A 115,343-nucleotide genomic window follows, 5' to 3' on the forward strand; every position below is an offset into this window, starting at 1 on the left:
CAATGTCATCTTCATACATTTTTATTTCTTGCCCAATGATCCCCTTTTCTTTTTCAATTGATTTCTCATTAAAATAGGGTTCTTGAACAAAATCTAACAAAATATCTAGATTTTTTTGAGGATAACTAGCAGTTGAAAAAAGATAACTGGTATTCGTGAAACTAGTAAATGCATTTGCATCAGCACCATAATGTCCGAACAGATCAAATGCATCGTGATCTTTCTTTTCAAATAATTTATGCTCCAAAAAGTGAGCAACACCATCAGGAACACATTCCATTTTTGACTTATTAAGCGGTACAAATTTGTTGTCAAGTGACCCATAGTCAGTTGTCAAGATGCCGTATGTTTTATGATATCCAGATCTTGGAAGAATATTAACTTCCAAACCATTATCTAATTTTTCTCTATATAATTTTTCGTCAAACTGCGGATACTGCACTATTTCCATTAGCTAACTTCCCCATCTAAAAAATAAATCGACTGCAGCTCCGTTTTCCGAGCTACTTCAACAACATCTTCAAAATTAACAGCATTCAACTCTTTCTGCCATTCTTGCACAGAAACACTCTTCTTCATTAAAATATTCACCAAATTTTGCTCCAAGTTATTTGCTGGACTATCCAAACGACTCAAAAAAGAATTTTGTAAAGCTTCTTTTGTATCTCGAAATTCCTGTTGCGTAATTTCCCCATTTTTCATATCATCAAGCTGTTTGCTTATTATTTCTCTCGTTGCATTTTTATCCTTAGCTTGAATACCTGTTTGAACTGAAACAAAACCTCTGAAACTATCATATGAACTGTTTGCATAATAAGCTAAACTGGCTTTTTCACGCACATTCATGAATAACTTTGAAAGAGGAAGACCACCAAAAATACCATTGAAGACCAACGCCGCATAATAACCGTTTTCACGATAATAAACAGGCAATGAGTAGGCCAAGTCTAATTTTCCTTGCACAACAGGTTGATGTTCATCCTTTTCATTAACTTTTAGTCTTGAATTTTGATTATAAAAAAGTGTCCCACTAAATGCCTGCCGTTTCGTAAATGGAAGTTCACGCGCCAATTTTTCACATTCAATCTTATCTACATTACCGGAAACTACTACCTCGATTTGATCCTTTCGAATACATTCAGTATAGTAGTCATACAATGCTTTAGGGGTAATCTTTTCTAACTGTTCATATGTTCCAAACGACGGCGATTTTTGAGCCTCATCTGAAAAATGTATTTTTTGTAAGGCAAGCGCTGCGTATAATTGCTTGTCATCTCGGACGGTTTGCATGTAAAAGCCAAGATTTTTCTTCTGACGTTCAAAAGTTGCATGGTCAAATTCACCATTAAAAGCTAGCGGCTCAAAAATACATTGTTTCAAAAATGCAAAAGCACCTTTGAGCAATCCTTCCTTATCAGCTAAATAACGTTCATTAACACAATCAAAAACACAATTCAGAATATGCACATTGCCCCTACGCTCGACGGTAATTCCAAAACCCGCTCCATACATTTTTGAAAGCTCTTCTGCAACAGCTTTTTGTGTTGGGAAAAGTTCACTAGCAGCTTCCAACACATTTGCCAGCAACATTCTTTTAGTTATTGCTTTGCTATTAAGAGGCTCAATCAGTGCTATCGCGATTCTTGTTGTTTTAAATTGTTCAGTTGGTGTGACTGTTAAGCTCATACCAGATCTTATTTCGGTACGCACTTTTGTTTCCTCCTCAAATTTACTTATGTACAATATCATAATTGATTAAAATAAAAATTACAAATAAGGCTTTTGCCCTAGTTAAAATACGATTAATGTTCAGTCTCGGTTTTACTTTAATAAAAAATTTAAAATTTTGCTTGCCCAAGGCAACAATTTTGCGATCGGTAAACTCAAAGAACAAAAAACTGGAATGAGGTGTCCCCCCAAGATAAAGACATAGCCTTTATCTACATTAGGAGCACACCTCAGTTTTTTCATAGATTTTTCGAATCTTTATTGGGATGGATTGTCATCATTAATATAGACTTTCCTTGGTTTGCTGCCCTCAGAAGGACCGACCATTCCTTTAGCCTCCATCTCATCAACCAACCTTGCTGCACGGTTATAGCCGATTCGGAAGCGACGCTGCAGCATTGAAATACTGCATGCTTGCTCTTTAACAATCAGCTGGACAGCATCGTTAAAGAGCTCGTCATCGGAATCTTCACTCTCATCCTGTGTTGTCTCCTCGTCAGAAACGATAAGCGATTCATCATACTCAGCAGATTGCTGCTGTTTAACAAAATCTACAACACTCGCGACATCATTGTCAGAAATAAATGCTCCTTGGACCCTAATTGGTTTATTAAGACCCATTGGTAAGAATAACATGTCTCCTCGTCCCAAAAGTTTCTCAGCACCATTAGTATCAATGATCGTCCTTGAATCGGTCCCACTTGAAACAGCAAAAGAGATACGTGAAGGAACATTAGCCTTAATTAGTCCTGTGATAACATCGACTGAAGGTCTCTGTGTTGCAAGAATCATGTGAATCCCAGCAGCACGTGCCATTTGTGCCAACCGGATAATTGCATCTTCGACTTCATTTGCAGCAACCATCATCAAATCGGATAACTCATCAACAACGATAACAATATATGGCAATAATGGTTCTTCTGATCTCGTCTCAGCATTTTGCCGCTGAATCATATCATTGTAACCAGCAATATTTCTTTGACCAGTATTGGCAAACAACTCATAGCGTCTTTCCATCTCAGCAACTAATTTGTGCAGCGCCTTAGATGCTTTTTTAGGATTAGTCACAACCGGCGTCAAAAGATGTGGTACCCCATTATAAACGCCTAACTCAACTTTTTTCGGATCAACTAACATCAATTTTACTAAATGTGGTGGACAATTCATCAATAAACTTGTAATAATTCCATTGATTGCAACTGACTTACCACTTCCGGTCGAACCAGCAATTAACAAGTGTGGCATCTTTGAAAGGTCAGCGGTTACCAGCTTCCCTGAAATATCCCTTCCAAGCGGGACCTCCAACGGCTTACTTTTCTGGCCCTTTTGTGCCTCAATGATATCCCTAAAAGAAACTGTTGAAACCTTTTGATTTGGAACTTCAATCCCAATCAATGATTTTCCTGGGATAGGAGCTTCAATTCTAATATCTTTTGCAGCTAGAGCAAGAGCCAAATCATCCGCGAGATTCACAATTTTGCTGACCTTTACCCCGATCGCCGGATGAAGTTCATACTTAGTAACTGCTGGTCCCAAAATGGCACTTTTTATATCTACATCAACTCCAAAACTATTAAAAGTTTTTTTCAAAACTTGCGTATTTTTCTCAATTTTTTGATATTCATCACTCTGATCAGTTGGCTCAACTCTTTGCAGAAGAGTTGTTGGTGGTAACTCATAATCATCATTTACCGGATTATCACTAAACGTTGATCCTGTTTTTTTACCCTGTTCTTTCTTAGCTTCCACCTGACTATCTTGAACATTTTCAGTTTGTTCCGCTCCTGTATTCCATGTATCAGTTCTAATGGTTTCTGCGCCACTATTAGCTGTCTTTTTTATTTCAACAACTCTTTCAGCAGGTATTTCAGACCGCAGCTCTTCAGATTTGTTTGACTTTTTTTTAATTCTTTTTTTGTTATTTCTTTTGCTTTGTCCAATCTTTTTTAATCCAACCATTTTTTTACACAATCTAAAAATCAATTTGCGCAAGCAATTGTATAAAAAGGCAAAAGTCTTTTTTATAAAAGTCAGTATTTGATAAAGTATTTTTCCACAGTATTCTATAACGCGGCTGAGCGGGAAACCACTGAAGACACAAATACCTATCACTAAACTCAGTCCAACAATTATATACGTTCCCACTTGCGCAAACAAAAAGTAAGATGGCGTGTATAATATAGCACCAATTATACCCCCGCCAATACGGCTCCCGATGCTTCCAGCAGCAATGTCTGCACGCAAATACTGCCATGTAATACTTATAAAATCAGAGTGCAAATCCAATTGTCGAAAAAAAAGGCTATGCAAGAAGAGCAACACACTGGCTAAAATAATGCCTGCGCCGCCCCAATAATGTTTTTCAAGTTGAGGTTCTTTATCTGTCAAAAGCAGATAACCACCTAAAGCAATGAGCGCGATCTGACCAACAGTATATGCATCACCGATAAACAAGCGAAAAATATTTATACATAAAATTCCGACATAACCTAGTTTCAGTAATCCTAATAAACCAACTAGGATGAAAAGGCCACCGCTCGTACGCTTGGATATAAATTCAGATTTCTTACTAGTTGTTCGCCTTTTTCTCTTGCGTTGCGCCAAAACATGATACCCCTCTCACAGTTAACTATTCCAGATTAATTATAACATAACTATACTATGAGATATTATCTCTACACGAACACTAGAAAAACATGCTCCGAGGTTTGATCAAAAATCAAGTTTTGATCTAATTTTTTATTAATTTCATATAATCATTATCCACAAGTCAAAATTATTCATCTAACTTCCAATCAACCCATAATAGAGAAACACGCTATGTTCAATTTACAGACAATAATCAGACCTTGACGACTATGAGCACTCACATCTTTCAAAACCAGAGACTATTTCAGCTTGTCATTCTCATAGACATGACTTTTCTCTAGTTCTGGAAAATCTTGCTGTCTTAATGCTTCATAAATCACAATTGCTGCAGTATTAGATAAATTCAGTGCTCTAATATGCGTATCATTCTGCGGTATTCGAATACATTTTTCAGAATTCTGCCGCATAAATGGTTCTGGCAGCCCTGTTGTTTCTTTACCAAAAACAAAATAATTGTCTCTATCTTCCTGACTATAATCAACTTGTGTATATGCATGTTCGGCAAATTTGGAAACAAGATACAAATCATCCTTGTTACCTAATGTTTTCATAAAATCTTGCAAGTTCTTATGGTAAGTTATTTTAACTTTATCCCAATAGTCTAAACCGGCTCTTTTTAAATATTTATCATCCGTTGAAAATCCTAACGGTTCAATCAAATGCAGTTCAGTGTTGGTTCCCGCACATGTTCTAGCAATGTTTCCGGTATTGGCCGGCATTAAAGGTTCGAACAAAACGATATGATTTGCCATGACTTATGTTTCCCTCTCTACTTAACTTTATTATTTTTTTAAACAAAAAAAGCGCAGCCATTCGGTGTGGGCACGGCGAACAGCTACGTTAATGAAGTACAATCATTCAACAACTAACGACTGTTCCGTTAATTGTTAACAACCGATTTCTCTACGTTATAATACCATCGCAGCTTCAGATTTACAAGTTATTTTCAAAAAATATTTGTTTTTCAATTATTTTCAATCGTTAAAAGTAAGACATCAATCGTTATTTTTTCTAATCCTTTCTCTAGCGCTGCATCGATCTTCTCAGCAGCAGCTCCCCAATGAAGTGGTGTCATATACAATAAATTTTCAAAAGAAGTGTTTGAAAGGGAAAATTCGTAGGTTATTTTTTTAACATTTGCATGCGGATAGTGTTTTTTAAATAAGGATAACACCTTATCATTGCTGTATGAATAATGCGAATCATTTTTTTTATATAACATATGCCTTAGTTCAATTAGGTAATTCTCGTTTGGAATGATTTTGAACAAAAATCCCTCACTTTTCAAAATACGATCAAATTCCTCATATGCTGAGGGGGAAAACATATCAAGGATCACATCAAACGATGCGGAAGCAAATGGTAGTTGCGCTAAGTCCGCAATACAGAAAAAACCCGCCCCTTCATCTTGTGTCGCCAAATTAATTGCTCTTTTTGAAATGTCAAAACCTACATAAGCATCTTGCTTATTCGCACGCTGTTCTTCAACATACTTTAATGTTGATCCTTCACCACACCCAGCGTCGACTATTCGCAAAGATTTGTTTTTTGGAAGCTGATCTGTTATTTCATCAATAATAGGTTTAAATAATCCCGCTCTAAGAACGGAACGCCTTGCTTGCCACATTTTTGCATCATCATAATCACTTTTTACACCATGTTTTAAAAAATATAACGTCCCTTTTTTTGAAAAATCAAACTGATGTCCTTTCAAACAGTTAACACTTCTACCCACTATTTTTTCAAAACTTTCTCCACAAACAGGGCATTTAAAAATATCCATCTTTTCATCAACAAAAGCCATTCCACGTTCAATTTTTTTCACATTTTTCCTCCGCCTAAATTACTCATTCAATTTTAAGATACTTGCCCTTAACCAACTTTATCAAGTCTTCTTGCTTTAAACGCACAGATCTGCCAACTTTCCCTGCTGAAACTGAAATCTGTTCAAAAGGTTTTATTCTCTCATCAAAATAAATCGGAAAACCTTTGCGTACATTAATCCCGATCGGTGTATTTGCACCGTGAATGTATCCGGTAATCTTAATCAGATTTTTATTATCAGCCAAATGAATCTGCTTTTTGCCAAGCTCGTTAGCTATTTTTTTTAAGTTTATTTCATACTCTAGTGGTAAACAGACAACTAAATAATCTCGTGCGTCATCACTGCCTTTTAAGACGATTGTTTTTAAAATACTTGTTGACGAGATGCCGCTTGCTTCCGCTTCTGCCAATGCATTTTTACCATTCGTAAGCCAATTAAACTGTGTTTCTTGATAAGCGATGTTATGTTGATCAAGTATCCTCTCATCATTGGTTTTCTTTACCTTGGCCTTTTTTACCATTACATTTCACTCCTTGTTAATCTTCCCCTATATTATAACCTGCTCTCAATAATTAGTCATTCCTTTATAAACACGAATAATATCAAGATATATCAGCATTTCATTTGACTTTAAAATCCGTTTAAGGTAAATTTAACAGTGTTTGCAAAACAAAGTCGTTAATCAACGAATAATGTTTGTTAAATTAGAATGTGAGGTCTTTATATTGCCTGTTTTTGATTACGAAGATATCCAATTAGTTCCTAATAAATGTATTGTTAAAAGTCGTTCTGAAATCGACACCAAAATCAAGTTTGGTCCTATGACTTTCAAGATTCCTGTTGTACCTGCCAATATGCAAACCATTATCGATGAACCATTGGCAGTATGGCTCGCACGAAATGGCTACTTCTATATTATGCATCGTTTCAACGAGAACGAGCGTCTAGGCTTCGTCAAAAGAATGCATAAAGAAGGACTTTTTGCTTCTATTTCAGTTGGCGTCAAAAAACAAGAATGTGATTTTATTAATTCTTTAGCCTCAGAAAGAGAAGTCCCTGAATACATCACAATTGACATTGCTCATGGGCACGCAGAAACAGTTATTGATATGATCAAACATATAAAGCGAAAGTTACCTGGAACATTTGTAATCGCTGGAAATGTTGGTACTCCTGAAGGAGTGCGTGAATTAGAAAATGCTGGTGCAGATGCGACTAAGGTCGGAATTGGACCTGGTAAAGCATGTATCACAAAATTAAAAACCGGGTTTGGAACAGGCGGATGGCAGCTTGCTGCTGTGCGTCTCTGTAGTAAAGCAGCAAGCAAACCTATTATCGCGGATGGCGGAATTCGTTATAATGGTGATATCGCTAAATCTGTTCGTTTCGGTGCTTCAATGTGTATGATTGGTTCACTTTTTGCTGGTCATAAAGAAAGTCCTGGAGAAATTATTGAAAAAGATGGTCAAAAATACAAAACTTATTTTGGTTCAGCTTCACAGTATCAAAAGGGTCAGTATAAAAATGTTGAAGGTAAAAAAATGCTAGTACCTTATCGTGGTAATATCTCAAACACCTTAAGGGAAATGCATGAAGATCTTCAATCATCTATTTCATACGCAGGCGGTCGAAATCTTACAGCATTGCGCAAGGTTGATTACGTTATTGTGAAAAATTCGATTTTCAATGGTGATAATATTTAAACTTTTTTACACATCACTATACTATTTGAATTTTTACTAAAAAAGGATGATGACAAAACTAACGTCTTGTCATCATCTTTTTTTATAACTATTTTTTAAACAATTTACAAAACAGTGATTTTTAATAATACTTTATCACACTGCCCACATGGATTTTAGGAAAAGTATACGGTCTAAGATAAATTCCATTATGTTGTGGTTTTTCCGGTACTTTTTCAAAACTAAGCGTTGCGTGTCCAATCATTTCCATATTACTTTTCACAAGCTGACCAACATAGGTAACTTCATATTCCTGATCATCTATACTAATCTTGTCCCCTGCTGCAATGTCATAACTAGCATCTTTTGTTTTAGAAAATCGTTGAACAATTGAAACACGTCTCAATTGGATCGACGCCGTCTCATTAAAAAGAATTAGTAAAGGATCATTTTTCGAAATAGCTTCAGGTCCAATTTCAACAACTTCTGCTTTTAACATACTCGTCCTACTCCTTCAAGATATCTATAGAATAAACATATTGTATCATATGTCTTATAATAATACTCAGTGTAAAGTTTTTAGTAAAAGCGTTTTATAATATCAAAAAGCGTCCCGTTAATACTAAAACTGTTCGCTTTTCATATCTTCTTTCAACATAGAAAAAATGAAAAATCCGTTACTTGTTATGTGTTATACTGTCTCTAGTTGGATTAACAAGGAGGGTTTTTTATGCAGGAAACAATTTTATTTGGAACATATACAAAAAAAGGATCACAAGGTGTTTATCGTGGCATTCTGGATACCGAACAAAAGATAATAATTAAACCGGAGGCCTTTATCCAGATTCAGAATCCTACTTACCTACGCAGTTCGGCAGCCAATATTTTGTATACGATTTCAAAAAAGAAGAATCAAGGTGGAATAACAAGCTACGACCTAAACTCTTCAACTCCAGTTTTTTGTGATGAAGCATTAACTGATGGGGCACCGCCATGTTATATTGGCTTTGATGAAGAAAAGCAGCTTATTTTTACGGCCAATTTTCACGAAAGCACCGTTACAGTTTTCAAAACAGACAAGCAGGGCACGCTAATTAAAACCGATGAAATTATTCACCAAGGAAGCGGCCCTCGACCTGAACAAGAAGCCTCACACATTCATTACACTGATCTGACACCTGACAACTGTCTGGCAGTTTGCGATCTTGGAGCTGATAAACTCTACACATACAATGTAACATTTGATGGTAAACTAAGTCTTAAAGCTGAATTCTCTACTTCCGCTGGTTTTGCACCTCGCCATCTTGTCTTCCACCCCAATGGAAAGTATGCTTTTCTCGCTGGCGAATTAAGCAGCCAACTTGCGCTACTTTCTTATGATTCGACCACAGGGAGATTTAAACATATCCAAACATTGTCCACTATTCCAGAAACGTGGAACAAACACAATGGTGCCGCTGCAATTCGAATATCTGCAAATGGTAAATTCATCTATGTCTCAAATCGCGGTCATGATTCAATCGCAGTCTTTAAGTTTGATGTAACCAAAACAAAATTAGAGTTCATTGAATATACTTCCACAGAAGGAGAATTTCCACGTGATTTCATGCTCGACTCAACAGAAAAATTTATTGTGGTAGCAAACCAAAACACTGACAATGTAACTTTATTCGGCCGTAATACCAAAACAGGTTCACTAACATGCCTTCAAAAAAATATCCCGGTTCCAGAGGGCGTTTGTGTACTTTTTAATAGTTAATAACCATGCCATATTCCAACCATATGAAATAATGAACCAACAGTTATTTTTCTTTCCTCAATCTTTTTTATTGCTATTTTGTATAATACTCAAGTATATCGATCACAATTTTGAGTAGTTCGTTAACTGAATTTGCAAAAAAACGATATATTAAAATGGCGATTATGTTTTGGGTATCGATTGAAAATTATGACTATCGAAGATTGTGTGGTTTAGTGGCTAAATTGATTGATGAAATACGTTAAATTATAGGATTCTAAACAAGGGGCTAAGTCATTTTCGACCTAGCCCCTTGTTTAGAATAATTTTTACTATGATACCTGAACTTAACTTGCAATTCTCACAATAATTGCATTACCCAATGTATAAGTTTCGCCGCATCCACCTTCAATTGCCTATAATAAAGCTTAAAAATAGTTTTGCTATATTGAAATAAATCAATACCGAAGTCAAATCACTCAGGGTTGAAATAAATGGACCTGAAGCAACTGCAGGATCAACCCCAATCTTGTCCATCAATATCGGAATCAGGCTTCCCGCTAAGTTCGCCACAATGATGGCACACATCATTGCTAAACCTATCACAAAACCCAAAACAAAGTTATTTTTCCAAAGACCTACAATGACCATAATCGTCATCCCAGTAATTATTCCGATCACTAGTCCTGTAAAAATTTCGGCAATAATTGTTTGAAACAACGTTTTATCGTCATCACCTTTATAAGCCAATCGTCTAACTGCAACAGCTAAACTTTGCGTTCCTGCATTACCTGCTGTTCCTGTTATAGAGGAGATAAAGACAGCCAAAATACTTGCTTCACTGACAAGATGCTCATAATGTGATACAAGGCTAGCTGTCGACATCCCCAGAAAGAGCAATGTAACCAACCACGGCAGTCTCTTAGCAGCCGCCTTAATCGGATTATCCGGACTTTCTTCGATATCAACCCCAGCTAATCCTGAATAATCTTCTGCTGACTCTTCATCAATAACATCAATAATATCATCAACCGTAATAATTCCGATCATTTTATCATCATAATCAGTTACTGGAATTGCCAAAAAATTATAGTCACGAATCGTCTTAGCAACGTCTTCCTGATCTTCATCAACTTTCACAGACATGACTTGGTCATTCATAATTTCCTGAATCAGCATATCATCACCGCTAATCAAAAGATCTCTTAAGGTAACTACGCCAATCAGCCTGTCATCATCATCGACAACATAAGTATAGTAAATTGTTTCAGCTTTCTCCGCTTCGCGTTTCAGCACATGCATCGCAGAACGTGCGGTTTGGTTGCCAACGATTTTAACATACTCCGTTGCCATAATAGCCCCGGCTGTTTTATCTTCATAATGAAGCAATTCTTTTATCTCGTCTGCTTTTTCACGTGACATCAGCCTCAAATATTTAGGAAGGTCCTTTTTATCCGCAAAAGCTAAAGCATCAACTGCATTATCCGTATACATTTGTGTAATTACCTTAGCAGCATAATCAGGCTCCATCTCTTTAAAGTAGTCAACAATGCTTTCAGGATCTTCCTCGATTGCATCAAAAGTGTCACCAAGTTCATCTGGAGTTAAATAGCGATATATACGAGCTCGCTGCTTCGAATCTAGACTGGTAAAAATTTGTGCCTGCTCATAGACATGCAGATTCAAAAAAAGCTCTCTAAACTTAGTCGCCTTTTGTTCATTTAAGAGAAAAATTATTTCTTGTTTTTTTTCATGATTCGTATTTCTATTTTCGGCCATGATCGGCTTACCTCTTTAATTATTTTTTTGAATAAATGTTTGCATATCATGGGGCAGGTTACACTTGATATTAATTACCTTATCCAAAAAAGGATGCTTAAATATAAGTTGCTCGCAGTGAAGGGCTTGTCGCTGCATAGGCATGCATATCTTACCACCATAAAGGCCGTCTCCAACTAACGGATGTTTAAGATATGAACAATGAACGCGAATTTGATGTGTCTTACCCGTGTGCAATTGAACGCGACAAAGACTGTAGTTTTTTAGACACTGAACTTGTCGCAGTTCTGAACTTGCAGCGACACCCTTGGCGTCAACTTGCCTTTTGATAATCGACGAAGGGTCTCTGCTTATCGGAAGATTTATTAATACATGCTGATTTCTTAATTGTCCCGTCAATATCGCGAGATAATATTTCTGTACCTGGTGACTTTTCAATTGCTCATCCAATAAAGAATGTGCATAGCGATGCTTACCAAACAAAACTATTCCAGATGTATCTCGATCTAAACGTGTCACAATATGAGGAATAATTCCTTGATATTGTTTAAGTTTATAATAACCCCAAACACGATTAACCAGAGAGTCATTGGGATGCAAAGATGATGGAATAGAAGCAACACCGGCTGGTTTATTAATAATCAAAAAATCGCGATCTTCGTAAAGAATATCAAGCGGAACATATGACGGGACTAACAATTTCTTAGATTTCTCGGAAGGTAAAAGAAGCGTTAATCTATCATTTTGCAGCATCTTGTCGGTTTTACGCCCTTCCTCACCATTAAGTAAAATGCTCCCACCTTGATATCTTACTTTTGTTAACAATCGGCGTGATACACCTTTGGATTTCAAAAATGTTCGAATTTTAATTGGTGAACTGCCCGCATAGTTCCAGTTAATTTGCATATTCTGCTCCAATAAAGGCATCTTGAACTCGTTGCCAGAATTGCATATGCCGATACTTGGCAAAATGTATACTCTTTTTTGATGTTTTAAAAGTAATTTGTTTGATTTGACGACCATGATAACTATTCTGATCGACAGTCAAAATATAATCACTTTCACGATTAGGGTAGAGCGTAACCCAATCATTTGGTGCAATTATCATTGGAGAGCTTAATGTACGAAAAACACGATTATTGATCGAACCAATCTCTGTCATCTGCAAAACCTTTAGATTAGGATGAATAACGGCACCACCTAAAGACTTATTATACGCAGTTGAACCAGTTGGTGTTGAAATGCACAGACCATCCCCACGAAATTTTTCAAAAAGCTCCCCCCCAATATAGACATCAGTAACCATTGTGGCACTATTTCTCTTTAAAGTTGCTTCATTTAATCCCAAAAAAAACTCTGGTCTCAATTGATCAACATAGCTAACCTTAACATCCAACAAGGGGTAACTGACAGACTGACCATTATCTGATTGTAAGCTTATGACAAGATCATCAATCTCATCATCTCTCCAATCAGTATAAAAACCCAAATGGCCTGTATGAACTCCGACAAAGCGTACCTTGTCCAAAATATTTTTATATTGATGAAAAGCTGATAAAAGCGTTCCATCCCCGCCTACTGTCACAACAATATCAGGATTATCATTATCTAAAATAAAATGAGTATCTTTAAATTTTTGGTGCAGCTTTCGACTAATCATCATTGATTTGCGGCCTTCATTAGCAAAAATGGCTATTCTCATAACTAACCTCTTTTATTTACATTCTATCCAATTAATATTATTAAGCACGTGTACATTAAATGCGTATTTTTCATAAAGCGTTCTTAAACTCAATTCTCTACAGACTACACTTTTCAATTATACTGAGTCAACATAACTATAGCATAGTAATCCTTGATTATTCTTTCGTATGACCCCTTTTATACGAAAATAAACTTTGTGCTTCCTGAATTTCTTCTCTAATCGCAGTCATTTCTTTATCTAGTTGAAATGCTGCTTCCGCTGCACGCTGCAACCGAGTTTCCAAGGCCTCTGGAAACTCGCCCTGATATTTATAATTCAGTGAATGTTCAATCGTTGCCCAAAAATTCATTGCTAATGTTCGAATTTGGATTTCTGCCAAAATATTTTTTTGTCCCTCCAACATTTGAACCGGATATTCGACAACTATATGATATGAACGATATCCACTCGGCTTTTTATTTAAAATATAGTCTCTTTCGTCAACAATATGCATATCTTTTCTTTTTCTTATAAGTTTAACAATTTGATAAATATCATCAACAAATTGGCACATAATACGAACCCCTGCAATATCTTCCATGTCAATCGCAAGACGTTCTCTATTTATTTTTCGACGCTGCATTTTTTCGGCAATACTATCAACTGGTTTAACACGCCCCACTACAAATTCAATTGGAACATGTTTTTGTGACCTTTCAAATTGCTTTTTCAATGCTAAAAATTTTGCTTTGATTTCCAAAACAGTTTGTTCATACGGTAATAAAAAATCGTCCCACGTTTTTGTCACAACGATCCCCTCTGATCTGCATCATATACCCCATTATTTTAACATACTCAACAATAGTAAGGTAATTTCAGAAAAGACTCTTAAAAAATAAGGCAGAAACATTGAAAAAAAAAAAAAATTTGTTAAAGTATAGTTAGCAATTAACTAAGTATAGAAAAGAGAGAAAATCATACTAGGTGGAGGAAAGATTAGTGTTAGAAATGTATTTGTTTATCAACCCAATAGGTGGCGACTGCTACCATTCAGAGCAGAACATACTAAGACTAGTAGATCAGTTAGACGAAGAGGTTAGGTTTAGTTTCATTCCGCTTTTGAATTTGCAGACAGTAAGTTCAGTTATGCGAAGGAAAAATATCCCTCTAAATGATTTGCAAGCACGCAATCAAATTTTCAATAACATTTACCAAGCGTCTCTTGATTATAAAGCTGCTTCATTTCAAGGAAAGCGTTGTGGTCGTAATTATTTGTTGAAACTTCAAGAGCAGATTGTTGACTTCGAAAATGAATACAGCGAAGACATTGCTCAAAGGGTTGCTCATGCAAGCAATTTAGATTGCGCTATGTTTAGTGATGATCGTCACTCATCATTTACTATTAATTCATTCAAACAAGATCAAAAAATGGCCGCTGAAATGAATGTTCGTGAACATCCAACTGTCGTTGTTTATAATTTAGATGGTGTGGATTATGGAGTTTCATTCACTGGTTGTGATTCTTATGAGCTATTGAAACAGTTATGCACAGGCCAGCTAAACGAAGATATTGTTTTGAAACACAAGGCATCTGCTAAAAAGCATCACTATACCTCTCTGCATATTCTATAGTTCTTACAAGATGCAACAATTTCAAAATGTTTTAATCTCAATTGCGTTTATTTCAAAATTGCTCAACGAGTCCTGCTTTTTAGTGGTGCTCGCTTTTTTTTACCCAAAATGGACTGTACCCAATTTAGTTTGAGCACAGTCCATTTTCTATATTAACATTGAAAAAACATCTTCTCCGTCGTAATTCTCCCTCACCTAGTCAGAAATAGTTCACGTTAAGCATTCTTTTCCATTATTCTGAACTCCATTCCAATTCTAGAAAATCTTATTCCGTTAATTTAGAGAACGATTACGAGTAGCATACGTGAAACTCAATTCGGTTGCTTGTTGAAGCAATCTTTTCTCGTCGTGATTCTGTCTTCAGCTATGAAAATTACCTTTTGTATGTGCTTAATCCAGTTCAACTATTAATTTCTCCAACTCATTCAATCTTTTTTCAAAAAGATCAAAAGCTGAATCAAGATAAGATGGCTGCGTCATATCGACTCCTGCTTTTTTTACAATTTCAATTGGGTAATCTGAACTTCCAGCGTTTAAGAATCTCAGATAATCCTTCGGCCCTTCACTTAAAATTTTCTGTGCGAGGGCAGATGCGGCTGCAAAACCAGTTGCGTATTGATAAACGTAAAAGTCATAGTAAAAATGCGGAATACGTTCCCATTCATAAGCTATCTCAGGATCATTAAAAATGTCCGGCCCATAATAGTGTTTATTCAGCTCACCATAAAAATCATTCATTTCTTTAGCAGTTATAGGCTTTTGAGCAGCATCTTGCTCATGAATCCACTGCTCAAATTCAGCGAATTGTGTCTGTCTGAAGACAGTGCCTTTAAAACCATCCAGATAATGATTAAGAATATATGCTTTAATATGTGGATCTTCTGTATGTTCAAGCAAATATTGCGTCAATAGATTTTCATTCGTAGTTGATGCAATTTCAGCAACAAAAATTGAATAATCACTGTACTGATATTCTTGACTAGCTTTGCTAGCATAAGTATGCATACTATGCCCCATCTCATGTATCAAAGTAAAGAGACTTTCAAGATTGTTTTGCCAATTCAAAAGAATATATGGTGCTGTATCATACATACCAGAGGAATATGCACCGCTGCGTTTCCCTTTATTCTCAACAACATCAATCCATCTACTTTCAAAAGCTTCTTTCACTCTTGCTGTATAATTACTTCCCAAAACATTCAAAGCTTTTAAAACAATATCTTGTGCATCCTTATAAGCATATGTTTTACCCGGAATTTTTGTTATTGGTGTATAAAGGTCATACATATGAACTTCATCTATCTTTAAAACCTTTTTCCTTAACGAAACATATCTGTGTAGCAAGGACAGATGATAGTTTACACGCTCAACAAGTGTTTTATACACTGAAACAGGGATATTGTTTCTTGTCAAGGCAGCGCTACGCGCATCAGGATAATGGCGCTTTTGTGCCAAATAATTATGTGTGTGTACATGTGACGAAAGCGATAATGCAAAAGTATTCTGAAATTGCCGGTATACTTGATACATTCCCTTAAAAGCACCTTGTCTAACATCTCGCTGCGGAGATTCTAACAATCTGCCATAATTTCCATGCGACAACTGAACCAAATTATTTTTTGCATCCTGTACTTCCGGAAATTTCAAATCAGAATTATTTAAAACACCAAAAATATTTTCTGAAGTTGCAAAAATATCTGCAGCTCCCGCCAATAGTTCTTCTTCTTTTGCCGATAGAAAATGTTCCCTTTGTGCCGTTATTTTGCCGATTAAATGTTTATATGCAGATAATCTTTCGTTTTGTTCAAAATATTGTTCTAGCTTCCTTGCAGAGAGTTCTAAAAGCTCCGGTTCGAACCATGAGATTCCTGCTCCAACCCTAGCATACAGTTGTCGCGCTCTAGTAATCATCCCCTGATAATGTTTGTTGCCTGTATCTTGATCATTTTTTAAATTAGCATACACAAATACTTTTTCCATTCTTCGTTCAAGTTGCAAGATTGTCTCTAGGGCCTCTAGAAATACAGCAGCATTTTTTGACAAAGTACCTTGCCGCCTCTCAACATCAGGAATCATTGCTGCAATATTTTTTAGTTCTTTTTCAAATTCCTCATCTGTTTTGAAAATCAAGGTCAGATCCCATGACAATTTGAGTGGAACTTCTTCACGCAATGGCAGTTTTATACTTTCTTTTTTCATACTTTCCCTCCCTTAATCCAAATTACTTTCACTCATCAAATTATAGCCTATTCTAAATTGCAATGTTAGTTTTTTTCATTCCTTATTTTCATAATCAAATAAATTTCCTCTTGAAACTCAAGTGCTATCTGTTTTGCAAATTTATTCCTATCAATAAGTGGAACTTGAAACAAGTAACTATCCAGCCCCTGCAATTGTGTTTGCTGACTTTCTTCGTGAATCCTTCTTTTTTGCTGAAGCAGGATTTCGGTTCGCCAATAAAACTCTCCTCGATAAAACAGGGGAAATTCATACTTTTTCCGCAAAATCACTGGCTCCATCTCTTGTACTCTAACGTTCTCCTTGTAGGCAAGTTCTTGTAGTTTTCTGAACATTCCCGCAGAATAATAGCAATTTTTCAAGAAAATATCCTTCTGTTTGAATCTTTCCTCCGTCGTCAGACTATAGTACTCAATCTGATGATCTTTAAGCATAAATGTCTTTAACTCAACAATGCTTTTAGTGTAAAAATGGTAGTAACGCAAAGGCAAAAAATCTGCTTGTTGAATTCCAAAAACTAGTTCAAACCTTGATCTTGTAGTATCAAAGTACAGTAAATAAAAACCGAGTTTTTCTGACCATTGCATGAATTGACTAATTTGTTGCGTAAGTTTTTTTTTAATCTTATAGCGTTGCCCCAAAATCCAGCAAAATTTTAATCCGTTGGTATGATACCCCATCGAACGCTCATACATTTTTTTCAAACTTAATGGTGCACACTGAAACTCAAGTACAACGGTTTTTTGCTCTTTATATTTAACAACAATATCAGGTCTCTGATTCAACATCTTTATATGTTTTTCCAGTTCCCCGTTATATCCTGCTTTTCGATAAGCTGCAAGTATTCTTTTTTTCCCAAGTAGATGTTCAACTGTTTCTCCTTCCGAAAAAATCTGACACATCCTATTTTTATGAGCAAAATGACTTATTTTAAAATTTCCCTTTTTTAAAATCAATTCTGCATGACATCCTGGGCACCAATATTGTTCTTCCCGGTTAGCATTAGCAGCTAACACTGATTTTCCATGTGATTTGGCTATCAACATCTGCATCACCCGTAAACAGATACGCAAAATGTTATCCCTCCTACCTTTTGTACTTTAATTTGTTCAATAAAAAAACTCCAAACCAAAATTGTATCTCTGGTTCAGAGCTGTCAATCATTATTTACCTTTAAGGGTTTTTACTGTTTTTTATTATTTGAAATAGTAACGAGCTAGTTCAAGTGCCGAACTGCTTAGTAACTTCTTCCCACGTTCTTGCAGAACATCTGGGGAAATACTTGCCTGCTCCCCATATTCAACGACTAACGAAAGAGCATCTCTAACTTGACTGTCGCTAGTTTGACCAACGAAGAAAATCAAGTCAAGATAATACATGCTATCAAGCAGGTATAACGTAGACGCAATTTCTTCATTGTGCAAAATTTTTGCAGCTTGAACAAAATTTTCAAAATCTTCAAACTTAACTACAACATGTCTCTGCTTAACTGTTTTGTCCTTTAAATATTCTGAAACACCATCACCATCATTCTCCAGTGCCTTTTTCTTATTCTTAGATTTAGAAGTAGATAACTCCTGACGGATATATTCGGAAACATCTTCGTTAGCTCCAAGAAGAGAAAACTCTCCCTCTTCAGAATTATCACTATTATCCTGATCCTTGCCAGATTGTTTAGGATCAACTTTACTGATAAACAGTTCAAGACCATTTTTATTTGGAAGCAACTGGAATGTCACAGCATCATTTTCACGAAACTCATGATCAACGTCAACTTCCTCTAAAATACTGTAAAAGAAACTTTCAATTTCTTTATGGTTCCCAAGTAGGTCAAGGACAGTAATACCGCGTTCGGTTAAATCCTCGGTTTCAAGTAACACACGAATTGTGTTATCATTGATTTTCTCCATCTCCATCTAGGTCACCCACCTTTCCAGCATACCCTCTCGCTTAATGATAACTAAAAATAAGAAATTGTAAAGCACTTTATCTTAAAAAAAGTAAAATACAGAGGCTGGGACGAATATTGTCTCAACCTCTGTATCAATTTTCAAAAATAACTTCTTGAAAAAGTCTTTAAATTCTCAAAATTTTCTTTTACAAAGTACTAAAGCCCTGCCATCCTTTGTGCACGCTGTAATTCCAATGCCCGAACTTCACGTGGCAAGAACCGTCTTATTTCATCTTCATTATAACCGACTTGCAATCTCTTCTCATCCAAAATAATTGGTCTACGCAACAATCCAGGATTTTTCTGAACGAGACTAAACAATTCCTGCAATGGCATATCATTCAAATCAATGTTCAGCTTCTGATATGCTTTTGAACGCTTAGAAATAATTTCTTCTGTTCCATTTTCTGTCATCTGTAATATTTGTTTAATTTCATTAATACTCAGCGGCTCAGAAAAATATTACGCTCTTTAAAAGAAATGTCATGTTCTTTCAACCATGCACGCGCTTTACGACAAGAAGTGCAACTTGGTGATGTATATAGAGTAACCATATTTTTTCGCTCCTTTTCTCCATTAAACCTGTTAACTATAATTAATATCGCCCACAAGCTTATTATACTACTTCCATCAAAAAATTAATACCTTTTTTCTTAAATAAAACAAACAAATTAGCAAAAATTATTCATTTAAATGTCCATTTCACTAGTTATTCTTTGCTTTGTTAACCTTGTTTTTGCTAAATAGCATAACACTAATATTTTAATTTTTTATAAAATTATAGAAAGTATAAATTTTAGATTATAATTAACGAAAAAGGTTCTTAAAGAAAGCGCTAAACAAGCTTTATTGGTGCTTATGCAAAAAAGCGTTTACACTATAGGTATATATTTTTATCTTAACTCAGAAGAAATCACTCTATACTTTAGCATTTTACTACCTTGTCAATTTGGGCTACCTCAACTTCAATTGTTCCCGCTTCTTTGCGCGCCTCATCAAGCAGTAGATTAAAATCAATTTTTTGAGGGAGATGAGTTAGAATAAGTTTTTTTACGGCTGCGTCTTTAGCTAACTTTCCTGATTCAACAGATGTCATATGCCATTTTGGCCCTTTTTTATTAGCACTGTAATTTGTATCTGTCATCAAAACATCTGCTCCACGCGCAAAATCTGTCAATTCTGGAATGTAGTCTGTATCCGCAGTAAACACAAAAGTTTTCCCATCACTAGTACCTTCAATCCTGACAGCATAAGCAGTGACCGGATGCTTTGTTTTAAGAAAACTAATTACAAAGGGCCCCAGCGAAAGTTTTTGATTTGGATCGTATGCTCGGCCAACGGTTGCTTTTGCCCAGGTCAAATCAGCAAAATGCTTCTTATCTAATGTGTGACCATATATCGGTAAGACCTTACCCTCTATGCTCAAATTGTTTAATTGCCAATAGTATTGTAAAACACCGATATCAGCGATGTGGTCATTGTGATAGTGCGAAAGCAAAACCGCATCAAGTTTCAGTGGATCAATATGTTTTTCTAAATTTAATAACGCTCCACTCCCACAATCAAGCAACAAGTTGTACCCATTGCTCTGGACTAAATAACAACTAGTTGCTTGACCATTATATGGATATCCTCCAAAAAAACCCAAGATTGTGATCTTCATTATTACTAGCTCCTTTTGATATATTTTTTAGCCTTTTACTACCAAGAATTATAACACACGACTTAGTAAGCGTTATAATTGAAATGGAGGTGTTTTCTTTGAAAATTTTGAATATGACTTTTGGTTCTACCGCTGTTATCTCACAATTGCGCAACAAAACACAAAACCTTGACCTTATACAACTACATCCAGTTTCTAAAGACGAAAATGATATTCTACTGGATTTGTCGAATAAGAAAAGTCCCTTCCATGGCGGAATTTCGTTTGAAATTCTAAGTGGAACTTTTTTAAAAAAATTAAATTATTATTATTCTTTTTCCTATCTTACCCTCAATACTGAAGAGCAAAAAATTTTTTTGACGTTATTCAAACAATCAAATCATAGCAATATAATTCTTGCGCGTTCCTTAAATCACGATTTTAACTATCTTTTATTATCAGCATGGGCTAAACAAGACGATTTTCTTATTTGGAGTAACACTAGCCCTCTTTTATTCAATCAAAAATATTTGAATAATCCTAATTATCGAGCACATACGGCCATTTACGAATCCAAAAATGATTCATTTTAAATTTAACTAATCAGAAAAATTCAGTTCGTTTTAAAAAACGGTTACAATAATAATTAGGATATATCAATCTCATCTTTTTTGACCACTAGTTTATTTATCAAGGGGGCACCCAATGAAAAAAGAAAAAAACGGATTCAGCAATATTCAAAATTTAGATCCATCAATTATTGTGGAACTTCGCTACGCTACAACCAACAATTTTACACATCAGATTATTTATGATTTTACAACAGCGATTGCACGAACCGGAACAGCGCAAAAACTGGCCAATGCAAGTTTGACGCTACGTAAAAAAGGATATCGTTTAAAAATATGGGATGCTTATCGTCCCGTGAGTGCACAGCAAAAATTGTTTGAGGTTTATCCCGATCCGACTTTTGTTTCACCCCCTGATCCCAACTTCAGCCATCAAAAGGGAGTCACTTTCGACCTAACTATCACTGATTTGAACGGTATTGAGTTAGAAATGCAAACTGGATTTGATGATTTCTCTAGGCATGCTTATCGTGACAGTCCACGTACAGCTGAACAAGAAAAAAATTATCAGACTTTAGATCAGGCAATGAATACTGCAGGATTTGTTGGCTACCCTAACGAATGGTGGGATTATCGTGATACAGAAAGCGATCTTTATGAACCAGTTGCTGCCGATCCAAATGACTATCATTAAACAACATTTCGAACATTTATTTTTGGACATTTAAAAAAATTCACCAATTAAAAAAGGAGTTGGTTCAAAATTTAAATTTTGAGCCAGCACCTTTATTGATTACGCATGAATGTGTTCCATAATTCAAAATTCTTTAAAATCAACCTAATATTTTTGCACTATACTGTTCTAAAAGATCAATCTCCTCGTTCTTCAGTCAACTGTCTAAATAAGGTTACAACTACTTATTTCAATAGCTTATCCCACAATATAACTTTCCCAGCTTTTAAAGAGCGTTGAACATCAATTATCCTTTGGTTGGAGCTTCCTCTAAACTGAAGAGTCAAATCCTTTTTAGGTAACTCAAAACGTCCATCCACCAAAATGTCGATTTTAGAAAGTAACTCTAGCTTATCCTCAGAATCCCGTAAAAGTTCATCCCAGCGATATCCAGTCCAAGACCAAACATCCTTTGTGTTACCAAATTCTGCGTGCATACGATCAACTAACTTCAGACATACCTGTGTATTAAGAAATGGTTCACCACCCAAGAGTGTGAGACCTTGGCAGTAATCCTCACCTAGATCATTAATAATAGTATCTTCTAAGCCTTTAGTATAGGGAGTTCCGTAATGAAAGCTCTGTGCAACTTTGTTATAACAGCCAGGACAAGCAAATTTGCAGCCGCTGACATAAATGCTGCACCTTACGCCTTCACCATCTACAAAATTAAACGGCTTATAATCTGCAATGTATTCTTGACTTAAGTCGCTAGCAAGCCATTCTTCTGGTTTGGGGTTACGCGGTTTACGCTCTTTTTTTATTCTATTCTGCATTCTGATCCATCCCATTGAACATATTCTTAGCTCTTGAAGCAATTTCAACGTGCCGCCCATGAACCATCGGACGCTGTAATGGGTTACCTAAATAACCGCAAGTCCTTTTTACACAATCACAGCTCTTAGGATCATGATTCCCGCAATCTGGACACTCAAAACCACGCTCTGTGGCTTTGAACTCTCCTTGAAAACCGCATTTATAACAATGATCGATTGGCGTATTTGTACCTAGGTAGCCAACTTTATCATAGGCCCAATCCCAGACAGCCTCTAAAGCCTTAGGATTTTGCCGCAAATTTGGGTATTCACAGTAGTGAATGAATCCACCAGAACTATACTTAGGGTATGCCATCTCAAAGGCTAATTTTTCGAACGGTGACGGGTGTTTGCGGACATCATAATGAAAACTATTAGTGTAGTAATCTTTTGCTGTAATATCTGCAACTTTACCGAATTTTTTACGATCTGCAACACAAAAACTATCAGTCAAAGACTCACTAGGTGTTCCGTATACACTAAAATGATAATCGTATTCATCCGACCACTTTTCACAGTTTTCCTTTAATGCTTTAACAATCGATAACGTAAAATCGTGTGCCTCTTTATTTTGTTCCCAGCGAGGACCGTAAAATGAAGTCCCGACTTCATACAAACCTATATACCCCAGTGAGACAGTTGCACGCCGATGCTTGAAGAGTTCATCAACGTTGTCTTCTGAATCTAATCTTTTTCCAAAGGCCCCATATTGATACAGAATTGGTGCATTTTCAGGGATAGCTTGCTTAACTCGACTAACCTTAAAAACAAGTGCTTCCTTGCAAGCTTGCATCCGTTCATTAAAGATTTCCCAAAATAATTTCTTATCTCCACGCGCCTGTAAAGCAATACGTGGCAAATTAACAGTTACAACCCCAAGATTCATCCGACCAGAGTTTACTTCTTCACCTTCGGCATTCTTCCAGCCTTGTAAGAAGCTGCGACATCCCATCGGGGCCTTGAAACTCCCAGTTAATTCTTTAATTTTATCGTACATTAAAATATCGGGATACATCCGTTTAGTAGCACATTCTACTGCCAGTTGTTTAATATCATAGTTAGGATCATTTGGCTTAATATTTAATCCCTTCTTTAATGTAAACACTAACTTAGGGAAAATTGCTGTCCTTTTTTCGCGTCCCAGCCCTTGAATTCGAATCCTTAAAATTGATCGCTGAATCTCACGTTCAATCCAAGTTGTTCCCAGACCAAAGCCGAGCGTTGTGAACGGAGTCTGTCCTTGCGATGAAAACAATGTATTTATTTCATACTCAAGCCCTTGCATCGCGTCAAAAATATCCTTTTTTGTACGTTTTTTTGCAAATTCTTTTCGTTTAGTGTCATCATCAATGTATTCTTCCGCATCCTTTAAATGTTTATCATAATTACGCATCGCAAAGGGTGCCAGCAATTCATCCACCCGGTCTGCAGAGCACCCACCATATTGACTGGATGCCACATTAGCAATTATTTGTGCCATCTGCGCAGTTGCAGTCTGAATTGAATGTGGACTTTCAACCTCAGCATTACCAATTTTAAAACCATTTGTCAGCATTTCTTTAAAATCTATCAAACAGCAATTTGTCATCGGACTCCATGGCGTATAGTCCAAATCATGATAATGAATATCTCCACGCAAATGAGCCTTCGCAATATGTTCTGGCATCATCCGCAAACCAAGTGTTTTGCCAACCGTTCCAGCTGTCAAATCGCGTTGGGTGTTAAAGACATTACTATCCTTATTTGCGTTCTCATGCACTAAGGTCGGATCCTTTGCCTGCAATCTCTTTAATCGTTTGGTTGGATCGGTTTGCTCTTCCCATTGAATAGTCCGCTCTTTATGAACAGCTATGTACTTACCAGCCTCTGCATGAAAACCTGAGTTATTCAATACCACTATGAAAGCATGATGAACATCGTCCGCAGTTGTTTCTGTCTTATCCTCAAGCTGCTTAAGTATCGCATTAATCAGTGGTTGTTCCTTTTCAAGTAGACCTAACTGATCGATGATCAACTCAAGTTTGTAAACAGCAAACGGCATCTTATACCCATCCCTTTTGATGAAAAGTGTCGGAATCCGTGTTAAATTTTTTGTATTCCTCTTGGTCTCTGTCGTTGCCATTACTAATTCCCCCTGTTTCTTTCTTCTGTGTATATTCTATTACTTTAAGCAGTCAAATACAACCCATTGTGTGTCGTTTCAAACTAATATCTATATATTGTGTAAAACCTACTGGCTAAAAAGTCACTCTTCATGGTCTTTCTCACCTCAAAAAAAGATTTTTCTCATTTTTCAAGCTATTTCTTCCGAAACTATATATAGCGTTTGTCCATTTAAGTTGTAGTTTCAGACTATTGCGTTATAATTAAAACATTCTAATAATTAAGGAAGGTAAAATTAATGGTCGAAGATTTAAATGACATCGCAATAAATGTAAAAAAGGGACTGGTAGAACTATTAAACGTTGCTGACCTTGAACCGGAAGACATTGTTGTCTTAGGCTGCAGCACTAGTGAAATTCAAGGGGAAAAAATCGGAAAACATTCAAATCTAGACATAGGCCGCGTCGTTATAAAAACCGTCCTCTCTGTCCTAAAACCCTTAAAACTTCATCTTGCAGTTCAAGGATGTGAGCATCTCAACCGTGCATTAGTAATTGAACGTACTGTTGCTAAGCAGAACGGCTTTGAACAGGTTACTGTCTATCCATCCCTTCATGCTGGCGGAGCAGGCCAAATAGCAGCCTTTGAAGCCTTTGATAATCCTGTTGAGATTGAACACGTCATTGCTCAAGCTGGAATGGATATCGGCGATACATCTATCGGGATGCATGTTAAGTTTGTTCAAATACCTGTTCGAACTTCCATTAAAGAAATCGGTGGCGCACACACTACTTTCTTAAGAAGTCGCCCTAAATTAATTGGAGGCCAACGTGCACAATACGAGTGGCATGCCCCAAAAAATAATTAAATTTTATCGAATAAAAAGTACTCTGTAATTTGCTGAATCCCTAAACTACAGAGTACTTTTTTTAAATAAATTGTTAATTACTAATTTTTTATTTGATGAAAAATCCGATTTATCTCTGAGAGTTACCCCACTCTTCCTTCAACAACGAAACAATCTCCTCGAAATGTTCACCTATTGCTGTGAATTTCAATGTCCGCTGCTGATCATCCTGCTCATTCTTTATAATCTGAATTTGCAAATATTCCTGCGGCAATTCATCTTGGATGAATTGAGACCACTCAATGACACTGACTCCACCACCATTAAAATACTCTTCAAGTCCTAGATCACCACCGCCAACTCCTTCGAGGCGATAAACATCCATGTGAAAAAGCGGTATTTTCCCCTGATGATACTCTTTGATTAAATTAAAAGTTGGACTTTTAACATTGTGTTCAATCCCTAATCCCAATGCCAGCCCCTTTGTGAAAGTCGTTTTTCCAGCACCTAAATCACCATCTAGTAAAATAACATCATTTGGTTTCACATAAGCAGCTAGCATCTGTGCAATCATTTTTGTTTCGTCGGCATCATGGACTGCAATCTCCATTCAAACACCCCTCTACTTATCGAGCGAAATAATCTTCGCGATTAGTTATACAATATTTTTTCGAGAAAACACGTAAAAAAGATGAGTTTAAATCTAAAACTTATCTAAAAACTAGATACACAATCTAATCTTATCCAAGACCTATATTATTACCCACCCCTATTGTGTGATTACCAAAGCAGTATTTAGTTAGTTGCCTGCAAAGCTGTAATAATCGCAACCTTGTATACATCTTCCTCGTTCGCACCGCGCGACAAGTCAGAAACCGGCTTATTCAAACCTTGGAGAATTGGGCCGATTGCTTCAAATTTTCCTAAACGCTGTGCAATCTTATAACCTATGTTTCCAGCTTCTAATTCTGGAAAGACAAAAACATTGCTCTGACCTGCAACTTTCGAACCTGGTGCTTTATGTTGTCCAACAGAAGGAACAAATGCTGCATCAAATTGCAGCTCCCCATCAATATTCTCGTTTGGAGCCAACTTCTGTGCAATCCTAGTTGCCTCAGCAACTTTTTCTACTTCACTTGACTTAGCAGATCCCTTAGTAGAAAAACTCAATAATGCAACCTTAGGATCAATATCGAAGAGACGTGCTGTTTTTGTACTGGCAACCGCGATTTCCGCTAATTCCTGTGGTCCGGGATTAATATTGATCGCACAATCAGCAAATAAATATCTTTCTTCTCCACGTGTCATTACAAAAGCCCCACTCGTTCGACTGATCCCTGGCTTTGTTTTTATTATTTGTAAAGCGGGTCTTACTGTGTCCCCTGTTGGATGTACAGCTCCCGAAACAAGTCCATCTGCAAGATCCATGTAGACAAGCATTGTTCCAAAATAGTTAACATCTGTCAGCATCTTATCTGCTTGTTCTTTGGTGTTTTTTCCTTTTCGTCTCTCAACAAAAGCCTCGACCATTTCCTCAAACTTTTCAGCCAGATATTCTTCTGGGTCAATAACAGTTAATGTCTCTGGAAGTCCTTTCCCGATATCATCTGCTGTTTTTTTAACTTCATCCATTTTTCCAAGAACAATTGGACGGACCAAACCGTCATTGGCTAACCGAACAGCCGCTCCAACTACCCGTTCATCATTTCCTTCTGGAAAAACAATTTTTTTGTTTTTTCCTTTGATCTTGGCAATTAAACTTTCAAACAAATCCATAATGCTAGCCTCCAATATTTTTTTTTGCTTCAATATTAACTTTTTCCGGTAACTGCCAATCAATCGGTTTTTCACCCATTGCTTTTAAAGCAGCATTGGTCTTAGAAAAAGGTTTTGAGCCGAAGAAACCACGATGAGCGGATAAGGGACTAGGGTGAGCAGACTTCAGGACAATATTTTTAGTCGTATCGATCAGCTTAATCTTATCTTGCGCTGACTTTCCCCAAAGAATAAAAACAACCGGACGTGAACGTTCAGATAATTTTTTTATTGCAGCGTCTGTCAACTGCTCCCAGCCTTTGCCTCGATGCGAAAAAGCTTGTCCATTTCTCACTGTTAAAACAGTATTCAGTAATAGCACCCCTTGTTTGGCCCATTTTTCCAAATAACCATGTTTAACAGGCTCAATTCCCAAATCGCTTTGCAATTCTTTGTAGATATTTGCAAGAGATGGAGGTATCTTCACTCCCGGTAACACCGAAAAACTGCAGCCATGCGCTTGATTCGGTCCGTGATAAGGATCCTGTCCTAAAATACACACTTTAACTTCTGAAAAGGGCGTCCAGTCAAAAGCTTCAAAAATATGGTACATATCTGGATGTATAAATTGTGTTGTATATTCCCTTTTTAGGAAGTCATGCAGTTTTAAGTAGTATGCCTTTTCAAATTCCGGTCCTAAGACATCTTGCCAATCATTTTTAATAAGCGTTTTCATTATCGACACCTCGCACACATTTTACCATATTTTAAATATTCTTTTTACTATTATCTGTAATTAATAAAAAAACTTTCAATATTCAAACAGTCGAGTTACTAAAAAAAAAAACTTTTTCATGGTAAAATACAGGTAAATATGTGCAATTAAGTGGAGGAAAAGCTATGATTCAAATTATTGCTTCAGATATGGACGGAACATTATTAAATGATAAAATGGTTATCTCTAAGGAAAATGCATCTGCCATCAAGCGCGCACAAGCTGCTGGTGTACACTTCATCGTTTCTACAGGCAGGGGATATACAGAGATCAAACCACTGATCAAAGACGCTGGTATCAATTGTCCTCTAATCACCTTGAATGGTGCGCAAATATTCGATGAAAATGGACGTATCCTTAGCTCGTCCCCAATTCACGATCAGCTTTCTAGCAAGATAATTCATTACTTGAAAAAAAAGAAATTATATTTTGAAGTTGTTACGTCAAAGGGTATTTTTTCAGACAACAAAGCAAAACGAATTGAAAATTTTGCTGAGCTTCTAACCAATGTAAGCCCAGAAACACCTTACAAACTTGCAGTTACGATGGCTGCCGCACGTATGGAACTGATGAATATAAACTATATTGACCGTTACCAAAAGTTAGTTGATGATGATCATATCAGCATTTTCAAAATTGTCGCTTTTAGTAATGAAGGCCATAAAGTTTTAGATCCTATCAAAGATGAAATTCAGCAATATGAAAATCTGATAGTTACTTCTTCTTCAAGTTCTAACATTGAAATAAATCATATTAATGCACAAAAAGGTGCCGCACTTCAGGCTTATGCTGACAAGCTAAATGTTCCAATGGATAACGTGATGGCTATCGGAGATAACAATAATGATATTTCAATGCTGAAAGTTGCTGGTGTCAGCTATGCAATGGATAATGCAATTACGGAAGTTAAACAACTTGCTACCCGACTAACAGCATCTAATACCAAAGATGGTGTTGGCAAAGCAATTGATGAACTTTTAAACGAGGACTAAAAATGTTCATAAAGAGGTTATTAGTTTAAGGAGGGGTTGAATTGCGTAAACTATACGTCCAAAAGGGACGACTTGCGGAACAGGGAGCCTCAACGATTAGCGATATTAACCGAAAAAAACTCTACTTGATTGTCGGTAAATGGGGACGCCATCAAGATGTCCTGTCAGTTTATGCAATTTCAGGAACTCTTTTAGCTGAGATAAAGCAACACGGATTTGGACTTTTGCCTCACTTCGATCTATTCAAAGACAATGAACATGTCGGTAGTCTAAGAAGATATCACCTAGGTAAAAAGGATATTTTGATTGTACGCGGCTTAAATTGGTTCATTGTTGGGGATTTATATACTTCCCGTTATCGAATATTTCATGGACGTCGTACTATTATGACCCTGCAAGAAGTTACCCTCCCATTCGGTGATTATCTTGAGCTTTCAATTAGTGATGAAGCAAACGAAGCTTTATGTATTTGTATAGTTGCTATTTTAGATCACCTTGTGCACTCGTTTTCTAAAAAACAGTCACGTCTATATAATTTACGTATAAAATATAATTGATTTTTTATTTAAAGAAAGGGATATATTATATTGTTGATCAGACTTGCCAAAAAGAACGATGCGCCAAAAATAGTTCCACTTTTTAAAATCATTCTCCATGAGATGGAACTCCCTGCACTGCATCTGATTCCCAATAAAAAGCTAGATAAAATTATTCAGTTTGCTTTTGGAACAGAAGATTTACGTTTTAGTGTTGGAACAACACTTGTTGCTGAAATAGATAATCAGGTTGCAGGCTTTGCCTTCGGCTATTCTAACGAAATGGAAGAACGAATTAATGACGTTTGGGAACAGGCTGTTTCTAAAGTTGACCTTCCCGAAAAAACAGCTCTCTTTACTGATACTGAAACATTTCCTAATGAATGGTATTTAGACTCAATAGCTGTCTCTCCTATTTTTCGAGGAAAAGGTGTCGGAACAAAGTTGTTGCATAGTTTGTCTGAAAGAGCACTTAAATCTAACAAGTCTTGTATAGGATTGAGCGTTGATCTTCAAAATCCACTAGCTGAAAAACTCTATTCGCGCATCGGCTATAAAAAAGTTGGGACAACAACGATTAGTGGACACAAATATCATCATATGCAGTTAGAAATCTAAATAATTTAATTAAAAAAGCTGAAATCAGATGAGAAGTAAATCTCATCGGTCTCAGCTTTTTGTTTTGTTTTTTTGTGATAGAAGCAAAAATCAATTTCTTACTGTCATTCTAATAATTTCAGAAAATCTCTAAAATTATCTCATCATCAAAACACTACTTATAATTTTTCAGTGTTCTTTGAATTTGTCTTTCTTGGTCTTTGCGCTTAATTGATTCGCGCTTATCATAAGATCTTTTTCCCTTACCTATTCCAAGCAAAACTTTCGCAAAACCATTCTTTAAATAAACTTTCAAGGGTACTATTGTGATACCTTTATTGCTTGATTCATTTACAAGACGCTGTATTTGTTTCTTGTGCAACAACAGTTTTCGCTTACGCAACGGGTCGTGATTGAACTGATTTCCTTGATCATATGGAGAAATATGAACATTCATTAACCAAGCTTCTCCGTTACGAACCTGAGCAAATCCATCTTTCAAATTAATTCGTCTATTGCGAATTGACTTGATCTCGGTCCCAGTTAGAACAACACCTGCTTCGATAGTATCTATAATCGAATAATCATGGCCAGCCTTCCTATTTTGAGCTAACGGACGATCATGATGCTTCTCCTTTGTCAATTATAAACACCTCCTACCATCATTCCCATTGCCTACAACTACTTATGCCGTTTGAACTTGTCCTTAAACGGACGATTTCCATGAAATTTTTTATGTTCACCGTTATTGCTCTTGGACTTACTATAACGCTTGTTGCCATGTGTTTGTTTTTTCCCGCCGCGTTCATTCCGCTTGAAACCACCGTTATTTTTCAATAAGTCTGTTTTAGGCGTGTTTTCCGGATTTAAAAGTGTAAAGTCAATTTCCTTTTGATCAACATTAACGTTAATCACTTTAACTTTAATTGGCTGCCCTATGCGATATGTTCTCTTCGTATGACGACCAACCAGTGCCATCTGTTTTTCAAGATATTCATAATAGTCATCTTTCATTTCACTAATATGAATTAAACCTTCAACTGTATTCTGCAATGACACAAACATCCCAAACTTAGTAACCGAACTAACCACTGCATCAAACTCTTCTCCCACGTGATCAGCCATATACTCAGCTTTCTTCATCGCATCAGTATCTCGTTCAGCATCAATTGCACGTCGTTCCATCTGAGAACTATGTGCTGCAATTTCTGGAATTTCTTCTTTATATTTCTCTTTTGTTTCAGCACTTATTCCATTTTCTTCATAAAAACGGATCAAACGATGTACTAATAAATCTGGGTAGCGCCGAATTGGAGAAGTGAAATGCGTATAATCATCCGCACCTAAGCCGAAATGACCTAACGGTTGATCTGCATACTTCGCCTGCTGCATTGAACGTAATAACATTGTAGAAACCATCGCTTCCTCCGGTTTCCCAGCAGCTTTCTTTAAAATATTCTGCAGCATTTTCGGTTTAACATCGCTACTGCTCCCTGTAGCTTCAATCCCTAAACCAGACAATGCTTCAAAAAAGGAAAGCATTTTTTCGGCTTTAGGTTTTTCATGAATCCGATAAATAAACGGAACCTTTAAGTTATTAAAGTGCGCAGCTATCGTTTCGTTGGCAGCTAACATAAATGATTCAACTATCCGTTCACTAATTCCGCGTTCACGCAACTGAATGTCGATAGGATGGCCTTTTTCATCAACAATGATTTTAGCCTCTGTATCTTCAAATTCAATTGCTCCACGTCTTTTTCTCATTTTTAGTAAAATTTTATGCAGCTCACCCATTGTTTGGAACATAGGTACCAGTTTTGCATAACGTTTCATCGTTTTTTCATCGTGCGATTCTAAAATTTTGTTAATAGCAACATAAGTCATACGTTCAGTTGTTTTTATCACACTTGGAAAAATACGATGTTTTACAACTTGCCCCATAGAATCTATTTCCATCTCACAACTCATCGCTAATCTCTCAACGCGCGGATTCAACGAACAGATTCCATTTGATAACTTATGCGGCAGCATTGGAATAACACGATCTGTCAAATAGACAGATGTCCCACGCTCATATGCTTCAGCATTCAGATCTGTCCCTGGAACGACGTAGTGCGAAACATCTGCAATATGCACTCCCAAATGATAATTGCCGTTATCAAGTTTCCAAGCCGTGACTGCATCATCAAGATCCTTAGATTCAATGCTATCGATTGTAACCAAATCCTGTTCCGTCAAATCTTCACGTCCAATTTTTTCCGCGTCCGTGACATGATCAGGAATGTTTTCGACTTCTTTCATAACATCATCTGGAAATTTAGTTGGAATATCATGTTGATATACGACTTGGAGAATATCCATCCCTGGATCATTGACATTCCCAATAACTTTTTTTATTACTCCCTTTAGAATACCTGGTAAATGAGCATCAGGATATGCTGTAATATCAGCTAAAACGACCTCACCAGGAACAGGTTTTAATCCCTTGTCTTCTACAAGGAACCTATAATTTGACAACTTGCGATCTTTTAACTTGATCTTGCCAATAATTCCCTCTGGATAATTTTCAGTTTCATCAACTTGAAACTCTCCTACAACTTGCTCTAATGAATGATGGGCGATGCCTGTAATCTTTCCCTCAGGTCCTCTCCCTGTCGTTTTATCAGCAGGATGAAGCATCACAAGCTCAACCTCGTCACCATTCAAAGCTGACAAAGTTTGAGTAGGATTTATAAAGTAATCAGGTGTCTCTGGGTCAACAGTTACGAATCCGTACCCATGATCATTGGCATGAAAAACACCCACAAGAATTGGTAAATTTTCATCCTTAGCAATTGTAAAAGTTCCATTTTGATTCAAATTTACCACTTTATCATGTTCTAACTGTGCAAGAGCTTGAACCACAAACTTAAATTTCCCAGCATCTGTCATTTTGATTGATTCAGCCAATTCCTGAACTGTAAAAGCTTGATCTGGTGTTGCTTTTAATATTTCTAATAAACTGTCTTTAATCTTATTTTTTTCCATCTATTTCCTCATTCAATTGATTGATTAGTGACTTAAGCGTAACATATTTCAACTAATAACTGCACAAAAAAACAAATAAAAGACCTCCCAATAACATCAGCAGGAGGTCTTACTTTTGATCAATGTGATGAAACGTAAACCATAGCCAACGAAAGTACAAAAAAGATGACACCTAACACAACTGTCACTTTTTGCATAAATGCTTCAAAACCACGTGGTTTCTGTTTACTAAAAAGATCAGCTGCTCCCCCTGAGAGCGCAGTCGATGCATTATCAGTCTTAGCAGGCTGCATCATCACAGCAATAATTATTAACACTGAATCGATCATTAACAAAGTTAAGAGTAAATTATACAAGCTTCTACCTCCTTGCCTTCTTAGGCAACCTACATCTCCTATAATTTAGCATAAATTCAACCATTTTTCCAGTTTCAATTTTGTATCTGGATCAAACTACGCAAATAACACCATGTTTAATTGTTATTGTAGCATTTCTTAATTAAAATCATCAATATCAAATACTTTAATTATTATAAGGTTAGTCCGACAGAAAGTAGGAATTTTTGATTACAATTCTAAAAATGCATACTAGCTAAATCTTGACTATTGGGAAACTAAAATGCATTTTGTTAATTTTTGGAACAGCCCCCAAAAAATATGCAATCAAACAAAAAAACCTGTGGCAAGACTGACGTTCTGCCACAGGTTTTTTCTTACTAATATTCAATTAGTCAAAAAATTATATTTATTTGCTTTCAATTTCTTGACGAGCTTGTGCGCTCAAATTGTAGAATGATTGAATACCTTTGTATTGTGCTACGCTCTTACCTAATTGATCTTCAATTCTCATCAATTGGTTATACTTAGCAATACGATCTGTACGGCTCATTGAACCAGTCTTAATTTGACCAGCATTAGTTGCCACAACTAAGTCAGCAATTGTTGTATCTTCTGTTTCACCAGAACGATGTGAAACAATAGCTGTATAGCCAGCTTCTTTAGCCATTTCAATTGCTTCTACAGTCTCTGTCAAAGTACCAATTTGGTTAACCTTGATCAGGATTGAGTTTGCAGCACCCATCTTAATACCCTTTTCTAAATATTGAGTATTTGTTACAAAGAAGTCATCACCAACTAATTGAACTTTTTTGCCAAGACGGTCTGTAATCACTTTCCAATCGTCCCAATTGTTTTCGTCAATTGGATCTTCAATTGAAATAATTGGATATTTAGTTGTTAAGTTTTCAAGATAGTCAACGAATTCTTCTGTTGAGAATTCTTCGCCTGTCGACCAACGTAATTTATATTTGTTTGTTTCAGTATCCCAAAGTTCTGATGAAGCAACATCAATTGCAATTGCAACATCTTTACCTGGCTTGTAACCAGCTGCTTCAATAGCATCAATCAAGAACTTCAATGGTTCTTCATTGTTAGCAAAGTCAGGTGCGAAACCACCTTCATCACCAACTGATGTTACTTTACCAGCATCTGCCAATAACTTTTGCAAGTTATGGAATGTTTCAGAACCCATGCGGACTGCTTCTTTAACTGAAGAAGCACCAACAGGCATGATCATGAATTCTTGGAAATCAACTTTGTTGTCTGAATGTGCACCACCATTGATAACGTTCATCATTGGTGTTGGCAAAACATGCGCATTGAAACCGCCCAAGTAGTTGTATAAAGGAACTTGCAGTTCATCTGCAGCTGCACGTGCTGCTGCAATCGAAACAGCTAGAATAGCATTTGCGCCTAATTTACCTTTGTTAGGTGTACCATCCAAAGCAATCATTGCTTTATCAATGGCAACTTGATCTGTTACTTCATAACCAACGATTTCTTTTGCAATAACATCGTTAACATTAGCAACAGCCTTTGTAACACCTTTACCCATGAAACGAGATTTGTCGCCATCACGTAATTCAACAGCCTCATGTTCACCAGTAGAAGCACCTGATGGAACGATTCCACGACCAAAAGCACCTGCTTCTGTGTAGACCTCTGCTTCAACTGTTGGGTTACCACGTGAATCTAAGACTTCGCGTGCATAGATTTCTGTAATACTAGACATAATACACTCTCCTTTGAGTTTGTTTGGCTTAAGTTCTTATCTACCTCAACCATATTTTAAAGGTTTTGCCATCCAGTTTCAATCACTAATAATACAAAACTTTATTAGTCTTTGTAATTTACAAGTTGCAAATATGAATCAGGGACCAGTGAAGCGCCTCCGACCAAGCCACCATCAATATTTGCCTTTGACATTAATTCTTTGACATTGGCTGGTTTAACAGAACCACCATATTGAATGCGAACCTTGTCAGCTACTGTTTGGTCATATAGTTTTGCAACTGTCTTACGTACAACGGCACAAATCTCTTCTGCTTGATCAGAAGAAGCTGTTTTACCAGTTCCAATTGCCCAAATTGGCTCGTAAGCGATAACTAAACTTGAAACTTGATCTGCTGAAAGGCCCTTGAGAGCAGCAGTTACTTGACCGGCTACCCATTCTTCTGCCTTGCCTGCTTCACGCGTCTCAAGAGTTTCACCACAACAAATAATCGGTAGTAAACTATTTTTGAAAATAGCATGTGCTTTCTTATTGATGTCTTCATCAGTCTCATGGAAATAATCACGACGTTCTGAGTGACCAATGATTACGTAGTCAACGCCCATTTCTTTCAAGACCTTAGGTGAAGTTTCACCCGTAAAGGCACCCTCATCTTCAAAATAGCAGTTTTCAGCAGCTACCTTTAATTCAGAACCCTTAGCATTTTCGAGCAATGCTGGCAAGTCAACAGCAGGAGCTGCAATAACAGCCTCAACTTTTGTGCTTGCTGGCAAATTACTTTTAACAGCTTTTACAAACTCAGCAGTTTGTTCTGGATTCATGTTCATTTTCCAGTTTCCTGCAATAATTGGTGTGCGCACGTATATCATCCTTTCAAATCTTGATTTAGCAATTAACAATCACACTGAAAATAATTTAGATTATTCAATAAAAATTATTTATCAGAAACAGCTGCGATTCCAGGTAAAGTCTTTCCTTCAAGATATTCAAGTGATGCTCCGCCACCAGTTGAAATATGAGTAAGCTTATCAGCAACACCTAATTGTTGAACAGCAGCAGTTGAATCTCCACCACCGACGATTGTTGTTGCTTCAGTTAATGTACCTAAGAATTCACCAACTTCAAGTGTTCCCTTAGCATAGTTGCTCATTTCAAAAACACCCATTGGTCCGTTCCATACAACTGTCTTAGCATCTTTCAAAACATCCTTAAATAATGCTACAGATTTTGGTCCGATATCAAGAGCCATATATCCATCAGGAATATCCCCATCAACGACTTTACTTGGAACATCGTTATCGAATTTTTCAGCTACAACTGAATCAGTTGGTAAGACAAGTTTGTCTCCGGCTTTTTCAATGATTGTCTTTGCTAATTCGATTTTATCCTTTTCAACTAAAGAATTACCAATCTTCATACCCTTAGCAGCGTAAAATGTATAAGTCATTCCGCCACCGATAATAACTTTATCAGCTTTACCTAAAAGATGATCAATAACACCAATCTTGTCAGAAACTTTAGCACCACCAAGAATTGCTACAAATGGGTGTTTAGGATTGTCAACAGCATTGCCTAAAAATTTTATTTCCTTTTCTAGCAAGAAACCAGCTGCAGCTTGGTTCATGTTGCTTGCAATACCAACATTTGAAGCATGTGAGCGATGAGCAGTACCGAAAGCATCATTTACATAAACATCACCAAGTGATGCCCAGTACTTCCCAAGTTCAGGATCATTTCCTGATTCTTTTTTGCCATCCAAATCTTCAAAACGAGTATTTTCAACAAGCAAGATGTCTCCATCGTTCATTTTGTTGATAGCTTCTTCAAGCTGAGGTCCGCGTGTTGCGGGGACAAAAGTTACAGGTTTCTTAACTAAGTCAGCAAGACGTTCTGCGACAGGGCGAAGTGAAAGTTCCTTCTTATCTTCCTCTTTTTTTACACGACCAAGATGTGAGAAAAGAATGGCTTTGCCACCGTTTTCAGCAACATACTTGATAGTTGGTAAAGCAGCAACGATTCGGTTGTCATTACCAATGACACCATTTTTGATAGGAACATTGAAATCAACACGGATCAAAACTTTTTTATCCTTAACATCTAAATCAGAAACAATTAATTTAGCCATAAAAAGCAATCCTCCAATTTATAATTTAAAAACAAAAGGCGAAGAGAGTATTGCCTCCCCCCGCCTCGATGACTTGCAATTAGTTCAGTTCATCAACTTAGCGCTAAAAGCTAAATCTTAAAGCAAACTAGCAAATTTTTCCAATGTACGGATCATTTGAGCAGTAAAGCCTGATTCGTTATCGTACCATGCAACAGTCTTAACAACTTGTCCTTCACCCTTACCAACAACTTGTGTTTGTGTAGGATCAAAAACAGAACCGAATGTTGTACCGATAACATCTGAAGAAACGATACCATCATTGTTGTAACCGAATGATGCATTGCCTTCAGTAACTTTTTTAACTGCTGCATTAACTTCGTCAGCCGTAACTTCTTTGTCAAGAGTTGTAACTAATTCTGTTAATGAACCTGTGATAACTGGTACACGTTGTGCATGTCCATCCAATTTACCTTGCAATTCTGGAACAACCAAGCCAAGTGCTTTAGCAGCCCCTGTTGAATGAGGAATTGTATTTTGTGCAGCAGCACGTGCATTACGAACATTACCACCACGATCTGGACCATCTTGTAATTTTTGTGTAGCTGTGTAAGCATGGATTGTTGTCATTGTACCAGCTTTGATACCGAATGCATCATTAACAGCTTTTGCAAGTGGTGCCAAGCAGTTTGTTGTACATGAAGCAGCAGAAACGATCTTGTCTTCTGGAGCCAATGTGTCATCATTAACACTGTAAACGATTGTACGAACATCGCCAGCTGGAGCAGAGATCAAAACGCGTTTTGCGCCTGCTTCGATATGTGCTGAAGCTTTTTCTTTTGATGTGTAGAAACCAGTTGATTCAAGAACTAATTCAACACCATCATTTTTAACCCAAGGAATATTACGTGCATCTGCTTCTGCATAAACAGGGATTGTCTTACCATTAACAATAAGAGCGTTATCCGTAGCAGAGATTTCAGCGTCAAATTGGCCATGAGCTGTATCGTATTTCAATAAATGTGCCAACATAGCTGGGGAAGTTAAATCATTGATAGCAACAACTTCCAAACTTTCTGAAGTTTCAGCAATACGACGGAATGCTAAACGACCAATGCGGCCAAAACCATTAATACCTACTTTAGTAGTCATACTAAAATTTCCTCCTTTAGGAAATAAAAAATTTATTTTAAAAAGCGGTGTCGGTTAAACACTACTCTTTTAAAATCACTTTAGCTGCCCCTTCATCTGTCACTAAACAGGTTTGCCGAGGGGCCAACTTCATGTAAGCGACAATTGCTTTGGCCTTAGACACACCACCCGCAACCGCGATTACACTTTTCATATTAGCGAGATCCTCAAGCTGTAAACCAACACGCGGAATTTTATAAACTATTCGGCCTTTTTCATCAAAAAAATATCCGAACGCTTCACCTACAGCACGTTTACGCTTGAGTTCATCTATACTTTCCTCTGACATATCGCGTCTTTTAGCCATCGTAATAGCTTCTCCGATACTATGTATAACAGCATTACTGCCGCGGATAAGCTGAACGACTTCTAAAATACTCGGTTCTTGCATCAAAGGTTCATAAGCTTTCTCGCTGAGCTGCTCTGGCACATATAGTGTACGATGTTTCCCACCTGTACGTAATGCCATTTGAGCACTCACATTATTAGCTTGGATGTCGACTGCCTCGCCAACCCCTCCACGTGCTGGAACAAAGAGCAAATCTCTTTTTTCAGCAACCTTAGGAGTGAGACAAGCAGCGATTCTCGCCATTGTTGTACCGCCCATAACTGCGATTACATTTCTGCCTTCAGGCAATAAAGCCTGTAAGGTGTCATTAACGAGCTTACCCATTATTTCAATAACTTTAACCTGCTCATCACAGTTTCCAGAAACAATCAAGCAACGATCAATTTCCAAAAATTCACTAAGCCTTTTTTCACGCTGCTGGATTCCAGCGAGCTGATCCATCAAACCGCGAAGTTTATGAATAACGACTTTACCTTCATCCGTTATTATCATTCCTGACTTCGTTGAAGTAATCAAGCCTTGCCGTTTGAGAAAATCAGTTTCTGTCCGCAACACCCGTTCGGTCACACCAATTTCTTGCGCCAGCAGACGTCTTCCGATAGGCCCTGACCAGTATATATGATGCATTATCATAAATCTCTGCACCATGATCTCTACCATGTCAGGTGCGATCTTTTCTATCCACTCTAATTCTTGGCGCATTCTAAGACCCTTCCTAGCGGGACTACTTTTGTCCAGCGGTGTCACAAAGCGACCCATCAAGCTAAAAAAAACAAAGCACAACAACAATTCTGTTCTCTTAAATTGTTCCCATACCTCATCACAGTTTGCATTATAGCAATAATTATCACCTATTGCAAGCAACGAACACAAAACTGAAAAACGTCTAAAATCCGTACTCAAGCAATGAATCTTTTTTTAAAAATTACAATTTGCGAATGTTTTTTTTGAATTTCAGTTATTTTTTTTATAATAGCGAACAATAATCCGTTATAGTTAGTTCTTGTATTTTATTTTAAGAATTAATTTTTGCTTTTTCAATCAAATCTTTTACGTTTGCTTGAAGAAGGGATCCCCACCAGATCTCGATATTTTGCAACAGTTCTGCGTGAAATCTCAATTCCATTTTGACTAAGCTGCTGTACTATTTTGCTGTCTGATAATGGTTTCGCTTTGTCTTCAGCATCAACTAACGCCTTTATCTGTGACTGAACAGCATCTGCCGTTAACTCTTCATCTTCTCTATTACTGTTAACCGTTTTAGTAAAGAAATGGCGTAACTCAAAGACTCCAAAATTGCATTTTAAATATTTACCGTTGACTGCGCGACTAACAGTTGATTCATGAAGATGTAATTCATGCGCAATTTCACGCAAAAGTAACGGATTAAGCGGGTGGTCTTCTCTGAGAAAGAAACCAGCTTGATGCTTAATAAGCGCCTGTCCCACACGCTCAATAGTTGAACCGCGTCTTTCAAGATTTTGTGCAATGTTAAGATAATCGGCCTTTTTTTCGCGTAAATATTTTTTAACATCCTTATCCGGCATATGAGCAAACTCCGCAAAATACTTTTGTTTAAAAACAACCAGTGGTCTGCTTTGCCTCGTAATTCTTAACTCGACTTTTTGTCTTTCTTTATCAATATCTACTAAGAGATCGGGATATACATACCCAATATCATCTTGCCCAAAAGCTGCTCCTGGAGCTGGAGACAAAGTCCGCACATAATCAAAGATTTTTTGAATTTCTTCCAATGAGATTGCAAATTTACGCGATATCTCTGTCCACTTACGATCAGCAAATTGGACAAAAGCTTGGTCAACGACTTCGTAAGCATGTCTCGGAGCATTATCGCTATTTTCAATTTGCAATAAAAGACATTCTTGCAGATTTCGTGCGCCAATACCTGGAGGATCCAGTTGCTGCAATAATGTCAGTGCGTCCAATAACGTTGTTTGATCGACCTTAGTTTTTTTAAGAATTTCTGCAAAATCGATCCTTAAATAACCATTCGTATCTAGGTGATCGATCAAGAAGACAACCCAACCCCTTAGAACCGATTTTCTCATTGTTAAATGGACTTGCGATAAAAGATAGTCATAAAGTGACTGTTGTTTGTGCTCGGCTGTTTGTGAGATCCAATCATCTTTGTCCTCGTTACTGCCGCTAGAATTAATAGAGCTTCCCGCATAACTCATGCGATCATTAATTTTTATAAATGGGTTATCCAATTGCTTTTGAGATAAAAAAACATGTAAATCTTCAATACTATATCTCAGAATTTGGATAGACTGTTGCATTTGCTGTGTCATTGCAAGTTTTTGAACTTGTTTCTGTTCTTGACCATATATTTGTTCAAGAGGCATTTTTATTTTCACCTGACTTTTTTTACTTGTCAATTTTGTATCTTTCCGTTAGAATAGGAGGAGTGTTGCGCCGCTAGTGTAATGGATCGCACGCAAGATTCCGGTTCTTGTAATGTGGGTTCGACTCCCACGTGGCGCATAACGAAATATCCCTAATTGATACTTTTTATTTTAGACATCTTAAGATCAATTAACTTAGAGGCTGAGCCAGATCGAATAGGCTTGGCTTTCTTTTTTACACATCTATTGTTTTAATCATAGATAGCTTTTCATAATTCTAAGGGCAAAACTAGACATTGTAATGCCTTTCACAACCCCGATATTTATTCTAACATTAAACTGCCTAGTTAGTCGAAAGTAACGTTGCACTATTAAGAGATAAAAATTTTGTTGCTGTTTATTTGACCTTTTTTGACCAATAGTTTAAACTAGCAACATAGACTTATGAATGCTAAAATTAATGGCGTTAAAATAGTTAGGAGGTACTACAGATGAATTTAGTTCCTACAGTTATTGAACAATCATCAAGAGGTGAACGTGCATACGATATCTACTCACGTCTCCTGAAAGATCGGATTATTATGCTTTCGGGTGAGGTTAATGATGATATGGCCAATGCCATTATTGCACAGTTACTTTTCTTGGATGCACAAGATTCAGAAAAAGACATTTATATTTACATCAACTCTCCTGGTGGCAGTGTGACTGCCGGTTTAGCCATCTATGATACAATGAACTTTGTCAATGCCGACGTTCAAACAATCGTGATGGGTATGGCAGCCTCAATGGCCAGTGTATTAGCAACTGCTGGTACCAAAGGTAAACGCTTTGCGCTACCTAACTCTGAGGTCATGATTCACCAACCTCTTGGCGGAGCTCAAGGTCAAGCAACTGAAATTGGAATTGCTGCTCAACATATTCTTAAAACACGTAAATTAATCAACAAAATTTTGGCTGATGGTTCTGGTCAAGATATCGAAGTTGTTAACCGCGATACAGAGCGTGATAACTTCATGTCAGCACAAGAAGCTGTTGATTATGGTTTAATTGATGGCATTATGAAAAACAAGAAAAAAATTAAATAATTACTGCATAGAAAAAATGATGTCATTTATGGCATCATTTTTTTGCACATATCATTCAAATTAAATGCGAATACAAATTCCATTATAATTACGCACAAAACAGAGAAAAAACTCGGTTCAAAATCGAATTCCAAGTCTCGCCATCACTTTGTTTAGTATCTTTTACCTCCACTCACAACAAATTCAAGCTAATCCACAAGTAAAAACTTGCTAAATTAAATTCCTGCACCTTCCTGTATTTTCTGTGCAAGTTCATTTATTTTGCGTAAACGGTGATTTATTCCAGATTTAGAGATTGGTCCACCTGGAACTATTTCGCCAAGTTCTTTCAAACTGACTTCCGGGTTTAAAATACGCGTGTGCGCCACACTTTGAAGTTTTGGCGGTAGTTTATTAAGACCAACAGTCTTTTCAATATACTGAATATTTTGAATTTGCTTCTTAGCCGCATCTGCCACCTTATTCATATTAGCATTCTCACAGTTGACGATTCTATTAACCGAATTACGCATATCACGGATAATTCGAATGTCTTCAAACTTCAACATTGCATTTGTTGCACCAATTAACGATAAAAAGTCAGCAATCTTCTCCGCTTCTTTCAGATAAGTTATATATCCACTTCTCCGTTCTGTTTTTCGCGCATTTAAATCGTAACGATTTATCAAAGTACAAATAACATCATTTTGTTCTTCATACAATGAATAGATTTCAAGATGATAACGGCTCTTTTCGGGGTTATTAACAGATCCAGTTGCTAAAAAAGCTCCCCGCAAATATGATCTTGCCTTAGCATCATCATCTAGAAAGTTCAGGGGAATGCTATTTTTTATCTGAAATCCATCAAGAATATCAAGATCATTTAATACCAACTCACTGCCCTTTTTTAGTCTAACAATATAAAGATTATTTTTTTTTAATTTCATTTTGCGTCGGACTAGTAGTTCACTTTCAACTTCATAAAATTTCTTCAAAAGTGTATAGATTCGCCTTGCAATTGCAGGGTTTTCAGTTTGGATGTTCAAAATAAAATGATGTTGTGCAATACTTAGTGACCCGTTCATGCGAATAAGAGCCATTAATTCTGCTTTGGCATTTGCAAAATGAACATCAAGTGTTGTTAATTCTTTCTTTACTTCGCTGGCATAGGACACTGACAGTCCCCCTCTAGTTAATTGAATTCATTATCTATCCATGACAACGGTCGACTCGTCAATCGCATCAACTCATCAACAACTTGATTTCCATCATGAAATACTCCTCGATCCCGCAACTTGAGAAAATTATCTGAAATAACGCGACAGCCCTCTTGACGCAATCCATAAAAATCAGGTTTAACTTGATAGAGATATTCACCATACCTCTGATGGTCCATATAGTTATCTGGAACAGGCTGTGTATTAACTAAAACAGTATCGATAATCTTTTGACCAAGATGCTTATTGAGAACCCGAACATGATCAGCATCGGAAAAATGCTCCGTCTCTCCCTTTTGTGTCATGATATTGCAAATATAAATAACCTCAGCCTTAGTCTGGCAGACAGCCTTACCAACATTTGAGATCATTAAATTAGGAAGAATGCTTGTAAAAAGACTTCCTGGGCCCAGTACAATTTGGTCCGCTTGCATAATAGCATCCACAACTTTTTGAACAGCGTGCGGCTTCTTCCCATCAACACTTGTTACCCAGACACGTTTAATCGTTTTGTCAGCAGCAGATATTTCAGACTCACCTGCCAGCACAGTTCCGTCTGTAAATTCAGCATTCAATATTAGCGGATCATTAGCTGCAGGATAGACATGACCATCAATTTTCATTAATTGCGAAAGTTCCTGAACAGCATTAAAGATTCCATCGCCATTCATTTCCGACAATGCAGCAATTATCAAATTACCAATTGCATGTCCTGAAAAAAACTGATCACTTGACTTGAAGCGATACTGAAAAATGTTCTTATAAATCTCCGGTGTGTTAGAGAGTGCTACCAATACATTACGGATGTCACCTGGTGGAACAACATTGATATAATCCCGAATAACACCGGATGAACCACCGTCATCCGCAACCGTAACAATCGCTGTGATATCCGCATTTTTTTTGCGCAAAGCCCGCAATATAACAGGTAATCCCGTTCCACCTCCAATAACAACAATATGCGGTCTTTGTCTTCGACTATTTGTTATATTGTTCATCATGATCGATTGCTAGACTCCTTTCGCCGCTTGACATCCCGATGAGATACTCTTACCGGATAAATCGATGCCAACCTATCACCTATTCTCTTAGCTAATGCTACTGAACGGTGCTGCCCACCTGTACATCCAATCGCAATTGTCACACTTGACTTGCCTTCCTCTTTATATCCAGGAATTACATTTTCTAAAAGTGTCATAAATTGCTGATAAAATGACTCTGTTTTAGCAGACCTCATTACATAATCATATACAGGTTTGTCCAATCCAGTTTTCTTTTTCAATTCAGGGATATAATATGGATTTGGCAAGAACCTAACATCCATTACAATATCAGCATCAATTGGCAAGCCATATTTAAATCCAAAGGATAAAACTTCAACATGGAAAGCTGTTGACTCGCTAGTTTCAAAATTATGGAAAATCTCTTCTCGAAGTTGTCTGGGAGTTAATTTGCTTGTATCTACCACTAATTGAGCTTTAGCACGTATGTCGGATAATAAATCACGTTCCAACTTAATTCCATCCATCAGCCTGCCTTCCATCGCCAAAGGATGAGAACGTCTTGTCTCCTTATACCTAGCAACTAACTCTCCATCAGAGGCATCAAGAAACAAAATTTTTGTGTCAATAAAATTGTCGTTTCCAAGATTATTCAGCATCTCAATTATTTCATCATAAAAAGCTCGAGAACGTAAATCAATCACAAGTGCTACTTTATTAACCTTTCCAGATTCGCGGACTAATTCCCAGAACTTCGGTAATAGTGTTGGCGGCATATTATCAATACAAAAATAGCCTAGATCTTCAAAGCTTTGAACAGCCACAGTCTTGCCGGCACCACTCATCCCGGTAATAACGACCAATTTTAACGGTTCTTTCATTAATAATTCCTCCAATTTACACTTTCTGAATATTATAACATACCGGGTGTTTCAAAATAACTTTTATAATACTATTTTTTTACAAAACAAAGGCCAAAGCAAAGTTCATTTTTTGCTTTGGCCTTTGTTTTGTAGCATAATTAAAACATTATCACAAACAAAAACTGATTTTATTCAACTACCTTACGAACAAAAGGATCCGAAGAAATACCTTCATTCAAAATCTTGTGACACCATTCTTTGGCTGAAAAAAGCGAGTGATCACGGTAATTGCCACAACTTTTAATATCAGTTCCTTGAACATCATCCCAAGTTGAATTTTCAATATCTTGCAATGCACCCTTCAAAGCCTTGGCAACTTCTACAGCGTCATGTTCACCCCATGTAATCAGATGAAAACCTGTCCGGCAACCAAATGGAGAACAATCGATCACACCGTCTAAACGATCCCGCAGGTAACCCGCAAGCATATGTTCAATTGTATGCAAGCCAGCAGTTGGAATTGCATTTTCATTTGGTTGTACTAAGCGCAAATCATAGTTAGATATTTTATCACCTTTATGTCCCTCTTCAACTGTGATAAGTCGAACATACGGAGCTTTGACTGCCGTATGATCTAATGCGAAACTTTCAACTTTTGCCATTCACTATCCACTCCAATCTATATCATTACTCTAAGCACTTTGAATCAAAAAAGCAAGCCCCTCAACGATGCTTTCGTTCTCGATCCCGTACTAGTGCTGCATGCAAATATTTACCCGTGTAACTATCTTTGATACCCTCAACATCTTCAGGTTTACCCACAGCAACAACAGTTCCACCACCATCCCCGCCTTCAGGCCCAAGATCTATCAAGTAATCTGCTGTTTTTATAACATCTAAATTATGTTCGATTACGAGAACTGTATTTCCTTTATCGACAAGTCTTTGCAGAACATTTAATAAATTTCTGATGTCATCAGTGTGCAACCCAGTAGTTGGTTCATCTAAAATATAGAATGTCTTTCCGTTAGATTTGCGATGCAACTCCGAGGCTAGTTTCATCCGTTGCGCCTCACCACCAGATAAGGTTGTGGCCGGCTGCCCGAGCTTGACATATCCAAGCCCCACATCAACAATTGTTTGTAATTTACGTCTGATTTTAGGAATGGCGGAAAAAAATTCTAAAGCTTCTAAAACCGTCATGTCTAAAATTTGTGCAATGTTTTTATCTTTGTATTGAATTTCTAAGGTTTCAGAATTATATCTAGCACCATGGCAAACTTCGCATGGAACATATACATCTGGTAGAAAATTCATTTCAATTTTTATTATTCCATCGCCCTTGCAAGCTTCACAACGACCACCTTTAACATTAAAACTAAAACGTCCTTTCCCATAACCACGCATTTTGGCAGCATTGGTTTGAGCAAACAAATCACGCACATCATCAAATACACTAGTATAAGTAGCGGGGTTACTCCGCGGTGTTCGGCCAATCGGACTTTGATCAATGTCGATTACCTTTTCAAGGTTTTCTACCCCTTCAATCCTCTCAAATTTGCCGGGTTTATCTGAATTGCCATTTAACTTTTGAGCTAGTGCACGCTTCAAAATCATATTTATAAGTGTTGACTTGCCTGAGCCAGAAACACCAGTAACTGCTATAAATTCGCCTAAGGGAAAATCAACGTCTATTTTCTTTAAATTGTTTTCAGCCGCGCCCTTAATACGCAAATACTTACCATTTCCAGATCGTCGTTCTTCAGGTACAGCAATAAATTCTCGTCCAGATAAATACTGTCCGGTAATGGACTTGCGTGAGCGAGCAACTTGTTTCGGGGTCCCTGCTGCCATAACATTTCCCCCATCACTTCCCGCACCAGGTCCAATGTCTATCACATAATCTGCCGCTCGCATCGTATCTTCATCATGTTCTACCACAATCAGTGTGTTGCCTAAATCACGCATTTTTTTTAAGGACGAGATCAAACGATCGTTATCTCTTTGATGCAGACCGATTGAGGGTTCATCTAAGATATACAAAACCCCTGACAGATTAGAACCAATTTGAGTTGCTAAACGTATTCGCTGTGCCTCACCTCCAGACAAAGTGCGTGCGGAACGACTCAAAGTCAAATATTCTAAACCAACATTTATTAAAAATGTCAGACGATCTTTGATTTCCTTCAAAATTGGATGGGCGATCGCTGTATCTTGCTCATTAAAAGTTATTTTTTCAAAAAAATGCAAAGCTGCAGCGATATTATCATCTGAAACTTCACCAATATGCCTTCCAGCTATTTTAACAGCCAAAGCCTTTTGGTTAAGACGATAACCGTGACAAGTTTGACAAGTCAGACTTGTCATATATTTACGCATAACATCACGTGTAAAATCACTATTCGTTTCATGGTAGCGTCTTTTGATATTTGGAATAACACCTTCAAAAGGAACATCAACATCCCGAACTCCGCCAAAATCATTCTCATAGTGAAAATGAAAAATCTTGTCACCCGCACCATACAGAATAGTTTCTTTCTCAGCAGGTGTTAATTCTGTAAAAGGTGTGTCCATATCAATTTCAAAAGCATCACACATCTGCTCAAGTAAACTAGGATAGTATTTAGAACTAATCGGGTTCCACGGCTCAATCACACCTTCATTTAGTGTTTTGTGTGGATTTGGGATGACCAAATCTTTATCCACTTCCAGCTTTACACCCAAACCATCACAATCAGGACAAGCACCAAAAGGTGCATTAAAAGAAAACAAACGTGGCTCTAATTCACCGATTGAAAAACCACAATAAGGGCACGAAAAATTTTCTGAAAACTGCAGCATTTCTCCGTCAATGATATCGGCGCTTGCATAGCCCTTAGAAAGTCGCAGAGAAGCTTCAAAAGAATCAAAAAGACGGGAGCGCACTCCATTTTTGACAACAATTCTATCGACTACTACTTCAATTGAATGTTTTTTATTCTTATCCAGTTCCAATTTGTCTTCTATATCGTAAATCTTTCCATCTACGCGAACACGAACAAATCCTTCACGCTTTATCTTCTCAAAGATCTTTTTATGCTGGCCTTTTTTCTGTCTGATGATTGGTGACAAAATTTGAATCTTAGTTCTTTCCGGTAATTGTAAAACTCGATCAACCATTTGTTCAGGCGATTGGCTCGTTATCTTGTGCCCGTCATTGGGACAAGTTGGAGTCCCAACTCTAGCCCATAAAAGACGTAGATAATCATTTATCTCAGTAACTGTTCCAACAGTCGATCGGGGATTTTTAGATGTTGTTTTTTGATCAATTGAAATTGCAGGGGATAAGCCATCAATTGAATCAACATCTGGCTTATCCATTTGCCCCAAGAATTGCCGCGCATAAGCAGACAGACTCTCAACATATCTTCGCTGTCCTTCGGCATATAATGTGTCAAATGCCAATGAACTTTTACCAGAGCCTGACAAACCAGTCATCACAACTAACTTATTTTTAGGAATTGTAACATCAATATTTTTCAAATTATGCGCACGGGCGCCGTGAATCACAATCTTATTTTGTACCACTCTTCATTTCCTTCCTTCATTACAAACTCTATTCAATCTGCGCCTTTAATTCCATAATCGTATCACGTAAGGTTGCGGCTTCTTCAAAATCAAGTTTTTTAGCTGCAGCTCTCATTTGTTCCTCTAACCTGCCGATCATTTCTTTTTGATCATCTCGTTCTAGATCATTGAATTCTAATTCTGTAAATGATTCCTTTTTCCCATTATTTTTAGCAGGTTTAGTTATTGAAATCAAATCACGGACTTTTTTCTTAATCGTTTTTGGAATAATATGATGTTCTTCATTATAATGTTCTTGAATACTACGCCGTCTTTTAGTTTCGTTAATTGCGGCTTTCATCGAATCGGTTATCTTGTCAGCATACATTATAACTCGCCCATTCTCATTACGTGCCGCTCGTCCGATAGTCTGTACAAGTGAACGTTCACTACGTAAAAAACCCTCTTTATCAGCATCTAAAATCGCTACTAACGAGACCTCTGGGACATCGATTCCCTCACGCAGGAGGTTAATACCTACAAGGACGTCAAATTTTCCTAAACGTAAATCACGAACAATCTTAGTTCTCTCCAACGTTTTTATATCTGAATGTAGGTATTTAACCTTTATTCTCAATTCCTTCAAATAATCTGTTAAATCTTCAGACATCTTTTTTGTAAGTGTTGTTATAAAGACACGTTCATTTCGTTCAACCCGCTTATTAATTTCACCTACAAGATCATCCATCTGACCCATGATCGGTCGGGCTTCAATTATAGGATCAAGCAACCCGGTTGGTCGAATGATCTGCTGGATGATTTCATCTGTTTGAGCCTGTTCATAAGGCCCTGGAGTCGCAGACATATAAACTATTTGGTGAACATGTTTTTCAAATTCATTTAATGTTAACGGTCGATTATCAAGTGCGCTTGGAAGCCTGAATCCATAATCTACCAGCATTTGTTTACGGGCACGATCGCCATTGTACATCCCACGAACTTGAGGCATTGTCACATGTGACTCATCAACTACAATCAAAAAATCTTTAGGAAAGAAATCCAGTAAAGTATAAGGTGGTTCGCCTTCTTTTCGACCATCCATATGTCGTGAATAATTTTCTATTCCTGAACAATATCCCATTTCTCTTAACATTTCAATATCATAGGTTGTACGCTGTTCCAGGCGCTGTGCTTCAAGCAATTTATTCTCATGTTTAAACTTTTTGAGTTGCTGCTCTAGTTCAGACTGAATTCCTGCAATTGCCTTATCCATAATGTTATCATTGGTCATAAAATGAGTCGCAGGAAAAATTGAAACATGGCTCCGATCACCAATGATTTCACCTGTTAGTGAGTCAACCTCACGTATTCGGTCAATTTCATCTCCGAAAAATTCGATACGCAATGCACGTTCATCCCGCGAGGCCGGAAAAATTTCGACTATATCACCGTGCACACGGAAACGACCACGCTGGAAATCAATATCATTTCGTTCAAACTGAATATCGACCAGTTGACGCAACAATGTATCTCGATCTAGTGTTTGTCCGACTCTCAATGAAAGCGTGTGTTCCTTATATTCATGCGGATCACCTAATCCAAAAATTGAAGATACCGAAGCTACAACTATTACATCATTTCGTTCTAAAAGAGAACTTGTCGCCGAATGCCGCAACTTATCTATCTCATCGTTAATACTTGAATCCTTTTCAATATAAGTATCACTAGAAGGAACGTATGCCTCAGGCTGATAATAATCGTAGTAGCTGACAAAATACTCAACAGCATTATTTGGAAAAAACTCTTTGAATTCCCCATAAAGCTGTCCAGCTAAAGTCTTGTTATGTGCTAAAACAAGTGTCGGTTTATTAGCATTTTTTATCACATTCGAAATCGTAAATGTTTTACCTGTTCCTGTTGCCCCAAGTAAAACCTGAGCTTTATGCCCTTCCTTGATCCCTTCTGATAACTTCTTAATAGCCTGCGGCTGATCACCAGTTGGCTGATAAGGTGAAACTATATCAAAATGCCGGTCTACCTGTCTTTCTATCATAATATCTGGCCTCCGTGCTCTTTTTAGTTACAAAAAGACCACGACAATTGACTGCCACGGCCTATTTACTCGCTTATTCATTTTAACACAGCGAACATACTTTCGCACGTTTCGCATACACTTCAGTTTTAATAGGAAAACTCTTCGATCATCTTTAAGCGTAAATCTTTGAGCTGACCTGTCCAATAAACATCATAAATATCAGGATTTTTCAATCGCAAGCATGATGACGGCAATTCAGCAATTGCTTTTTTCGAAAAAGCCTGAATTTCCATTGTTTTAGGTGTTCGGTAAATTAATGTACCTTCTTTAAAAATTTGGACTTGCAATGGTTTTAATTGCCATGAATGGAGCTGCTTTACATGCTGTGTTTTGTTTGGATCAGAATTATAAATATTGCTGCTTTCTTTTACTTTTTCAGAGTCCAAGCACAACAAATCACCACGTGCCCTTTTTTCTTCATCATATAATCGATACAATCGTTTAAAACCTGGAATAGTAGTTTTTTCAACTGTATTACTTAATTTTATTTTAGGTGTTATTACATCATTTTCCTGTGTTGCCACTAACTTATAAACACCGCTCAAAACTGGATCTGATGATGCTGTAATTAATTTCTCACCGACACCAAAACTATCAATTGATGCCCCTTCTTCCAAAACATTTTGAATAACATCTTCATCCAAAGCATTTGAAACCGTGATTGTTGCATTCTTAAACCCTGCATCATCGAGCAATTTGCGTGCTTTTTGTGTCAACACTGTAATATCACCTGAGTCGATACGCACTCCGATATGATCACTTATTCCCATCTTTTTTAATTCTTTAAAAATTCGGATAGCATTAGGTACACCAGACTTTAAAACATCATAAGTATCGACTAGTAGTAAGCAGTTATGCGGATAGACTTTCATCCAAGCTTGAAAAGCCGCACGCTCACTTGAAAACGACTGAATCCAACTGTGTGCCATTGTTCCAAGAGGTTTCAATCCAAATAGTTTAGCACTCAAGACATTAGCTGTGCCTGAACATCCGCCAATGACAGCTGCCCTAGCCCCATACGTAGCTGCATCAGCTCCTTGGGCACGCCGTGATCCGAACTCCATGACAGGACGATTCCTAGCAACCATACAAATTCGGCGGGCTTTAGTCGCAATCAGTGATTCATGATTAACAATATTCAATAACATTGTTTCAAGTAATTGTACCTGTACTAATGGACCTCTGACTGTCAATAATGGCTCATTGGGAAAAACAGGTGTTCCCTCCTCAACCGACCACACATCACATTTAAAATCAAAATCATGAAGATATTCCAAAAAGGCATCATCAAAAATGTTCAAATCTTTCAAGTATTCAATATCCGAATCGCTAAAATGTAGCTCATCTAAATAATTGATAACTTGTGCCAGACCCGCATAGACCACTAGCCCACCTTTATCAGGAATCTTGCGAAAATATAAGTCGAAATAACCAATTTTTTCCGGCTGTTCTCTAAAAAAGCCATTAGCCATTGTCAACTCATACAAATCCAGCAGCAAAGACAAATTTCTCGTTTTCATCTGTTTCCTCCAATAACTTTTCCCTCACAAAAAGGGTGTCAAGACATTAATAGTTTAAAATTATACCTGCATTCAGCCTTTGTCAAGTCTTGTCATGATATAGAAATCCTAGTTCATCCAGTCGGTGTTGAATTTTATTAAACGTTTCTTCGTCTTTGCAACTGATGTTATGCAAATGAATTCCATTGGTCAAACTCGCAAGTAACTTATGATTTTCATTTTTTACGCGACTCATGAAATCATTAATATCTGATTGGGTTGCTAAACCTAATGTCCCAACAATCTGCCCGTAAACACTGTGTTCAATCAACACATCAACTACCTCACCTTTTAAGGAAATGATGCTTTCCAGCTCTGCTCTTGTTTGGTCAAATGTATGCTGACACACAACGACACCGTGATAGGATGTACTCTCTTCTTGGTACTTATACCCATTTACAGTTGATACGATCGGCTCTCCCTGAGCACGTAAAAGAGCAATGTCTCCGACAACTGTCTGGCGGCTAACACCATATTTTCTTGCTAATTGATTGGCACTAAGCAACTTTTGATTATGCAATTCATCTTTAATTGCTATTCTTCTTTGTATAGTATTCAATTATTAGCTTCCTTTCTCTCTGCTCTTCTAAATATATACAAAAAGAGGAAATGCGAACTTTAATTCGTTTTCCTCTTCTGTACAAATAGTCCAAGGTAAATAATTATTTTTGAATAAATGTATTTATCGCATCTTCAAACGCTTGTCTCTTATCAAGAGACTCAGTTTGTGAATCGCCCTGAGTTCCAACATAAAACTTGATCTTAGGTTCAGTCCCTGAAGGCCGCACAGCTATCCATGATCCATCCGCTAATAAATATTTAAGTACATTTGACTTTGGTAGAGCAATTGGGCTTACTTTGCCATTTTTGGTATGTTTTTCAGAGTTTAAAAAGTCCTCCATGGCAACAACTTCAACATCAGCGAAGCTTGCAGGTGCATTTTTGCGGAATTTTGTCATCAAGTCCTTAATTTCTTGCGCACCTTCAACACCATCGAACGTTAAAGCAATTGTTTTCTCCGCAAAATAGCCATACTTCTCGAACAAAGCTTGCAGGCCATCGTATAAATTCTTTCCTTGTTCCTTGTAGTAAGCCGCAACTTCAGCCAACATCACAAGCGATTGAATAGCATCTTTATCACGAACAAATGGCCTTACCAGATAACCGTAGCTTTCTTCGAAACCAAAAACAAAAGTATGCTCACTTGTTTCTTCAAAATGTTTGATTTGTTCAGCAATAAATTTAAAACCGGTTAGAACGTTAATCATCTGTGTATCATAATTGCGAGCAATCGCAGTTGCAAATTCACTTGATACGATTGACTTAACAACAGCTGCGTTTTTTGGCAGTTTATTATTTTCCTGACGTGCAGTCAAAATATAATCCAGCATCAAGGCGGCTATCTGGTTTCCTGTCAGCAGTTGATATTCCCCTGAAGGCTGCCGCACAGCCGCTCCTAAACGATCAGCATCCGGATCAACAGCTATTAACAGATCAGCATCCTCTTTTTTACCTAAAGCAATTGATAAATCAAAAGCCGCGGGATCTTCTGGATTAGGTTTTTTAACTGTTGAAAACTCAGGATCTGCCTTGGCTTGTTCAGGGACCATCGTAAAATTAGCAAATCCAGCTTGCTGCAATGCCTTTTCTCCGAGCATAGCTCCCGTTCCATGCAGTGGTGAGAAGATCAACTTCATCGTTTTGCCTTCTTTTGCGACAAGTTGTTGATCAATAGTTACTTTTTTAACTTCAGCTAGGTAAGCCTGATCTACTTCAGAACCGATAATTTGCATTGAATTATTTTTAAGAAGCTCTTTTTCATCAGCAACTTCTATACCAAATAAATCACTTGCTTGACGAACAAACTTTGTAATCATATTTGATTCTTCTGGTGGCATCTGGCCACCATCTTCACCATAGATCTTATAACCATTGTATTGCTTAGGATTATGACTAGCTGTTACCATAATTCCCGCATAGGTGTGCAAGTTGCGCACAGTAAAGGATAGCTCTGGTGTTGGCCGCAAGCTTTCAAAGACATAGCTGGGTATTCCATGTGCCCCAAGAACACGAGCTGCTTGATGTGCAAAGTCTTTTGAATGGTGACGCGAATCAAAACTGATCGCAACCCCGCGCTTTTTAGTTTCATCATCCAGTGTATCCATAAATAAAGCGAGTCCTTCAGTTGCTTGACGGACAGTATAAATGTTCATTCGGTTAACACCGACTCCGATAACACCACGCATACCTGCAGTCCCAAACTCCAAAGGTGCATAAAATGCATCTTCTAATGCATCTTTATTATCCTTAAGCTCATTCAGTTCTTCTCTTAATGATTCTTCCAATCCCTGATAATCAGCCCATTTTTTATATGTTTTTTCCCAGTTCACATAATCACTCCTAATTTTATCTACCCACAGTATACTATAAAATAAAACGTTTTTATTCAAAAAATGATAAAACCTTTATTAAACCCTTGGATCTCTAAAAAGATAAATTCTCAATTGCCACCCAATTCTTTAGTTCATATCCTTACAACTCATATAACACAGCCTTGTAAACCATTTCTATAATATATCTGATTTAAAAATCTAGCAACTAGGAGAATATAAAAAGAGGCAGATATGCAAAATTAAATTAAAGAATTTAACTATGACTATCTGCCTCTGCATCTTTATTAAAAATTTATTTTATAGACTTATTTATTTAATTCACTTGTTCAAGACATCGACATCTAATAAGTTCTGCTAATAACTTTTGTTCTTAGTCTTTTAATGATTCAATGTAGCTAAAGACTCCTTGACCAGCTATACTTCCATCACCGACAGCAGTTGTTATTTGACGCAGCTCCTTTTTACGCACATCACCAATTGCAAAAATTCCTGAAACTGCTGTTTCCATTTTTTCATTTGTTTTAATCCAGCCTTCTTCATCGGTAATTCCGAGTTTCTGGAAAGGTTCAGTCATTGGTTCGACACCAACATAAATAAAGACTCCGCTGATTGATACTTCTGTATCTTGACCAGTTTTTTTATTATGTGTCTTCACCCCAGTCACCTTTTGGCCATCACCTTCAATTTCAGTGACGATCGTATCCCATGTAAAATCTATTTTAGGATTTGCAAATGCACGATCCTGAAGTATTTTTTGTGCTCGCAGTTCATCTCGTCGGTGAACAACATCAACCTTTTTTACCAATTGAGTCAGATAAGAACCTTCCTCAATGGCGGAATCACCACCACCAACAACGATAACCTCCCGATCACGGAAAAAAGCCCCATCACAAACCGCACAGTAAGAAACACCGCGCCCACCATACTCATCTTCACCTGGAACGCCAAGTTTTTTATACTGCGATCCTGTAGCAATAATAAGTGCCTTTGCTGCATACTCATCACTATCAGTTTTAACGATTTTAGCATTATCAGCAGCAACCGTTATTTTTTCGACATTTCCATATGCATATTCAGCATCAAATTGCGTTGAACTCTCATACATCTCTTTTGCTAAGTCAGGTCCTAGAATAGATTTAAATCCCGGATAATTCTCCACCTCAGCCGTATTGTTCATTTGACCACCATAGATTCCACGATCTAGCATCAAAACAGAAAGATTTGCACGGGAAGCATACAATGCAGCAGTCATCCCGCCTGGACCTGCACCTATAACAATCACGTCATATTTCTTCACCACTTGTGTAAAACCCTCTTTCAATCAATTATGTTTTTCAATGTTACTAAGTATAACTTACTTTATGTAAGTAATCTAACTATTTGTTTCTATTTCAAAAAAAATTAAATTTTGGTCCAATCACTACTCTGATCGTCCTTCACGCTGCATCAGATCTGAGATAGCCTGCCTGATATCCTTGTTTTCATAAAGAACTTGGTAGATTGCGGTTGTAATAGGCATTTCAATTTTTTCTTGGGCAGCCAATTCATAAGCTGCTTTAGTTGTACTGAGGCCTTCGATTACCATGCCCATATTTGTGATAACATCTTGTAAAGCTTCACCTTGTCCTAGCTGATTTCCTGCACGCCAATTACGTGAGTGAATACTTGTACAAGTGACAATCAGATCTCCGACACCTGATAAACCAATAAATGTTAACGGATCAGCACCAAGTGCTATCCCTAGGCGAGCTATTTCAGCAAGTCCACGGGTCATTAAAGCTGCTTTAGCATCATCACCATATCCTAAGCCATGCAAAGCACCTGCTCCTAAAGCTATAATGTTTTTAAAGGCTGCACCTAGTTCAACACCGATAATATCTGTATTTGTATAAACACGAAAATAGTTATTCATAAACAACTTTTGCACATTTTTAGCACTCGTTAAGTCCTCAGAGGCAGCTGTCACAAGTGTTATGTCCTTTTTTGCAACTTCTTCTGCATGACTCGGACCAGAAAGTGCAACGATCCCCTTGCGATTTTCTGCAGCAATTTCTTCACTAATTATCTCCGATATTCTTTTATGTGTTCTCAGTTCCAATCCCTTACTTGCATGGACAATAACTGGCTTGAGTTTTTTTTCTTTTAAAATAGTTGCTACATCTGCCGCAACCGAACGCATTGCTTTTGTGGGTACGGCGAATAAAACCGTACTTGCATCTTCAAGTACTTTAGCCATGTCTTCAGAAGCGATTAGACGCCTGTCATACGTGAAATCTGATAAATAATGGTGATTTGTATGCTGGTTGTTTAATTCGTCAACTTGTTTTTTTCTCCGTGACCATATACATACCTTGTTCCCGTTCATTACTAAGATATTTGCTAAGATACTACCCCATGATCCTGCTCCGATAACTGCTACTTTCTTACACACCAAAACCACTCCTAATTATTTATCAAACTTCGTAATTCCTTCAGTATACCAAGGTTCAAGCGGTTTCCAATAACGCCGTAAAATCCATAATGCAATCACACCGATAAACAATAGCACTGACAACCATTGCGAAACACGCAATGCACCTAGCATCAAACTATCTGTACGCATTTGTTCGATAAAGAATCTTCCAAAGGAATACCATATAACATAGCTAAAGAAGACCTCGCCACGTTTAAACAAGTGTACTCGTTGTCTAAGACAGAGCAAAACCACAAAACCGGTAAGATCCCAAAGTGATTCATACAAAAAGGTCGGTTGCCGATAAGCTCCATGGATATTCATCTGCTGAATAATAAATGAAGGGATGCGCAACTTCTGTAAAAAAGCCAGTGATGTGACGGCTCCATACGCTTCTTGATTCATAAAATTGCCCCAACGTCCGATACCTTGGGCCATAATAACTGTAGGCGCTATAACATCCAACATAAGGAAAGAAGGAATTTTCCGTTTGCGGCAAAAAACAATTACAGTAATCAATGCCCCGATCAATGCCCCATAAATTGCTATTCCACCATCCCAAATGCGATAAATTTCACTTAAATGATTTGAGTAATAGTTCCATTGGAAAACAACATAGTAGATACGAGCAGAAATAATAGAAAATGGGAGTGCCCACAAAAGCATGTCATATATATTGTCTTCAGCGATACCCCTTTTCTTTCCTTCCTTCACAGAAAGATACACTGCCAGTACCACTGCACTGGCAATAATAATACCATACCAATGAATTTCAATCGGTCCTAAAGTAAATGCAATTGGGTTCAAAACCCCCAACAAAAAAGACTTCACTTACGTCACTCTTTCCCTAACATCAATTAGAATTATTCTTGATCAAACTGTTCAGATTATTTTCAAAAGCTTCAGTCGCATCATATCCCATCGTTCGAGCTCGATAATTCATTGCAGCCGCTTCGATAATGATTGCAAGATTTCGTCCAATTTTGACAGGAATAGTTATCTTAGGAATATCCACATCAAAAAGGCGGACTTTCTGCTCTCCACTGCCCAGGCGATCAAACTGCTTATCCGGGCTCCAATTTTCTAAATGGACGATTAATGAGATATCGGTCTCAGCTCGCACAGCACCTGCTCCAAAAAGATTCATGACATCGATTATGCCTATTCCTCTTATTTCTAATAAATGATTTAAAATCTTAGGCGCCTCACCAACAATTGTCTGCTCATCTTTTTGATAAACCTCTACACGATCATCAGCAATTAAGCGATGGCCCCTTTTGATTAAGTCCAGAGCCGTTTCAGATTTTCCAACACCCGAATCACCGGTTATTAGCACACCGAGCCCATAAATATCAACCAAAACACCATGCATAGATTTTCTTTCAGCTAACTGTGATTCTAAAAAATCTGTCATTTTTGACAATACTCGTGTAGTTGAAAGTTTAGAACGTAAAACAGGGATACCATTTTCTTTAGCCGCAACTTCAAGTTCTTCAGGAACAGGTAAGTAACGTGAAATCACAAAACATGGAGTTATCGGATCTTCACAAAGCTTTTGCATGACTTTTGTCCGTGACTCCATCGTCATTTTGCGCGCATATGAAATTTCTGTCATTCCTAAAAGCTGGATACGCTCCGCTGGGTAATAATCAAAATACCCCGTTAATTCCAATCCCGGCCGAGAGATATCACTTGTTGTTATCACTTTTTGGTTCAAAATAGTTGCACCCGTATAAACTGACATTCCTGCTGCCTTCGCCAAACTTTCAACATTTACATCATTACTCAATCGATGACCCTCCTATTAAGTATCTAATCAACCCTGCATTAAGCGGGTTTTTGTTAAAATCATAGCACAGCATTTTAACATTTTGAACCGTTTTCATTACCCTAAATTGAGCTTCTATAATTTGTTATTACCAAATTAACCCCGCTCAGAACAAGCGCAATCATAAACGCTGCCCCAAAATTTGCAAATCTAAATGTATCTCCAATTAAAATTGAAGTTAACTCAAGCATAAAAGCGTTGATCACCAAATAGAAAAATCCAAGCGTCATAAATGTAATTGGTAATGATAATATTACAAAGATGGGTTTTACAAACATATTTAAAATTCCTAATACTGCAGCTGCAATAAAGGAAACCCAAATGCTCGAAACTTGAAAATACTGGGGAAAAAAACCAGCAGTTGCCATAAAAACGACTGCATTTATTACTGTGCGTTGCAAAAACGACATACCTATTCCTCCATAAATTTTTGTTGTATTTCTTAATGAATATCTCGTTCATGTACATCTTTTATTATACGTCTGCCACTCGCAGAACGTTTATTTTTGTGTATGTCAGCTTCTTTGCCTTTTCCAAATAAAGTATTAAAATTTGAAAAGAAACTATCCTTTGGTGCTGGCATAATGCCAATTAAAACAACATAAATACAAAAAGCCAGAAATTGAATATGTGGGATAATCAATAAGATAATGAATAATCCGCGAATAACCCAGGGATTAATCTTAAAGTATTCTGCGAGCCCGGCACATACTCCTGCAATAAGACGATCACGTGAGCGTCTGATTTTCCTATTTTTATTCATAGTACCCCTCCTACAATTTGTTACCTACTGTTGATTCTACATTGTTGTTTTTTTTTAAGCAAATTACCTATCTTAGTTGACTACAATTTTAACAAAAATAAATAATTTTTACCTTTCATCTTTGTTACTAGGATTTAGTTCAACTATCTTACCCTTTTTTAAAAAAATAACCCACTCACAAACATTTGTGACGTAATCGCCAATTCGTTCAAGGTAAGTTGCAACGAGCGTATAATATGATCCGCTAACAATTGTTTCGGGATCATTCTGCATAAATTTAATACATTTGTTTCTAATTCGCTCAAGTGCATCATCCAATTTTTGATCATCGTCAGCAACTCGATATGCATTTTTTTCGTCACTCTTAATATAGGCATCCAATACATTTTCAACCATTGTACACGCCAGTTTCCCCATTTTAGCAATTTCAACCTCAATCTCAGGAATTCTTTGCGTTCCCTTCATTTTGATTGTTGCTCGTGAAATACTGACTGCATGATCACCAATTCGTTCAATGTCTGAACTGGCCTTCAATACTGTAATCACCTCACGCAAGTCAGAGGTTACAGGTTGATATAATGCTATTAATTCAAGTGTCAGTTTTTCGAGTTCATTTTCACATTCATTGATTTTTTTATCTTTTAAAATAACTTCATGCGCCAATTTATTGTCGTGGTCAGAAAAAGCTTTGACAGAATGTGAAATTGCTTCATTGACCATCATTCCCATGTCTGCAAAAAGAACATGTAACTTATTCAATTCTTTTTCAAAAGTATCCCGCATATTGCCACCTCCAAACTTTGTTCAAGATATAAAATAATAATCACAAAAAAACAACTAAGTTAATAAATATGATTGTATACTTTTAACTTGGGGCAATCAAACTAACCATTATTTCCGCGATATTAATATCACTTCTTATCACAACCTCAACATATTTAATTTGTAAAAACGGTTATTTCATCTTCTCAAATTATGAGACAAGTAATTATCTGTCCTTACTGATTTGGGATACGTAAAAACTTCTTTTGTTCTTCCCTTCTCAACAAGCACCCCTTTATCAAAAAAAACAGTATCATCAGAAATGCGAGCAGCTTGAGAAAGATTATGTGTTATCCAAATGACTGTTGTTTTCTTTTTCAATGTACGTAAAACATTTTCAACAGTATTAGTTGCCACTGGATCTAGCAGACTTGTCGCTTCATCTAGTAACAAGACCTCTGGCTCTAAGGCTAAAGCACGGGCTAAGCATAGTTGCTGAGCTTGACTCTTAGATAGCAAGCGTGCACTTTGTTTCAACTTGTCCTTAACTTTCTTCCATAAACCCGCTTTAGTAAGGCTCTTTTCTATAATCTGTCTTAATTTTGATTCATCTTTTATTCCATGGCATTTCAAAGGAAACGCGATATTATCATAAATCGACATTTCAAAAACATGTGCTTCCTGAAAAAGCATTCCAATATGGGTTCTTAATTTATAAACATCTATCTCTGGACCATTTATATCAAGTCCATGATAAAATATTTCTCCCGTAATTGTAGTTTTTCGTTCATCTAATCTATTCAATGCGTTAAGAAAAGTCGTCTTCCCAGCTCCAGATGGTCCAATTAACGAAGTAACTGCATTTTTTCGAAAATTCACATTAATACCATGAAGAATCTCTTGTTGTCCATAAAAAACTTTTAAATTCTTAGTTAACAGGACTTCTTCTTCAAATTGCCTGCTTTTAGCTGTAGCTGCTGTCCCCATCATATTAGATCCTGCCTTTGCTAAAGTTTACTCAGCTGTGCATCAGTTTTTTTTTTTCTTTTATTAATACTATAACGCGCTGCCAGATCAAAAAATAATACCATGAATAATAAAACAACTGCTGAACCAGCCGATATTTTTCCAGCATCCGAAACTGTGCCTTCAGTATTTATTTTCCAAATATGAACAGCTATTGTCTCAGCTGGTCTTAAAGGACACAACGGACTAGTTATACTTAATGGATTCCAATTGCTGAAATCGATCAGAGATGCACTTTGCCCAGCCGTATATATTAAAGCCGCAGTCTCTCCAAGTATTCTCCCTGTACTTAGAATAATTCCTGTAATTATTTCTGCAGAAGCCTCTGGTACAATAACATTCTTCACAACTTCCCAGCGTGATATTCCTAAAGCCAAACCGGCATGCATTTGGTTTTCAGAAATATTTCGAATCGCAATTTCAGTTGATCGTATCAACAAGGGTAAATTAAAGAATGCTAATGTTAGGCTACCTGCTAATATCGAAAAACCTAAACGAAATTTGATAACAAAAAGGAGAAAGCCGAATAAACCGACCACTATTGAGGGCAAAGAACTCAAAACTTCAAGTGAGGTTCTAATTAAACCTGTCATCCAATTATCCGGTGCATATTCAGCCAGCCAGATACTTGCCCCAAAGGATAAAGGCAGAGAAATTAAGAGGGTAATTACGGTTAAATAGATAGAATTAAATAATTGAATACCTATTCCTCCACCTGCATAAACATAATTTGAACCTGATGTCAAAAAATGCCAAGAAATATAGGGTACTCCTCCTATTATAATATAGCCTAATAAGCCGCAAAGAAGAAAAACCACAAACGATACAATTATGTATAAAATGATTTTAAATGCCATGTCTGCAAATTGTGGTCTCGATTTGTTATTCATTGATTCAATTCCTCTTTCTCATTGCAAAACGCGCAAACAGATTAAATAGTAGAGATATTAACAACAGCAGCAATGCCAACGACCACAATGCATCATTTTCGATCGATCCTCTAACCGAATCCCCCATCCCAATCGTTATAACACTGGTCAGTGTAGCTGCTGGACTCATTAAATGAGTTGGAATCAACGTTGCATTTCCAATTACCATTTGAATTGCAACTGCTTCTCCAAAAGCTTGTGACATTCCAAACAAAATTGCAGTAACAATTCGTGGTTTCGCAATAGGCAAAACAATTCTGCGCAATGTTTGCCATTGAGTCGCTCCTAATGCACGTGAAGTATAGCGATACATTTCAGGAACTCCTTTAAATGCATCAACACATAGAGTTGAAATTGTCGGCAAAATCATCATAGCAAGAATAATTGCCCCAGCCAGCAGTCCAAAACCTGTCCCACCCATGGTAACTCTCAATAAGGGAACGACGACTGATATCCCAACAAAACCATAGACAACCGCTGGAATTCCTATCAACATTTCAATTGCAAGTCGTAAATAATTCCTTCCTCTGGAAAACTTGATTTCAGAAATAAAAATTGCTGTCCCAAATGAAAAAGGAAACGCCAAAAAAACCGCCAGAATGGTAACAATCATCGATCCAAGCAGCATAGATAATGCTCCAAAATTTCCATTATTTGGATCCCAGCTTATTCCACTGAGAAAAGATAGTATTGATACCTTGTCCTGTAGAAAAAGGAGTAACCCTTTATAAGTTATAAAAAATATTAGTGCAACTATAATTAATACACTAATTCCAATACACAGAAAAGTTAAACACTGCCCTCTTTTTTCACTTTTGCTAGCTGCGGATCTTTTTTTAAGATCCGTTTGTATGGGATCCATCAACTTTTGCTCTGCCTCCTTCCGAATTGCTCAGTGTTCCATTCTCGGAACGTTTAAAGTTCATAGAAGAAACAGGAATATATCCCAACTTAGGAATTATCTTCTGTTGAACATTGTTGGACATCATGTATCTTAAAAAAGCACGCGTATTTTTGTCATTTTTTTTGAGTGTATACATGTGTTCATACGCCCAAATCTTCCACTTATTGGTTTTGACATTTTGCTTTGAAGGTTTAACCCCATTTATACTTAAAGGCTGAATTTTATTACTGATATACGGAAAAGCAATATAAGAAATTGTCCCTGGAGTCGCCCCAACGATCTTGCATACAGTTCCTGTTGAGCTTTGTTCCTGCGCAACCATGCTCCTATGTCCTGCCAGACCCCATTTTTCAAAATTATTTCGTGTTCCACTTCCAATTGAGCGATTAATGACAATAATTTTCAAATTTTTTCCACCCAAATATCGCCAATTTTTAATTTTGCCAGTAAAAATACCAATTAGCTGTTTCTGAGACACATTTCTCACACCAGTTTTTGGATTCACAATAGGTGTAATACCCGTAACCGCAATTTGATGATCTTTCAGTTGAGAAGCCTTAATCCCCTTCTTCTCAGACGCAAATACATCTGAGTTCCCAATGTCAATCGCACCTTCTTCAACTTGACTTATACCAGTCCCCGACCCTCCTCCTTGAACATTAACAAGTGTCTTTTTATGTCGCAGATTATAACTACTTGCCGCCATCTCAACTATTGGTTGAAACGCGGTCGATCCTGCCAGTGTGAGTGAATTTTTAGATAAAGGACGGCAGCCTGTTAAAGAAATGAGTACAGCTAATACCAAAAAGCCTAATCTTAATTTTCTATTGAACATACTACCCTACCTAACTCGGATTATCTTTCATTTCTAAGGGAAACGTGACCGTAAACGTCGAGCCGACTCCAACTTGGCTTTTCACTTCAATCTTACCAGACAGAGCCTTAACATATTCTTTTACAACTGATAAACCTAAACCAGTCCCGCCATTTTGCCTTGAACGCGATGTATCAATCCGATAAAAACGTTCGAAAATTCGCTCCTGCTCGTCTTTAGCAATTCCATAACCGGTATCCCTTATGCTCAAGTACCAATCATTTTTCCTGATTTTAGCATTGATCCAGAGTTTTCCACCTGTTTGATTATACTTAATTCCGTTTTGAATAAGATTGTTGACAACATGCTGTAACTTGCTTTTATCTATATTTACTTGACAATGATCAGATATTTGAAGATTAGCTTCAATTTGTTTTTTTTCAAGCTCCGGTTTAAAAGTTTTTAAGATACTTACGATAAAATCGTGAAGATTAAGCTCCGAAATATTAAGTTGCGGTTTGGAATCTATCCTAGCAAGTGAAAGTATGTCTTCGACAAGTTCTGTTAATTTCAAGCTCTCCTGATAAACAATTTTTAAAAATTCTTCACGCGTTTGTCTATCATCCATCGCTCCTTGCAGCAATGTTTCAGTAAAACCTGTAATTGCTGTTATAGGAGTCTTGAGTTCGTGACTGACATTCCCGACAAAATCCATCTGCATACGTTCAATCCCTTTTAACTCCGTAATATCATACAATAATGCCATTACCAAAAAATGGTGTGCATTAACCGGAACGTAAACAACATGAGCGTCTACATTTTTGTTAGTCGCATCTATTTTTATTTCTTCATGCTGATCCTGATGAGTCTGAAACGTTTCTTCAATTAGACGGCTTAATTCATATGTTCTAACTTCATTAACATAAAGTTGCCCCTTTACGTTCATTTCACGACCCATTAGTTCGCTCATCGCATGATTACTTAAATAGATTTTCTGATCTTGATCTAACACCATTACTCCAATCGTCAAATACTCCATTAACGAAAAATATCCCCTCTGCTGCGTTATGAAGTCCTTGGAGATATCACGTTGCATGCTTTGAATCCCATTGATTGCACGTGCCAATTCATAATATGGATCGCTCGGCTCAAGCAATAAATGTCCCGGTTCTTCATCTTCGATAACAGCACGCAATTTTGAGCTTAACAGATCAATTTCTTTTTTCTGTTGCCGAAAACCTACTAAACGAACCACTGTCAGAAAAGAAGCCAAGAACAGCGAAGTGAGCGTTAACCAAATTACTCGATTATTTTCCAAAAACATACCGGTAGACTCACGATACCAGCCCATAGAAAAAAATGAAACCACAATCAAACACACCAAGCTTATTAAAAAATTCATTAAAAAAATTTTAAAAATTTTTATTTTCTCCACCTTCAAATCGGTAACCAAATCCCCTGACCGTTTCGATATACTTCGGATCTTTAGGATCCTTTTCAATTTTTTCACGCAAATGGCTGACATGCATATCTACCATTCGTGTCTGCCCAACATAGTCGTACCCCCAAACACCGTTTAACAATTTTTCTCTGCTCAAAACACGGTGCTGACGTTTTATAAAATAAGCAAGCAACTCAAACTCTTTAGGCGTTAATTTTATTTTCTTTTCGTTTTTCTCCACCATGTAATTTGTCAAATCGACTGATATATCATCGAAGTTAAAGCGTTCATCCTCATCATCCGATTGAGCAATTTTTTCTCGTCCGTGATTTGCTTCATCAGTTCTTCTTCCAATAGCTTTAATTCTTGCCAACACTTCTCTAGGAGAAAAAGGCTTAGTCAAGTAATCGTCCGCACCCAGCTCCAATCCAATTACCTTATCGTACTCTTCTCCTTTGGCCGTCAATATCATAATAGGTGTCTTTATCTTTTCTTGCCTTAAACGACGTGTAACTTCCAAACCGTCCATTTGAGGCAGCATCAAATCCAATAAAATAAAATCAAATGTGCCAGTGACTCCTTTTTTTAAAGCAGTAGCACCATCCATTGCTGTTTCAACTTGATACCCTGCTGTTTCAAGGTTGTATTTCAACAATGTTACAATTGCAGCTTCATCATCTACCACTAATACTTTCTTCACAGTAGTCCCCCCAAAATTAATGGAATATAATCAGTCCTATCTCATGTGGAGAATCCGCGAAGATAGCACTCTCCGCTAATTTCAGATCTCCTTCATAGGTCCGTACCCTAAAATGACAATACGTTGAATCCAGTTTCAATGCTTTGTATAATTCCTCTTCATTTGTAACGTTAACACCATTACAAGATATAATGATATCTCCTACCTTTAAATTCATTTTAGCGGCTGGGGTATGCGGTTGAACGGCAATAACTCGCACGCCATTATTAGTTTCCGCGTACCAGCGGCCTGCACGTTGGTCTCTTTTTCTACTTATAAAAGATTGAATCCCTAAGAAAAGAAGCATTAGGAGCAACCCGGGGATAGATAATTTGGGCAAGAAAATGGATATAACACCCCAAATTATGCTGTAGCCTAGCCAAAAAAAAGATTGCTTTCGAATTTTACCCACAGCTTCTGCCAATGGCTGTCGCCAAAACTTAACTGCACCTGTAACCCAAAAGGGTAAAATAAAAAGTTCAAATTTCTGTCCATGAATTGAAAGTAGCGGCCAAAAGCTAAGTACACTATGAAATAAATCACCTGGCACCAAAACCAGCAAAGGTACCAGCACCGATTCATGCCATTCATACTGCACAAGTCGCCGCCCACGCTTGCCATTGTGAATGCTTGGTATAAGTGAAAATTGATTAACTCGCCGAAGCATTAAATATCTAAACAGGAAAAAAAGCGCACATAGAACAAAAACAGAGCTGCCACTGGCATACAGAAAGTGTTCATCAAGATTGATTAATTTAAAAACAGTTTGATTTTTAAAAATAGTTTGATTTAATAAAAATAGAAGTGGCAAACTGCCTATTAAGCAGAAAGCTGCTGTATTAGCAAACAGATATAACAGTAATCCAAAACAAATCAAAATTTCATATATTATAATCCACTGCATTGGAATCATTGTACCAAAAAGAAATGTAAGCACAGACCCCACTATACAAAAAAAGAATCCATTTTTTATGAGATGTCTTCCTTCATAGAAGTCATGATTAATTGCTATTCGAAAATTCACCCGTTCATTTTTTATCCGTTTTTGATATGAAATGAATGTGATCAAGATAGACATCCATAAAGCAGGCTGTACAAAAAGATATAAAAATAATTTAAAAACCCACATTTAAGTTTCATCCTCCTAAGATAACGCTTATTCACAGTATAGCAATTTATATCTTCAAGCACAAAATTCTCATCAATACAAAAAGAAGGTACTGAGTCAAAATATAAATTTTGACTCAGTACCTTTATTATACAAACTAACGTTTTTCAACAATCATATTTTTTTAATTTAACTCAGCACTATCCCAAGCTGTGTCCCATTTTCATAGGTAATGTTCAAAACCTAACGACTATTGGCATACTTCTTTCAGAGCCATTAAATTTTCAAAAATTTTCTCATCGAAAGACCTGAACCGATAGCACCTATCAAAATACCAATCAAAATCATTAAGATATCAATTTGAACCAAAAAAATTCCTGGTGAAAGTAACCGATAACCTGTACTTGCTAAGGATGCAGAAAGTATTCCGTGAATCCACGCATATCCAATATCGACTACAATAATTGGCAATATCGCACCAAACAATCCTGTCCATGCGCCCTCAAGAATAAAGGGCCATCTAATAAAACTGTTAGTAGCTCCCACAAGTCGCATAATGGAAATCTCATTGCGCCGCGATAAAATTGTAATTTTTATTGTGTTTGAAATCAAAAAAACTGCTACAAAAAGCAATAATAAGCTGATTCCCATTCCCCACTTTTGAATTCCATCCACAATCTTGAATAGCTTTTTCGCAGATGCACCACCATACTTTGCATCATACACATGTTTCATCTTGCGAACCTCTTTAGCAACTTTTACAGTTTGTGAAGGTTTCTTTGTTTTAACGACATAAACATCATTCAACGGGTTATCATCGCCACCAAAAAGCTTAAACTCATTACCATAACTTCCGACAACATTTTTCAATTCTTGTTCTTTGCTTGAAAACTTAATATTATGAACACTGTTCAACCCACTCAGTTGTTTCTTCAATACTTCACGCTGTTTTGATGTTGTTCCACGATCAATTAATACACGGACTTGCACATCATTTTCAATATCAGCAGCGATCTTATTAACATTCATTATGATCGACAGCAAGACACCTACAAGGAGCAGCGTAACAGTAACTGCACTAAAAGCTGCAACCGACATCCAGCCATTACGTTTCAAGCTCTTAAAACTTTCCACAAGATGTCTTTTAACGGTTATTGCTTTCATCCTTGTAGCCTCCCCTCTTCTGATCACGAATAATTCTGCCGTCATCAATTTCAAGCACACGATGCTTGCGTTCATTCACAATGGAACTATTGTGAGTAGCCATAACAACTGTTGTTCCTTCTTTATTTATACGTTCAATAATTTCCATGATGTCGTTTGCCGTATTCGGGTCCAAATTGCCCGTTGGTTCATCGGCAATCAAGACACGCGGCTTATTCGCAATTGCACGCGCAATCGCGATTCTTTGCTGCTCGCCACCTGAAAGTTCATTCGGAAACATAGTCGTTTTATCAGTAAGTCCTACCAATTCTAAAACACGTTCAACTCGTTCCTTAACTTCCTCAGGACTTTTTTCAATTACTTGCTGTGCATAAGCTACATTCTCAAAGACAGTCAGTCTAGGTAACAACTTAAAATCTTGGAAAACGACCCCTAACTCGCGCCGCAGAAACGGTACCTCTTTATTTTTGATTTTTTCAAGTTCAAATTCATTTATTTTTATTTGACCGGATGTCGGCATTTCCTCTCGATACATCATCTTAATAAAAGTTGATTTACCGGCACCACTAGGCCCAACAACATAAACAAATTCCCCCTGCTTAATGGTGATATTAAAATCATTTGCCGCAATGACATTATTATCATATTCTTTAAAAACATGTTTAAACTCAATCAAAGGGATGTTCCTCCTTATTTTCTGATACACACCACAGTATTATATCATTTATAAGGTTCGTAATATTTCAAAAATATTACAAATAAGTTTCAATTTTTTAGCTAGGATTATTTTCTTGGAGTTTGTACTGCAGGTAAGCATTAATAAATTCGTCCAGTTCGCCATCCATTACACCTTGGACATTCCCAGTTTCATAACCTGTTCGATGATCCTTGACCATTGAATATGGATGAAAAACGTATGATCGAATCTGTGAACCCCAGCCGATATCCAACTGCTGGCCTTGAATTTCAGCTTTTTTCTTTTGTTGTTCCTCTAATTTCAACTGATACAACTTAGACCTTAACATGCTCTCGGCCGTAGCTCGATTTTGAAATTGCGACCTCTGTGCTTGACTAGAAACAACAATTCCTGTGGGAATATGGATCAGACGCACTGCTGAAGACGTTTTGTTAATATGTTGACCACCCGCACCGCTTGATCTGAAAACTTCCATTTTAATATCATCGGAACGCAATTCAACATCAACATCATCATTCAACTCTGGCATAACATTAACTGATGCAAAAGATGTATGTCTTCTTCCGGCAGCATCAAAAGGAGAGATACGAACTAACCGATGAACTCCTTTTTCACTGCGCAGGTATCCATATGCATTATCCCCTTTAATCAGTAGGGTTACACTTTTAATTCCAGCTTCATCTCCTGCTAGGTAGTCTAATGTCTCGACTTCAAAATCATGTTGTTGTGCCCAGCGGGTATACATTCTCAAAAGCATAGAACCCCAGTCCTGCGACTCGGTTCCACCTGCCCCCGGATGTATTTCCACAATTGCATTGCTGTGATCGTACTTGCCGCTCAGTAAGAGTTCAAGCTGATATTTTTGAAGCCTTTTTTGCGTCTTCTTTACTTTCTGATCCAATTCAACTAAAAGATCCTCGTCCTCCGGTTCAGACTGTAGGAGCTCACATAGAACTTCCAATTCTTCAACAGCTTCAGCCAGAGCATTAAAATTGTCAAATTTACCTTTTAATCCATTATTGATTTCAATTATTTTTTGTGCGGCAACTTGATCGTTCCAAAAATCAGGATCAGCCATCTTTATTTCATTTTCAGATATTTTTTCATTAAGGGCATCTAAGTCAAAGAGACCCCCTAAAGTCTGCGACTTGTTTTTTCATTTTTTCAATACTGTGCTTATATTCACTAAATTCCATTTTAGTTTCTCCTTCAAAAAAGGGCTGGGACATTTATGTCTCAGCCCCTCACTATTAATTACCGCTTAATGTCTTGACGAATTTCAGCCTTTAAGAATAAACGGGTAACATCATACTCGATATCTCCCACCATTTGTTCGAACATTCTGAAACCATCTGTTTGATACTCAACTAATGGATTCAATTGCCCATAACCACGCAATCCGATTGATTGACGTAACTGGTCCATTTGATCAATATGGTCGGTCCATTTTGAATCAACAACTCTAAGGATGACGACTTTTTCAAATTCAAGCATCTGATTTGCATCATACAGTTGCTTTTCCTTGAGCGCATAATTACCTTCAGCACGGTCCATCAAATAATCAATAATTTCTTCTGGCTTTTTACCTTCTAAATCACTAATTGAAATGCTGTCCTCATTGGTCATTGCAGCAATCGCAAAATCTAAAATGGCTTGCAAATTCCACTCCTTTTGCTCTTTTTGTGTATGCATTTGAACAAAGTGTTCAACTGTTCGCCTAATCATCTGCATAACAACAGGTTTCAATGACTTTTCTTCCATAATCACCTGCTGCCTCTGGGCATATATAACCTCACGCTGCTCACGCATAACATCATCATACTGCAGAACCTGCTTACGTGTATCGTAATTATTACCTTCGACTCGTTTTTGAGCAGCTTCAACTTGACGTGAGATCATTTTACTTTGAATAACCGCATCATCATCATCTACTTTAAATCTTTCAAGTATTGCCTTGACTCTTTCCGAACCAAAACGCAACATCAGATCATCCTCTAATGAAAGGTAAAATTGCGTCAATCCAGGATCACCCTGTCGGCCAGAGCGGCCACGCAACTGATTATCGATACGTCGAGACTCATGACGTTCAGTACCAATAACAGCCAAACCGCCAAGCTCTCTAACGCCTGGTCCCAGTTTAATATCAGTCCCTCGTCCGGCCATATTGGTTGCTATTGTGACAGCTCCACGTTGCCCAGCGTTCATGATAATCTCTGCTTCTTTAGCATGATTTTTGGCATTTAAAACAGCATGTGGAATTCCTTCTTTATCTAGCAGCTGCGCAAGTAATTCAGATGTTTCGACAGCCACTGTCCCTACCAAGATCGGTTGTCCTTTTTCATGTCTTGTTTTAATGTCCTCTACTACAGCTTTGAACTTACTTTTTAATGTCGGGTACAGTAAATCTGGACGATCTTCACGCAAAACAGGTTTATTTGTCGGAATTGAAGTTACTTCCATGTTATAAATTTCGCGAAATTCTTCCTGTTCAGTTTTAGCAGTACCTGTCATTCCAGCTATTTTTTTATACATCCGGAAAAAGTTTTGATACGTAATATTAGCCATTGTCTTTGTTTCTTGTTGAATATCAACATGTTCTTTAGCTTCTATTGCTTGATGTAATCCGTCCGAGTAACGCCGACCTTCCATAATACGACCAGTAAACTGGTCAACAATCAATACTTCTCCATCCGAGACAACGTAGTCCTTGTCACGTAACATAATGAAATTAGCCCTTAACGCATTATCTAAATGATGCGTTAAAGCTGTATTATCTGGATCATATAAATTTTCAAGGCCAAAATATTTTTCGGCTTTCTGAATTCCTTCTTCGGTCAAAGAGACAGTTTTTGACTCTAAGTCAATCTTATAATCATTTTTCTCTGTCAATGTCTTAGCAAAGCGGTCTGTTCTCGTATAAAGAGTCGTTGACTTTTCAGCTTGCCCTGAAATAATCAATGGGGTTCGCGCTTCATCGATTAAAATCGAGTCAACTTCATCCACAATGACAAAGTTTAACGGTCTTTGAACCATATCCTCGCGATAGACGACCATATTATCTCGCAGATAATCAAAACCAAGTTCACTGTTTGTTGAATATGTTATGTCGCATTTGTATGCTTCTCTCTTCTCATCAGGTGTTTTGTTGGAGACGTTCAATCCAACCTTCAAACCCAGCCAAGTATACAGTTCTCCCATTTCAGTCGCATCACGCGAAGCTAGGTATTCATTCACCGTTACGACATGAACGCCTTTGCCTGCCAATGCATTCAAATAAACAGGCATCGTAGCCGTTAACGTTTTACCCTCGCCAGTTTTCATTTCAGCGATATTACCTTCATGAAGTACAACTCCACCATAAATCTGTACTCTAAAGGGATAAAGTCCTAAGACACGCTTGGCTGCTTCGCGAATAGTCGCAAAAGCCTCTGGTAGCAAGTCATCTAAAGTTGCACCTTCATTAAATCGATTTTTTAATTCTGGAGTCTTTGCTTTTAACTCTTCATCACTTAATGCAGACATATCTTCAGCATATGCCTCGACCTTGTCTGCTATTTTACTTAAACGTTTGATTTCACGCTTATCACTTTCAACCCATTTTTTAAGGACATTAACCATGTCATAATTCCTTTCTAAAAACGCTCTTTTTCATTCAACTAAAATAGATAGTTGTTTTCAAAGTTAGTATGCTGCTCTTTATTCTAGCATTTTTTAATTCGATTTTAAACATGTAGCATTGTTTTAGACATGTCCATTAAAAAAAACAAAAAAATAAGCAAAGATCAGGTTGTGCTTATATCTCCTCACACCAATCACTTGCCTATTTAATAAAACTATTCTAAATCAACTTTTACTAGTTTTCGCTTGCTTCAATCAAACCATAACGACCATCCCTGCGGCGGTAAACAATATCGATTCCACTTGTTTCCGCATCTTCATAGATAAAGAAATTATGTCCAAGCATATCCATCTGCAAAACGGCTTCTTCACTATCCATTGGTTTCAAAGATACCCTTTTAGTACGCACGATATCGAATTTCTTTTCTTCCTTTTCAGCCTCTTCTCCTGCTGTGTCTGGAATCTGAAATTCTTTAAATCCTTTTTCACGTGATTTTCTATTAATTTTTGTTTTGTATTTTCTAATTTGACGTTCCAGTTTATCAGTAACCAAATCAACGCTGGCATACATATCAGGTGAGGTTTCTTCAGCTCTCAATACCAAATATGGTAATGGAATAGTAACTTCTACCTTTGAAGTTTTGTCTGAATAAACTTTTAAATTCACATGGGCCGTTGAATTTGATGTATCCTCAAAGTATTTTTCAAGCTTATTCAATTTCTTCTGAACATAACCTCGAATAGCATCTGTTACCTCGATGTTTTCTCCACGAATATTATATCTTAGCATAACAAACCTCTCCTTTCACAACTACGCACCGCATTTTCATGCGCAACAAGTGCTTCTGGTTCTCACTTATCTATGCTACTTATATTATAAAAGAAAACGTTGTATTTAACAAATAATATCTTCTTAAATTATTCTAAATTTAACGTGCCAATGTGAAAGAACGAATATCTCGCGCACCCTTCTTAACCAGAATTTCTTTTGCATAATATAAAGTTCTACCAGTCGTATAAACATCATCTACTAGCAGTATCTTTTTGCCCGCAACATCTATTTTGTCAATATATTCAAATGGTTGTTGCGTTTCCAATCTTTGTTTTCGTGTTTTGTGAGACTGCTTAATTCGCTCAGGAACCTCCTTCATTTTTAATATTTCATCAAATGGCAGTGACTGCAACAAACCTGTTACTTGATTAAAACCCCTTTCAGCCAAAGTTAGAGTGTCTACAGGAATAGGGACATATATCCAACCTGAGTTATAGTAATCTCTAATATTTTGTTCAAAATCTTTTTGAAATATATGATACCAATAATAATCACCCTTAAATTTATACTCTTCCATGAAGTTCTGCATTGCTTCATTATAAGTAAAGACCGCTCGGTTTCCGAGTAGTTTCTTTTCCCCCGTTTTTTCCCAACGAATACAGTCATAACACAAATTTGTTTTTTCCTGTTTTCGACCACATCCTTGACAGCGCTCTTCGTTTCGAATTAAAACAAATTTTTTTAGGCAATTTTCACACAAATATTTTTCTTGTATCTTTCTAAAAGAAAAAAGCCATGCAAAATTCACCTGCTCAAACATTGTTTGCTGACAAGTTAAACACTTCTTCATTTTAACAGTTGCCTCCCTTTTCTATTCAAAAAAGAGATCTCTCTGAGAGCTCCTTTTACTGCACGTGTAGATGTTTGACATAGAAAAAAAACATCACCAAATGGGCGACTAGAACTCCGACCAACTCTTCCAGCAATTTGGACCAACGATGACTTGGTAAAGACCTTATTCTCAGCACCTAATACAAGCACATTTAAATTTGGAAAAGTTACACCTCTTTCCAAAATAGTGGTCGTAATCAAAAAATCCAATTCCCCTTTTCGCAACTTAGTCACTTTTTCAATACGCTCTGGATCATTGGCATAAACCGTAGTTCCACGGGTATCAGAAACCAAATATTTCCTCACAGTTTTATAGACTTTCTCCAATAATGAAATTTTGGGTACAAAGATTAAAAATGGAAAATTTGCTTTGCTCCATTTCATGATAATTTTCGCCATTTTATGTGGCAATTTCTGCTTTCTGAGTTTTGATTCCCAGCCACGCACAATACTGACTTTTGGAAAAGGCAGTATGTGTCCGTGATACCGCACCGGCAGATAACTGAAAGTTAACTTTTTCTTTCTGACGTCGGCTAACAACTTTTTTGTTGGAGTTGCGGTTAGAAAAATCAATGCACTCTCTTTTTTACGAGATACCTTAACTGCATGATTCAGCATTCTATTATTTACGAAAGGAAAAGAATCGACTTCATCAATTATCAAAACATCGAAAGCTTGATGAAAGTTGAGTAACTGGTGAGTCGTACATATTACAATTTGTGTGTACCGATATTTTTGTTTCTGCTTTCCGTGCAGTAGAAGAATATCTACTTGTTTAAAAGACGTTTTCAAACGAGGAAATAATTCATTACAAACGTCAACACGAGGGGATGCTATACAAATACGCATTTTTTTTAAAATAGCATATTCCAAAGCATTAAATAGCATTTCTGTTTTCCCAGCTCCTGTCACAGCCCATAATAAGTGAGAGCTTTTGCTTTCAACAACATGTTTTAATTCTTTTGCAGCTTGAGATTGAAGTAATGAAAGTTTTCCATCCCAACTTAATGGATTAAAATTCTGAGTAAACTTGTTAGGCTCAGGTATAGTGTATAATACATTTAAAGTACTGATTCTGCCTAAAATTTTACATTTTGGACAGAAATACTGTTTATTAGGAAGGGTGCCTCGCTTTTTTGCAGTTTTCTGCCCGCAACGATTACAGATAATTTGTTCCACTCTGATTTGAATCGCGGGCAGAATATGCTCAGCATGCAAATTCATTTGATTTAATTTTGCTTTTTCCACAATATATAATCTGCCAAAAAATTCACTTTTATCCACCTACGTTTCCCCCTTCAACTTAAAATTACGCAATTTAAGGAGGTTTATACTAAATGATCAATTCATATCTAACTATTAAAGAAACTGGCCATGTTAAGATTGAAATAAAAAAATCTGATTTCATTTGCAGTATTGCACGCACAGAGACTGAAGATGAAGCCCAAAGTTTTCTTGCAGCTATAAAAATGCAGTATCCTAAAGCAAATCACAATTGCTTCGCTTATGTCATTGGAGCACACAATCAAATTCAACGCGAAAGTGATAATGGTGAACCTTCTGGAACAGCTGGAGTTCCTATTCTTGAAGTTTTGAAAAAAAACGAATTAAGAGATGTCACTGCTGTAGTAACCCGCTTTTTTGGAGGAATTAAACTAGGTACTGGCGGCCTGATTCGTGCTTACACACAAGCTGTTTCAACGGCCATTGTTAATATTGGTGTAGTTAAGTGCGTTCTTCAAAAGGTCCTTTACATCACAATTTCTTACTCACAACATAATCGTTTAAGAAACTTTCTCGAGAAAAATAACATTACTCTCTTAAACACAGAATTTACGGAGATTATTACTGAACAGATTACCGTAAATATTGATGAATTAGCTGCTTTTAAGGAAAAAGTAATTAATTTGTTAAATGCGCAGGTCAAGTTCAAAGAGGGACCTGAACAATATGTTGAAATTATTCACCACTTACATTCACAAAATTAAATTAACAGTTTTATTCTCATATTTTAATTCTTTTTTATTATAAACAAAGACACCGAAACAAATTAATTTGTCTCAGTGTCTTTGTTATTTTTTTAAAATCAATGAAGGGCTCTAAAGTCCCGCCCCATATTCTAAATTTACTTTGGATTTCCAAATCTTAATGTGTTCAAGGAATCACTGATGCTTATCTTTATTTTTGTTTTTTTTGCCTAAATGGTTTGATATCCTGCTTTCTTTTTTCATCATTTTTCCAATCCAATTCAGCAATGGTCGCCGCTGACTTCCAACCAGCCCAATCGATTCAACAAACAGTTCCAAGCCCAATAGTGTTGCAACTGTCAACAAAATTGAACCGACAACATTTGAAATTGGGTATAACAAAGAAATAAATGAAAAAATTAAAGCAATACCATAAATAACCAGTACAGTCTGTGTATGCGATAACCCCATTTCCATCAGCCGATGATGTAGATGATGCTTATCAGCTTGCGAAATAGGTTTCTTATTTAAAACTCTTCGTAAAATCGCATAAACAGTATCTGTGATAGGTACTCCCAAAATAATTACTGGGATTACAATTGTAATGAATGTTGCATTTTTCAACCCATAAAGTGAAAAGACAGAAATCATAAAACCAATAAAAAGCGCACCTGTATCGCCCAAATAAATTTTGGCAGGATGAAAATTAAATGGTAAGAAGCCAATTAACGCAGCCACTAATGTAAACATCATGATAGAAACAAATGTGCTTGTCACATTCAGAAAGAAAAAACCTGTTAACCCACTTGTGAAGAGCGCAATAATTGAAACCCCGGTTGCTAAACCATCAAGTCCATCTATTAAATTAATTGCATTTGTAATTGCTAAAATCCACAATACTGTAATTGGGAGGCTCAGCCAACCCAAATTCAATGTACCAAAAAAGGGTACAGTCAGTGTCGTCATTCTAACATGTGCGAAGAAATATACAATCAAAGCTGCTAAGGTAATCCCCATAATTTTTTGTTTTGGTTTTAATTCATAAATATCATCAATAATTCCTGTTGTAATAATTACACATTCGGCAATAAACAAAATCCAAACCTGATTTGTCGGGTATTGTTTTCTTAACAGGAAAAAATTTGCAGCACTAAACGCAATAAAAATCGCCAAGCCACCCATCGTGGGCATTGGAACTTTATTGACACGTCTTGTATTGGGATTATCAACTGCTCCCACTTTAAAGGCCAGTCTGCGTATCAACGGCGTTAATATCAAAGATAACAGGGCCGTCGCAAATAAAGATACCATAATCAAATACATATGCCGTCCTCTTTCTTTTATAATCATCCAAAAAAGAACTCATAATCAATATTAAAAATTGCTCTTGGACTAGCTGAAGCCTATTATAGCATAGATAGTACCTCATTTATGCAAACATTAGCAAACTTAATTCTTTTGTGGCTGAAAAACTTTACAGGTTAAGATCACTGCACCAGAAAATATATTAATTCACAGAAACTATATGAAAGTACAAAATTGCATGCAATAAGCCTCCCAAAGTTAGAAAATAAACTTCAGAGGCTTATTATGGCATTCAATTGACGAACGCAAAATTTATTTAGTACATGCTAAGTCCAAAAAAATATCTACTGTTTTTCAAAGTTACTTTTTCAAATGATAGCTATAAGTAGCGACAATTATATTTTCACGTGAATTCAAAACAGCCCTCAAACGCAAACTGGTCTGATTATGCAAAATATTTTGCCATGGTTTGCGTGGAACAAACTGCGGTACTAAGACCGTTGTCGTAAAATTCTTCTCCGCTGAGTTCTTCGCGATTACATCGCAAAAACGCAAAACAGGTGAAGCAACTGAGCGATATGAAGAATGAAGATCAACAAAACGAACATCAGGAAATGATTCTTTGAATTCATTAGCCGTCTCATGTTCTTTTTTAGGATTGGTATCAAAAGAAACGTGCATTGCTATAACGTAATCCCCAATGGAACGAGCATAATTGATTGCTCCGGTAGTTACGTGTGTTACTGAGCTGACCAATACAATTACTGTTGAGCCATTATACGCATGTAAATTTGCTTCCTGACGCAGTCTCAATTGGGTAGCCACAGTAATATAATGATCATGAATTTTATAGAATAAATAGATTAACACTGGCATAATTAGAAGATATGGCCAAACATTTCCAAAATGCAACCAGAATAGAAAAATAACTAGGGCAAGCGAAATGAACGCTCCTAAAAAGTTGAACAGTAAGTTTAAAATCCAGTTACGCCCTCTTTCACGAAGCCAGTGAATGATCATTCCTGATTGCGAAAGCGTAAATGGGACAAAAACTCCAACTGCATACAGTGGAATTAACAAACTTGTCTGTCCATGGAAAATCATAATCAACACAATTGCACCGACTGCCAAAGAAATTATTCCGTTCGAGTACGCTAAGCGATCACCCTTATCCATATACATATGCGGCATAAACTTATCTTTTGCAAGATTATATGCCAAGATTGGAAAGGCTGAAAATCCAGTGTTGGCAGCAACTGCCAATATCATCGCCGTTGAAAGCTGTAGCAAATAGTAAAAAATGCCATGCCCGAAAACGGCCATTCCGATTTGAGAAAGCACTGTTTCTTTAGAGTTAGGCATTATCCCTAAATAGTAACTCAAGAAAGTCACACCAGCAAAAAATCCTGCCAAAACAATTGCCATGATTGCAAGCGTATTAGCTGCATTTTTTCTCTTAGGCTTCTTAAAGTTAGGAACGGCATTGCTGATTGCTTCAACACCAGTTAATGAAGACGAACCCGCAGAAAATGCCTTTAAAAAAAGAACTACCGACATTCCAGGAACAACACTTCCCACAGGAGCAGCAGCTGCATAATTAAGCTTCCCAGTTGCTATATTGAAGAGCCCCCAACAAATCATCGAAACTAACAAAATAATGAACAAATAAACAGGAATCGTTAAGAACGAAGCCGACTCACGCATTCCTCTCAAATTAAGCGTCATAATAAATAAAACAATAATAATTGCAATTGCAACACTATGTCCTCTTAAAAGTGGTATCGCAGAAGTAATTGCTTCTGTCCCCGACGTTACCGATACCGCAACAGTCAGCATATAATCAACCAACAATGATCCTCCAGCGATCAAGCCAACAGAGGTCCCCCAGTTTCTCGTAGCAACCATATATGCTCCGCCGCCTGATGGATAGGCATGGATGATTTGTCGATATGACATCGTAATCGCAAATAACAAAACAAGCACGATCCCGGCAGCGGGAATTGCATACCAAGTCGCTGCCGCAGATAAAACCACTAGAACAGCAGTAATTTGTTCTGTACCGTAGGCAACTGACGATAATGCGTCTGATGAAAGCAACGCCAAGGCTTTGAACTTAGTCAATGATTGTCCGCCCTCATCAGTTGTCTTCAACGGTTTTCCTATCAGAAGCCGCTTTAAATAACGCCACATTTTACCTTACTCCTTTTATATCCTTACTGAAAAGCTTATTTTTAAAATCAAGTAAGTTTATTCTACACCCGTTTGATAATAAAAGATATGTCGAACAAAACTCTTTGAAAAACTCCGAAATTCGATTCGGGTATTAAAAAAGAAGCCTGTCTATTCAGTTCGTTTAAGACTGATTACCAACACCTCATTCAATCAATCTATCACATTTTACCTGCCGATGCATCAATTTTTAATGTAAAGGACAAAGTTTTCAAGTTCGAACTATAAAACAAAAAAGCTAAGGCACGCAGCCTTAGCTTTCTTTTGTTACAAATAAAGATAGTTTCTACATCATTCCGCCCATACCGGCACCTGGTGCTGCGGGTGCTGCTGGAGCTGCAGATTCTGGTGCTGGTTTATCTGCGACAACGGCTTCCGTCGTCAATAACAATGCAGAGACACTAGCAGCATTCTGTAAAGCAGAACGAGTTACCTTGGTAGGATCAACAATTCCTGCTTCAACCATATCAACCCATTCATTCGTAGATGCATTGTAGCCAATGCCTTCTTTTTGAGCCTTTAATTTCTCAACAATTACAGAACCTTCAAGACCTGCATTTTCAGCGATTTGGCGAACTGGTTCCTCTAAAGCACGTCTAACAATATTAACACCAGTTTGTACATCACCAGACGCCTTAATTTCAGAAACCTTATCAATAGCATCGATCAGAGCTGTACCACCACCTGGTACAAAACCTTCTTCAACCGCTGCACGTGTTGCATTTAAAGCATCTTCAATACGATACTTGCGTTCTTTAAGTTCGGTTTCAGTTGCAGCACCAACTTTAACTACAGCAACCCCGCCAGCAAGTTTAGCTAATCTTTCTTGTAATTTTTCACGATCAAAATCAGATGTTGTTTCATTGATTTGTTTCTTGATCGTTTCAACTCTTTCAGCAATCAATGACTTGTCTCCAGCACCTTCAACAATTGTTGTCTTATCTTTTGTAACTGTGACTTTGCCAGCAGAACCTAATTGATCGATCTTTGTATCTTTGAGTTGCAATCCAAGATCATCGGTAATAACAGTTGCCCCTGTCAATGTGGCAATATCTTGTAGCATTTCCTTGCGGCGATCGCCAAAACCAGGTGCCTTAACAGCAACTACGTTAAACGTTCCCCGAATCTTATTTAAAACAAGTGTCGGTAATGCTTCACCATCAACATCATCCGCAATGACAAGTAAAGGACGACCTTGTTCAACAATTGACTGCAAAAGATTCAAAATTTCTTGAATATTTGAAATCTTCTTATCTGTAATCAAGATATATGGATTGTCAAGATCAGCTTCCATTTTATCATTATCAGTTACCATATATTGTGAGAGGTACCCACGATCAAATTGCATCCCTTCAACAACATCAAGTGAAGTATCAATTCCTTTAGACTCTTCGATAGTGATAACTCCGTCATTTCCAACTTTCTCCATTGCATCAGCAATCAGCTTACCGACTTCTTCGTTCGCAGATGAGATAGCTGCAACTTGCGCAATATCACTCTTAGATTCAACTTTATGGGACATCGCATGCAATGCCTCAACAGCTTTTTTTGTAGCAAGTTCAATTCCCGAACGGATACCAACTGGGTTAGCGCCCGCCGTTACATTTTTCATTCCTTCATTAACAATTGCTTGTGCTAAAACAGTAGCTGTTGTTGTACCATCACCAGCAATATCGTTAGTTTTAGAAGCAACTTCTGAAACTAATTTTGCACCCATATTTTCAAAATGATCATCAAGTTCGATCGATTTTGCAATTGTTACACCATCATTTGTAATTGTCGGAGAACCATAAGATTGTTCAAGAACAACATTTCTTCCCTTTGGCCCAATAGTTGACTTGACAGTATCTGCCAGCTTATCAACTCCAGCAAGCATTTTTGCGCGTGCATCTTCTGAAAACTTAATTTCTTTTGCCATTAAAATTCACCCCATGATCAAATTAAAATACTTTTTAAAATTTTACAAATCTAATAAATGTCATTAATCTACAATAGCAACAATATCCTTTTCATGGACAACTAAGTATGCTTTTTCTTCATACTTAACTTCCGTGCCAGCATACTTATCAAACAAAACTGTATCACCTGTTTTGACTGATGGAGCTAACTTCTCGCCACTATCAAGAACTCTACCGTCACCAACAGCTACAATTTTACCTGTTTGTGGTTTTTCTTGTGCATTGCTTGCCAAAACAATCCCACCGACAGTTTGTTCTTCTTCTTTTTGAACTTCCAAAACTACTCGATCTCCTAAAGGCTTAAGCACTTTATATCCCTCCAATATTGTATCGTTTAGCACTCATTGTTTCCGAGTGCTAACTACAGTTATTACTATAATCAATTTCAGTTTTAATTGCAACCTTTTTATCACTCTTTATGCTCAAGTGCTAATTTGTTTGTTTGAATGTGCTATACTAGCATTGAATTTCAGTCTTTAGATCGGAGTCTACCTATGAACTTAAAAAATAATTCTTTGCTGCTCACATTGACATACCTTATATCAATGTCTATTCCTAACGTTCTTTTATCTTTTTTTAAAAACAACAATATTTATTATTCAGCAGTTACCTTATGCAGTCTAATTGGAATGCTTGCTATGATTTTTTTCAATACCAAATATTCATTTAATAATATTGTGATGCCTAAAAAAACACATTCTTTAGCAGTAATTGCATGGGGTGTAACGGGTATGGTTACTGCCCTGATACTTCAGCGCATCAGCTTTTTCATTGAAACAAGTTTTTTTCATCAATCAATGGTATCGCAAAACACAGCTGAAACCCTGACTGTACTCAATCACTATCCCTACTACATCTTTTTTGTTGTTTTAGCAGCCCCCATTATGGAAGAATTGGTTTTTCGCAAAGTTCTTTTTGGAAATCTCGGTGCTTTGATAGGCCCTGTAGGATCAGCGTTGATCTCAAGCACACTTTTCAGTATTGCTCATCAAGACGGACACTTTCTTACATATGTCATCATGGGCTTTATCTTTTGTTTCATCTACGCAAAAACTGGGAAAATAATATCTTCAATGCTATCACATGTTCTATTGAATACAATCATTGTTGTACTCAGTCTAATATGATTGGTATCGATAAACTGCTAAAAAGGCAAAAAAAAAGAACCCTTTTGGGTTCTTTATAATATTCTAGGACAATAATAGCTATTATGTAAAAAATTATCCAAGTTTATTTTCGTCTTGTTTACCAAATTTATCTAAGAAATAAATCAAGGTCTGTAGTTCATTAGTCAGATCAACATTTTGAACGCGTACTGTATCTGGAACTGTTATTCTTAAAGGAGTAAAGTTTAAAATACCCTTAACACCAACTTCAACCAATTCATTCGTCACTTCTTGTGCAACTTTCGCAGGAACAGTCAAAATAACAATTTCAATCTGTTGGACTGATAGCTGTTCTTTCATATCGTTCATATGATATACTGGAACACCGCTCTGAATAGTACCTGTGATATCTTCCTTGATATCAAAAGCTGCACTGATGCGTACATTGTTACTTTGATGAAAATTGTAATTTAGCAAAGCATGTCCCAAATTACCCACACCAACAAGTGCAACATTTGTTAATTTATCTTGATTGAGTGTCTTCTTAAAAAAGGCAAGTAGGCTTTCAACGTCATAACCATAGCCGCGCTTACCTAAAGCTCCAAAATACGAAAAATCGCGCCGAATTGTCGCTGAGTCAACCTTTACAGCGTCAGCCAATTCTGTCGAAGAAACACGCTGCTTGCCCGCATCAGATAGAAAATGAAGATAACGGTAATAAATTGGTAATCTTTTGGCAGTTGCATGTGGTATTTTTGATGTTGCCATAATAATCCTCCTTTCCAAATTAAAGTCAAACTTGTTATTATTGTAACATAGACTCTGAAACGTGAGAACAATATAATGCTTTTTATGTGAACAGAATCGTACACCACTTTTTTTAACACAGTCATGCTACACTAAAAAGAATCCACTTGCAATAATTTAAACTCTTATTTTTCTAAATTTTTTAAAATGCATTATAACTTATATGTTAATTGATTAGGAAGTGTGAAAATGATCTTACTTGAAGTTCAACAAGCTGCCCGTTATTTTGGAGCAGATCTTCTTTTTAAAAACGTGAGTCTTACTCTCCAAGAAAAATCACGTGTTGCCTTGGTCGGGCGTAACGGTGTTGGAAAATCGACGCTTCTAAAAATGATCATCGGTCAGCAAAAAACTGATGAGGGTCAAATTATTAAAAAAAAGAACCTCACTATCGGCTACCTTGCACAAGACACCGGTCTCGAATCGAATAATACACTTTATGATGAGATGCTGACCGTTTTTGAAGACCTGCAAAATACCGAACGCCAAATGCATAAGTTGGAAAAAGAAATTGCACAAATGTCAGATAATGTTCAAATAAATCAAAAAAATTACGATAATCTGCTCAAAAAATACGATAAAATACAGCACACTTTTAAGGAAAAAAATGGTTATGGCTATGAATCTGAAATTCGCTCTATTTTGCATGGATTTCACTTTTTTGAAGCAGATTACTCAAAAAAAATTGCATCATTATCTGGCGGTCAAAAAACACGTTTAGCTTTGGCAAAACTCCTTTTGGAAAAACGTGATCTCTTAATTCTTGATGAACCCACAAATCATTTAGACATATCAACTTTAAGTTGGTTAGAAAACTACCTCCAATCCTACAGTGGAGCTTTGCTTATCGTATCACATGATCGCTATTTCTTAGACAAGATTGCAACAGATGTTTATGAACTGACACAACATTCTGTTCAATTTTATAAAGGAAATTATACAGACTATATTCATGAAAAAAGTGAACGAATTCGTCTTCAATGGAAAAAATTCGAAAAGCAGCAAGCTGAGATAGCAAAATTAGAAGACTTTGTTGATCGAAACTTAGCACGCGCTTCAACAACAAAAAGAGCTCAGAGCCGGCGAAAGCAACTTGAAAAAATGGAACGTCTTGAACGTCCCCAAGGTCAGGAAAAAGGTCCACATTTTCAATTCAAAATTGACCAAGAGAGTGGAAATATCGTGTTGATAGTTGAAAATGCTGCTATCGGTCATGATAATAAAATTATCTCAGAACCAATAAACATTGATCTTAGGAAACACAACATCATGGCTGTCGTTGGTCCAAATGGCATAGGAAAATCAACTTTACTTAAAAGTATCCTGAATAAGATTCCCTTCATCAAAGGCCACTGCCAATTCGGAACAAACGTTGATGTTGGATATTACGATCAAGAGTTAAAAAATCTCGATGCTTCCAAAACTGTTTTAAGTGAAATCTGGGATGACCATCCCTTAACTCCTGAAAAAGATATTCGTTCTGTTTTAGGTAGTTTTCTTTTTTCTGGCGATGATGTAAAAAAAATCGTTCACAATTTATCTGGTGGTGAAAAAGCGCGTTTACTGCTAACAAAAATGGCTATGAACAATCATAATTTTCTTGTCTTCGATGAACCTACTAACCATTTAGATATTGACAGCAAAGAAGTTTTAGAAAATGCACTTATCAACTTCGATGGAACCGTGCTTTTTGTCTCACATGACCGTTACTTTATCAATAAAGTCGCTACTAGCGTTCTCGAAATATCTGAAACTGGCAGCGAACTTTTTCTAGGCGATTATGATTATTATGTCGATAAAAAAGAAGAACAAGAACTTATCGCCAATGAAAAAAACAAAAAAGGCAGCTTAGATGTTCCATCAGCTACCTCATCCGCTAAAAACAACTACAAAAACAGTAAAACTGCACAAAAAAAGGAACGCAAGTTAAAACGTGAAATAGCAGCACTTGAGGAAAAAATTGAAAAATTAAGCCAAAATAAATTCGAAATTGAAAAGCAGATGTCTCTGCCAGAAAACTTTTCCGATGTTTCTAAAACACAAGAATTACAGCTTAAATTAGCTGAATGTACAAAACAATTAGATCAAGCCGAACAGTTATGGGAAGAAAAAAGCTTAGCATTAGAAGATAACGATTGACCTTTTTATTCGCTCCGTCAAAAGCTTAGGCCACCACTAAGGTATAAAAACTAACAACACGATAAATTGTGGACGCTGATTACCAAGCTCTGAATATTGGTCGTAATTATAAACACGGGTTAGAGTTAACGCTGGGGAATTTTGAAGCACTTTAGTTCATATATAAAAGTTTATTTATGGAGTGTGGCACATGGCGGTAAAATTTGGATGCTAATGCAAAATTACAAACATAACATTTTTTAGTACAAGTAATTCGAAGTTAGGCGAAGAACTTTAACTTATGAAACACTTTTATGTTGAGTCAACATGAAAAATAGATCAAAATTTTACTTTTGACAAGAACTAATCTCTTCATTTTCTGTTTTTATTACACTTAATTAAAGAACAGTCTCACTTTTAGCAATACATTGATAATGAAATAGATCCATTCAGAATTTGATTTTTGTCATTTTCTGAATGGATCTATTATTGTTTATTCAGACTTATCTCTGATATATATGCTATTATATTGTATTTCAACGACTTTACAAAATATTTTACTATTTATTCAACTGTCAAAAAAATCACTTAACCTATCCAAGAAAACTCCAAACTCGGATCAGCATTTAAACTCATATCAGCCTGAACCCCAGCTTTCCAGGCGACATAGCCGGCCGCACCAATCATCGCGGCATTATCCCCACACAGTTTTAGTGGAGCCATTAATAACGAAACATCATCGAATGTTTTGAGCTCGTGTTCAATTCTTTCACGCAATCCGCTATTAGCTGCGACTCCTCCAGCTAAAATTAATTGTTTAACCGGATATTTTTTCAAAGCATTAACCATTTTCTGGGCAAGCACGTCCACTACACTTTGCTGAAAACTTGCAGCTAGATTCTTGTGATCAAGTTTTTCCCCCACCTGGTCTGCATGATGAACAGTATTTATAAATGCACTTTTAAGCCCACTAAAACTAAAATCAAAGTTATTTTCATTGATCATCGCTCGTGGAAAATTAAAAACATCTTTTCCTAAGTGTGCCATTTGATCTATTTCTTTCCCTGCCGGATAATTGATGCCTAGCACCCGTCCTATTTTGTCATATGCTTCTCCCGCTGCATCGTCACGTGTCTCACCGATTATTTCGTAACTATTTGGCGCAGACAAATAAACCAGTTCTGTATGCCCTCCCGACACAAGCAATGCGAGTGCAGGGAAAACAAGTGGTTTAACAAAACGAGCTGCATATATGTGACCAGCCATGTGATTAACTGGTATTAGAGGTAAATTATGTGCGAAAGCTACTACTTTAGCTGCCGAAACCCCTACAAGCAAAGCTCCTACAAGCCCAGGCCCATAAGTAACTGCCACTGCACTCAAATCAGCATAATCCACACCGGCCTCATTTAAGGCATCCTCAAGACACAACGTGACCTGTTCAATATGATGGCGACTAGCAACCTCTGGAACAACACCTCCAAATCTTTTATGGCTGTTTATTTGTGTTGCAACAACATTCGATAAGATTTTATGCCCATCTTCGATGACAGCTACACTTGTCTCATCACAGCTCGATTCAAAAGCTAAAATCAATTCTCTCTGCTTATTCATGCTTAACCGTTCCCTTTTCTTGAAAATACATATCTCATATCCACAGCGTCTTCCCGATTAGACACATAATAATCTCTTTTTAATCCATAATTTACAAAACCTAGTGATTTATACAGTGCTTGGGCTGGTTTATTACTCATTCTTACCTCTAAACTAAGTGATCGATAATTTAGATTGTTAGTGTAGTCGATCATCACCCTCAATAAATAGCGACCAAGCCCGTTTCTTTGATACGTTGGCATAACTGCAATGTTTGTAATATGTACATCACGCTCTCTGCTATCAAACGCTGCACCAATAAAAGCCACTAAACGGTCCTCATGACGCATTATCAAATACAAATTTTTATTTTCATTTTTTATTTCGGCTTCAAAAACTCCAAAATTCCATGAATTATCATCAGGATAGACCTTTTTTTGAAGACTAAGCAGCTCTGGAATATCTGGAACAATAGCGCGACTCACAAGAAATGAATTTTTATTTATTAAAATATGCCTATTTCTAAATACAAGTTCAGCTTGCTTTGATTTTTCATTCCAAAAAGCATGCAATAAAGTATTAAATTTTTTCAACATACGGTTCATGGTCAGTCTCCCGATGATTTTTTAGCCACTGTGTCTCCGCTTGAGTTAATCGCAAATAATGCGGTACAAAGCTATTAATTTCTACGGCTGCATTTTTTTCACCTATCAACCCCAAAACATAGGCTTGCGGATAAGCAAAATTTTGAGCTGCAAAAGAAATTTTTTTTGAATCCAATTTTTCAAGCAACTGCTTCTTGAAACTCGTACAATCTTTACCTACAAAAATAACTTTAGCGTGCCCCCGCAGCAATTCACAAAGCCTCTCAAGCTCGATATGCTGATCAGCAATTATTTGCACAAGTTTCCCATTTTTACTCTGATAACCACCTGCAAAAACATTGTTACGACGTGCATCAAATAGAGGAACTATCAAGTAATCCTCAACATTTGCAAGAGTTTCTGCTAAAACTTCCAAACTTGAAACCCCAACTAACTCCTTATTCAAGGTACAAGCGAAAGTCTTAGCAGTCGTAATTCCTATTCGGAGTCCTGTGTACGAACCAGGACCTTGTGCCACAACTATTCGATCAATGTCTTGCGGCTTCCATTTCGTTTGTTTAAAAAGGCCTTCAATTAACGGCATCAAAGTCACACTATGGTTTTTGTTTATATTGGTTGTCGTTGTCGTCAGTAGCTGTTCATCCTCAAGCAAGGCAACACTCAATGGCTGATTCGAAGTATCAATTGCCAACACTTTCATTATATTCTATCGCTCCACTTCTTCAATCGTAAATTCCAACAACAATACTATCACATTTATTAAATATAATGTGACCGGATGCTAACATTCTAATGTTACTTTGATTGCATAAAAAATAAATTTTATAAATCAAGAAAAATTTAATTGTATAAAATAAAAGGGCATAAGCACGACATCTGTCCTGCTCAAGCCTCATTTTAATACCTCTATCTCAATCTAACATGATTCTTAAGTGTGTTCAATACCGTATTCTTGCTTACGATTGATAATAAAATAACTTGAATTGGTATCATCAGCAACTCTTTCAAAATACGTACTGGAAAAATGGACCAGAATAAAGCATGATATAGCCACATAATCCAAAACGTGTTCAATAGTGCATCAACAACCAAGATGTTGATGAGCACCGCACATAAAATACGCAAAAAGCTCACTTTTTTATCGTAGAAAATAACTCCATAGATAAAAGCCTCTATAAAAGCAGAAATAGTAAATCCTACGAAATAACCGCCAATTCCCCCCATTAACAGAGTTCCAACGATATCAGCAATTGCAGATGCGACACCACCAACTATCGGTCCAAACCAAGCTGCCATAAAAAAAACGATTATAAAAGTCAGGCTTATTCGAACCGACCAAACTCCAAACGACAAAAACTTTCCAACAATTATGTCCATCGCAATCAACAAACCCAACAATGCAACATCCCTTGTTGTCAATTTTGTACCTAAATTATTCACTTAGACATCTCCCAAATTGAGCTGCCACAAAAAATGCGGCGAATGCAGAGATAAAACCGCGAGAAGCTTTGCAATCACTCTTCGTCCAAAAGACACATTCCGTCCTTTTAGCACTTTACGCTTTATCCCCTACCCCGAAATTTACGCATATCTGCGCTTAATAATTATAGCATATTAACTGTAAAACATTTGTTTATTCGAGATATCATTCACATATTTTATTGTGAATCTTTTAGTCAAATAACAAAGCAGTTCGGACAAGACCATATCCTAATTATTTTTCAACCACTCACATGAAGCTGTACAACATAAATCTTGTTCAGTTTTAATTTGATGAACAGTCTTTATTTCTTGATCATTTTCATCAATATAAGCTCGACTTTCAACTGTGTCTCCATAATGAACTTCTTGTTTGTATTTAATATTCATTTTTTTCAAAGAATGATTTAGCAGAAAATTAGAAGGAAGTGCATCCATCATCCAATCAAAATAATGAACATTGTTTACATGCTCATTCGAATCAATATCCATAAACCGGACTTGATAATTCTTCGTTCTCCCTTGCTCATCTGAAGATAGCTTTTCAGGTTCAGGCAGTCGTTCAATTTTTTTCGTATATTCAGAGGAGTAAGGTTCAATCAGTTCTGGTAAAATACGTGCTATTTTACGTTTATTCTGATCCATCAAAACAAATACACTGTGCATTTTTGCAAGCTCCTCGCCATTTTCGCTCTTGATCCAAAAATCGCGATAACAAAAATAACGATTGTAACTCGCTGCCTCAGTTATGACATTTACTTTTTCATAAATTTGCGGCATTCTTTTAATTTCAATCAAATGCTGTGTAATAACCCAGCCCAAGCCCAGTCCTTTAACTTTTTTTACAGTCACACCTAACTCATTGCTCTGATCTTGTGAGGCCAACATCATAATGTTTACCAGCATTCCAACAGTTACTCTGCGTGTGCAGTCGGTTTCATAAAAAAGTATTTTGTGCTCTTCACTATATTTTTTCCCCGACATTTAGTCACCTTCCCATTTATTTAGAATCTAAGTGATGATAGGCATTATAAACCAACTGTTTTTTCAATTTGTTTTTCTTAGCCACCAATTTGATAGCATCATTCACTCTCATCGTTTCAGTATCAAGCATCTGTTTAACCTGTTCTTCCAAAGGGAGTTTTTTCAGTTGATCCTCGGGTTCATCTTCAGCATTGGTTCTACCTTCAACAATCAGGCAAAATTCACCGCGAACTTCTTGAGTTTCCGACCATTCCAGAGCATCAGCAAGACTCCCACGTAAAAATTCTTCATATCTCTTGGTAAGTTCTCGACATAGAACAATTTTTCGATCTTCACCGAATTTTTTACTCATTGCCTGGAGTGTTTTCTTCAAACGATGCGGAGCTTCATAGAAAATCATCGTTTCAGTATGTCTATTTAGCTTATCCAACTCATTTTCTTTCAGAGAACTTTTACGAGCAAGAAAGCCATAAAAAATAAAAGGCTGTGGTGCCAACCCAGAGGCGATCAACGCAGTAATTCCTGCATTAGCTCCTGGCAATGGAACAACAGCGATATTTTGCGTTATACATTCTTCCACCAATTCATGCCCGGGATCACTAATTGAGGGCATTCCAGCATCACTAACTTGTGCAATTGATTGGCCGCTTAAAAGTTTCTTTACAAGAAGAGGTATTCTTTCCTTTGTATTATGTTCATGAAAACTAATTTGCGGTGTCTTTATCTCAAAATGGTTCAACAACTTCTGGGTGTTACGGGTATCTTCAGCTGCAATTAAATCAACATCTTTGAGGGTGTCGATTGCACGTAAAGTCATATCAGCAAGATTTCCAATCGGAGTTGGTATTAAATATAAGGATCCGCTAGTTCCTGTATGATGAAAACTACTCATTGCCTTTATAGTCATTAACGTCTCTCCCCATATATAACATCTTGGCAAAAAACACAAGGCTCGTCATTAATGCGTCTAGTTCCATACATATTGTCGACGTTACAAACATGAAAACCCTCTTCATAGAGCATCTCCAAGTTCTGGCGTGATTTAGATAACCCCTGCCCGTCATTCTGCTTTTGTGTTTCTAATTCTTTCAAATGTTCACGAAGATGCTGATTCTCTATTTCCAATTCAGCATTTTTTTCAATTACACGCATCATTTCAGTTTTTATCGTTTCAATTTTATCAAGCATTTTTTTTGTTTCTGAACCCATATCTGCAAAACTATCGTACAACTCTCTTTTATTCAAAAAATCACCTTCATTTATCCGTGATAACACCGACATAATTCAAGCGTCAATGCCTCGATAACATTTTGAAATGAAACATTTACCGCCATTCTTTTTTTTGTTTCCAATATCAGTTCAGTTGCTTTGAGAATCTCTCGTGTTGATAACGGTTGGAGTGCTTTAGAAAACTCCTGATTAAATGTTGCAAAAGAGAGTTTCCTTTGCGAATAACGGAACAACAGCAAATCCTTAGTTAAAAGAACTATCAAGTCTAATAAAAGCTGCTCATCTTTTTTGCCAGATAATAACGGTAAAATCTTAGCTTGGACATCAACAAAACATCTCCAATCATTATGCAAAATTTGAAGATACCAGCGGCAAGTATTTTGACATAATTGCTCAAAATTATCATCCTGTGCCAAAGATTGTGCTACTTCGAAACTATCTGTTAATCTTCCTAAAACTAAAGCTTTCTCTTTAGAAATGCCATTTTTTTCAAGACTAGCAACCATCTGGGCATCAGTCAAAGCGGATAGTTCGACTAACTGGCATCTCGAAATAACAGTCGGCAGTAGCTGATTAACTGCTGTTGTCAAAAGTATTGCCGTGACCTGTCCATTCGGCTCTTCAAGAAATTTTAACAAACTATTAGCTGCCCCGGTGGTCATCTTTTCAGCATCCTGAATAATGAAAAATTTACGATTGCTCTCTACGCCACTCTTACTAAATTCTTCTTTTAAAAAACGAATCTGATCAACTTTGATAGATAAGCCTTCTGGAGCAACAAACACTACATCAGGTTGATTTCCCTCAGCAATGCGTTTGCATTCAGCACACTCAAGGCAAGGCCTTCCATTTTGAGTATTCGGGCAATATATTCCCTTTGCGATCCACAAAGCTAATTCTTTTTTGCCAACGCCTTGTGGTCCTGCAAAAATATAAGCATGTGCCAAATGTCCATTAGTAATTAATTTTGCAAAGTGATCTGTTAACTTAGGTTGCGGGTTAGTTACTGTCCTTTGTTCCATTTTTAAACCATCCTAAAATTGCAAAAAAGAATCGATCGGCAAAACAAACACAGTTGCTCCACCAACTTGAACTTCAACAGGATAGGATGCAGTCGCATCCATTGTTGCGTCTAAATTAACAGGCGGTGTCATAAACTGTTGTCTTGTACGTGAAGAATCCTTAATCAGCTCTAATACCTCATCTACACGTTCATCCTCAATTCCGATCATGTAGGTCGTATTTCCAGATTTCAAAAAGCCGCCCGTCGTAGAAAGTTTTGTCGCACGTATATTAGCTTCAATAAATAAATTGCTAAGACGATTGCTATCCTTATCTTGGACAATTGCAATAATCATTTTCATTTTTATTCCCCCATTCAGAAATTATCTTTAACGAAAAAAATTTGGCAATTTATTGCTTAATTGGCTGAACGCATCATCGATCACATTTTTCAAAGGTTGATTAGCATCAATTTTTATGATTCTTTCTGTCTCTTGTTGTGCTAGCTTTAAATATGCCTCATGAACCCTTTGATGAAAAGCTAAAGACTCTGTGTCCAGACGATCAATCTCATTTTGACGATATTTTTTTATTCGCTGTAAACCTATTTCTGGAGCAACATCAAAATACAGAGTAAGATTCGGTACTAGACCGCCTGTTGCAAAATTATTCATTTGAGCGACTGCATCTTCACCTATTCCGCGTCCTGCTCCCTGATAGACAATTGAACTGTCTACATAGCGATCACTCAACACTAGTTTTCCACTATCTAAAGCTGGAAAAACTGTCTCAACCAAATGCTGTCTTCGCGCAGCTGCATAAAGTAAAGCTTCAGTTCGTGCATCCATCTCAGTTAAATTCTTATCCAAAATAACTTGTCGAATCGCTTCCGCTATCCGATTGCCTCCCGGCTCACGTGTTTCCAAATAATTTATTCCCATCTGATCAAGATGAGTAATAATCGCCTTCAATACACTTGTTTTCCCAGAGCCGTCTGGACCCTCAAACGTCACAAACTTTCCCTTCACTTCAAATAACCTCACTAACTTCATTATAGTATATTTTACTTTACTAACGCCAGCGTGTCTAACTTTGATATTTATATAAACACTATCTATTCAATTGCAAAATTATAAGGCTGATTGACCAAAACATTCGTTTCGCAATCAGCCTTACATCTTTGAATCATTCTATATGGATATAGGCGTTCGCTAGAACATCTCGTCACATCAATGATCGATGATAGATGCCTGTACATGTCCTTTTACTTTTCGTCTTCGTGCCTCTAAATACAAGAATTCATATTTAGCGCCTGCTAATTCGGTTTGTGCTATTAACTCACTGTCTGCTTCTCGTACAGCTTGTTGAGTCTGCTTAGCACTTTCCCAATCTGCAGCGGCATAGTCAATCGTTTCTAACAAAAGATCATCAAACACCGCTCTGAGCTTTTTTTTGTTTCGACCAAACAATATTCTCAGCTCCCTTTTCACACCATTAAATTTCTTGACGCCCTTCAATTGCTTTAAAAAGAGTCATTTCATCTGCATATTCAATGTCACTTCCCACAGCCAACCCATGTGCCAAGCGGGTAACTTTAATATTGGCTGGTTTAATTAATCTTGAAATATACATGGCAGTTGCTTCACCTTCAGGCGTTGCATTAGTTGCAATAATAACCTCTGAAAGCTGAGCATTTTTTTGAAGGCGTTTCAACAAACTGCCAATGTTGATATCATCTGGTCCTTTTCCCTCAATTGGTGATAAAACGCCATGCAAAACATGATACAGGCCATGATATTCACGCATTTTCTCTAAAGACATAACATCTTTTGACTGTTCGACAACTATCACTTTAGTTTGATCGCGGGTCTTATCTGCACAAATAATGCAAGGATCATTTTCCGTTATATTACCGCAAACGCTGCAGTAATGAAGATTCTTTTTAGCTGCGACAAGTGACTTGGCAAATTCATCCACGTCATTTTGATCCATACTTAGAGTATAAAATGCTAATCTTATTGCCGTTTTTTCACCAATTCCAGGTAACTTCATGTAACTGTCGATCAACTTTGCAATTGGTTCTGGATATTGCATTTCTAAAGTTCCTCTCCCTTGCTTAAGCTCTGATTAAAAGCCTGGAACATTACGTGTGTATTTCCCCATTGTTTTCTGTGTCTCTTCTTCAATTTTCGTCATTGCATCATTAACTGCCATAATAACCAAATCTTGCAACATATCAACATCATCTGGGTCAACTGCCTCGGAACTGATTGCAATGTCCTTCATTTCACGTTTACCAGTAAATTTCACAAGCACAGCATCATCTGCTGATTTACCAGTAAAAATCGTTTGATCTAATTTCTCTTGGTCTACCTTCATATTCTTTTGCATCTTTTGCATTTGTTTCATCATACCTTGCATATTTCCCATTCCACGCATCATATCAAAAACATCCTTTCAATTAATCTAATCTTCTTTTATTTCAACAACATCTTTGCCAAACATTTTTTCGGCTTCTGATATCACTGCATCTTCTTGAGTTGAAGAAGCCTCTTTTTTATCATCTTTGCCACTATTTTCCAATTCTTCTTTATGTTCAACAAGATATTTCTGCCGCATTTTAGGCCACTGTGTCTGAGTAATAAACACCAGTGTCATTTTTCCGCCCACCAAGCGTTCCAAACCATTGTTCAATGCTTGAATCAATTCCTCATCTACCATTGCTTTTTCGCACAAAAAATCGTACTTAAAACTTACAATAACTCCATTCTCACTAGCCGCAACCGGTTGCGTAATATTCATCATTGCTCGTTGTGTTACAGAAAGCATTGTCATCAGGTCTCCCCAGATACCCTTTAATTGTACCAGACTGTCACGTGTTGCATTAGTTAAAACTGGATAAACTTTTTTTAAATCGACTTTAGGGGTATTTCGATGTTGAGCTTTAGTACGAGTTGAAGCTTTGGTTTTCATAGGTTCTATTTCTTTGCTTTTTGCAGCGACTTTCAATTTTTCAAACTGCTCTTGCAATGATTTAAGCTGTTCTTGTAACTTCTTTATTGTTTGCACAGCATCGTCAGTAAGTGGGACACTGTCCTCTGCCTTGAGTTGTGCTAATTTGATAGTTAAAACTTCAAGATAAACGTCAGTGTGTGTTGAAAAACGCATATTCTGCTGTTGCTGATTTAAAATATCAATTGCTCCGTATAACACTTTAGCATCTGTATTTTCAGCCAAAGACTTGAAATCTTCTGTAATTTCTTCTTTTTCCAACATTTCAGGCGCTGTTTTAAAAATCAACAAATTTCGATAGTAATCAATGACATCTTCGATAAACCGGTTTGCATCTTTTCCCTCTTCAAGAATCGACTGCAATTCATCTAAAGCTTCCGCTGTTTGATGTGTAAATATTTTCTGCAAATAATTTTTTAGCTTATCCTGCGTCACACTTCCCGTAACCAATAAAGCATTCTGAAGTGTAACCTCTCCACCGCCAAAAGAAAGAGCCTGATCTAAGATACTCAGCGCATCCCTCATTCCGCCAGCAGCTGCTTTAGCAATAACCTTCAACGCTTTTTCTTCGTAATTTAGTTTCTTTTGATCCAGAATATATACCATTCGTTCATAAATATCCCGCATGTCAATTCTACGAAAATCAAAACGCTGGGTACGCGAGATAATCGTTGCTGGTATCTTATGTGGTTCTGTAGTTGCCAAAATAAAAACAACATTTGCCGGTGGCTCCTCAAGTGTTTTTAATAAGGCATTAAAAGCTCCACTCGACAGCATATGAACTTCATCAATAATATAAACTTTATAATCAGCTTGAGTAGGTGCATATTTGACTTTATCACGAATATCCCGCACCTCATCGACACTATTGTTAGAAGCAGCATCGATTTCGATGACATCATTCAAACGCCCTTCTGTAATTGCGCGACAAATATCACAGTTATTACATGGCTCACCGTTTTCCTGATGATGACAATTGAGAGCTTTTGCAAATATTTTTGCTGCGGAGGTTTTACCGGTTCCACGCGGCCCAGTGAAGAGGTAAGCATGGCTAGTTTGACCAGTAGCGATTGCATTTTTCAATGTCTGCGTGATCATTTTCTGACCAACAAGATCTTCAAATCTTTGTGGTCTCCAAACGCGATATAATGCCTGATACCCCATCTTTGCTCCTCTTTTCGTAAAAATACTATGTTTATGCTAATATACGTTAATTCAAAAAAATCTCCCGACCGCAATGATCGAGAGCTTCGATATCATATTAACTTAAGACACATGCCGAACCGAGTTTAGTGCTGCTTCCTTCCAGACCTGACACGATTCACAAGGACGACATTGTCTCAAGGCCTTACGGCACTTATTATGATACACGTTTTTCCTTCAAATTGCTAGTTCTACTTCATTTTTTTTTTGATTTTTTTCGTTTTCTTATTTGTCTAAAAAAATTTTTCAACAAAGCCGCACATTCTTCTTCCATTAAGCCCTTTTCAACTCTAACTTGATGATTGAATCGCTTATCTGTCAACAAATTCATTAGAGTTCCCGCTGTTCCAGCCTTAGGATCCGGAGCTCCATAATAAACCTCCTTGATTCTTGAGTTAATAATTGCTCCACTGCACATGGGGCATGGTTCCAAAGTCACAAAGAGTTTTGCTTCCGGTAAACGCCAGCTGCTTACAAAAGCATTTGCTTCTTGAATTGCCAACAACTCAGCATGCATTGTCGCATTCTGACTGTGCTCACGTAAATTATGACCTCGTCCAATTATTTTTCCATCCAAAACAATCACACAACCGATTGGCACCTCACCGATTCTCTTAGCTTGCACTCCTTCATAAATGGCCTCTTTCATGAAATGATTTTTCTCTTTTTCACTTAGATCCACTATTCATCCCAGACCTTTCGCTTACTTTTCTTTAATACTTTTGAGTATAAAGTATCCTTTTTCTTTAGCAACGACCGTACAATTTCCAAAAACTTCTTTAAGTTTTTTTTGGGCCGAAGGTGCCCCCTGCTTCTTTTGGATTACGATCATAATTTTACCATTTTTTTGAAGATGCTCATATGCCTCTTTTAAAATACTATGAACAATTTTTTTACCAGCTCTAATTGGTGGATTAGAAACAATCGCTGCATAGTCGGCTTTTTCAACCTGCTGATAAATATCTGATATTTTTATATTGACATTCATAATATTATTTTTTTCTGCATTTTTTTGTGCAAGTGAAAGTGCTAATTCATTCACATCAACCATGTCAATGATCCTTTCAGGGTATTTTTTTGCAATGCTCAACCCAATCGGACCGTAGCCGCAACCGACATCAAGAATGTTTCCTTGAATCTGATCGTCAACTTCAAAGCTTTCTATCAGCAGTCTTGAGCCGAAATCAACTGTTCTTTTTGAAAAAACACCGTTGTCGGTTATGAACGTAAGTTTGTTTCCTAATAGTTCAAAATCCCATGTTTGTTCGTCATGTTTAACATCTGGATTTTTAGAGTAATAGTAGTTTGTCATCAATAAAGCCAACCTTCTATGATTTGATGTAGTACTGCCAATAAAAAATAGCTAAAATGAAAATTCAGCTAAAACACTATATATCGTAATTATAAATGAAATAAGCGCCATATATAGTATCACAATACTTGATTATTTCCAAAGTTGCTGTATACTTAGCATACAATATATTAATAAGGGGTGCCAACTATGAGTTTAGCAATTTTTACAAAAAATAACTGCATTCAATGCAAAATGACAAAGAAATTTTTAAATGAACATCAAATTACCTTTGAAGAGCATAACATTACGAAGGAGCCACAATATATCGACTACTTACAAGGCAAGGGATTTCGTTCTGTCCCCGTGATTGAAAAAAATAACGATCCAATTATCAATGGCTTCCGTCCAGACCTTTTAAAAACCCTAATCGCACAATAAAAGCTGCTTTTATATGCTCCAATAGATTCAAATGTTTCTTAAGCAAATAATTCAGATATTATTTTAATTTTTAAAAAGACTTTTTAACTTCGAGTATCCATAATTTATGGCGAAAATAAATTATCAAACTTAGTCAATAATTTTCTTTTAGCCAAATTAGCAAAAAATTAGCAGACATTACCGGAACTGGTAATCACACCTTTGCAAAAACATTTCATTTGTGAAGAATCGCCGTATGTGATTATCGTGTTCCGTTAATTTATGCTCTCAAATTAAGCAGCTTCATTGGTCATTGATAGTACCAGAATTTAAGAAAGTGGTGAAAGTTTTGTCTCTTAAACAAATAGATAGCAATCAAGTTACTTATTATGATTTGAACAACGAAATCAACATTCCAGTGGACGGCCAGATACCTCTGCAAAAAGATAAAGAAGCGCTGGAAGCCTTCTTACAAGAAAATGTCCATCCAAATATGATGAAATTTTCATCCCTTAAGGAGCGCTTTGATTATCTTGTCTCTCACGATTATCTGGAACGTGAATTTATCGAAAAATATGATTTTGCTTTCATTGAAAAACTCTATCAATTTTTACATGACGCACATTTTAAATTCAAAACCTTTATGGCGGCTTATAAGTTTTACGCTCAATATGCACTTAAAACAAACGACAATACTATGTATCTGGAAAGTTTTATCGATCGTGTCGCTGCAAATGCGCTTTTTTTTGCAGATGGAGATGAGCAGACAGCATTGTCGCTCGCTGATGAAATAATCCATCAACGCTATCAGCCAGCTACACCTAGCTTTTTAAATGCTGGACGCAAGCGCAGAGGGGAATTGGTCTCTTGCTTCTTAATTCAAATAACTGATGATATGAACTCTATCGGTCGTGGTATTAATTCTGCACTTCAACTATCGCGTATCGGCGGTGGTGTTGGTATTACCCTCAGCAATCTGCGTGGAGCAGGCGCTCCTATCAAAAATATTCAAGGTGCCGCTTCAGGAGTAGTTCCTGTTATGAAGCTTCTTGAAGATAGCTTTTCTTATTCAAACCAATTAGGTCAGCGACAAGGTGCTGGTGTAGTCTATCTAAATGTATTTCATCCAGATATTATTTCATTTTTATCTGCTAAAAAAGAAAATGCTGATGAAAAAATCCGGGTCAAAACTTTATCCTTAGGAGTCCTTGTTCCTGATAAATTTTATGAACTTGTTCGTAACAATCAAGACATGTATCTTTTTGATCCATGGGGTGTTGAACGCGTTTATGGAGTGCCCTTCTCCTATGTTGATATTACTAAGGAGTACGATAACTTAGTAGCCGATACACGCATTCCTAAGAAAAAAATTAGCGCACGTGAATTAGAAACTGAAATTAGCAAGTTGCAGCAAGAATCTGGCTATCCTTATATTGTCAATATTGATACCGTTAATCGCTCGAATCCAATTGATGGAAAAATAATTATGAGTAATCTGTGTTCTGAAATACTTCAAGTTCAAAAACCATCTGTTGTCAACAATACTCAAACATATGACAGTTTAGGAACTGATATCAGCTGTAATCTTGGTTCAACTAATATTGTTAACTTGATGGCTTCACCTAACTTCGGAAAATCAGTTGAAACTATGGTTCGCGCTTTAACTTTTGTAACAGATCATTCAGATATTGATGTGGTTCCATCTATTCAACATGGTAATAAATTAGCACATACTATTGGTCTTGGCGCAATGGGTCTTCATGCATTTCTTGCAAAAAACAAGATATATTATGGCTCAGAAGCATCACTTGACTTCACAAATGTTTATTTTATGCTGTTAAATTATTGGACTTTAAAAGCTTCTAACGTGATTGCTAAAGAACGTCATGAGACTTTTTCCGGTTTCGAAAAGAGCAAGTATTATGATGGCAGCTATTTCGACAAATATCTTCAAAAAGATTTTGCTCCTAAAACAGATGAGATTAAAGCAATTTTCAAGAATATTTTTATTCCTTCAAAAACTGACTGGGAAGAATTAAAAAAAGACATTCGCAAAGATGGCTTATATCATCAAAACAGGTTAGCTGTTGCTCCTAATGGTTCTATTTCATATATCAATGATACAACTGCCAGCCTCCACCCTATTATCAACCGTATCGAGGAACGTCAAGAACGCAAAATCGGTAAAATTTATTATCCAGCACCATACCTTTCCAATGAAACATTACCATATTATCAATCAGCTTACGACACCGACATGCGCAAAGTAATTGATATTTATGCTGCAGCACAGCAGCATGTAGATCAAGGGATGAGTCTGACACTATTTTTGCGTTCGACTATTCCTGAAGGTTTGTATGAATGGAAAGATGGACACACAGACAAAATGACAACACGCGATTTATCCATTCTACGCAACTATGCCTACAACAAGGGAATTAAAACTGTTTACTACATTCGAACATTCACTGATGATCAAACTGAAGTTGGTGCAAATGAATGTGAAAGTTGTGTTATCTAAAAATGAGGGGCTCGGTATTTTATGAAAAATTATTATCAAGCAATTAACTGGAATGAACTAGAAGATCAGATTGACAAAGCAACTTGGGAAAAGCTGACTGAGCAATTTTGGCTAGATACCCGTATTCCACTTTCAAATGATCTTTCAGATTGGCGCAAATTTACTGATGATAATAAGAAAGTGGTCGAACATGTTTTCGGCGGGCTTACATTGTTAGATACAGTTCAATCCCAAGATGGAATGGATGCCTTGATGAAAGACATCAGAACTCAACATGAAAGAGCGGTTTTGAATAATATTCAATTTATGGAATCTGTCCATGCCAAAAGCTATTCTTCTATTTTTTCGACACTTAATACTACTAAAGAAATTGAAGAAATTTTTGCTTGGACACACAGCAATACTTTTCTGCAGTACAAGGCGCAAAAGATAAATGACATTTACCATAAAGGAACACCACTTGAAAAAAAGGTTGCTTCTGTTTTTTTAGAAACATTTTTATTTTACTCTGGATTCTACACCCCACTTTACTGGCTGGGACACAACAAACTTGCAAATGTCGGTGAAATAATTAAACTTATTTTGCGGGATGAATCTGTTCACGGAACATACATTGGCTATAAATTTCAAATTGGTTTCAGAGAACTTGATCAAGCTAAGCAAGCTGAACTGACGACTTGGATTTATGACCTTCTTTATGACCTTTATGACAATGAAGAAAAATATACGCATGAACTTTATGATACTGTCGGATGGGCTGATAAAGTCTTGGTATTTCTGCGGTATAATGCTAACAAAGCTTTGATGAATTTAGGGCTCGATCCGCTTTTTCCGGATACAGCCGATGATGTCGATCCTGTGGTAATGAACGGTATCTCAACTTCTACTTCAAATCATGATTTCTTCTCACAAGTTGGAAATGGTTATTTGCTTGGAAATGTCGAACCCATGTCAGACTCTGATTATTATTTTGATAACTAGATTCTAATTTCAAATGTGCTTATCCATGTGACATGTGTTAAAAATTAATATGGATAACAAATTGTAATTAAATTTAAGTTTCCTTCACAAATGATTTATAGTTTGAGTGCAGAATTATGTTTCTAATAGATTCAGTAAATACATGAACTTTGGTAAAATTTATTCAAATGTTTTTTCTTTAATTCAAATATAAACAAAAATGCAGCCTGTAGAATTGAGTGACTCAATTCTACAGGCTGCATTTAATTTTAAGGTTGTTTACTTAAAGAAATTAGCGACCAACAACGTTCCTTTTTTACTTTTATCACCAATTGTTTTCTGATTAACAACTGAAGCTAACTGCAACATCGTTATAAAAACTGAGCTTCTTTTACGATAAGCCGTATACTTAGAATGCCACTCAGTTACATACTTATTTTTATAAGAACGCAACCCTTGGAACCCGTAAAAATGATAGCCATATTCATAGATCAAATGCGCAGCACGCTCTTCAATAAAACTGTATTCAGAACGACCAACATTCGACAAGGGAGCCATTCCCATATTAAAATATTCATAGCCCTCTTTTTGTCCATATTCAAACAAACTGATGAATACTTTATCCATAATTCCTGAAGGAGCATCTTTTAAATGCCTCATTAGATCAACAGATAATATCTTTTTACTTCCTGTCGGCATAATATTAGCAAACGCAACCGCTTGTTGCTTAGAATCCCTAATAACAGCGATTGGTGATTGATTAAGGTAATACTCATCAAAAAAACCTAATGAAAATCCCTTTTCATTCTGGCCATTAAGCCAGCTATCAGAAATTCCCCTAAATTCAGCCATCTTTTCAGCAGAAAAAGGCGGCTGTTCAAATGAGAATTGATAACCTTCTCTTTCAAACTTATTCATTAACGCACGTTGCGCTCTTTTTTTCTTACCTGATAGAGAAAAATCAGCTAATTTAACATAACCTTCTTCTCCCGTTTTAATAAAATCAAACCCTAACTCATGCAAAATCAAGGTTAAGCGACTATTTACCTCATAAAAGGTTAACTGATATCCTTCTTTATCCGCTTCACGCATCAACTGCAACACTGCTTTTTCAAGAAAAAGCGTATTTCCTATCGGTTCACCCATAACAATTAATTTATTTGCTTTTTTACGGTACATAAAAAATAATTGATCTACACCATCTTTTTGATAAAAATAAATACTTTTATCCCGCAGAAATGCTAAATGGCTTGTTTCATTCCCCGCAAACTGAGCAATTATCTGCTTAATACGTGTCTCAGGAAACTCTGTTCGTGTAAATTTATTCTCTGAAGCCGATAAATAATTGAACAACAGCACCAACGCTACAGTTGCAATCAGCAGTCCCATAAATCCAGAGAACCAAATCTTTTCAGACGGAAACAATAAAGCATCTGGAACAGCATGATGAATCGTATACTGCGGCGAATTTATCGCCCCCACAATTGCATACAACAGAAAAACTCCTGCAAAAAGCAGACCATCAAAACAAAGTTTTCCAAATGAATACTGAAAATGATTACGATACAATTCTTTTCGTGAAAAAATGACATTCAACATCACGAATGCTAAGAAAAGTGTCATTCCTATCGAAAAACTACGCCATAAGGTATTTATAATACCTATCAAAAGTAAAACTAGGGTCGGCCAAAAAGCATGTTTAACCTTAGACTCAATTCCTCGTGCCACTCCAATCAATAGAAACGCAAAAACAATACTCGAAATTTGATTCAAGAAAAGGAAGGTATAAGGATATAGTTTCACGAAAATCGAATTACCAAATGCAAAATTAGGAACCATAGATTCGAGTAATATCAGTATCCCTGAAGTATATAGAAAAACCGTCAAAACAAAGTGAGCTATTTTGCTTAGCAATGACTGTGGAATTCCATCAAGAAATGAATTTATTTTTCTTCCTGTGTCATGAATAAATAATACAATTCCAATGATAAAGGGAACTATGTAATAAAAAAGACGAAAAAACAGCAACCAAACAACACTTGTCTCATTCAGTACACCAAGATTTGTCAGTCCTACTAACATAAAGATATCAAAAGAACCCAAACCGCCAGGCATCATCGAAACGATTCCGACAATTGAAGCAATAACGTAAAGCGGAAAAACATCCATTATCTGAACGTTAACGTTCATAAACCAGCCAATAAATAAGAAAAATCCTCCTGCAGCTCCCCACTCCAATGTTGAGCCCAGAATTAGCAGGCTCTCTTTCTTCAAGGTCAAATCACTGAAAAAAGAACTGTCTTTGACGCGAGTCACAACTAACAGAATAGGAAAATAAAGTCCTCCTCCGAACAACCAGAACCAGTATTGTGAAAAAATTTCACCGATTCCCAGTCCAAACATAGCAATTAACGCTATCCAGCAATAAATTGAAAGACCAGCCAGCAAAAACAAAGCAATTTTTGACAAAGCAAATAGAACTTGCTTCTTTGAAGCATTTTTGTTATAAAAATTTGCTCTTAATGTTGCACCTAAGAAACCACCAAACCCGGCAATATTTGTAAAAGTATTAGTAATCCAACCACTTCGTACGATATAAGCTTTTGAGAACTTTCCTGGTAGAAAAGAGACAATCGCAAAATCATAAATCAACATTGGAAGAATGGAAATGAATCCCAATACCAGCATCAAACTCACAGAAAGCATTGACTGATCAGCTAGACTATCCTTAACCTGATACCAATCAATCCCCTTGAAAATTCTTCCAATTTCATAAAAAATAAAAATTAGAATTGAGAAAAAAAACAAAAGCTTGAAAATAACCAATTTTTGTTCAACAAAAGATTTAACTTTATTTAATGTTTTTACCATAAAACCCCCGCTTCAAATACAACAAACTATCACTATGCTTATCCTCTTAAAGAAAATATTCCTTAAACGGTAACTCTGAACAAGTCTTTATATTTTAACTGCTCTATCAGCACCATTATCCCTGCTTGAGTCTAAAAATTCAACCTACCTGACGTATTTCGCCATACTCGAGATGTAGTTAATTAAATAGCAAAAAAGGAATGATAAGCCAAAGTACCTTACCATCCCTTCATTCAATCAATCACTATTAACTTCGATAAAAGTCTCGAATTATTTATGACTATTTAAGTGTAACTACTCCGCCAACAGCTTCAAGTTTTGACTTGAGTTCTTCAGCTTCGTCTTTAGCAACGCCTTCCTTAACAATAGAAGGAACATTATCAACTAAGCCTTTAGCATCCTTTAAGCCAAGTCCTGTGATTTCACGAACTGCTTTGATTGCTTTGATCTTTTGGTCGCCAGATTCAGTTAATTCAACATCAAATGAATCTTTTTCTGCGGCAGCATCGCCACCAGCAACACCGGCAGCAGCAACTGGAGCAGCTGCTGAAACACCAAATTCATCTTCGATAGCTTTAACTAAGTCATTTAATTCAAGAATACTTGCTTCTTTTAAATCAGCAATAATTTTTTCTGTATCTAATGCCATTTTTAAAATCCTCCATTTAAAAAAATATTTTTTTCAGTCTGTAGTCGTTGTCTAAGCTGCATCGTCATCCTTGCTGTCAGCAACAGCTTTAACAGCATACGCAACATTGCGAACTGGAGCTTGCAATACAGAAAGTAACATTGAAAGCAATCCTTCGCGACTTGGTAATTTTGCAAGTTCGTTGATTTGTTCCAATGAGGCAACTTTGCCTTCAATCATACCACCCTTGATTTCCAAGGCCTCTGCATCTTTAGCAAACTTAGCTAAGATACGAGCAGGTGCTACTACATCTTCTTTAGAAAAGGCAACAGCAGTAGGACCAGAGAATGTTTCATCTAATCCTTCATATCCAGCTTTATCAGCAGCACGTTTCAAATATGTGTTTTTGATAACACGAAGTTCAACGTTTTCCTCACGTAATTGTTTACGTAATTCTGTAACTTGTTCAACCGTTAATCCACGATAGTCAACAACCACACACGAAACAGCTTCATTAAACTTTTCAACAACTTCTTCAACAGCAGCTGCTTTTTTTGCAATAACTTCTTTACTCAATTGATTCACCTCCTAGTCATTGTGTCAGAACTTTGATATTTTCCAATAAAAAAGCCCTACGTCCACCAAGACATAGAGAAAGTTTCTAAGTAAAAAATACTTATACTCCTCGGCAGGAATTATTAAGGCTTAAGCCTCCTGAGTCTTAGGTAGAATCATCAATAAAAAATTGACCTTAACCAATTTAACATATAAATCAGCCAAAGTCAATAATTGTTCGAAAACTAAATTAAAGTGAAAGTGCAGCAAGCGTTACACTCGGTCCAAATGTTGAAGCAACTGAAACATGTGTTACATATTGCCCCTTAACTGATGCAGGACGAGCTTTCAGAATAACATCTTTAATAGTATTGAAGTTTTCAACAAGTGCTTTTTCTTCAAATGAAACTTTTCCGATCGGAACATGTACATTACCAGCTTTATCAGTTCTGTACGTTACCTTGCCTGCTTTAGATTCTTGAACAGCTTTCGTAACATCCATCGTAACAGTTCCAGTCTTTGGATTAGGCATTAAGCCTTTAGGCCCCAAGACACGGCCTAAACGACCAACCTGTGCCATCATATCTGGTGTTGCGATTGCAACATCAAAATCTAACCAACCTGATTGGATACGTTGGACTAAATCATCATCGCCGACAACATCTGCACCAGCAGCTTCAGCATCTTTTGCTTTTTGTCCCTTAGCAAAAACGACAACGGTTTGTTCTTTACCTGTTCCATTTGGTAAAACAACAGCCCCGCGTAATTGCTGATCTGCTTGTTTCGTATCCAAATTTAAGTTGTATGCTACTTCAATGGTTGCATCAAACTTAGCAAAATCGATTTTTTTAACTAAAGCCAATGCTTCTTCAGCATTATATGCTTTACCTGCTTCAACTTGTTTTGAAGCTTCAATATATTTCTTACCTTTTTTAGCCATTTGGTTTTTCCTCCTTGCAATATGTGGTGTAACGGATATACCTCCCACTTGACACATCTATTTTCATGGAGTGTCCGACTGAGAAGCATTGGTGTGCAGAAAAACTAATCTTCTACAACAAAGCCCATGCTCCGTGCAGTTCCTTCAATCATGCGCATAGCAGCTTCAACGTCTGCAGCGTTTAGATCTTGCATTTTTGTTTCAGCGATTTCCTTAACTTGTGCTTTCTTTACAGTAGCCACTTTGTTAGTATTAGGTTCGCCGGAACCATGTTCAACCCCAGCAGCCTTTTTCAATAAAACTGCAGCTGGTGGAGTCTTTGTTACAAATTCAAATGAACGATCTTCGAAGACTGTGATAACAACAGGGATAAGCATTCCAGCCTGATCAGCTGTACGTGCATTAAATTCCTTTGTAAATCCCATAATGTTGATACCTGCTTGTCCTAAAGCTGGTCCAACTGGTGGTGCTGGAGTTGCCTTACCTGCAGGAATTTGCAATTTAACGACATTAATTACTTTTTTAGCCACGGTACATACCTCCTTAAAGTCCGTGCGTGGTACGGATGGCCATTTAAATTTGGCCTCCCACAACTTGTATGTATAAAACATACGTTAAAAATATATCATGAACTAAGCAAAAGAGCAAGACATTTAATGATATAAAAAATACCTAATTTTCAAATCAATCTCGCGATTCTCGTGTAGTTTACGATGCGTTGCCTTTTTACCCCTGATTATTAATTCACTGTACACATGCTCATCTAGCAAATAACGCAATGAACGAGCAGATGATACAGAAACACTTCCATCCGATTTTCCGTTGTCGATGTCCCCGATAATATTCAAAAACAGGGTTTGCGCTGCTATGCTATGTCTCATTTTTTTCAATTTGCGATAAATTGCAGACGGTCTAAGGGGACCGTTAACTGACATTGGGCTCTGCTCAATTGTTTTGGAATTTTTGCCAGGATCAATATCGTTATAAGGCGCTCCTAATGTCACCAATTTTGACACTTCAGGCAGTGTCCGCTCATTTCCATAATTTGTTAAATAACTTAAGACAGAAACTGCCCCCATAGAATGCGCAACAATATTGACACTTTTCAATGCATAATTCTGCATTAATTCTTCCAATATGTCCCTTAACCACACCGCCTGTTCATCAATTGATGCACGATTATTTTCAAATAAAACTTGAATCATTGAACCTGCCGCAGCGGGATCCCCAAGCACACTCACTTTTCCAACCGAGCTTACCTTCACTACTGCTGATTTAACACCCCAGTTATTTTTTTCAAAACGTTTCAACATTAAACCAAAAGAAAAACGATTGCCTGCATATCCGTGAATAAACAGCACTGGTTTTTTTAAAAAAGTTTTCTTTGACACTTTCTTGTGCGGCCGTGCTAACGATCTGAACCAGTATCCTGCTCCACCCAAAAAGCTTAGAATCAGCAAAAGTAACAGAATGGTACAATGCTTATTTTTCATTGTCTAGATTATTTTGTCAACCTGATCATAGTTAAGTTCCGTAGCAGTCTCACGGCCAAACATGTCAATGTCAACTCGAAGTTTCATTTTTTCGGGATCAATTTCTGTAATTTTACCTACCAAACCAGAAAAAGCTCCTTCAACAATCTTAACAGATTCTCCAACTTCAACATCGAAATCTTCATGCCGCGAACTCATTCCGAGACGTCGCAATATTAATTCAACTTCATCACCAAGTAATGGAGCTGGCTTACTACCTGCACCATGTGAACCAACAAAACCTGTTACACCAGGTGTATTTCGTGCAACGTACCATGATTGATCAGTCATTACCATCTCAACTAAAACGTATCCTGGAAAAGTTTTCTTGCTCTCTACCTTGTCCTTACCAGTTTTGGTCGTCTCATGCTCTTCTTCTTCAGGTACAACAACTCGAAAAATATAATCTTCCATTCCCATTGATTGTGCCCTTGATTCAAGGTTTGCTTTTACTTTATTTTCATAGCCAGAATAGGTATGCAGAACATACCAATTTTTCTCAAACGATTCAGCCACTTTTGTTTTCCTCCTAATTTTAAAATTCAAAATAAAAAAACCTCGAATACTCGAAGTTTCCCCAACACGAACAGTATAGCATAAAAAATAACAATATGCCCGTTTAATAAAACGATCTTAAACAATCTTCAAACTAGTAATTTAATAACAGCCTGCACACCATAATCGACTATTGCAAAAAAAACTGCAAAGAAAACTGAAGTCATAATAACTGTTGTTGTATCCTGAACAGCCTCTTTCTTAGTCGGCCATCTAGTCTCTTTCATTGTCTTAATAACACTTTTAAAAAACTTCATCTGTAACTACCTCCGTTCACGAAAGTCAGATTAAATCATTATCTGGTTTCACTATGCAATGTATGTTTATTACAATACTTGCAAAATTTTTTCACTGTCAAGCGCTCAACTCTGCTTGGATTTGCAACAATTGTGTAATTTCGCGAACCACAAACAGTACAAGCTAAAGCAATCTTTTTCTGAGCCATTTTCAATACCCCTTAGTCTTTATCAGAGATAACTCTATCATGCAACATTGAATCTTGTCAATCTTGGTCTTCGTGTTCCAGTGACTCACGCAATTCGGCCAACCTTTTTAATTGCTGTTCATCCCAAGGCTGTCTTCTAACAGATGCCTCATCTTGGTACTTTTGCGTCTGCACCTTTATTTCCTTTTTTGCACGTTTGATATCTTGATACAGCTCCCATGCCGGCACGCGCATTGCACCTTGAGAAAAAATAGTCCATTGCTCGGCCTGATCGCTGGTTGCTACTGTCACTTGTGTTAATCTATTTTGCAGCTTACCAGCCAGTGACTCAATATAGCTGTCCGCTGTTTCATCCTCAGCAGTCCAAATAATTTTCAGCCCGTACTTATCATAACTTTGTGCTAATCCTGGTACGTACATTGCATCGAAGACAACGATAATCTTTTGATAACTGCGCTGTTTTCGATAATTAGACAAAATATGCAACAGCGTGTCTCGTGCATCCTCTAACCGACCAGCTTTTTTCATCTTATCCAATTGCGGCCAGTTGCCAATCATATTATATGCATCAACTACTAGAATATTCTTTTTCATCCTAATTTCCTCTTGATGTGAATCCTTGATAAATTAATAAACTCGCTGCCACGCTAGCATTTAAGCTTTGAACATGCCCAATCATTGGAATTGTCAGCAGTTCATCACATTCTTTTTTCAACAAAGGCGAGATCCCCTTACCTTCATTTCCAATTACCAATGCCACAGCTCCTTGCGCATTCCACCTGCGAAAATCAGTACCTTCCATGTCTGTTCCAAAAATCCAAACGCCCTTTTTTTTCAGCAGCTTAACTGTCTGTACTAAATTAGTCACCCGAACAACCGGCACATGTTCAATTGCACCCGTAGAAGTCTTAGCGACTGTTGATGTTAACTGAACTGCTCGGCGCTTAGGAATAATTATTCCTTGCACACCAGCAGCATCTGCTGTTCGCATAATTGAACCTAAATTATGAGGATCTTCAATTCCATCTAAAATCAGAAAAAAAGGAGCCTTTTGTTCATTTTCTGCCAAAGCCAATAATCCGTCCAATGTTTCATACTTGTAAGCAGCGACAGCTACAACTACTCCTTGATGATTCTGATTGTCAGTCAGCAAATCAAGCTTTCCTTTAGGGACCTTATTGACAATAATCTTTCTTTTTTTTGCTATAGAAGCAATTTCAAGCAGGGCATCAGCTTTAAGCTGATCTTGAATAAAAACTTTGTTTATATTTTGATTGTTTTTCAGAGTTTCAAGTGCTGGATGCCGCCCTATAACAAATTCAGCCTTTTCTTCATCGTTGTTGTTATTATTAAAGCTCATTTTTTCTCCTTTTCAACAGTTTCAATACACCACTTAACAAGCTGCTCTAATCTTTTAGTCTGTCCACTCAAAAAAAGATAGCCAAAAAGTGCTTCAAAACCGGTTGAGATTCGATAAGTTAATACCGAAGTGTTTTTCGCTGATGTATGACTTTTAGCATTACGACCCCGACGATAATATTCTGCTTCCTCCTCGGTCATAAGACCTATTTCATGCATTTTTTCAATCAAAAATGCTTGTGCTTTTGCAGAAACGTAGTGTGTTGCTTTATGATGCAGTTTTGTCGGTTTTGTGATTCCTTTTTGCAATAAATGTTTTCGAATATAAACTTCATAAATTGCATCACCCATATATGCTAATGCAATTCCATTTATCTGTTCATAGACCTGATCTTCCATTATTTTTTCCACCTAGTTCCTTGAGGTGTATCTTCAAGTGTTATCCCTTGTGCCTTTAACTGATCTCTAATTTCATCGCTTCTTGCGAAATCCCTTTTTGAACGTGCCTCGTCCCGTTCTTTAATTAGTGATTCAATCTTTTCATCATGTGAAACAGTCTTTTCCAACTTGATTCCAAAAACACCCATTAATTTTTTTAGTTCAGAATTCAATTCTATCAAACTACTTTTTGAAACCTTTCTTTGCGAGCTGTAAACATTAATGTATTTTGCCAATTCATAAACAGCGGCAATCGCATTCTGCGCATTGAAATCATCATCCATTGCCTTAATAAAAGCAGCATGATATTCTTTTAATTTCTCACTTGTTTTTGTCTCAATTTCAAAATCAGCGGCATCTTTTAAACGGTAGCATGCATTTTCAAATGCTGTCTGTATTTTAGTAAGATTAGTCTGTGCTTCATCAAGGTTGGTCTGACTGTATTGAATTGGACGTCGATACTGTGTAGTTGACATGAAGAAACGAATAACCTGCGGATCGACCTTCTTCAATAAGTCATGCACCGTGACAAAATTTCCAAGCGATTTACTCATTTTTTCATCTTTTTCGCCAATCGTGACAAATCCATTATGCATCCAATAATTAGCGAACTTTTGCCCAGTTTTAGCTTCGCTTTGTGCGATTTCATTCTCATGGTGTGGGAACTCAAGATCCTGTCCTCCAGCATGGATATCAATTGTACTTCCCAAAATCTTAGTTGCCATTACTGAACACTCTATATGCCACCCAGGCCGACCTTTCCCCCATGGTGAATCCCATGATATTTCACCTGTTTTGGCTTTTTTCCAAAGTGCAAAATCCAATGGATCTTCCTTTCTTTGAAGTTCAGTAGAACTGACTCTTTCACTAGCACCCTGCTCCAGTTCGTCAACTGATTGCCCTGAAAGCTCCCCATAGTTTTTAAATTTACGTGCCCGATAGTAAACATCACCTTGAGCTTCATACGCATAATTCTTTTCAATTAAGATTTTTACAAAATTAATAATATCATCCATCATATCTACTACACGTGGATTATGGGTTGCCCGTTCAATATTTAAAGCATCCGTATCTTCGTAAAAAGCTTTAATAAATTTATCTGCTACCTGTCTTGTAGATATGTTCATTTCATGACCAGCACGAATAATTTTATCATCAACATCCGTAAAATTAGAAACATAATTAACTTTAAAACCACGAAATTCAAAATAACGTCTAACTGTATCAAAAGCAATTGCGCTTCGTGCGTTTCCAATGTGGATGTAATTGTACACAGTTGGTCCACAAACGTACATATTCAGAGTATTGGGAGTAAGCGGCTTAAATTCTTCTTTCTTATTTGTTAACGTATTATAAAGTTGAATCATTTTTCCTGCCTCCTTTTCCTAATTATATATTATAAAAAGAGTCTAGGACCAATTTAAACTCATCCTAGACTCTTTTATTATCAGCATGAATACTATAGTAAGAAGAACTACTACTCGCCCATTTCATCCAAAGTCTTTTTTAGATGTTTTAATGCTTTTCTCTGTCCTAACAATTCGATTGAAGCAGCTAATTCCGGACCATGCATTTCCCTAGTAGTTGCAATTCTAATAGGCATATACAATTTGCGGCCCCTTATCCCTGTGTCTTTTTGAATACTATAAATCGTATTTTGAATTTCTGCTGCATCAAAGATGGACAGTTTGTTAACTCTTTCAGCAAATTCCTTTAAAACAATCGGAGCACTTTCATCGGCTAATTCTTTCTTAGCAGCATCGTCAAGCACTGGCGGTTCGTTGAAGAAGACATCTGCCAATTCAACAATTTGACCAGTATAAGACATCTGCTGCTTATACATACTGATCAACTTCCGTGCCCATTCGATCGTTTTAGAATCAGGATTTGCCGGGATATGACCAGCCTTAATCAGTTGTTTAAGTGAAGAATCAACGATACTGTCTTCTTTTGCATTCTTCACATATTGATTGTTAACCCATTCAAGTTTCTTCCCATCAAAAGAAGCAGGTGAACGACTCAAACGCTTAGGATCAAACATCTTGATAAGTTCTTTCCGGTTAAAGATTTCTTTTTCACCAACCGGTGACCAACCAAGCAAAGTAATAAAGTTAAACATTGCATCAGGTAGATATCCTAGTGCACGATATTGCTCAATAAACTGCAAAACACTTTCATCACGCTTGCTTAATTTTTTACCTGTTTCAGTATTAATAATCAACGTCATATGTCCAAAGATTGGTGGTTCCCAACCAAATGCCTCATACACAACCAGCTGTTTGGGTGTATTTGCAATATGATCGTCCCCACGTAAAACATGCGTTATCTTCATCAGATGATCATCAGCAACAACCGCAAAATTGTATGTCGGCATACCATCACGCTTTTGAATAACAAAATCGCCACCGATTGTATTAGATTCAAAACTGATAGGTCCCTTAACGATATCATCGAACTCGTATGTTTTATTTTTTGGTACCCGAATCCGAACAACTGGTTTTAACCCAGCTGCCTCAGCTGCTTCTTGCTTAGCCTTGATTTCATCATTAGTCATGCCTTCATATTCATAAACATAACGCGGGGCCTCTCCACGAGCTTTTTGTTCTTCTCGTTGCTTTATTAATTCTTCCTCAGTCATGTAGGATTTGTATGCAAGATCTTTATCCAACAGTTCTTGAATTAGCGGAAGATAAATTTCCTTGCGTTCTGATTGGCGATAAGGACCAACGTCTCCTGGCTTGTCTGGACCTTCATCCCAATCCATACCCAACCACTTAAGATTCTCTAGTTGGCTTCTTTCCCCATCAGCAATATTTCTCTTTAAATCAGTATCCTCGATCCTGATTACAAAAGTACCATTATTGTGTCGCGCAAATAAATAATTGAATAGTGCTGTCCGTGCATTTCCAATGTGGAGATGTCCAGTTGGACTTGGTGCATAACGCACTCGAATTTTTTCTTCTGCCAAATTTAATGTCTCTTCTTTCTCTGTCTGATTTGATCTGCCGCCTAAACAGCAATCTATACCTTATCAATTTTACAATGAAAAAATAAAAAAATAAACTCTATATAATAATATTCTTAACTAATTTTTTTCTTTGATTTCACGTCCAGAATGAGCTGGCTTAGCAAATATCATCCTTCCCGCATCTGTCTGAAGAGCACTTGTAACAATGACTTCAAGCGGTTTGTTGATATAATAGCGTC

At 36.9% G+C, this 115,343-nt stretch carries 111 protein-coding genes, 1 tRNA gene, 1 other RNA gene, 1 pseudogene, 1 riboswitch and 1 other annotated feature (2 of these 116 cut by a window edge); of the genes and pseudogenes, 17 read left to right on the plus strand and 97 right to left on the minus strand.

What is annotated here, in order from left to right; genetic code table 11:
- From yfmH to FD20_RS01325, 6 genes are all read right to left on the minus strand, one after another.
- A protein-coding gene (yfmH, locus tag FD20_RS01300) for an EF-P 5-aminopentanol modification-associated protein YfmH (RefSeq protein WP_057735761.1) crosses the window boundary here: on the minus strand, window positions 1–451 show its 5' end (the start). Its footprint begins 851 nt before the window's first position; the window shows 451 of its 1,302 coding nt (coding positions 1–451); the start codon lies at window positions 449–451; its stop codon lies off the left edge, out of view.
- Window positions 451–1,710 carry an EF-P 5-aminopentanol modification-associated protein YfmF gene (yfmF, locus tag FD20_RS01305; RefSeq protein ID WP_057735762.1) on the minus strand — a complete coding sequence of 420 codons (1,260 nt, stop codon included), beginning with the start codon at window positions 1,708–1,710 and terminating at the stop codon, window positions 451–453. The genes yfmH and yfmF overlap by 1 nt, the downstream gene beginning before the upstream one ends.
- 276 nt (window positions 1,711–1,986) lie before the next feature.
- On the minus strand, window positions 1,987–4,332 hold the full coding sequence (locus tag FD20_RS01310) for a DNA translocase FtsK (protein ID WP_057735763.1): 2,346 nt from the start codon (window positions 4,330–4,332) through the stop codon (window positions 1,987–1,989).
- 284 nt (window positions 4,333–4,616) lie between these two features.
- The gene (trmL, locus tag FD20_RS01315; protein ID WP_057735765.1) at window positions 4,617–5,129 is read right to left on the minus strand and encodes a tRNA (uridine(34)/cytosine(34)/5-carboxymethylaminomethyluridine(34)-2'-O)-methyltransferase TrmL; all 513 of its coding nucleotides are present in this window, start codon (window positions 5,127–5,129) and stop codon (window positions 4,617–4,619) included.
- A gap of 212 nt (window positions 5,130–5,341) precedes the next feature.
- Window positions 5,342–6,202 carry a methyltransferase domain-containing protein gene (locus FD20_RS01320; protein WP_057735767.1) on the minus strand — a complete coding sequence of 287 codons (861 nt, stop codon included), beginning with the start codon at window positions 6,200–6,202 and terminating at the stop codon, window positions 5,342–5,344.
- 22 nt (window positions 6,203–6,224) lie between these two features.
- The gene (locus FD20_RS01325) at window positions 6,225–6,722 is read right to left on the minus strand and encodes an aminoacyl-tRNA deacylase (protein ID WP_057735768.1); all 498 of its coding nucleotides are present in this window, start codon (window positions 6,720–6,722) and stop codon (window positions 6,225–6,227) included.
- 205 nt (window positions 6,723–6,927) lie between these two features.
- On the opposite strand from FD20_RS01325, the gene FD20_RS01330 reads away from it, so the two are divergent.
- Window positions 6,928–7,905 (plus strand): GMP reductase, encoded by a 978-nt coding sequence (locus FD20_RS01330; RefSeq protein ID WP_057735770.1) that lies wholly within the window; start codon window positions 6,928–6,930, stop codon window positions 7,903–7,905.
- 121 nt (window positions 7,906–8,026) lie between these two features.
- On the opposite strand, the gene FD20_RS01335 is transcribed toward FD20_RS01330, so the two are convergent.
- Window positions 8,027–8,383, minus strand: a complete 357-nt coding sequence (locus FD20_RS01335) for a PTS glucitol/sorbitol transporter subunit IIA (RefSeq protein ID WP_057735771.1) — start codon at window positions 8,381–8,383, stop codon at window positions 8,027–8,029.
- Window positions 8,384–8,614: 231 nt separating this feature from the next.
- Between FD20_RS01335 and FD20_RS01340 the strand changes: the two genes are divergently transcribed.
- A complete protein-coding gene (locus FD20_RS01340) occupies window positions 8,615–9,643 on the plus strand; it encodes a lactonase family protein (RefSeq protein ID WP_057735772.1) in 1,029 nt (342 codons plus the stop codon).
- Window positions 9,644–10,030: 387 nt separating this feature from the next.
- Here the strand turns inward: FD20_RS01340 and mgtE are convergent, their stop codons facing one another.
- The 4 genes from mgtE to yjbM form a co-directional block, all read right to left on the minus strand.
- A complete protein-coding gene (gene mgtE / locus FD20_RS01345) occupies window positions 10,031–11,401 on the minus strand; it encodes a magnesium transporter (protein ID WP_057735774.1) in 1,371 nt (456 codons plus the stop codon).
- Between the two features lie 15 nt (window positions 11,402–11,416).
- On the minus strand, window positions 11,417–12,307 hold the full coding sequence (locus FD20_RS01350) for an RluA family pseudouridine synthase (protein ID WP_057735776.1): 891 nt from the start codon (window positions 12,305–12,307) through the stop codon (window positions 11,417–11,419).
- Window positions 12,297–13,103, minus strand: a complete 807-nt coding sequence (locus FD20_RS01355) for an NAD kinase (protein WP_057735777.1) — start codon at window positions 13,101–13,103, stop codon at window positions 12,297–12,299. The genes FD20_RS01350 and FD20_RS01355 overlap by 11 nt, the downstream gene beginning before the upstream one ends.
- Before the next feature lie 157 nt (window positions 13,104–13,260).
- The gene (gene yjbM, locus FD20_RS01360) at window positions 13,261–13,893 is read right to left on the minus strand and encodes a GTP diphosphokinase (RefSeq protein ID WP_057735779.1); all 633 of its coding nucleotides are present in this window, start codon (window positions 13,891–13,893) and stop codon (window positions 13,261–13,263) included.
- A 200-nt stretch (window positions 13,894–14,093) separates the two neighbouring features.
- On the opposite strand from yjbM, the gene FD20_RS01365 reads away from it, so the two are divergent.
- The gene (locus FD20_RS01365; RefSeq protein ID WP_235807692.1) at window positions 14,094–14,717 is read left to right on the plus strand and encodes a DsbA family protein; all 624 of its coding nucleotides are present in this window, start codon (window positions 14,094–14,096) and stop codon (window positions 14,715–14,717) included.
- Window positions 14,718–15,107: 390 nt separating this feature from the next.
- Here the strand turns inward: FD20_RS01365 and pepF are convergent, their stop codons facing one another.
- From pepF to FD20_RS01390, 5 genes and pseudogenes are all read right to left on the minus strand, one after another.
- Window positions 15,108–16,916, minus strand: a complete 1,809-nt coding sequence (gene pepF, locus FD20_RS01370; protein ID WP_057735782.1) for an oligoendopeptidase F — start codon at window positions 16,914–16,916, stop codon at window positions 15,108–15,110.
- A gap of 65 nt (window positions 16,917–16,981) precedes the next feature.
- Window positions 16,982–18,028 (minus strand): competence protein CoiA, encoded by a 1,047-nt coding sequence (locus FD20_RS01375; protein ID WP_057735784.1) that lies wholly within the window; start codon window positions 18,026–18,028, stop codon window positions 16,982–16,984.
- Between the two features lie 123 nt (window positions 18,029–18,151).
- Window positions 18,152–18,871: an adaptor protein MecA gene (locus FD20_RS01380; RefSeq protein WP_057735785.1), complete on the minus strand. Its 720-nt coding sequence runs from the start codon at window positions 18,869–18,871 to the stop codon at window positions 18,152–18,154.
- A gap of 191 nt (window positions 18,872–19,062) precedes the next feature.
- Window positions 19,063–19,460 (minus strand): annotated as a pseudogene (gene spxA, locus FD20_RS01385) (transcriptional regulator SpxA).
- A gap of 371 nt (window positions 19,461–19,831) precedes the next feature.
- Window positions 19,832–20,569, minus strand: a complete 738-nt coding sequence (locus tag FD20_RS01390; RefSeq protein ID WP_057735787.1) for an MBL fold metallo-hydrolase — start codon at window positions 20,567–20,569, stop codon at window positions 19,832–19,834.
- Window positions 20,570–20,667: 98 nt separating this feature from the next.
- Between FD20_RS01390 and FD20_RS01395 the strand changes: the two genes are divergently transcribed.
- Window positions 20,668–21,141 carry a hypothetical protein gene (locus FD20_RS01395; RefSeq protein ID WP_057735788.1) on the plus strand — a complete coding sequence of 158 codons (474 nt, stop codon included), beginning with the start codon at window positions 20,668–20,670 and terminating at the stop codon, window positions 21,139–21,141.
- A 112-nt stretch (window positions 21,142–21,253) separates the two neighbouring features.
- Window positions 21,254–21,811 carry a M15 family metallopeptidase gene (locus FD20_RS01400; protein WP_057735789.1) on the plus strand — a complete coding sequence of 186 codons (558 nt, stop codon included), beginning with the start codon at window positions 21,254–21,256 and terminating at the stop codon, window positions 21,809–21,811.
- 224 nt (window positions 21,812–22,035) lie between these two features.
- Here the strand turns inward: FD20_RS01400 and nrdG are convergent, their stop codons facing one another.
- Both nrdG and nrdD read right to left on the minus strand, forming a co-directional pair.
- Window positions 22,036–22,626, minus strand: coding sequence for an anaerobic ribonucleoside-triphosphate reductase activating protein (gene nrdG / locus FD20_RS01405; RefSeq protein ID WP_057735791.1), 591 nt, complete (start codon window positions 22,624–22,626; stop codon window positions 22,036–22,038).
- Complete coding sequence (gene nrdD / locus FD20_RS01410; RefSeq protein ID WP_057735792.1) at window positions 22,616–24,787, minus strand: anaerobic ribonucleoside-triphosphate reductase; 2,172 nt, start codon at window positions 24,785–24,787, stop codon at window positions 22,616–22,618. The genes nrdG and nrdD overlap by 11 nt, the downstream gene beginning before the upstream one ends.
- Before the next feature lie 279 nt (window positions 24,788–25,066).
- Between nrdD and FD20_RS01415 the strand changes: the two genes are divergently transcribed.
- Entirely contained in the window at window positions 25,067–25,636 is a 570-nt protein-coding gene (locus FD20_RS01415; protein ID WP_057735793.1) for a TIGR01440 family protein, read from the plus strand.
- A 109-nt stretch (window positions 25,637–25,745) separates the two neighbouring features.
- On the opposite strand, the gene tsaE is transcribed toward FD20_RS01415, so the two are convergent.
- The 3 genes from tsaE to FD20_RS01430 form a co-directional block, all read right to left on the minus strand.
- Entirely contained in the window at window positions 25,746–26,225 is a 480-nt protein-coding gene (gene tsaE / locus FD20_RS01420) for a tRNA (adenosine(37)-N6)-threonylcarbamoyltransferase complex ATPase subunit type 1 TsaE (protein ID WP_057735795.1), read from the minus strand.
- Window positions 26,226–26,410: 185 nt separating this feature from the next.
- Complete coding sequence (pta, locus tag FD20_RS01425; RefSeq protein ID WP_057735797.1) at window positions 26,411–27,391, minus strand: phosphate acetyltransferase; 981 nt, start codon at window positions 27,389–27,391, stop codon at window positions 26,411–26,413.
- A 4-nt stretch (window positions 27,392–27,395) separates the two neighbouring features.
- Window positions 27,396–28,106 (minus strand): uracil-DNA glycosylase, encoded by a 711-nt coding sequence (locus FD20_RS01430; protein WP_057735798.1) that lies wholly within the window; start codon window positions 28,104–28,106, stop codon window positions 27,396–27,398.
- Between the two features lie 164 nt (window positions 28,107–28,270).
- On the opposite strand from FD20_RS01430, the gene FD20_RS01435 reads away from it, so the two are divergent.
- The 3 genes from FD20_RS01435 to FD20_RS01445 are packed head-to-tail and all read left to right on the plus strand — an operon-like array spanning window position 28,271 to window position 30,291.
- Window positions 28,271–29,137, plus strand: coding sequence for a Cof-type HAD-IIB family hydrolase (locus tag FD20_RS01435; RefSeq protein ID WP_057735800.1), 867 nt, complete (start codon window positions 28,271–28,273; stop codon window positions 29,135–29,137).
- A 41-nt stretch (window positions 29,138–29,178) separates the two neighbouring features.
- On the plus strand, window positions 29,179–29,694 hold the full coding sequence (locus FD20_RS01440) for an LURP-one-related/scramblase family protein (protein WP_235807688.1): 516 nt from the start codon (window positions 29,179–29,181) through the stop codon (window positions 29,692–29,694).
- A gap of 30 nt (window positions 29,695–29,724) precedes the next feature.
- Window positions 29,725–30,291, plus strand: coding sequence for a GNAT family N-acetyltransferase (locus tag FD20_RS01445; RefSeq protein ID WP_057735801.1), 567 nt, complete (start codon window positions 29,725–29,727; stop codon window positions 30,289–30,291).
- 154 nt (window positions 30,292–30,445) lie between these two features.
- Here FD20_RS01445 and smpB read toward each other — a convergent pair whose 3' ends face one another.
- From smpB to rpoN, 9 genes are all read right to left on the minus strand, one after another.
- Window positions 30,446–30,913, minus strand: a complete 468-nt coding sequence (smpB, locus tag FD20_RS01450) for an SsrA-binding protein SmpB (protein ID WP_057735802.1) — start codon at window positions 30,911–30,913, stop codon at window positions 30,446–30,448.
- A gap of 38 nt (window positions 30,914–30,951) precedes the next feature.
- Window positions 30,952–33,297 carry a ribonuclease R gene (gene rnr / locus FD20_RS01455; protein ID WP_057735803.1) on the minus strand — a complete coding sequence of 782 codons (2,346 nt, stop codon included), beginning with the start codon at window positions 33,295–33,297 and terminating at the stop codon, window positions 30,952–30,954.
- A gap of 119 nt (window positions 33,298–33,416) precedes the next feature.
- On the minus strand, window positions 33,417–33,653 hold the full coding sequence (secG, locus tag FD20_RS01460; protein ID WP_057735804.1) for a preprotein translocase subunit SecG: 237 nt from the start codon (window positions 33,651–33,653) through the stop codon (window positions 33,417–33,419).
- 388 nt (window positions 33,654–34,041) lie between these two features.
- Window positions 34,042–35,367 (minus strand): phosphopyruvate hydratase, encoded by a 1,326-nt coding sequence (gene eno, locus FD20_RS01465; RefSeq protein ID WP_057735805.1) that lies wholly within the window; start codon window positions 35,365–35,367, stop codon window positions 34,042–34,044.
- 104 nt (window positions 35,368–35,471) lie between these two features.
- Window positions 35,472–36,227: a triose-phosphate isomerase gene (tpiA, locus tag FD20_RS01470; protein ID WP_057735806.1), complete on the minus strand. Its 756-nt coding sequence runs from the start codon at window positions 36,225–36,227 to the stop codon at window positions 35,472–35,474.
- A gap of 74 nt (window positions 36,228–36,301) precedes the next feature.
- Window positions 36,302–37,492 carry a phosphoglycerate kinase gene (locus tag FD20_RS01475; protein WP_057735807.1) on the minus strand — a complete coding sequence of 397 codons (1,191 nt, stop codon included), beginning with the start codon at window positions 37,490–37,492 and terminating at the stop codon, window positions 36,302–36,304.
- A 117-nt stretch (window positions 37,493–37,609) separates the two neighbouring features.
- A complete protein-coding gene (gene gap, locus FD20_RS01480) occupies window positions 37,610–38,623 on the minus strand; it encodes a type I glyceraldehyde-3-phosphate dehydrogenase (RefSeq protein ID WP_057735808.1) in 1,014 nt (337 codons plus the stop codon).
- A 61-nt stretch (window positions 38,624–38,684) separates the two neighbouring features.
- Window positions 38,685–39,713 (minus strand): sugar-binding transcriptional regulator, encoded by a 1,029-nt coding sequence (locus FD20_RS01485; protein ID WP_057735809.1) that lies wholly within the window; start codon window positions 39,711–39,713, stop codon window positions 38,685–38,687.
- A 335-nt stretch (window positions 39,714–40,048) separates the two neighbouring features.
- Window positions 40,049–41,410: an RNA polymerase factor sigma-54 gene (rpoN, locus tag FD20_RS01490; RefSeq protein ID WP_338040474.1), complete on the minus strand. Its 1,362-nt coding sequence runs from the start codon at window positions 41,408–41,410 to the stop codon at window positions 40,049–40,051.
- 34 nt (window positions 41,411–41,444) lie between these two features.
- Here rpoN and FD20_RS01495 point away from each other — a divergent pair.
- Both FD20_RS01495 and clpP read left to right on the plus strand, forming a co-directional pair.
- Window positions 41,445–41,516: transfer RNA gene (locus tag FD20_RS01495), tRNA-Arg, on the plus strand.
- 352 nt (window positions 41,517–41,868) lie between these two features.
- Entirely contained in the window at window positions 41,869–42,462 is a 594-nt protein-coding gene (gene clpP, locus FD20_RS01500) for an ATP-dependent Clp endopeptidase proteolytic subunit ClpP (protein WP_057735811.1), read from the plus strand.
- A 215-nt stretch (window positions 42,463–42,677) separates the two neighbouring features.
- Here the strand turns inward: clpP and whiA are convergent, their stop codons facing one another.
- The 30 genes from whiA to FD20_RS01650 form a co-directional block, all read right to left on the minus strand.
- Complete coding sequence (gene whiA / locus FD20_RS01505) at window positions 42,678–43,616, minus strand: DNA-binding protein WhiA (protein ID WP_057735812.1); 939 nt, start codon at window positions 43,614–43,616, stop codon at window positions 42,678–42,680.
- Between the two features lie 17 nt (window positions 43,617–43,633).
- Window positions 43,634–44,656: a gluconeogenesis factor YvcK family protein gene (locus FD20_RS01510; protein WP_157060820.1), complete on the minus strand. Its 1,023-nt coding sequence runs from the start codon at window positions 44,654–44,656 to the stop codon at window positions 43,634–43,636.
- Window positions 44,656–45,540: an RNase adapter RapZ gene (gene rapZ / locus FD20_RS01515; RefSeq protein WP_057735814.1), complete on the minus strand. Its 885-nt coding sequence runs from the start codon at window positions 45,538–45,540 to the stop codon at window positions 44,656–44,658. The genes FD20_RS01510 and rapZ overlap by 1 nt, the downstream gene beginning before the upstream one ends.
- A gap of 170 nt (window positions 45,541–45,710) precedes the next feature.
- Entirely contained in the window at window positions 45,711–46,184 is a 474-nt protein-coding gene (locus FD20_RS01520) for an S-ribosylhomocysteine lyase (protein WP_057735815.1), read from the minus strand.
- Between the two features lie 61 nt (window positions 46,185–46,245).
- On the minus strand, window positions 46,246–49,089 hold the full coding sequence (gene uvrA, locus FD20_RS01525; RefSeq protein ID WP_057735816.1) for an excinuclease ABC subunit UvrA: 2,844 nt from the start codon (window positions 49,087–49,089) through the stop codon (window positions 46,246–46,248).
- A 28-nt stretch (window positions 49,090–49,117) separates the two neighbouring features.
- Window positions 49,118–51,121 (minus strand): excinuclease ABC subunit UvrB, encoded by a 2,004-nt coding sequence (gene uvrB / locus FD20_RS01530; protein WP_057735817.1) that lies wholly within the window; start codon window positions 51,119–51,121, stop codon window positions 49,118–49,120.
- 128 nt (window positions 51,122–51,249) lie between these two features.
- Window positions 51,250–52,683: a nicotinate phosphoribosyltransferase gene (locus FD20_RS01535; protein ID WP_057735818.1), complete on the minus strand. Its 1,434-nt coding sequence runs from the start codon at window positions 52,681–52,683 to the stop codon at window positions 51,250–51,252.
- An 82-nt stretch (window positions 52,684–52,765) separates the two neighbouring features.
- Complete coding sequence (locus tag FD20_RS01540; RefSeq protein WP_083489004.1) at window positions 52,766–53,281, minus strand: transcription repressor NadR; 516 nt, start codon at window positions 53,279–53,281, stop codon at window positions 52,766–52,768.
- Window positions 53,282–53,384: 103 nt separating this feature from the next.
- On the minus strand, window positions 53,385–55,112 hold the full coding sequence (locus FD20_RS01545) for a phospho-sugar mutase (RefSeq protein ID WP_057735819.1): 1,728 nt from the start codon (window positions 55,110–55,112) through the stop codon (window positions 53,385–53,387).
- 373 nt (window positions 55,113–55,485) lie between these two features.
- The gene (trxB, locus tag FD20_RS01550) at window positions 55,486–56,415 is read right to left on the minus strand and encodes a thioredoxin-disulfide reductase (RefSeq protein WP_057735820.1); all 930 of its coding nucleotides are present in this window, start codon (window positions 56,413–56,415) and stop codon (window positions 55,486–55,488) included.
- 120 nt (window positions 56,416–56,535) lie between these two features.
- Window positions 56,536–57,546, minus strand: coding sequence for an NAD(P)H-dependent glycerol-3-phosphate dehydrogenase (locus FD20_RS01555; RefSeq protein ID WP_057735821.1), 1,011 nt, complete (start codon window positions 57,544–57,546; stop codon window positions 56,536–56,538).
- A gap of 15 nt (window positions 57,547–57,561) precedes the next feature.
- Window positions 57,562–58,398 (minus strand): prolipoprotein diacylglyceryl transferase, encoded by an 837-nt coding sequence (gene lgt / locus FD20_RS01560; protein WP_057735822.1) that lies wholly within the window; start codon window positions 58,396–58,398, stop codon window positions 57,562–57,564.
- A 22-nt stretch (window positions 58,399–58,420) separates the two neighbouring features.
- Window positions 58,421–59,311 carry an HPr(Ser) kinase/phosphatase gene (gene hprK / locus FD20_RS01565; protein ID WP_235807693.1) on the minus strand — a complete coding sequence of 297 codons (891 nt, stop codon included), beginning with the start codon at window positions 59,309–59,311 and terminating at the stop codon, window positions 58,421–58,423.
- Window positions 59,312–59,457: 146 nt separating this feature from the next.
- The gene (locus tag FD20_RS01570; RefSeq protein ID WP_057735824.1) at window positions 59,458–59,805 is read right to left on the minus strand and encodes a phage holin family protein; all 348 of its coding nucleotides are present in this window, start codon (window positions 59,803–59,805) and stop codon (window positions 59,458–59,460) included.
- Between the two features lie 32 nt (window positions 59,806–59,837).
- Window positions 59,838–60,158 carry a PspC domain-containing protein gene (locus FD20_RS01575; RefSeq protein WP_057735825.1) on the minus strand — a complete coding sequence of 107 codons (321 nt, stop codon included), beginning with the start codon at window positions 60,156–60,158 and terminating at the stop codon, window positions 59,838–59,840.
- Window positions 60,159–60,266: 108 nt separating this feature from the next.
- Window positions 60,267–60,941: a phosphate signaling complex protein PhoU gene (gene phoU, locus FD20_RS01580; RefSeq protein WP_057735826.1), complete on the minus strand. Its 675-nt coding sequence runs from the start codon at window positions 60,939–60,941 to the stop codon at window positions 60,267–60,269.
- A 177-nt stretch (window positions 60,942–61,118) separates the two neighbouring features.
- Entirely contained in the window at window positions 61,119–61,907 is a 789-nt protein-coding gene (locus FD20_RS01585) for a phosphate ABC transporter ATP-binding protein (RefSeq protein WP_235807689.1), read from the minus strand.
- 20 nt (window positions 61,908–61,927) lie between these two features.
- Window positions 61,928–62,836 carry a phosphate ABC transporter permease PstA gene (pstA, locus tag FD20_RS01590; RefSeq protein ID WP_057735828.1) on the minus strand — a complete coding sequence of 303 codons (909 nt, stop codon included), beginning with the start codon at window positions 62,834–62,836 and terminating at the stop codon, window positions 61,928–61,930.
- Window positions 62,837–62,840: 4 nt separating this feature from the next.
- On the minus strand, window positions 62,841–63,737 hold the full coding sequence (gene pstC, locus FD20_RS01595; protein WP_057735829.1) for a phosphate ABC transporter permease subunit PstC: 897 nt from the start codon (window positions 63,735–63,737) through the stop codon (window positions 62,841–62,843).
- Entirely contained in the window at window positions 63,712–64,614 is a 903-nt protein-coding gene (locus tag FD20_RS01600) for a phosphate ABC transporter substrate-binding protein (RefSeq protein ID WP_057735830.1), read from the minus strand. Before FD20_RS01600 ends, pstC begins: the two co-directional genes overlap by 26 nt.
- A 10-nt stretch (window positions 64,615–64,624) precedes the next feature.
- Window positions 64,625–65,995, minus strand: coding sequence for a two-component system histidine kinase PnpS (pnpS, locus tag FD20_RS01605; RefSeq protein ID WP_057735897.1), 1,371 nt, complete (start codon window positions 65,993–65,995; stop codon window positions 64,625–64,627).
- 10 nt (window positions 65,996–66,005) lie between these two features.
- Window positions 66,006–66,734 (minus strand): response regulator transcription factor, encoded by a 729-nt coding sequence (locus FD20_RS01610; RefSeq protein ID WP_057735831.1) that lies wholly within the window; start codon window positions 66,732–66,734, stop codon window positions 66,006–66,008.
- 16 nt (window positions 66,735–66,750) lie between these two features.
- On the minus strand, window positions 66,751–67,902 hold the full coding sequence (locus FD20_RS01615; RefSeq protein WP_057735832.1) for a PDZ domain-containing protein: 1,152 nt from the start codon (window positions 67,900–67,902) through the stop codon (window positions 66,751–66,753).
- A gap of 255 nt (window positions 67,903–68,157) precedes the next feature.
- Window positions 68,158–69,045: a permease-like cell division protein FtsX gene (gene ftsX / locus FD20_RS01620; protein WP_057735833.1), complete on the minus strand. Its 888-nt coding sequence runs from the start codon at window positions 69,043–69,045 to the stop codon at window positions 68,158–68,160.
- Window positions 69,026–69,721: a cell division ATP-binding protein FtsE gene (gene ftsE / locus FD20_RS01625; protein WP_057735834.1), complete on the minus strand. Its 696-nt coding sequence runs from the start codon at window positions 69,719–69,721 to the stop codon at window positions 69,026–69,028. Before ftsE ends, ftsX begins: the two co-directional genes overlap by 20 nt.
- A gap of 97 nt (window positions 69,722–69,818) precedes the next feature.
- Window positions 69,819–70,938 (minus strand): peptide chain release factor 2 gene (prfB, locus tag FD20_RS01630; protein WP_157060817.1). Its coding sequence is split into 2 segments (ribosomal slippage): window positions 69,819–70,865 and window positions 70,867–70,938, totalling 1,119 coding nucleotides; the frame shifts between segments, so codons are not numbered across the junction.
- 58 nt (window positions 70,939–70,996) lie between these two features.
- Entirely contained in the window at window positions 70,997–73,360 is a 2,364-nt protein-coding gene (secA, locus tag FD20_RS01635; RefSeq protein ID WP_057735836.1) for a preprotein translocase subunit SecA, read from the minus strand.
- Between the two features lie 235 nt (window positions 73,361–73,595).
- A complete protein-coding gene (gene hpf / locus FD20_RS01640; RefSeq protein WP_057735837.1) occupies window positions 73,596–74,150 on the minus strand; it encodes a ribosome hibernation-promoting factor, HPF/YfiA family in 555 nt (184 codons plus the stop codon).
- A 139-nt stretch (window positions 74,151–74,289) separates the two neighbouring features.
- Window positions 74,290–74,982 (minus strand): ComF family protein, encoded by a 693-nt coding sequence (locus tag FD20_RS01645; RefSeq protein ID WP_057735838.1) that lies wholly within the window; start codon window positions 74,980–74,982, stop codon window positions 74,290–74,292.
- Entirely contained in the window at window positions 74,979–76,307 is a 1,329-nt protein-coding gene (locus FD20_RS01650) for an ATP-dependent helicase ComFA (RefSeq protein WP_057735839.1), read from the minus strand. Before FD20_RS01650 ends, FD20_RS01645 begins: the two co-directional genes overlap by 4 nt.
- A 53-nt stretch (window positions 76,308–76,360) precedes the next feature.
- On the opposite strand from FD20_RS01650, the gene FD20_RS01655 reads away from it, so the two are divergent.
- A complete protein-coding gene (locus FD20_RS01655; protein WP_057735840.1) occupies window positions 76,361–77,011 on the plus strand; it encodes a YigZ family protein in 651 nt (216 codons plus the stop codon).
- 174 nt (window positions 77,012–77,185) lie between these two features.
- Here the strand turns inward: FD20_RS01655 and FD20_RS01660 are convergent, their stop codons facing one another.
- The 4 genes from FD20_RS01660 to groES all read right to left on the minus strand — a co-directional run bounded on the left by FD20_RS01660 (window position 77,186) and on the right by groES (window position 82,790).
- Window positions 77,186–78,313, minus strand: coding sequence for a glycosyltransferase family 4 protein (locus tag FD20_RS01660; protein WP_057735841.1), 1,128 nt, complete (start codon window positions 78,311–78,313; stop codon window positions 77,186–77,188).
- A 342-nt stretch (window positions 78,314–78,655) separates the two neighbouring features.
- A complete protein-coding gene (locus tag FD20_RS01665) occupies window positions 78,656–80,485 on the minus strand; it encodes an APC family permease (RefSeq protein ID WP_057735842.1) in 1,830 nt (609 codons plus the stop codon).
- A gap of 325 nt (window positions 80,486–80,810) precedes the next feature.
- Window positions 80,811–82,442, minus strand: a complete 1,632-nt coding sequence (gene groL, locus FD20_RS01670) for a chaperonin GroEL (protein ID WP_057735843.1) — start codon at window positions 82,440–82,442, stop codon at window positions 80,811–80,813.
- Window positions 82,443–82,505: 63 nt separating this feature from the next.
- A complete protein-coding gene (groES, locus tag FD20_RS01675) occupies window positions 82,506–82,790 on the minus strand; it encodes a co-chaperone GroES (RefSeq protein WP_057735844.1) in 285 nt (94 codons plus the stop codon).
- Window positions 82,791–82,976: 186 nt separating this feature from the next.
- Here groES and FD20_RS01680 point away from each other — a divergent pair, with 186 nt between their 5' ends.
- The gene (locus tag FD20_RS01680) at window positions 82,977–83,609 is read left to right on the plus strand and encodes a CPBP family intramembrane glutamic endopeptidase (protein ID WP_057735845.1); all 633 of its coding nucleotides are present in this window, start codon (window positions 82,977–82,979) and stop codon (window positions 83,607–83,609) included.
- A 93-nt stretch (window positions 83,610–83,702) separates the two neighbouring features.
- Here the strand turns inward: FD20_RS01680 and FD20_RS01685 are convergent, their stop codons facing one another.
- Window positions 83,703–84,356 carry a redox-sensing transcriptional repressor Rex gene (locus FD20_RS01685; RefSeq protein ID WP_057735846.1) on the minus strand — a complete coding sequence of 218 codons (654 nt, stop codon included), beginning with the start codon at window positions 84,354–84,356 and terminating at the stop codon, window positions 83,703–83,705.
- Window positions 84,357–84,584: 228 nt separating this feature from the next.
- Here FD20_RS01685 and abc-f point away from each other — a divergent pair, with 228 nt between their 5' ends.
- Window positions 84,585–86,534, plus strand: a complete 1,950-nt coding sequence (gene abc-f / locus FD20_RS01690) for a ribosomal protection-like ABC-F family protein (protein ID WP_057735847.1) — start codon at window positions 84,585–84,587, stop codon at window positions 86,532–86,534.
- Between the two features lie 567 nt (window positions 86,535–87,101).
- Here abc-f and tsaD read toward each other — a convergent pair.
- The 17 genes from tsaD to FD20_RS01770 all read right to left on the minus strand — a co-directional run bounded on the left by tsaD (window position 87,102) and on the right by FD20_RS01770 (window position 98,933).
- A complete protein-coding gene (tsaD, locus tag FD20_RS01695) occupies window positions 87,102–88,127 on the minus strand; it encodes a tRNA (adenosine(37)-N6)-threonylcarbamoyltransferase complex transferase subunit TsaD (protein WP_057735848.1) in 1,026 nt (341 codons plus the stop codon).
- A gap of 2 nt (window positions 88,128–88,129) precedes the next feature.
- Window positions 88,130–88,711 (minus strand): ribosomal protein S18-alanine N-acetyltransferase, encoded by a 582-nt coding sequence (gene rimI / locus FD20_RS01700; protein WP_057735849.1) that lies wholly within the window; start codon window positions 88,709–88,711, stop codon window positions 88,130–88,132.
- Complete coding sequence (gene tsaB, locus FD20_RS01705) at window positions 88,686–89,411, minus strand: tRNA (adenosine(37)-N6)-threonylcarbamoyltransferase complex dimerization subunit type 1 TsaB (RefSeq protein ID WP_057735850.1); 726 nt, start codon at window positions 89,409–89,411, stop codon at window positions 88,686–88,688. The genes rimI and tsaB overlap by 26 nt, the downstream gene beginning before the upstream one ends.
- 206 nt (window positions 89,412–89,617) lie before the next feature.
- Window positions 89,618–90,151 carry a folate family ECF transporter S component gene (locus tag FD20_RS01710; protein WP_057735851.1) on the minus strand — a complete coding sequence of 178 codons (534 nt, stop codon included), beginning with the start codon at window positions 90,149–90,151 and terminating at the stop codon, window positions 89,618–89,620.
- Between the two features lie 34 nt (window positions 90,152–90,185).
- Window positions 90,186–90,290: riboswitch (THF riboswitch) on the minus strand.
- 131 nt (window positions 90,291–90,421) lie between these two features.
- The gene (locus tag FD20_RS01715; RefSeq protein WP_057735852.1) at window positions 90,422–91,174 is read right to left on the minus strand and encodes an acyl-[acyl-carrier-protein] thioesterase; all 753 of its coding nucleotides are present in this window, start codon (window positions 91,172–91,174) and stop codon (window positions 90,422–90,424) included.
- Window positions 91,175–91,190: 16 nt separating this feature from the next.
- Window positions 91,191–92,081: a 16S rRNA (cytidine(1402)-2'-O)-methyltransferase gene (rsmI, locus tag FD20_RS01720; protein WP_057735853.1), complete on the minus strand. Its 891-nt coding sequence runs from the start codon at window positions 92,079–92,081 to the stop codon at window positions 91,191–91,193.
- Window positions 92,081–92,419, minus strand: a complete 339-nt coding sequence (locus FD20_RS01725) for a DNA replication initiation control protein YabA (protein WP_057735854.1) — start codon at window positions 92,417–92,419, stop codon at window positions 92,081–92,083. Before FD20_RS01725 ends, rsmI begins: the two co-directional genes overlap by 1 nt.
- A 14-nt stretch (window positions 92,420–92,433) precedes the next feature.
- On the minus strand, window positions 92,434–93,426 hold the full coding sequence (gene holB / locus FD20_RS01730) for a DNA polymerase III subunit delta' (protein WP_057735855.1): 993 nt from the start codon (window positions 93,424–93,426) through the stop codon (window positions 92,434–92,436).
- A gap of 12 nt (window positions 93,427–93,438) precedes the next feature.
- Complete coding sequence (locus tag FD20_RS01735) at window positions 93,439–93,768, minus strand: cyclic-di-AMP receptor (RefSeq protein WP_057735856.1); 330 nt, start codon at window positions 93,766–93,768, stop codon at window positions 93,439–93,441.
- 27 nt (window positions 93,769–93,795) lie between these two features.
- Window positions 93,796–94,458, minus strand: coding sequence for a dTMP kinase (gene tmk, locus FD20_RS01740; RefSeq protein WP_187327335.1), 663 nt, complete (start codon window positions 94,456–94,458; stop codon window positions 93,796–93,798).
- A 177-nt stretch (window positions 94,459–94,635) separates the two neighbouring features.
- Window positions 94,636–94,875, minus strand: a complete 240-nt coding sequence (locus FD20_RS01745; protein WP_057735858.1) for a YaaL family protein — start codon at window positions 94,873–94,875, stop codon at window positions 94,636–94,638.
- A gap of 25 nt (window positions 94,876–94,900) precedes the next feature.
- Window positions 94,901–95,500 (minus strand): recombination mediator RecR, encoded by a 600-nt coding sequence (recR, locus tag FD20_RS01750; protein ID WP_057735859.1) that lies wholly within the window; start codon window positions 95,498–95,500, stop codon window positions 94,901–94,903.
- Window positions 95,501–95,533: 33 nt separating this feature from the next.
- Entirely contained in the window at window positions 95,534–95,848 is a 315-nt protein-coding gene (locus FD20_RS01755; RefSeq protein ID WP_057735860.1) for a YbaB/EbfC family nucleoid-associated protein, read from the minus strand.
- A 24-nt stretch (window positions 95,849–95,872) separates the two neighbouring features.
- Window positions 95,873–97,582 carry a DNA polymerase III subunit gamma/tau gene (dnaX, locus tag FD20_RS01760; protein ID WP_057735861.1) on the minus strand — a complete coding sequence of 570 codons (1,710 nt, stop codon included), beginning with the start codon at window positions 97,580–97,582 and terminating at the stop codon, window positions 95,873–95,875.
- A 96-nt stretch (window positions 97,583–97,678) separates the two neighbouring features.
- Window positions 97,679–97,765, minus strand: an RNA gene (gene ffs, locus FD20_RS12930) — signal recognition particle sRNA small type.
- Between the two features lie 52 nt (window positions 97,766–97,817).
- Window positions 97,818–98,306: a tRNA adenosine(34) deaminase TadA gene (gene tadA, locus FD20_RS01765; RefSeq protein WP_420864729.1), complete on the minus strand. Its 489-nt coding sequence runs from the start codon at window positions 98,304–98,306 to the stop codon at window positions 97,818–97,820.
- 18 nt (window positions 98,307–98,324) lie between these two features.
- Entirely contained in the window at window positions 98,325–98,933 is a 609-nt protein-coding gene (locus tag FD20_RS01770) for a class I SAM-dependent methyltransferase (RefSeq protein ID WP_057735863.1), read from the minus strand.
- Window positions 98,934–99,122: 189 nt separating this feature from the next.
- Between FD20_RS01770 and nrdH the strand changes: the two genes are divergently transcribed.
- From nrdH to nrdF, 3 genes are all read left to right on the plus strand, one after another.
- Entirely contained in the window at window positions 99,123–99,353 is a 231-nt protein-coding gene (gene nrdH / locus FD20_RS01775; RefSeq protein WP_057735864.1) for a glutaredoxin-like protein NrdH, read from the plus strand.
- A 328-nt stretch (window positions 99,354–99,681) separates the two neighbouring features.
- Complete coding sequence (gene nrdE / locus FD20_RS01780) at window positions 99,682–101,853, plus strand: class 1b ribonucleoside-diphosphate reductase subunit alpha (protein WP_057735865.1); 2,172 nt, start codon at window positions 99,682–99,684, stop codon at window positions 101,851–101,853.
- A 21-nt stretch (window positions 101,854–101,874) separates the two neighbouring features.
- Window positions 101,875–102,834 carry a class 1b ribonucleoside-diphosphate reductase subunit beta gene (nrdF, locus tag FD20_RS01785; protein ID WP_057735866.1) on the plus strand — a complete coding sequence of 320 codons (960 nt, stop codon included), beginning with the start codon at window positions 101,875–101,877 and terminating at the stop codon, window positions 102,832–102,834.
- Window positions 102,835–103,092: 258 nt separating this feature from the next.
- Here the strand turns inward: nrdF and mprF are convergent, their stop codons facing one another.
- The 15 genes from mprF to FD20_RS01860 form a co-directional block, all read right to left on the minus strand.
- A complete protein-coding gene (gene mprF / locus FD20_RS01790; RefSeq protein WP_057735867.1) occupies window positions 103,093–105,684 on the minus strand; it encodes a bifunctional lysylphosphatidylglycerol flippase/synthetase MprF in 2,592 nt (863 codons plus the stop codon).
- Window positions 105,685–105,964: 280 nt separating this feature from the next.
- Window positions 105,965–106,333 (minus strand): 50S ribosomal protein L7/L12, encoded by a 369-nt coding sequence (gene rplL / locus FD20_RS01795; RefSeq protein ID WP_057735868.1) that lies wholly within the window; start codon window positions 106,331–106,333, stop codon window positions 105,965–105,967.
- 51 nt (window positions 106,334–106,384) lie between these two features.
- The gene (gene rplJ, locus FD20_RS01800) at window positions 106,385–106,888 is read right to left on the minus strand and encodes a 50S ribosomal protein L10 (RefSeq protein WP_057735869.1); all 504 of its coding nucleotides are present in this window, start codon (window positions 106,886–106,888) and stop codon (window positions 106,385–106,387) included.
- 38 nt (window positions 106,889–106,926) lie between these two features.
- Window positions 106,927–107,056: a sequence feature (ribosomal protein L10 leader region), on the minus strand.
- A gap of 61 nt (window positions 107,057–107,117) precedes the next feature.
- Window positions 107,118–107,807: a 50S ribosomal protein L1 gene (gene rplA, locus FD20_RS01805; RefSeq protein ID WP_057735870.1), complete on the minus strand. Its 690-nt coding sequence runs from the start codon at window positions 107,805–107,807 to the stop codon at window positions 107,118–107,120.
- Between the two features lie 104 nt (window positions 107,808–107,911).
- On the minus strand, window positions 107,912–108,337 hold the full coding sequence (rplK, locus tag FD20_RS01810) for a 50S ribosomal protein L11 (RefSeq protein WP_034987669.1): 426 nt from the start codon (window positions 108,335–108,337) through the stop codon (window positions 107,912–107,914).
- Window positions 108,338–108,460: 123 nt separating this feature from the next.
- Window positions 108,461–109,300 (minus strand): alpha/beta hydrolase, encoded by an 840-nt coding sequence (locus tag FD20_RS01815; protein ID WP_057735871.1) that lies wholly within the window; start codon window positions 109,298–109,300, stop codon window positions 108,461–108,463.
- A gap of 3 nt (window positions 109,301–109,303) precedes the next feature.
- On the minus strand, window positions 109,304–109,855 hold the full coding sequence (gene nusG / locus FD20_RS01820) for a transcription termination/antitermination protein NusG (RefSeq protein WP_057735872.1): 552 nt from the start codon (window positions 109,853–109,855) through the stop codon (window positions 109,304–109,306).
- 128 nt (window positions 109,856–109,983) lie between these two features.
- Entirely contained in the window at window positions 109,984–110,151 is a 168-nt protein-coding gene (secE, locus tag FD20_RS01825; RefSeq protein ID WP_057735873.1) for a preprotein translocase subunit SecE, read from the minus strand.
- Between the two features lie 38 nt (window positions 110,152–110,189).
- Window positions 110,190–110,339, minus strand: a complete 150-nt coding sequence (gene rpmG / locus FD20_RS01830; protein WP_057735874.1) for a 50S ribosomal protein L33 — start codon at window positions 110,337–110,339, stop codon at window positions 110,190–110,192.
- 57 nt (window positions 110,340–110,396) lie between these two features.
- Window positions 110,397–110,933, minus strand: coding sequence for an NYN domain-containing protein (locus tag FD20_RS01835; protein WP_057735875.1), 537 nt, complete (start codon window positions 110,931–110,933; stop codon window positions 110,397–110,399).
- 1 nt (window position 110,934) lies between these two features.
- Complete coding sequence (rlmB, locus tag FD20_RS01840) at window positions 110,935–111,699, minus strand: 23S rRNA (guanosine(2251)-2'-O)-methyltransferase RlmB (protein ID WP_057735876.1); 765 nt, start codon at window positions 111,697–111,699, stop codon at window positions 110,935–110,937.
- Window positions 111,696–112,097 carry a Mini-ribonuclease 3 gene (locus FD20_RS01845; protein ID WP_057735877.1) on the minus strand — a complete coding sequence of 134 codons (402 nt, stop codon included), beginning with the start codon at window positions 112,095–112,097 and terminating at the stop codon, window positions 111,696–111,698. The genes rlmB and FD20_RS01845 overlap by 4 nt, the downstream gene beginning before the upstream one ends.
- Entirely contained in the window at window positions 112,097–113,503 is a 1,407-nt protein-coding gene (gene cysS, locus FD20_RS01850; RefSeq protein WP_057735878.1) for a cysteine--tRNA ligase, read from the minus strand. The genes FD20_RS01845 and cysS overlap by 1 nt, the downstream gene beginning before the upstream one ends.
- Window positions 113,504–113,613: 110 nt before the next feature.
- Window positions 113,614–115,104, minus strand: a complete 1,491-nt coding sequence (gene gltX, locus FD20_RS01855) for a glutamate--tRNA ligase (protein ID WP_057735879.1) — start codon at window positions 115,102–115,104, stop codon at window positions 113,614–113,616.
- A gap of 117 nt (window positions 115,105–115,221) precedes the next feature.
- On the minus strand, window positions 115,222–115,343 hold the end of the coding sequence (locus FD20_RS01860; protein ID WP_057735880.1) for a PIN/TRAM domain-containing protein. 1,000 nt of this gene lie beyond the right edge of the window; the window shows 122 of its 1,122 coding nt (coding positions 1,001–1,122); its start codon lies off the right edge, out of view; its stop codon occupies window positions 115,222–115,224.

It is taken from the genome of Liquorilactobacillus uvarum DSM 19971, assembly GCF_001434935.1.
Taxonomy (GTDB): Bacteria; Bacillota; Bacilli; order Lactobacillales; family Lactobacillaceae; genus Liquorilactobacillus; species Liquorilactobacillus uvarum.

Excerpts from the sequence above, each read along its gene's own strand:
- FD20_RS01350 (WP_057735776.1), bottom strand. The coding sequence starts at position 12,307 with ATGCAAATTAACTGGAACTATGCGGGCAGTTCACCAATTAAAATTCGA.
- FD20_RS01325 (WP_057735768.1), bottom strand. The coding sequence starts at position 6,722 with ATGGTAAAAAAGGCCAAGGTAAAGAAAACCAATGATGAGAGGATACTT.
- FD20_RS01680 (WP_057735845.1), top strand. The coding sequence starts at position 82,977 with ATGAACTTAAAAAATAATTCTTTGCTGCTCACATTGACATACCTTATA.
- abc-f (WP_057735847.1), top strand. The coding sequence starts at position 84,585 with ATGATCTTACTTGAAGTTCAACAAGCTGCCCGTTATTTTGGAGCAGAT.
- trmL (WP_057735765.1), bottom strand. The coding sequence starts at position 5,129 with ATGGCAAATCATATCGTTTTGTTCGAACCTTTAATGCCGGCCAATACC.
- mprF (WP_057735867.1), bottom strand. The coding sequence starts at position 105,684 with ATGGTAAAAACATTAAATAAAGTTAAATCTTTTGTTGAACAAAAATTG.
- FD20_RS01510 (WP_157060820.1), bottom strand. The coding sequence starts at position 44,656 with ATGAACAATATAACAAATAGTCGAAGACAAAGACCGCATATTGTTGTT.
- FD20_RS01615 (WP_057735832.1), bottom strand. The coding sequence starts at position 67,902 with ATGTGGGTTTTTAAATTATTTTTATATCTTTTTGTACAGCCTGCTTTA.
- FD20_RS01475 (WP_057735807.1), bottom strand. The coding sequence starts at position 37,492 with ATGGCTAAATTAATTGTTTCTGATTTAGATGTTAAGGATAAAAAAGTT.
- nrdG (WP_057735791.1), bottom strand. The coding sequence starts at position 22,626 with ATGCAGAATAGAATAAAAAAAGAGCGTAAACCGCGTAACCCCAAACCA.
- hprK (WP_235807693.1), bottom strand. The coding sequence starts at position 59,311 with ATGTCAGTTTATACGGGTGCAACTATTTTGAACCAAAAAGTGATAACA.
- FD20_RS01665 (WP_057735842.1), bottom strand. The coding sequence starts at position 80,485 with ATGTGGCGTTATTTAAAGCGGCTTCTGATAGGAAAACCGTTGAAGACA.
- FD20_RS01485 (WP_057735809.1), bottom strand. The coding sequence starts at position 39,713 with ATGCGCCAAGAATTAGAGTGGATAGAAAAGATCGCACCTGACATGGTA.
- FD20_RS01815 (WP_057735871.1), bottom strand. The coding sequence starts at position 109,300 with ATGAAAAATAAGCATTGTACCATTCTGTTACTTTTGCTGATTCTAAGC.
- rnr (WP_057735803.1), bottom strand. The coding sequence starts at position 33,297 with ATGGAAAAAAATAAGATTAAAGACAGTTTATTAGAAATATTAAAAGCA.
- rplA (WP_057735870.1), bottom strand. The coding sequence starts at position 107,807 with ATGGCTAAAAAAGGTAAGAAATATATTGAAGCTTCAAAACAAGTTGAA.
- dnaX (WP_057735861.1), bottom strand. The coding sequence starts at position 97,582 with ATGGGGTATCAGGCATTATATCGCGTTTGGAGACCACAAAGATTTGAA.
- FD20_RS01390 (WP_057735787.1), bottom strand. The coding sequence starts at position 20,569 with ATGAAGATCACAATCTTGGGTTTTTTTGGAGGATATCCATATAATGGT.
- secA (WP_057735836.1), bottom strand. The coding sequence starts at position 73,360 with ATGGTTAATGTCCTTAAAAAATGGGTTGAAAGTGATAAGCGTGAAATC.
- groL (WP_057735843.1), bottom strand. The coding sequence starts at position 82,442 with ATGGCAAAAGAAATTAAGTTTTCAGAAGATGCACGCGCAAAAATGCTT.
- eno (WP_057735805.1), bottom strand. The coding sequence starts at position 35,367 with ATGTCTAGTATTACAGAAATCTATGCACGCGAAGTCTTAGATTCACGT.
- FD20_RS01660 (WP_057735841.1), bottom strand. The coding sequence starts at position 78,313 with ATGTATTTGATTATGGTATCTTTATTTGCGACGGCCCTGTTATCTTTG.
- FD20_RS01335 (WP_057735771.1), bottom strand. The coding sequence starts at position 8,383 with ATGTTAAAAGCAGAAGTTGTTGAAATTGGACCTGAAGCTATTTCGAAA.
- secE (WP_057735873.1), bottom strand. The coding sequence starts at position 110,151 with ATGAAGTTTTTTAAAAGTGTTATTAAGACAATGAAAGAGACTAGATGG.
- ftsX (WP_057735833.1), bottom strand. The coding sequence starts at position 69,045 with ATGAAAGCAATAACCGTTAAAAGACATCTTGTGGAAAGTTTTAAGAGC.
- FD20_RS01340 (WP_057735772.1), top strand. The coding sequence starts at position 8,615 with ATGCAGGAAACAATTTTATTTGGAACATATACAAAAAAAGGATCACAA.
- tmk (WP_187327335.1), bottom strand. The coding sequence starts at position 94,458 with ATGAAGTTAGTGAGGTTATTTGAAGTGAAGGGAAAGTTTGTGACGTTT.
- FD20_RS01535 (WP_057735818.1), bottom strand. The coding sequence starts at position 52,683 with ATGAAAACGAGAAATTTGTCTTTGCTGCTGGATTTGTATGAGTTGACA.
- nrdD (WP_057735792.1), bottom strand. The coding sequence starts at position 24,787 with ATGGCAACGACAGAGACCAAGAGGAATACAAAAAATTTAACACGGATT.
- FD20_RS01685 (WP_057735846.1), bottom strand. The coding sequence starts at position 84,356 with ATGGCAACATCAAAAATACCACATGCAACTGCCAAAAGATTACCAATT.
- rapZ (WP_057735814.1), bottom strand. The coding sequence starts at position 45,540 with ATGAAAGAACCGTTAAAATTGGTCGTTATTACCGGGATGAGTGGTGCC.
- tsaD (WP_057735848.1), bottom strand. The coding sequence starts at position 88,127 with ATGAATAAGCAGAGAGAATTGATTTTAGCTTTTGAATCGAGCTGTGAT.
- FD20_RS01430 (WP_057735798.1), bottom strand. The coding sequence starts at position 28,106 with ATGAAAACGCTTATTAAAAATGATTGGCAAGATGTCTTAGGACCGGAA.
- tsaE (WP_057735795.1), bottom strand. The coding sequence starts at position 26,225 with ATGGAGATTGCAGTCCATGATGCCGACGAAACAAAAATGATTGCACAG.
- uvrB (WP_057735817.1), bottom strand. The coding sequence starts at position 51,121 with ATGATAGAAAGACAGGTAGACCGGCATTTTGATATAGTTTCACCTTAT.
- FD20_RS01755 (WP_057735860.1), bottom strand. The coding sequence starts at position 95,848 with ATGATGCGTGGAATGGGAAATATGCAAGGTATGATGAAACAAATGCAA.
- clpP (WP_057735811.1), top strand. The coding sequence starts at position 41,869 with ATGAATTTAGTTCCTACAGTTATTGAACAATCATCAAGAGGTGAACGT.
- FD20_RS01655 (WP_057735840.1), top strand. The coding sequence starts at position 76,361 with ATGATCAATTCATATCTAACTATTAAAGAAACTGGCCATGTTAAGATT.
- FD20_RS01585 (WP_235807689.1), bottom strand. The coding sequence starts at position 61,907 with ATGGGGACAGCAGCTACAGCTAAAAGCAGGCAATTTGAAGAAGAAGTC.
- rimI (WP_057735849.1), bottom strand. The coding sequence starts at position 88,711 with ATGAACCGTATGTTGAAAAAATTTAATACTTTATTGCATGCTTTTTGG.
- FD20_RS01600 (WP_057735830.1), bottom strand. The coding sequence starts at position 64,614 with ATGTTCAATAGAAAATTAAGATTAGGCTTTTTGGTATTAGCTGTACTC.
- FD20_RS01735 (WP_057735856.1), bottom strand. The coding sequence starts at position 93,768 with ATGAAAATGATTATTGCAATTGTCCAAGATAAGGATAGCAATCGTCTT.
- FD20_RS01365 (WP_235807692.1), top strand. The coding sequence starts at position 14,094 with ATGTATTTGTTTATCAACCCAATAGGTGGCGACTGCTACCATTCAGAG.
- FD20_RS01835 (WP_057735875.1), bottom strand. The coding sequence starts at position 110,933 with ATGAAAAAGAATATTCTAGTAGTTGATGCATATAATATGATTGGCAAC.
- FD20_RS01520 (WP_057735815.1), bottom strand. The coding sequence starts at position 46,184 with ATGGCAAAAGTTGAAAGTTTCGCATTAGATCATACGGCAGTCAAAGCT.
- mgtE (WP_057735774.1), bottom strand. The coding sequence starts at position 11,401 with ATGGCCGAAAATAGAAATACGAATCATGAAAAAAAACAAGAAATAATT.
- FD20_RS01845 (WP_057735877.1), bottom strand. The coding sequence starts at position 112,097 with ATGGAAGATCAGGTCTATGAACAGATAAATGGAATTGCATTAGCATAT.
- FD20_RS01570 (WP_057735824.1), bottom strand. The coding sequence starts at position 59,805 with ATGTCGTTTTTGCAACGCACAGTAATAAATGCAGTCGTTTTTATGGCA.
- rlmB (WP_057735876.1), bottom strand. The coding sequence starts at position 111,699 with ATGAGCTTTAATAATAACAACAACGATGAAGAAAAGGCTGAATTTGTT.
- FD20_RS01645 (WP_057735838.1), bottom strand. The coding sequence starts at position 74,982 with ATGAAGAAGTGTTTAACTTGTCAGCAAACAATGTTTGAGCAGGTGAAT.
- rpmG (WP_057735874.1), bottom strand. The coding sequence starts at position 110,339 with ATGGCTCAGAAAAAGATTGCTTTAGCTTGTACTGTTTGTGGTTCGCGA.
- nrdF (WP_057735866.1), top strand. The coding sequence starts at position 101,875 with ATGAAAAATTATTATCAAGCAATTAACTGGAATGAACTAGAAGATCAG.
- nrdH (WP_057735864.1), top strand. The coding sequence starts at position 99,123 with ATGAGTTTAGCAATTTTTACAAAAAATAACTGCATTCAATGCAAAATG.
- cysS (WP_057735878.1), bottom strand. The coding sequence starts at position 113,503 with ATGATTCAACTTTATAATACGTTAACAAATAAGAAAGAAGAATTTAAG.
- FD20_RS01575 (WP_057735825.1), bottom strand. The coding sequence starts at position 60,158 with ATGAATAAAAATAGGAAAATCAGACGCTCACGTGATCGTCTTATTGCA.
- FD20_RS01770 (WP_057735863.1), bottom strand. The coding sequence starts at position 98,933 with ATGACAAACTACTATTACTCTAAAAATCCAGATGTTAAACATGACGAA.
- FD20_RS01355 (WP_057735777.1), bottom strand. The coding sequence starts at position 13,103 with ATGAGAATAGCCATTTTTGCTAATGAAGGCCGCAAATCAATGATGATT.
- rsmI (WP_057735853.1), bottom strand. The coding sequence starts at position 92,081 with ATGACTATAAAGGCAATGAGTAGTTTTCATCATACAGGAACTAGCGGA.
- recR (WP_057735859.1), bottom strand. The coding sequence starts at position 95,500 with ATGCAATATCCAGAACCAATTGCAAAGTTGATCGACAGTTACATGAAG.
- tsaB (WP_057735850.1), bottom strand. The coding sequence starts at position 89,411 with ATGAAAGTGTTGGCAATTGATACTTCGAATCAGCCATTGAGTGTTGCC.
- rplL (WP_057735868.1), bottom strand. The coding sequence starts at position 106,333 with ATGGCATTAGATACAGAAAAAATTATTGCTGATTTAAAAGAAGCAAGT.
- FD20_RS01435 (WP_057735800.1), top strand. The coding sequence starts at position 28,271 with ATGATTCAAATTATTGCTTCAGATATGGACGGAACATTATTAAATGAT.
- pta (WP_057735797.1), bottom strand. The coding sequence starts at position 27,391 with ATGGATTTGTTTGAAAGTTTAATTGCCAAGATCAAAGGAAAAAACAAA.
- FD20_RS01380 (WP_057735785.1), bottom strand. The coding sequence starts at position 18,871 with ATGGAGATGGAGAAAATCAATGATAACACAATTCGTGTGTTACTTGAA.
- hpf (WP_057735837.1), bottom strand. The coding sequence starts at position 74,150 with ATGCTAAGATATAATATTCGTGGAGAAAACATCGAGGTAACAGATGCT.
- FD20_RS01415 (WP_057735793.1), top strand. The coding sequence starts at position 25,067 with ATGGTCGAAGATTTAAATGACATCGCAATAAATGTAAAAAAGGGACTG.
- holB (WP_057735855.1), bottom strand. The coding sequence starts at position 93,426 with ATGGAACAAAGGACAGTAACTAACCCGCAACCTAAGTTAACAGATCAC.
- phoU (WP_057735826.1), bottom strand. The coding sequence starts at position 60,941 with ATGCGGGATACTTTTGAAAAAGAATTGAATAAGTTACATGTTCTTTTT.
- pnpS (WP_057735897.1), bottom strand. The coding sequence starts at position 65,995 with ATGAATTTTTTAATAAGCTTGGTGTGTTTGATTGTGGTTTCATTTTTT.
- pstA (WP_057735828.1), bottom strand. The coding sequence starts at position 62,836 with ATGAATAACAAATCGAGACCACAATTTGCAGACATGGCATTTAAAATC.
- pstC (WP_057735829.1), bottom strand. The coding sequence starts at position 63,737 with ATGGATCCCATACAAACGGATCTTAAAAAAAGATCCGCAGCTAGCAAA.
- pepF (WP_057735782.1), bottom strand. The coding sequence starts at position 16,916 with ATGAAAAAAGAAAGTATAAAACTGCCATTGCGTGAAGAAGTTCCACTC.
- FD20_RS01400 (WP_057735789.1), top strand. The coding sequence starts at position 21,254 with ATGAAAAAAGAAAAAAACGGATTCAGCAATATTCAAAATTTAGATCCA.
- FD20_RS01715 (WP_057735852.1), bottom strand. The coding sequence starts at position 91,174 with ATGTCGGGGAAAAAATATAGTGAAGAGCACAAAATACTTTTTTATGAA.
- gap (WP_057735808.1), bottom strand. The coding sequence starts at position 38,623 with ATGACTACTAAAGTAGGTATTAATGGTTTTGGCCGCATTGGTCGTTTA.